Origin of the sequence: Cylindrospermum stagnale PCC 7417, assembly GCF_000317535.1 — a bacterium.
Taxonomy (GTDB): Bacteria; Cyanobacteriota; Cyanobacteriia; order Cyanobacteriales; family Nostocaceae; genus Cylindrospermum; species Cylindrospermum stagnale.
This window is the reverse complement of the sequence record NC_019757.1, coordinates 1,611,445-1,726,787: the sequence shown is the minus strand read 5'-3', so window position 1 is coordinate 1,726,787 and position 115,343 is coordinate 1,611,445. Positions and strand designations below refer to the sequence as shown.

Sequence of the window (115,343 nt, the reverse complement as noted above, 5' to 3'; positions counted from 1 at the left end):
TTTGGCATTTGGCGCGACCAAATCGGCGTACCAGCAGCTAGAATTAAACGCATGGGTGCAGATGATAACTTTTGGGTATCTGGCCCCACTGGCCCTTGTGGCCCTTGTTCGGAGATATATTACGATTTTCACCCAGAACGCGGTGATGAAAATATCGATTTAGAAGACGATTCCCGATTTATCGAGTTTTACAACTTGGTATTTATGCAATATAACCGGGATGTGTCTGGTAGTTTAACACCGCTGCAAAATCAAAATATCGACACCGGCATGGGTTTGGAGAGAATGGCACAAATTCTCCAAAAAGTGGCGAATAATTTTGAAACTGATTTGATTTTCCCGATTATCCAAACGGCGGCGCAAATTGCGGGGCTTGATTACCACAGCAGCGATGAAAAAACCAAAATTTCTCTAAAGGTGATTGGTGATCATGTCCGTTCTGTTGTCCACATGATAGCTGATGAAATCCGTGCTTCTAATGTGGGAAGGGGTTATGTGCTGCGGCGGTTAATTCGGCGGGTGGTGCGTCATGGGCGATTAATTGGCATTTCTGGCGAATTTACTACCAAAGTTGCCGAAACTGCGATCGCACTCTCAGAATCAGCTTACCCGAATGTGCGGCGGCGGGAAGCAGCAATTATGGCTGAATTGCAACGGGAAGAGTCTAATTTCTTGAGAACTTTGGAAAGAGGCGAAAAACTACTTGAAGAAATCATTGAGGGTGTGAAGCAGCAAGGAAAAACCGCCATTAGTGGTGAAAGCGCTTTTACCCTTTACGATACCTACGGTTTCCCCTTAGAACTCACTCAAGAAATTGCTGAGGAAAATCACCTGACTGTCGATGAGGTGGGGTTCAACGCAGAAATGCAAAAGCAGGTAGAACGTGCTAAAGCTGCACACGAAACCATTGATTTAACTGTTCAAGGTTCCCTCGATAAACTTGCAGAACATATCCACAGTACGGAGTTTATCGGTTATACCCAAGCAGCAGCAACGGCGAAAGTTGAAGTTTTGTTAGTTGGTGGTGTTTCTCAAGAAGCAGCAGAAGCGGGAACAGAGGTGCAAATTGTCCTGAATACAACTCCATTTTACGCTGAATCGGGGGGACAAATTGGGGACAGAGGTTATATCTCTGGTGATGGAATCTTAGTTCGGGTGGAAGATGTGAAAAAGGAATCTGATTTCTTTGTTCACTTCGGACGCATCGAACGGGGTACATTACGGGTAGGCGATACCGTTACCGCCCAAATCGACAGCGCTTGTCGGCGTCGTGCTCAAGCAAATCATACCGCAACGCATTTATTGCAAGCAGCGTTAAAGAAAATTGTTGATAACGGTATTTCTCAAGCTGGTTCTCTCGTTTCTTTCGACAGGTTGCGCTTTGATTTCAACTGTCCCCGTGGTTTAACGGCGGAGGAAGTGCAACAAGTTGAAGAACAGGTGAATACTTGGATTGCGGAAGCGCATTCTGCGAAAATCGAAGTCTTACCTTTGGCAGAGGCAAAAGCTAGAGGTGCTGTGGCAATGTTTGGAGAGAAGTATGGTGAAGAAGTGCGGGTGATTGATTTTCCTGCCGTGTCGATGGAACTCTGCGGTGGAACTCATGTTAGCAATACGGCGGAAATCGGCGTATTTAAGATTATTTCTGAGGCTGGTGTGGCTTCTGGGGTAAGGCGGATTGAGGCAGTTTCTGGCCCGGCGATTTTAGATTATCTCAATGTGCGGGATAAAGTTGTCAAGGATTTGTGCGATCGCTTTAAGGTGAAACCAGAAGAAGTGCCGGAAAGAATCACAACTCTGCAAACCGAACTGCGAAACAGCCAAAAACAAGTGGAAGGTTTAAAATCGCAATTAGCGATCGCTAAATCTGACAGTTTACTGCAAACATCCGCAAGTATCGGCGAATTTAAAATCATTGTCGCCCAACTCGAAGACGTTGACGCCGAATCTTTGAAATCTGCTGCGGAACGTTTATTGCAAAAAATCGCTATCGGTGCAGTAGTGCTGGGTTCGGTTCCCGAAGCGGGGAAAGTGAGTATAGTAGCAGCTTTCAGCCCAGAGGTGAATAAAAAAGGACTGCAAGCTGGTAAATTTGTCGGTGCGATCGCTAAAATATGTGGTGGAGGCGGTGGCGGAAGACCCAACTTAGCCCAAGCCGGCGGAAAAGATGCGAGTAAATTACCCGAAGCATTAGAAACCGCACTAAATGAATTGCGTTCTACCTTGAGTTAACATTACTGTAGGGCGGGCGTCTCGCCTGCCCATAATTTATTAATAAAAGTTTTAAAAATTTAAAATAGATAAATTATTGAAATCATTAAAATCGACAAATCCACAACCTAGATAACTTAATAACTCGCAGTCTTAGGAGTTAAAATATCATGACTATTGCCCAAGAAAAACGCTACTATTCACCTGAAGAATATCTAGAACAAGAGGTAAATTCAGAAATACGTCACGAATATATTGATGGATTAATTATACCAATGACAGGCGGAACACCAAATCATAATCAAATTGCACTTAATTTCAGTGGTACACTGAACTATCTTCTTAAGCGCCAACCTTATCGAGTCTTTGTTACAGACCAACGTCTCTGGATTCCTAACAAGAGAATTCACACCTACCCTGATGTGATGGTTGTCCAAACTCCCTTAGTGTTTGCAGAAGGAAGAAGAGACACTCTGACTAACCCAGTAATGATTGCTGAAGTTTTATCAAAATCCACCAAAAGCTATGATAAAGATGAAAAATTTGCCGCTTATCGCTCAATTCCTAGCTTTAAAGAATATATTCTCATAGACCAGGATACAATGCACGTTGAGCAATACTGCAAAGTTGAGAGCAATAAATGGATATTTTCCGAATTTGAAGATGGAGATACCAGCTTAAATTTAGCCTCTGTTCCCTGCCAAATTTTGCTAGCAGATATTTATGATAAAGTAGATTTTAATACGGAAGATTAGTTTTTATCAAGGAATTATAAAATGAGTCGGATAAATCCCTACACCCTGCAATTACAAATTACCAGAATGTTTGAACAAGGTCAATCATTCTTTGCGACAACAAAAGTACAAGAATGGTTGCAAGAACGTCAACATAATCCCGCAGACTACGACATTATTTTTCATAAAAAACCCGCACCTGCTGGTTCTAGAGAAGTGATGGTAGTAGAAATAGAATTAAAGCGCAAAGATGGACAATCAGTAGATCCCTGGTTGCAAGAACAAGCAAATTTGCACGCTTAATACGTAGGATAATTGAATATTTGGTACATATTCAATTCACCTAGGGACAATCTAATTACCTGAAAATCCCTGTAAGGGAATACCAAAAAATAAAATATCCAGTAATCATAGACTCGTAGGGACACAGCAATGCTGTGTCCCTACTGATTGGATATTTTTTTGGAAGTCCCTAATATCATATCAAGTCCGGTTAATTACTTATAATAAGTTTGGCCTTGTTGGTAATTGCTGTTTTCCTTTTTCCCAATTACCAATTACCCATTACCCATTACCAGCCCTCACAGATATGATAAGTATTCAACCGGACATGATATCACGTCCTAAAGATACACACTTAAATTAATATTAATTTCAGAAAGTTTTAGCAAAATAGTGGATTCCCAATTGCGGAATGCTCTTTTTAATTGTTGTATTTATTAAAAACACCATTTAAAAGCATCAAAATGACATCTCGTCAGCGTTGGATTTTCGCGTTTTGGGTTTACTTTGCAATTTTGATGTCCATCTCTCTATCAGCCTACCTCAGAGTCATCCCCACGCAAATACCACAATTTCCCTATTTCGATACAGTTTGTCATTTTATCTTGCTAGGAATTGCTGCTTACTTGAGCCATCTAGCCTTAGATAAACGCAAAATTCAAATCTTCAACATTTCTCTTCCCCTTGCACCATTTCTTGTGATGTTCTTTTGTGTATTGGACGAGATAATTCAACTATTTACACCCTATCGCAGCTTTGATTTAATTGACTTAGCTGCTGACCTTTGTGGTGTTATATTATTTACCTGGTTAGCAGAAAAACAGAATTTAAACAAATCTGTAAAAAATCAACCTTAGAAAATTGTAGGGGCGGGGTTTCCCCACCCTTTCTACTACCGCTGATTTAACAACATCTTCATCCCATATTTAGGACGCAGGCTAAAAGCAGGCCACGGTGTAATTTCCTGATCTGGCATCAATGTTAACCGAAACTTCTGAGAAATAGTTGCCAATAAAAGCACCGCTTCCATTTTTGCAAAAGATTGACCAATGCAAATTCTCGGGCCTCCACCAAAGGGAAAATATGCAAACGTTGGTATCCGTTTTGCCAAATCTCCTTCCCAGCGGTCGGGGTTGAAAACTTCCGGCTGATCAAAATAACGGGAGTCGCGGTGCATTATCCATTGACTCATAATCATACTGTCGCCAGCACGCACAGGATAACCAGCAATTTCACAGTCCTCTAAAGCTGTGCGAACCATAGCCCAAGCAGGTGGATATAATCGCATTATTTCCATTATCACTCTGTCGGTATAAGGTAACTGAGGTAAATCAGCAAAAGTTGGAGTTCTACCAGCCAACACAGTTTGTAGTTCTACGTGCAATTTCTGTTCAATTTCTGGATGCTGAGATAACAAATACCACCCCCAAGATATTGCCAAAGCAGTGGTTTCATGACCTGCAATAAATAGCGTTACGGCTTCATCTCGCAGTTGTTTATCACTCATCCTATTGCCATTTTCATCCTGCATTTGCAACAGCATTGACAGCAAATCACCTTGATCTTCACCACTTTCTCGTCGTCGCTGAATAATGGGATAAATAATCTCATCAAACTGCTGTGCTGCCTTTTGAAAACGCAGGTTGTGAGGTAGTGGCACCCAATCAGGAATCACGAATAATAAAAAGTTATTGTTGCGGTCATCAAAATACGCCATGCTTATCTGCATGATCTTCTCTACCGTTTCTACTTCCGTCACCTCAGCCCCAAATAAGGTTTTGGCAACAATTTCTAAGGTGAGGTGCATCATTTCTTCGTGAATAGCAATAATTTTGCCATCACTCCAATTAGTTAGCAGGCGATTGGTGTAGTCAACCATCACCTCCCCATAAGAGAAAATGCGATCGCGATGGAAAGCTGGTTGTGTCAGTCGTCGTTGACGCTGCCAAAAATCCCCTTCGCTGGATAATAGTCCATTACCAAACATCCGTTGCAATATCTGTAAACTCAGATGTTTGCTAAATAGATTGTTCTTTTTAACTAGCACCTCTTCGATATGGTCGGGGTGATTAAGCTGATAAAACGAAAGCAATGGCCATTGCCAGTAAACAATATCACCGTACTCTTTGGCGCACTCACTCATAAAACCTATGGGATTGCGGGTGTATTCAGATACTACACCCATTAACCAGTGATGTTTTGGTCCTGGGGGGTAATTTGGGTCAATCTTCGCTTTAGATGCTAAAACCATATAAATTCACCCTTTTTAAGCAAAAGTTTGGTAGATAGGTGCAGATATCTTTCAATTCTAGTTATTCAGTTAGAATAACCTAGATTGTTTAAGTACGGTTTCACCTTAAAGGGTTATTTTAGTCGCTGTTCTATACCAATATTGCCCTGTAAGCCGCCGGTATGTATTAAGAGGATGCGATCGCCTTTTTGGAAAAATCCCTGCTGTAATAAATCCATAACCCCAAAAAACATCTTTGCGGTATATACGTAATCTAGGGGTATGTTGTAATCCTTTGTGAATTGCTGGGCAAACTGCAATAACTGATCATTCACCTTGGCATAACCGCCGAAGTGATAATCACACACCAGTTCCCAAGATGCTGGAGTGCTATTTGGTGCAGGCATCCCAGAATCGAGGTAATTTGTGAGTAGATTGCCGATTTCCGCCGCGAGAAAGTCGCCATTTTTCAACACAGGAAAGGCGATCGCATTTTGTCCTTGATGCAGTGATAGCGCCATCCCAGCCAAAGTTGTACCCGTGCCGCAGGCTACACATACCGTATCAACCGCCCCCACTGCCTCGATTATTTCCATACAGCCACGCACACCATTAAGGTTGCTACCACCTTCCGGAATAATAAACACCTCACCAAATTGTTGTCTCAGTTCTGCCTGTAACTCTACTGTCTGCCGTTGGCGGTACCTTTCCCGGTTAAGGTAAACTAACTGCATCCCCTGCTGTACAGCAAAACTCAACGTCGAATTTAGCGGTAGTCTCTCCTCCCCACGAATCACCCCAATAGTGCGGAATCCCAAAAGATTACCAGCCGCAGCAGTAGCAAAAATATGGTTAGAATAAGCACCCCCAAAAGTGAGCAGCGTCGTCAAATTTTTCTGCTTTGCTTCCAGCAAGTTATACTTCAACTTAAACCATTTATTGCCATTAACCCACGGGTGCATCAGGTCGAGGCGCAGCACATCCAAAGCAACACCAGCATGATGGGCAATTTCGCTATTGATTCGCTGTATTGGCGGCGGAACAAAGATTGACGACATAATATTAGAAAGGCAATAGACATCTCTCTTAAAAATGTAGAGACATTGCATGCAACGCCTCTACAAGGGTTCTGCATAATGCATATCTAATTTTCACTGCTATATCTAAATATTGCCGCGAAAATCTATACTAGCAAAGGTAGACCTGTGAACCTTGTCCATAGATATAGCTCAACTCGTTGTTTTCCGGCTGATTATCCACATCAAACAATGTATGGCTAAAATTATTGACTCTATCACTGAAGAACTGCAAGCATTTATTGCAGCTCAACACCTGTTCTTTGTTGGTTCCGCACCTCTAGATCCTACAGGTCACGTTAACCTTTCTCCCAAAGGTTTAGAAAGCTTTCGCATCCTCTCTCCCCACCGTGTAGCTTATCTAGATTTGACAGGTAGTGGTAATGAAACCTCAGCCCATATTCAAGAAAATGGGCGAATTACCTTCATGTTTTGCGCCTTTGATGGCCCCCCATCTATCCTCCGTCTCTATGGTCGGGGATACACAATTTTACCAGATTCCCCCGACTGGAACTCCCTGTATCCTCTGTTTGAGCCGATTCCTGGAACTCGTCAAATTATTGTGGCGGATATAGAACGTGTGCAGACTTCCTGTGGTTTTGCTGTCCCACTTTATGAATACCAAGGACAGCGAGAAACTTTAGTAAATTGGGCTATTAAAAAAGGCGAACAGGGAATTAAAGACTATCATCAGCAGAAAAATCTCACCAGCATTGACGGCTTAAAAACTCCACTGAGTAAATTAACCTAGGTTTCGTAACAGCAGAATAGAGATATGGATAAATCAATTTATGTAATTCGTCCACTCACACAAGAAGATGAGCCATTTCTTTGGCGAATGCTCTATGAAGCAACACAAATGTCAGAAGAAAACCTGACAATAAATGATGCCATGAATCATCCTGATTTGACCAAATATGTGAAAAACTGGGGCTGTGAAAATGATCTGGGTGTTGTTGCTACTTTATTAAGTAATCATCTGCCAGTAGGAGCAGCTTGGTTACGTTTGCTGACAGGTGAAAATCAGGGATATGGTTATGTTGATCACCAAACTCCAGAACTCGCAATCGCAGTTCTGCCCGAATATAGAAATCAAGGAATTGGCACACAGTTAATTAAGCATTTGTTACCAGCCGCTAAAGATTTTTATCCATCTATATCACTCAGTGTCAGAAGTTCAAACCCCGCCTTGTCTTTATATCAGCGATGCGGCTGGAAAATTGTGGATGGCAGCAATAGACTCAACCGTGTTGGTGGAATTTCATTCAAAATGAAATTAGATTTTGATTAAGCTAAATTTATGATCACTACTAGAGGTTTTTTTTTGCATTTGCGTAGTAAATTGTATAAAAAATAGCAATAAGTTAGTACAGAAATAACTATTAAACCACAGATGAATACAGTTGAATTTGTACCTCATCCAAATAATATTTGCTATACTTCTTGATGAGAGCTAAACAATTTTACAATTCATTGTCCCTGTTTTTAATTTAAACTTACTCATGAGTTATCAAATTATTCACCAGTTAACGGAAAACCAGATTTTAGAACTTGTGGAATTGTACAAAAACGAGTTTTGGAGTAAAAACCGCACATATCAAGGCGTTGTTAAGATGCTGGCAAACTCAAATATTATTATTGCTTTGGTAGATGAAAACGAACATTTGATTGGTTTTACTCGTGTTTTCACTGATTTTGTCTATCGGGCAATTATTTACGATGTAATTGTTAAGTCTACCCATAGAAAAATCGGTCTTGGTGCTAAATTACTAGATGCAGTGATGAATCATTCTCAGTTGAGTAAGATTGAACATATTTCTCTGTTCTGTTCACCGGAAATGGTTCCATTCTATCAACGCTGGGGCTTTATAAGTGCTGCGGGTAAATTTGAATTAATGTACCAACACAAACAATTACCTCAGGAAGAAACAAAATGATCATTAATCCAGAAAATGTCCCCAGTCGGACAAGTTCAATTTACCCCGCTGAATTTCAGCCTCTGGTAATAGGAAGAGTGAAACAGGCTTTAGGCAATGCGGCAGGATTGAGAAACTTTGGTGTTAATTTAGTTACTCTGGCACCAGGAAGCTGTTCTGCACTCAGACATTGGCACACGAAACAAGATGAGTTTATTTATCTTATTCAAGGTGAAGTGACTTTAGTTACTAATGCAGGAGAGCAAATCCTCAAACCAGGAATGATGGCTGGTTTTGCAGCAGGTAAAGCAGATGGACATCAACTGGTAAATCATTCTCAAGCATTGGTAGTGTATCTGGAAGTTGGGGATAGAACTGCTGATGATGAAGCTTACTATCCAGATGATGACTTGGTTGCCAAATCTGATGCCGGAGGTAATCGCATTTTCACACACCAAGATGGTGCTCTATACGAAACTTAAAACGAAATCAAAGATTTGAAAATATGTCTACGAATGGTATTGAAGATATATCCAATTTTCTCAAAATATCCGATGTAATTGCTACTTCTGGGCAACCAACAGCAAAACAGTTTGCCGTAATCAAACAGTCAGGATATCAATTAATTATAAATTTGGCACTGCCAACTTCAAATAATGCTTTATCTAATGAACAAGAAATTGTGGAATCTCAAGGTATGGAATATGTAAACATTCCTGTGCTTTGGGAAAATCCCACTATTGAGGATCTAACAGAGTTTTTTAGCCTCATGGCAACGAATGCTGATAAAAAAATATTTGTTCACTGTGCTGCCAATATGAGAGTTTCAGCTTTTATGTATCTTTATCGCCGCCTTCATCAAGGTATCAATGAGACAGAGGCAAGGCAAACTTTACATCAAGTTTGGATTCCTAATGAAATTTGGCACAAATTTATTGAGGAGGCAATTGAGTATTTATTTTCCTATACCTTTGGTTGAGGTACTGAGGTAAGCAACTCAACCAAAACTTTAGTAAGGTTTGATTCCACTGTCGTTCTACCTAACCGCTAATTGTTATTAACTTGGACACAAAATATACCGTGATTCAGATCACAATTATTTTGTGGTTCCTCTTGACTTTGCTGATGATCATACATTATTATTTAAGGGAATAAAAATCAGTCTGCCTAATCCATCATTTGCCTTAAAGATACATTATGTATCAAGGTAAATCGGGAACGGAGGAACCAGTTCTGGGGCGAATTTGCTAGAAAGAGAAAGCTAGAGTCAAAAGGATAACAATAATCAAACTTTATCCTTTCGACTTGGTACTTGATCTTTTTCCAGAAGGACATCTCTCAGTCCTAGCCCGTCAGCTAACTTCGTCGGCATTGAGAGGAGATTGAACGAGCAGCGTGATTATTACAAGTAATGCGTTGTTTTCGTCAGTATCCTTGGCTGGTAACTTTGCACTTCGTTGTGCCTGCCCTTGACTCTGAAGTAAATTCTGGCGTCTGAGGCAGGATATAGTTGCCTTGAGGTAAATATCGACTATGTACCACAGTCAAAAGTATCGCGTTGCCCTTATTTCCGTTGATGGTGATCCTACCGCAGACATAGGACAAGAAGAGGCAGGGGGACAAAACGTCTATGTGCGTCAAGTTGGTTATGCATTAGCCGAGCAGGGTTGGCAGGTGGATATGTTCACTCGCTTCAGTAGTTCTGAGCAAGCGGCGATTGTGCAACATAGCCCTAACTGTCGCACGATTCGGTTAAAGGCTGGGCCGGTCGAGTTTATTGGGCGGGATGATTTGTTTGCCCATCTACCAGAATTTGTCGCCGAATTCCGGCGATTCCAACAGCGTCAGGGATACCGTTACTCCCTAGTGCATACAAATTATTGGTTATCCTCTTGGGTAGGCATGGAATTGAAAAAGCATCAGCCGCTGATTCAAGTGCATACTTACCACTCTTTAGGAGCAGTTAAATATAGAACTATTGGCGATGTGCCCGTTATTGCTACCCAACGGTTAGCGGTGGAAAAAGCTTGTTTAGAGACTGTAGACCGTGTAGTTGCGACTAGTCCCCAAGAGCAGAAGCACATGCGGATACTTGTTTCCACCGGAGGGCGAACGGAAATGATCCCCTGTGGTACTGATATTGAGAAATTTGGTGGAATTGAGCGGTCTACAGCAAGGCAGATGTTGGGAATTGCCCCTGATGCGAAGATGGTTCTTTATGTTGGCCGCTTTGATCGCCGCAAAGGAATTGAAACTTTAGTGCGAGCTGTTGCTAAGTCTAGTTTTAGGGGTGAGGGGAAGCTGAAGCTGGTGATCGGTGGTGGTAGTCGTCCTGGCCAAAGTGATGGTTTCGAGCGCGATCGCATTTCTCGCATTGTTGCTGAACTGGGACTAGAAGACCAAACGATCTTTCCTGGTCGCTTAGATGATACCGTTCTCCCCTACTACTACGCCGCCGCTGATGTCTGCGTTGTGCCCAGTCATTACGAACCCTTTGGGTTAGTTCCTGTCGAAGCAATGGCCAGTCAAACACCTGTGGTAGCTAGTAATGTGGGTGGGTTGCAATTTACCGTCGTCCCGGAAGTGACAGGCTTACTTGTTCCTGCCAAAGATCAAGTAGGTTTTGCTGCTGCTATCGACCGGATACTCGCTAACCCAGCTTGGCGAGACGAGTTAGGTGTAGCTGGCAGACAACGGGTAGAAATTGCTTTTAGTTGGTATAGTGTCGCCTCCCGACTGACTCAGCTTTACACACATCTGCTGCCGCCAACTGCAACTAGATCTCAGAACCAACCTCAAATTGCTGCTTAACTTCTACCGAATGCAACACGTTGTCGGGGTAATCAATAGACAGCTTCGGAAAATAATCTAGAGCCGAGAATCCCTACCGATGGAAGGTCTTTACAAAGGTTCTGGATAACGCATATTTAATAGGACTTACGCATCAATTAACAAATGTAGGGGCAATTCATGAATTGCCCCTACGGTAAATCATGGGTTTTACGTCATTTTTGCGTAAGTCCTGTTTAAATTCGGTCGATGTCTAATATTGTTTTGCCCCTACAAATAGACTGTAATTACTCAACCATTAGACAGATATCTAGATTAACGATTTCGCTCCATTGGTCAGAGGGCAGGGATCTGTTAGCTTTATAGAATCAGTTCAGAAGATCAGAAAATAGTCACAAGCCGTGTGATGCCATGCTATTCCAAGACCGACGCTTGGCGGGTCAGTTCTTAGCTGGGGAATTAGCAGCTTATGCTAATCGTTCAGATGTAGTGGTTTTAGGATTGCCAAGGGGTGGTGTACCTGTCGCTTTTGAAGTTGCCAGAGCGATAAATGCACCCTTGGGTGTGTTAGTAGTACGGAAATTGGGTGTACCCGGTCAAAAAGAACTGGCAATGGGAGCGATCGCACCTGGTGGTGTGCGAGTACTCAACGAACAGATTATCAGCGAAGAAAATATCCCCGATGAAGCGATCGCGACAATGGCGCTGCAAGAACAGCGGGAGTTAGAACGACGAGAACGGCTTTATCAAGGAAATCGTCCTTCTCTAGATTTACAGGAACGCACTGTCATTTTAGTAGATGATGGTTTAGCCACGGGTGCAACTATGTTGGCAGCAATTGTGGCTGTAAGAAAACAGCAACCTGCTAAAATCGTGGTTGCAGTACCAGTCGCCGCTCCTCCAACTTACGAAGATTTAGCAGGATTGGTAGACGAAATCGCTTGCATCTCACAACCCAACCCCTTCTATAGTGTTGGTCTTTGGTACGAACAATTTCCGCAAATCACCGATGATGAAGTCTGTGATTTACTCGCCAAGGCGGCAAACAACGGTCAAAAATTATCCCTTGGGACGTAGACAAGCTGTCGAAAAATATGCGACACGAATTAAAAGAAACTGCTTCTCAACTACTGGCTGCAATGCTATCCAACCCCCACATTTACCCGCAAGTTAGTGATGAGGGAGGCTATGGCAAACTAGAACAGCAACTGATGATTGTAGCTGTGGAAATGGCGGAAAACTTAGTTCGGCATATTGAAAATAACCATCCTCAAGGTGAGTAGGAATTAAATTATTGCCGCCAAATTAACCTACATTAATTTTTTTATTAAAGCTATACCCTGGATAGCGATTGCCTTTGGCGCTGCGCTCCACGCGATCGCTACTTTAACTACACTAATCACAATTTTTTAGCTTTTCATCGTAGTGCAAATTAAGTGTTCTATAGATAAAGATAACTTATAGAAACAAAAATTTCAAAGGCATATTATTTTTTATTAAAAGAATAATATTGCTCCAAAAGTCTGTAATTAACAGGCTATTTAAGCTTAGAACTTGTCAAGTTAATATGCTGCAATTATTAACGGTTGCAAGCTAACTTATAGTTGGCACTGCATTCAAAAATAAGGAGAAAATATGATTGCGGAATTACAGTCCATCGCCTGTCTTCTAACATCTAATCCGCTGTCAACGGATGAAGTTGTTCGGAAGCTTGGTTCTGTGGCTCATGATTACGGCGGCAATGTTTTGGTCAGGCCATACGACCCTCAGTTCAAGGAGGCAAACGTGGTGCGGGAGATTGATAGAACTACTTATAAACCCTCAAACATTCCATCCGGGGTAGGGTTAACTCCTGTTAATCCACCACCAGTAGAAAAACTGGTGCAAGGCTTCGGGAAGGGTGACATACTCCTACACTTACTGCGAAGCAGAAGTGTAGGCTTCCAGGACAATCCGGCTATTGCTTAGGAGGCTCTTGGCTTTAAGAACGGAATGCCCTACCGCTCTATTTTTTATATTCAACGCTGCATTATGATCACGGTCAAGACTGCACCCACAATTAGGGCAATCGTGCCAGCGTTCATGCAGTTTTTTAGGAACTTTCACACCACAATTAGAGCAATATTGTGACGTACCTGATGGATTCACTGCGATTACCAATAACCCAGCATTTTCGGCTTTGGTTGTTAGAATTGACAGGAAGCTTGACCATCCAGCATCATGCACAGATTTTGCTAGCATCGAACTAGAAAGAGCTTTGACGTTTAAATCTTCGTGAACTATAACGTCATATTTTTTCAGTAGATTATTGGCAGTTTTAAAGTGAAAGTCTTTGCGCTTATCGGCTACTTTTTTGTGTTGTTTGGCAACTTGCTTGATAGATTTTTGGCGCCGATTACTTCCTTTTTTACGACGCGAAACACGCTTTTGAATGACGCGCAATCGCTTCTGAGATTTACGGTAATGCTGAGGGATTGGGACAACATCACCATTGGAAGTTGTCAAAAATTCCTTTAAGCCAAGGTCGATACCCGTGATTAAATCCGCATTGAAATCAGGCTTAATATTCGGGACTGTCGGATCTTCAAGACTCAAGGTCAAATAATAACCATCAGCTTTTTTTGTTACTGATGCGGTTTTAATTTTAAATCCGTCAGGTATTGGGCGATGCAAGATAACTTTAACTATGCCGAACATTGGTAAAGTTATTAAATTACCTTGCAAACACCCATCTTTCATCTGTGGATATGTAAATGTGCGATAACGGTCACGGGGCTTAAATCTCGGCTTACCACTACGTTTGCCATTGCTATCACCTTTTAAAAAACGGTCAAATGTCACCTTCACTCGTTTAACTATGTCCTGTAGAACCTGCGAGTAAATTTCACCGTACCAAGGATGAGTTTTTTTAAGCTGCGGTAGCGTTTTCTTTTGTGAATAATAGTCTGGGTTATCCCGCAATTCTGGTATATGGCAGACAATAGGACAGGCATTAATCGATGAACGATTACGCTCATACCAATCAAATCTATCAGCCAACAGATAGTTGTACTGAGCGCATAGCATAGCCAGCCATCTGTCTATCTCTAAGGCTTGTTTTGCTGTTGGTCGTAGTTTGTATTGGTACGCTGTCCTCACTTGTCTATCCTCAACTATCAAGACTATAATCCCATAAAAGTGACAACAACGGGTAGACAAATGTGAAAACTACTAGATTAAATGTCAGGATGTCTGAGCGTAGATTGAACAAACTTCACTCTTATGCTGTAATGAAAGATAAAACAGTCACGCAGATAGTAGAAGACTGGGTTGATAGACTGCCAAATCTACTTGTGTTGAGCGGAGTCGAAACAGAGAGTGTTAAAAATAACGCTGACCCCCTTAGAGTCAAGGAATAGCGGATTGAATTAGTCGGAGGTCGCGTTATTTTTAACCACCTTATATCTCACCACAGAAGGTCGTACCGTTTCAGTGGGAGGCTTACGGCGAAATAGCTAAACGAGTTGCTTACAATAGACATCTCCCACAGCAGATAATTTTTCACCTTAATCTGCCTGGACAACCATACACGGTGGCTCTGATTGCTCAGGTCAAGTATAACCGAGCTATGAGGATCACATTACGACGGGACAAACAAACGCTTGTAGAGAAAAGTTCAGTTTTATTGCATTGTCGTTAGTGTTCTGTTGACACACACCCCCGAAGTCCAGCACGGGGGCTTGACGCTTCATGAGTCCTAGGCAACTGCTCTCCGGCACGCTAGGCCAATGCCACCCCCCGTTCCGCTAGGTGTCACAGATTTACCCGTGATGGAACGAGCGAGCTGCAAATGCTCTTGCAGCGTCGGCAAAGTTTTAGCCGCCCAAGCTTTTAAGTCCGGATCATTTCCTTGCTGGGACTGACGCTGGAACAGAGACACATCCTTAGTGTGATCTGCAATCATGTGGTTCATATATGCTTTGTCAAAAGCCGCGCCTGAAAGCTTTGATAACTCAGCTTTCACCTTGCTGTTGTCTTCACCGATATCTTGCGGTATAGTTAGACCCTTTTGGGCTGCTAATTCTTGGAGTTCTTTGTTCATTTGCGTATGATCTTCTACCATCCGCTGTCCAAACTGTTTTACCTGAACTTTTGCCGCCCGTTGAGATGCCAATTCACCGAGTTCTACTTCTGCTGTACTGTCCTGACCAGCCTTGGTGAGAAATTGCCTATCTGAAGCGCTGAGTGGGTTCTGAGTCAATCTAACAGTAATTGGATTTGGCTGGGCTGTAGTTACATTTTTATCAGATGTACCAATAATAATGCTAATGACTACAAGGCCAGCCATGGCTATTTTCTGTATTCTCATGACTAAATATCCTCACTGATAAAGTTTTTTCAGAACTACCACTGCTTATAGGTGTTTGCATCATGCTGCCATATTGAACATTTCTAATTAACAATACTTAATTTAGCGAGTTCAATTACAGAATGTTACAACTTAAAAAGCGTGGTAGGTGAACAAACTAAATAATTTTTTGTGGTTGAGAACTGGATCGATTATCCCAATAATCAGCTTTATTGATGTTCACTTTGAGCAAAGCAATATCAGGCTCTTCTAGTCCTTTAGGAAACCAAGTTTGCAGTTCTGGCTGCCATAGCTGTTGTAGCTTATTGTGGTCTGTCACCAGTTGAGCCGTTCCGGAAATAGAAATATATTGTTGTTTTTCAAGTGAAGAAAAACTGACATTCACCTGTTGGCGGTGTTGAATTTCCAACACTTTATGAGATCTGGCATCAGTGAAAAACCAAAGTACGCCCTCAAAGTCAATCTCATTATTCACGAACATGGGGCGACTGTGCAAGCTGCCATCTTCATCGACTGTGGTTAACATCCCAAAGCCAATGTCTTTAATAAGTTTATCCAGTTGATAAAACTGTTGGTTTCTGTCTGTAGAAGTTGTCATTTACTCACTCACATTTTGCTGCTAATTGGTCTCAAATGGGAGTTGATAATTACAACCATTATTCTAGAATGTTTGTGATAGCTCCCACGACCAAGATTAACATTTTAATTTCCCGATTGCCTGGTTCCAAAGGTGGAGTTACGCTGAGATTAGTTTTATTGCTTATAACCATAGGCATATTTCATCGGTCAGAGTAACCGGTATTTTTGCTCTTGAGCTAAGGAGAAATTGTATTGTGTTTTTACACCAGCTTAAAAATGCCTCTATAACTTTAGGCTGATGAAGTTGGTAATTAATTTAATTAAACTGGCATGTTTAGCAATTCTATTTGATCAAGAAGTAAAGTCAGGCAAGAAGCATAGGGGTAGAGGTGAAACTCTAGGTGTATGCTAGTTTTAAGCGCATAACGCTCTCTTCGCTAACCAAAATCCTACAGTAATCCTATTGTTTACCTATGTGTTTCCTGCAAATAATTTAAAATTGGATCTACATTCGCTCTATAAACATAGAATATAATGAATCTAAATCTACTCAATTAAAGCAAGTTTTGGAAGTTTTTAGGGCATTACTAGGAGCAAGAACTGCTGTGATTCAAGCAATACACACCAAAGTCAAGGGGAGAGCTAGATATAAAGTAGATGAACTTGATCATTCACCAGAGCTAAAAGTATACTTGGAGCGATGCCTTGTAACTGACTCAGATATAATTTATGCGTCTGCTAACCCGTTGACTAGCAATATACTGGTGATTTTTACAGAAAAATATACCTGTAAACAAATTGCATCAATAATTTATAAAATTGTTTTAGATTTTCCCAAAAATGGTAGACTGATTCAGTCAAAAAAATTAGCCAAGGCGGCAAATAAAAGTAAAATATCCGCAGTCAATATCCACGAGCAAGAAAGAAAAAGCTGGCATTTAATGGCAGCAGATAGCGTTTTAAGTAGCTTAAATACTTCAGAAATAGCAGGACTATCCAGTGAGGCTGCCACAACTAATCTGCATAAATATGGACAGAATATTCTATCTGAATCATCTACTCGTTCCAATTTAAGCATCTTCATTAACCAGTTTAAATCTCTACCGGTGGCTTTACTTGCCGTAGCTGCGGGGATTTCGATTTTTACAGGGGGATTAATTGATGCTGTGGTGATTATGGGTGTTGTTGGTTTGAATGCGGTTATTGGTTACGCCACAGAAAGTCAGTCAGAAAGAATCATTGATGCTCTCAAAAGTCGGGAACAAATATCAACTTGGGTAATTAGAGATAGCAATCAGATAGAAATACCCACAGAAAATGTGGTCTTGGGAGATATTTTAGTTCTCAAACCTGGCAATTATGTGGCAGCCGATGCCCGACTCATCGAGGCAGATAACCTGAGTATTGATGAGTCGGCGCTAACTGGAGAAAGTATTCCCGTTACCAAAAATAAGCATTCTCTCACGGGTGTTGCCGATTCTGTGAAAGTAGATGTGCCGTTAGCCGATCGCTTAAATATGATCTATAAAGGGACTCTAATCACTGGTGGCCAAGGACTAGCGGCGGTGGTAGCCACAGGAAAATTTACCGAAATGGGCAAAATTCAACAACTCGTTAGTGAAGCAACAGCAACAGAAACGCCCCTGGCCAGACAGCTAGATGAGGTAGGCAGTCAACTGGTTTTTATGGGGATGGGAATCTGCGGTTTAGTCTTTGGTTTAGGCGTTTTGCGGGGCTATGGTTTAGTGCAAATGCTGCAATCATCCATATCTTTAGCTGTGGCGGCAGTACCGGAAGGATTGCCAACAATAGCCACTACCACTTTAGCCCTGGGTATCCGCGATATGCGACAAAACAAAGTCCTAGTCCGCAGTTTGAGTGCAGTGGAAGCTTTAGGTTCAGTGCAGACAATTTGCCTAGATAAAACCGGGACACTGACAGAAAATCAAATGTCCGTGGTGGAAATTCTCACCAACAGTAGACACATGAAAGTAGCTGACGGTGAATTTATCGCCGACACAGAGAAAATTAATCCTTATCTCTGCAACGAACTGTTAAAGCTGATTTATGTATCAGTTCTCTGCAATGAAAGCGAACTCTGCCGCCAGGAGGATGGTGAGTATCTGGTTACAGGTTCAGCCACCGAAAATGCCCTGATTTACATGGCAATTAGTGCGGGAATAGATGCGATCGCCATTCGAGAAAAATATCCCCTGCGGCAAACCAACCTGCGCTCAGAAAACCGCAATATGATGAGTACAATCCATGAAACTCATAATTGCCAGCGGATGGTTGCAGTCAAAGGTAATCCCGCCGAAGTGATCGAGATCTGCCAAAGGTGCGTTATCCAGGGGCAAGTAGTGCCCTTTACCGAAGCAGACAAACAGGCGATCGAGATGGAAAACGATCGCATGGCACTGAAGGCGCTGCGGGTGCTGGGAGTAGCTTACAGTTATATTGACGCAGCTGACAACAACAACAATCATGAGTCAGACTTAATTTGGCTGGGACTGGTGGGAATGGCAGACCCGATCAGAAAAGGGGCCAAACAATTAATTGCCGACTTTCATCAAGCGGGGATTGATACAGTCATGATTACAGGCGACCAAAGTCCAACAGCTTATGCGATCGCCAAAGAACTAGAATTAAATCGAGATCCACAACTAGAAATTCTCGACTCCACCAACCTCAACAATCTCACACCCGAAGCATTAACAGCCCTGAGTGACAAAGTTGATGTTTTTGCCCGCATCAGTCCCAGCAATAAACTGCAAATTGTCCAAGCCTTGCAAGCAGCCGGCAAAGTTGTCGCCATGACCGGCGATGGAATCAACGACGCACCAGCCCTAAAAGCCGCACAAGTCGGCATCGCTATGGGTAAAGGGGGAACCGACGTAGCGCGAGAAGTAGCAGATATCGTCTTAGAAGATGACAAACTAGAAACCATGATGATTGCCGTTAGTCGGGGAAGGACAATCTACAACAACATTAGAAAATCTGTACATTTCCTGCTAGCCACCAACCTCAGCGAAATCATGGTGATGACCACCGCCACCGCCCTAGGTATCGGCGAACCCTTAAACGCCATCCAACTCCTATGGCTAAATTTGGTAACCGACATCTTCCCCGGTCTTTCCCTAGCCTTAGAAGCACCAGAACCCGATGTATTAAGTCAGCCACCCCGCAACCCTGACGAACCGATTATCAAAAATTCCGACTTTGGCAGAATTGCTTTTGAGTCAGCCACCCTCTCAGTTAGTACTCTCGCCGCCTATGGTTACGCCATTCTCCGATATGGTATTGGCCCAAGGGCCAGCACCGTTGCCTTTATGACTTTGACCTCTGGGCAACTACTGCATACTATTAGCAGCCGTTCTGAAAAACACAGCATATTTAGTCCAGAGAAACTGCCGCGTAATCCTTATTTAAATATTGCCGTTACAGGCTCATTTGCCATTCAAATCCTAGCATTCACTATTCCCCCACTCAGGAATATTTTGAAAATTACACCCCTGAGTATTGTGGATAGTGCTGTTATTGGCGGTAGCGCTTTACTGCCCCTTTTAGTAAATGAAAATACTAAAAATATTAAACCACAGATGAACACAGATGAACACAGATAATTTAACAATATTTATATGTGGTTTCCTAAATAAACTTTTAGACAAAAAAGATGAATTTTTATGAAAAAAGACTTCATGTTTACATCAGAATCAGTCACAGAGGGGCATCCTGATAAACTTTGTGATCAGATCAGTGATGCAATTGTTGACCGATTTTTGCAACAAGATCCTTACGCCAGAGTAATTACAGAATGCGCTGTCTCTAAAGGCATTGTTTTTATAGCTGCCAGATTTGAACCTAACGCTAACGTCGATTTTACCAACACTGCTAGACACGTTATTGACTCTGTTGGTTATGAGCAATCTGATTTTAACGGTAAGAATTGTAGTATTTTGACTAGCTTAACAGAATTACATCGAGAACAATCTCATTTATTTGATGAAAAAAGCCTATCTGATCAAGAAATAGAGAAAATTACTGTTAATAATCAAGCAACAGTTTTTGGCTTTGCCTGCAATCAAACAGACAGTCTAATGCCTCTGCCCATCTGGCTAGCACACAAATTAGCCAGAGAACTTAGTCAAGTGAAACGCCAAAAAATCCTGCCCTATCTAACCCCTGATGGCAAAACTCAAGTAGGAGTTGAATATAAAAACCGCCGACCTGATAGAATTCACAGCATTACAGTTATTGCTAGTCAAAATAAACCGTCAAAACCTGATTTGCAGCAATTACAGGATGATATTCGAGAAACCGTGATTTATCCTGTATTTCAAAATGAAGATATTAAACCAGATGAAAGAACCAGAATATTTATTAATCCTGATGGTCCGTTGATTGTTGGCGGGCCTGCTGTTCATGCTGGATTAACAGGCAGAAAAAATGCCATAGATACCTATGGTGAATATTCTAAACATAGTGGTTCTGCTTTGAGCGGCAAAGATCCCATTAGGATAGATAGAATTGGAGCTTACGCCGCCCGTTATGCAGCCAAAAATATAGTAGCTGCCAAACTTGCCCAAGAATGTGAAGTGCAGTTAAGTTATTCTATTGGGCTTTCTCGTCCTGTCAGTGTTCAAGTAGAAACCTTTGGAACTGGCAAAATTCCTGATGAAGAAATCACCACAATTCTAGAGAAAAATTTTGATTTTCGTCTAGCAGGAATTATTAAGCAATTCAATTTGAGATTTTTACCTTCATTGACAAAAGGCGGATTTTATAGAAAACTTGCTGCCTATGGTCATGTAGGGAGAATCGATATAGATTTACCTTGGGAAAAAGTGGATAAAGTCGGTGTTTTTTAAACTTATAGGACTTACGCACCCTAACAATTTACCCTCTTTTCAGACTTTTTTGATGCGTCTTCTTACGCAACTTTCTCCGTAGGGTGCGTTCCCTAACGCACAATTTATAGAAGTTTCAACGAATCAAACTGAAAACATATTTACCATTCTTTGTCAATGCGTCAGTCCTAACTTAGACGCTTTGTAGGGGTTTAGCCAATAATCAAACAACCCCACCCCTTAATTCCCTTTAACACCGCATAATGAAGACAGGCGTTATCTTCACTTTAGCTATGCACTTAACTTGGTTAGACAGCAATAGTTGGCTGATTGAAATCGGCGAACAGCGGATATTACTTGACCCTTGGCTGGTTGGTTCCTTAACCTTCAGTAATTCAGATTGGTTCTTCAAAGGTTCCCGAACTCAAGAACGCCCAATACCAGAAAATATTGACTTAATACTGCTGTCTCAAGGTTTGGAAGACCATGCTCACCCACCAACACTTAAGCAGCTTGACCATAATATCAAAGTTGTCGGTTCTCCTAATGCTGCCAAGGTTGTAAAACAATTGGGTTACACCCAAGTAACAGCCCTCGCACATGGTGAAACTTTCACCTTGAATCAGCAAGTAGAAATCAAAACTTTTCCCGGTTCCCCAATTGGCCCAACTATATTAGAAAATGCTTATCTTCTCAAAGAATTAGAAAGTGGTTTAACCCTTTACTATGAACCTCATGGCTATCATTCTCCGCAACTTAAGCAGGTTGCACCCGTTGATATAGTGATAACACCAATGGTCAATTTGGGGTTGCCTTTGCTGGGTTTGATTATTCAAGGAGCAAATAGTGGATTGGAAGTGACTAAGTGGCTACAACCTCAAATTATTTTACCCACAGCAGCAGGGGGAGATGTGGTGTTTGAGGGATTGATGATTAAATTTCTTCAAGCTACGGGAAGTGTTGCCGAATTTAGGGCGTTATTAGAGAAGCATAATCTAGCAACACAGGTGATTGAGCCTACCCCTGGTGAACGATTTAAACTGCAATTAGAAAAGCGAGAATTAGCCAAGATATAACTAGCAGTTTGGTGTTGCTAAATATAATTATTGTAGCGACTGTCTCCCCTTTTCAAGGGAGGCTAACATTTCCTTTTACTGCCTTTTCAAAGGGTCAACTATTCACTTTACCTCAACAGTCAAATTAGGTAGTCCCTCTGGGGGGAGGTTTGGCTGTTTGTTGGGGGATTAGTCTTATTAGCACATTACGGCGTAGTTGGATTAAGTCTGGATGTTCAGAATTAGTTTTAAAACTACGGACTACTAAATACTTGCTAGTGGTAATGGGTTGGGCTAAATTCGTCATTTGGCTGCAAGATTTCCGAGATGGTAAGGCAACAAAGCAAATTAACGATAAATAAAGAATATGAAAAACTCATCTCTGTCATAAAAGATATTTCTTCTCTCTGTGTCCTCTGCGTCTCTGCGGTTCGTTTAAAAAATAATTTTCACAAATCAGATATGATTACTACACACATCATAAGAAATTCCCATGCACCAGATAATACCCACTTTAATCACCATCCTCACCCTTAGCAGCTTGAGTATCCCTGCTGTAACAATGGCAAACACAACACCCAAACAGCTAGAAACACAGCTAGCGCAACGGCTAAATTGTGACAATGCTCAAACTCAAAGAGAAATCACTCAATGTGCTGACTTGTCTTTTAAGAATGCAGATAAAAAGTTGAACCAGGTTTATAAACAACTTTTGCCAAAGTTACCAAAGTCTAGACAACAAAAATTAATTACCGCACAGCAAGCATGGCTGAAGTTTCGCGATCGCAATTGTGAGTTTGTCAGTAGCGAATATGAAGGGGGAACGCTCGCTCCTAGCATTTACGCTGGTTGTCTGGAACAGGTTACAAAACAGCGTACCCAACAATTACAAGAATATATCCAAGAAACCTTAAAGTAATTTGAGAATATGTAAAGAAATGTAAATAAAGTCAGAATAAACTTAATCTAAATTACTTGTATAGAATCCGGTAAGTCACTCGCTGAGGTAGTCTAGATGAAGTGAATTTATCGCCTGGTTTGACATATTGTTTTATGACTTCAGTTTCTAGCCCTCCACGCACTATTCGTATTGGTTCACGTAAAAGCCAACTAGCTCTAGTTCAGACATACTGGGTGCAAGCGCAACTCCAGAAAAGCTTTCCGGATATCACTTTTGAAGTCCACACCATGTCTACCCAAGGCGACAAAATCCTGGATGTAGCATTAGCCAAAATTGGTGATAAAGGACTATTTACCAAAGAACTCGAAGTGGGAATGCTCAATCAGGAGATTGATTTTGCCGTTCATTCCCTCAAGGATTTGCCGACTAACTTACCCGCAGGGTTAACATTGGCAGCAATTACCGAACGGGAAAACCCAGCCGATGCCTTGGTGCTGCATGAAAAACACAAAGGGCTGCAAATCGATACTTTACCAGCAGGTGTGGTGATTGGGACATCTTCGCTGCGACGACTAGCGCAGTTACGCCACCACTTCCCCCATTTTAATTTTAAAGATGTGCGGGGAAATTTGATTACACGCATGGCGAAACTGGATGCGGGTGAGTATGACGCCTTAATTTTGGCGGTTGCTGGCTTAGAAAGGTTGGAAATGAGCTCGCGCATCCATCAAGTTATCCCCAAAGAAATCTCCCTCCACGCCGTTGGCCAAGGTGCTCTGGGGATAGAATGCCGTGCTGATGACACCGAACTGATCAACCTCCTGAAAGCGATCGAACATCCCCAAACACGCGATCGCTGTCTTGCCGAAAGGTCTTTCTTACGCATACTCGAAGGCGGATGTCAAGTACCCATAGGCGTCAATACAGAAATTGTTGATGACGAATTAACACTAACGGGGTTAGTCGCCAGTGTCGATGGTCAAAAGCTGGTCAAAGATACGATCACAGGTGCGGCTAACAATGCTGAAGCCATAGGCGCAGAACTAGCCAATATCCTACGCCAACAGGGAGCTACAGAAATTTTAGAGCAAATATTTACTGAGGTTCAGCGAGGTTCTTAAGCTATTGGGCAACCAGATGTGATTAGATCAGAAATGATTGCCGTTGCCCAAAAGGCTTGCCAGACGCGACTAATTCCGTTTGCCGGCATCAAGAGGTGACATTGACAATATTGGCAGAACTGGGGAAACAGAAACTACCATGCGGATTCTATTTGTTGCAGCAGAGGCAGCTCCCGTTGCGAAAGTTGGGGGAATGGGTGATGTTGTCGGAGCATTGCCCAAATTCTTGAGAGCAATGGGGCATGATGTCCGAATCTTCCTACCTTACTACGGCTTCCTGCCTGACAAAATGGAGATTCCCAAGGAGCCTATTTGGCGCGGATATGCCATGTTCCAGGACTTTGCAGTTTACGAAAGCGTTCTGCCTGGTACAGATGTTCCCTTGTACTTATTTGGACATCCTGCTTTCATGCCCCGCCGCATTTATTCTGGAGAAGATGAAGACTGGCGGTTCACCTTGTTTTCTAATGGTGCAGCTGAGTTTTGCTGGAATTACTGGAAGCCGGAAATTGTCCACTGTCACGATTGGCATACAGGGATGATTCCTGTGTGGATGCACCAAGATCCAGATATCACCAGCGTGTTTACCATTCATAACCTGGCTTATCAAGGGCCTTGGCGTTGGTATTTGGAGAAAATTACTTGGTGTCCCTGGTACATGCAAGGACACAACACCATGGCCGCAGCGGTGCAATTTGCCGACAAGGTGAATACAGTTTCCCCGACTTATGCCGAGCAAATCAAGACACCCGCTTATGGTGAAACTCTTGAAGGTTTGCTGTCTTTCATCAGTGGTAAGTTATCTGGAATTATCAACGGGATAGATACTGAGGTTTATAACCCTGAGAAGGATAAATACATCGCCCAAACTTTCACAGCCGATGCCTTAGATCAACGCAAGGCTAACAAAATTGCTCTGCAAGAAGAAGTGGGGTTAGAGGTTAACCGCAATGCCTTTTTAATTGGGATTGTCACCCGGTTAGTCGAACAAAAGGGCATTGATTTGATCTTACAAATCCTGGATCGCTTCTTGGCATATACAGATGCACAGATTGTACTGCTAGGAACTGGCGATCGCTACTACGAAAGCCAAATGTGGCAGATGGCATCCCGCTATCCAGGGCGCATGGCCACTTACCTACTGTATAACGATGCTCTTTCTCGTCGCATCTACGCTGGGACTGATGCCTTCTTGATGCCTAGCCGGTTTGAACCCTGCGGTATCAGCCAAATGATGGCTTTGCGTTATGGTTCCGTGCCGATTGTGCGGCGTACAGGCGGATTAGTTGACACTGTAACGCATCACGACCCAGTCAACGAAGCCGGGACTGGTTATTGCTTTGACCGCTATGAACCCCTAGACTTGTTCACCTGCATGATTCGGGCTTGGGAGGGTTTCCGTTTCAAACCCCAATGGCAGGAGTTACAAAAACGCGGTATGAGCGAGGATTTCAGTTGGTATCAATCTGCTAAGGAGTACGTGAAGTTGTACAGGTCACTTTACGGCTTGCCAGATGAAGAGGAAGCCTCTTCACAACAACCAAAGTTAGTCTTGAAATAGTAATCGGCTAAGAGGATGTTTTAAAAGTATCAAAATTGATCGAGATTCCCCCAACCCACGCCAGGCAAGCTCAAGTCGGGAAACCCTCCCACGCAACTGGCTCCCCTTGGAAAAGGGGGCAAAAACTTCTTAAAGTCCCCAAGTCCTGGGGAGCCACTGCGTTGAGCAGCTCTGCCGACTTAAAGCAAGTGGCGTGGATTTAGGGGAATCTACAAGTGTTTGATTTATCATCAACGACTTTTAAAACATCTTCTAAGCGAACAGCTAATGGCTTAGATAAATTAGCCATTAGCTACAGTAAATTAGCGAAAACTTAATTCAATAGTGTCAGCTTATGTTGAGCTTCTTGATAAGTTTCTAGCTCAACTCTGTGCTTTAGCGCATATTCCAACAACTCGTTTGTCCACCGTGAAAAAATATTAAATATTCCATCGACCACATCAAAACACTTTTGAATCTGTGAGTCTGTAAGTTCTATTTCTATGAGTAATTTTCTGATTTCCGATGTAAAAATAGCGTGTTCATTTTCAGCTTGTAAATGTGAATTACCAAAATATATGTATTTTTTTTTGGTAATCTCTTGAATTTCTGAGGCGATTGAACTTGATATCAAGAAAAAAACTTTTCCCGTTGCTTCTAGAGCCTCAATTACTGCTAGTCTAATTACAGGATCTGCTTGTAAAGTATATGCAGCAACTTGATAGGCTATCTGCCGGGTAATTTTGGTTTCCTCACCCCAAATAAATCTCAATGACTGAGTGAAATTCCAGGAGGGATTAAATTCTAGTTGTTCTAAGTCAATTAGAAACCATTGCCAATGGTTAGAATCTTCAATCGTGTACTCATTGACAATTTGCTGAAGTAGATTATCAGACAGATTCACTGGAAAAACATATTTGTTCAAGTCACCAAAACTCATTACATAATGAGCCATACAGGGAGCAAAAGACAACCTTTGTCTTGGATTTATGGTTTGATCTTGCATAAAATCGAACAAGGGTAATTGAGCGAATTCTTGCTTTTTATTCTCAATGTACACCAGTAGCTCTTGCATGGAATTATCTACCTGTGTGAATGGTTTTTAGCAAGGGAAACTACAGAAATATCAAAATGACTAACGTACATCTGTGCACACATTTGATTTGATTTTTCTGTACTTGTATGAGTAGTGCAACCTAATAATTAACCAGCACTTTGGTTTTTTAGATTTAGAACAATCTAAAATCATCACACAACAATCAGATTTATGAAGTTTTGAAACAATAGTGAATGTGCGATGATTTTTTATGATTTATGAATCTAACTTAAATTTAGTATAAAATTTAAGTTTAAACAGTAGTAATATTACTGAATAAATGTATTATGAAAATTTCATGCCTACAGATTATTACAGGATAATACTTATAAAAAATTTTAAGTGTAATTACTGCTAATATGTAATACTGCGGTTTATTCAACCGGAAATTTTCTCCGTGTACCTGCGCCTATGAAGTATCAATGACATTAGCAAGCAGATTCAACAATATTGTTTTTTCATGATTTTGCGTCAGTCCTGTTCGGGTAATTTTGGTTGCTGGTGATTTAAACTGCTAGCTAGTTTAAGTATCTATAGCTAATAAAAAACCGGCAGGAACTCCGGTTTTAGAAGCATATTTCTGGAAATTACACCACCATGATGTTGCTTAGTTGCACCCTAAGTAATTTTGCACAATTTGCAAAATCCGTTCTGCTGCATGACCATCCCCAAAGGGATTAATGGCATTTGCCATTGCTGTGTATGCATTTGGGTTACTGAGTAATTCACTAGCGGTGGCAAAAATTTTCTCACTGGTAGTGCCCACAAGTTTGGCGGTACCTGCGGTAACGGCTTCTGGTCTTTCTGTGGTGTCTCTGAGAACTAACACAGGTTTACCAAGACTGGGTGCTTCTTCTTGCAAGCCACCGGAGTCGGTTAACAAAAGATGCGATCGCGCGATCGCCGCGACTAATTCACCATAATCTAAGGGTTCTGTCAAAAAGATGCGGGGATGATTGCCTAGAAGTTCCTGCAACGGTACCCTGACAGTCGGATTGCGGTGTAATGGCAATAGCAAAGCTGTATCAGCAAACTTGTCTAAAATCTGCAAAAACCCTTGGGCGATCGCTTGCAATGGTTCTCCCCAATTCTCTCGGCGATGCACTGTAGCTAACAGAACACGATATTTATCCCAGTTTAAGCCTGCTATCTCACAAGCTGGTTGAGTTGCAGCCACATTCAACAGCGCATCAATCACCGTGTTACCCGTCAAGTGAATTTCTCCCAACACACCAGAACGGCGCAAGTTTTCCGCCGCCCAAGGAGTTGGGGCAAAATGTAACTGGGTGAGTTGAGAAATTAACCGCCGATTAGCTTCTTCTGGGTAAGGATTAAATAAATCATCCGTTCTTAAACCAGCTTCCACATGACCTACAGGTATTTTTTGATAAAATGCTGCTAAAGCTGCGGCAAAAGCAGTGGTAGTATCTCCCTGTACTAAAACTAAATTTGGCTTATTTTCCTGGAATAGCGCCTCTAAGCCTTGTAAGCTGCGGCAGGTAATATCATTTAGAGATTGCTGCGGCTGCATAATCTCCAGGTTACGATCTGCTTTGAGGTTGAACAGTTGCATTACTTGCTCAACCATCTCGCGATGCTGTCCTGTCAAAATTACTTGCAACTCCAAGTCCGGGGAACGTTGAAAGACTTGAATCACTGGCGCTAGTTTAATGGCTTCCGGACGAGTACCCAAAATAACGCCAACTCGCTGTTGATGAGTCATTAGTCAATAGTCAATAGTCATTGGTCATTAGTCATGAGTCATTAGACTGAGACGCCATGAATTATAGTTCACAACGCAAGATAAATAATTTTCCTTCTTTAAAGCCCTGATCGCTTTAACAAAATAAAAATAAACATTAAAAAACCCGGCTGAACCGGGCAGATGCACTGTTTGTCGAATTCCGTAATGATGACTAAAACTTTGTTTCGCAAGTTAAAGGACAAGCAGCATAAACGGTAGTCTGCATTTGTTCTGTCTCTCCATGCAGCCAGCTTAACCATCTGACTTGCTTAGGATGAATACCTTTAAGAGTTAGCACGCCAGCAGCAACCAACACAGCCATCACATTAAACATGATTAGACCGCCGGCTACAAGCAAAACTGCACTAACAGGCATTACAGATTGCAGCACAATCGACAACAAACATCCGAACGTCGCCATCAAAACAACTAATGGGAAACCGACAACCAGCAAGCACACTGCCAATGTGAAAGTCCAGATCAAAAAGCTTTTAATCAACAACAAGGAGTAGGTCTTTCCTAGATTAGAGCTTTGAGCAGAAACCATGACTTTTCCTCCCAATACACAGCAAGGTTTATTTTTTTTAGCTATTTCCCGCTTGTGGCGAGCAAACTAAATTGATTTAAGTGAAATTTCAGTATATAGAAACCTATTGATAAAATGAGCATTTGTTTACTAAAGTTTACAGTTAATATTTTGTAATTATGGATGTCTAGTCAAGTTCACATTTAAGGATCAAGGCTATTTGTCGCATCTATCTTCAGGCATAGAACCTTAAGTCCGTTAGTCCCATACTTTGATCCCCGAAGGCTTGGGTCGAGATTGCTTAACATTTCTTATAAAAACCGGTAGTGCTTCTCATAATTATCTAATCAAGCTGAAAAAATTATCTGCTGATTGATTTTGCTGTTAATTGCTAGCAACTTGGATTCATCCTGAAGAAAAATTTCTCATTTTCAACATGGAAATAGCCGCTTTTAAATATTTAGTCTTTCTTAGAACTGAAATTTTAAGTGTATACACATAGAGATTTTAAGGGACGGGGTGTGTTAAACAAGTTTATATCTGTGAAATAATTTCTATAGAACCAATAAATAGTGGAATTTAAAAAAGAAAAGATACAAGTGGAGGTGGATGAACAGAAACTGACTGTTGTGCCAGAGTTGTGTAGACGTAGCCCCTAAAGTAGACATCGCCTGACAGAATTTTAGATTTTGGATGCAAAAGAAATCTAAAATTCCCAATCGAAAATTGAATGCCTCTATTCCTCAGGCGTCTACGCAAGTATTTGTCCCAAGTCACCACTAAGTTTTTGCTGATTCAACTTTCTGCCTGCCAAAAGTGAAGATATATGACAGAATCACAGCCCCGTAATCTACCACCAATACCACCACCACCACCGCCAACGGTGACTACGCAGCGCCAAGCTACACAAACGTTAGATATGTCAATTGATCGCAGTGGCAATACCCCCGCTGTTAAGACCACATCCTCACCAACAACTTCTGCGCCTGTTGCAACCCATCGTCCGGGAACTCCACCGCCGATGATTCCTAGTCCTTCCGCCTTCAAAATTAAATATTCGGGACCGACCTTAGCGCAGCTCGTCAAAGAAGCGTTTGATCAGGGATTTTCTGACCTTCACTTGGGTGTTGGTGAGATCCCCCGCTTCCGCAACCGTGGAGAAATCCAAATAACGGATTATCCTGAAACCGATAAAGAAGGTTTTATCAGTTGGTTGCGTGAAGTATTGAGCGAGGGGGAAATTCAGCGGTTTCAAGAAAGCCTAGAATTTGATGGCGCAACTCAGTACGAATTTGCCCGTGTGCGGATCAATGTTTTTGACTCCCTCAGAGGCTATTCAATGGTGCTGCGATTGATTCCGCTAAAAATCTTGACTATGGAGCAGTTGAGATTACCTCCAGTTTTGCGGGATATTTGCCATTACCACAAAGGTTTTATTTTAGTTACCGGGCCTACTGGTTCTGGCAAATCGACGACGTTGGCGGCGATGGTTGACTACATCAACAGACAGATGCCTAAACACATCATCACTATTGAAGATCCCATTGAATTTGTCCACCAAAGCCACAAGTCATTAGTCAAGCAACGGGAAGTGGGAATGCACACCCTAAAATTTGACCACGCTTTAAAAGCAGCTTTGCGGGAAGACCCAGATTTGATTCTGGTGGGGGAAATGCGGGATAAAGAAACAGTCAATACTGCCCTGAAAGCGGCTCAAACTGGTCACTTAGTCATGGGAACTCTGCACACCAATAGCGCTGTGAAAACCATTGAGCGGATTCTCAATCTGTACGCCGGTGAGGAACAGGATGCAATGAGGGTGGCAATTTCTGAGTCTTTAGTAGCGGTAATTGCTCAAGGTTTGTGCCGCACAACTGATGGTAAGCGGGCTGCCTTCCACGATATTCTGATTAACACAGACGCGGTCAAAGAATGGATCAAAGACGGTAAGTATGATGAAATTACCGAGTTGATGAAGCAAGCCAGCTTTGATGGGATGATTACCATGAATCAGTCACTGCTCAACCTTTACCAAGAAGGTCGCATCACTGAAGAAACTGCCTTGGAAATGTCACCAACTCCTAATGAAATGGCGCAATTTCTCCGAGGTCGGGTTTAATTTTCGACAGTGCCAATTTTAGATTTTTTGGTGCCATTCCCTATTTTTAAGTAGGGAATGGCACTAACGTGGAGACAATTCCAAATCCAAAATCTAAAATTGAGATCTCGCCCTACAATGCCCCAGCAGCCGTTTTATCCAAAATACCGCCACTCAAATGAGTAGTAATGTTCATCGCTTGGAGCACTGGTAAACCATTTAGTCCCAAGGGGTAGTCGATAACGCTAACTGCGCCATTACCCTGGCGGAAATTCCAGAAATTATCTGGCGATAAACCCAGAAGATAACAAAGCAAGGTTTTATTAGTGGCGTCGTGTGCTACTACTAAGCCGGTTTGGGGTTGATTTTCTAATGCTGCTTGTACTATTGACTGCCAAGCGGCGACACTGCGTTCCCATACCTGTTGCAAATTTTCCCCTTCAGGCATTTGCACTACTGCGGGTTCTGTCCGCCAGCGTTCCAACTCTCCCGGAAACTCTTGCTCTATTTCTGCTTCAAATTTTCCTTCCCAGAGTCCGTGGCTAATTTCCCTTAAACCATCAAGCAATTCCAACTTCACACTAGGATGTTGTTTGAGGATAATCTCTGCCGTTTCTTTAGGACGCAACATTGTACTGCTGACAGCAAAATCAATTGCTACATCTTGGAGAAATTCCCCGGCTTTAGCTGCCTGTTGTCTCCCGTTATCATTCAGGGGAACGTCAATTTGTCCTTGAAACTTGCCTTGGCGATTCCACTCGGTTTCTCCGTGACGTACCAGCAACAATCTAATTCCCTGATGACCTGGCCGCAATGTCGGTAAAGTTTCTCCCATGTGTTGCGTCTGATTCATCGATTCCAGTTGGACTGGTTCATCCAACCCCCCAGCAAAATTCAGGACGGTGACACCACAGTTAGATTGCTGTATCGAATGATAGCGACCTGGGGAAATACCCAGTGCTGTGCTAATCAGGGCGCGATTAATGCCGTTATGTCCAACTATGAGAATAGTTTCTTTCGGATGACGGGCTAAAATTTCTTGCCAAAACTGCCGCGCTTGGGCGTACACAGCCAAAACAGGAAAATGTTCTCTTGTACCCTCAGCATCGTTAATGAGCATCCCCAGTTTATCAGGGTGTTCTTGCCAGACGCGATAGTCGTCGGCAAATTTCTGCTTGACATCTGCTGAAAGCATTTCTGCCCACAAAGGTAAGTCAATTTCTAGCAGTTGGTCATTCGTTTGCGGAACGGCAGACTGTTCTGCTAATTCGCTGTGAATGATCTCTGCTGTCTTTTTTGCTCGCTGTAGAGGACTACAGTAAATGGCGTTAAATACAATATTACTAACAGCTCTGCCTACTTTTCTGGCGTCGTTACAACCTTTTTCTGTTAATCTTGATACATCTGTGCGCCCTTGGATGCGCTTCTCTGTATTATAGGTACTCTGACCGTGGCGCACAATGATGACTCGTGTCATCTGTCTAGCCCTCCTCTATCTAAAGGACTAATTTTACTGCATAACGCTTGCAGAATAATCTCCGAGATAGATTTGGTCTATGTGTCGATCTGTACCGTAAAACAGCACAGTAATTTTTGCCAGCTTAGGGAGGGTTGATTTTTAGCGATCGCATTACGCGATCGCCACAGCTATAAATCAGGACACGAACAATTTTTAATTTTTAATTGTTTACTCGTTCCCCAAATCTAACTGCAATTGCAACCCGTCATTACCGTTAGTAGATTGAGCCGGTTGCAAAAAAATAGGGGTGCTTGGTAGTGATATTGATTCGTTGAGGGGCAATTGCTCTGAAGTTGTGTTGTCGCTGCCACGATTTTGTTGCTCAAAAAATTTCCCGAAGTCACGCTGCGCGCTTCTATCATCAATTCCGATTAAAGAATCACCACTTAAGGTGAAATTTTCCAGATTTGGTTGTGGCTCTGGTGACTGTGCGAACACTGAGCTTTCTAAGGCTGTTAACGCTGCCATAATTGATAAAGCGGCAGTAATTTTATGGTTCATTTATTTAATCCCAATTTCTTTTAATATTGCTTGTTTTTATTCTCTAATACCAATTCTCTAGAAATTTAGACTTAATAATGAGTAAAGACTTTTTTGGCACAACGGTAATATTCTTGCTAATTATTAAGTGCAGCTTTTTTCATGAAGAATGGGTACAGGTAAAAATATTATAGATGATGTTTTCGCAGTTATTGTATTTTGAGGTACTTAAATTGTCAATAATTTTGTTTATTAGTTAAGCAAAACAAGTAGATAAAATCTGACTTTGTAACTTCGTCAAATTATAAAAGATATATTCTATCTTGTTGCTAAATCTTAAAAAAGTTTTAATTTAAATTGTTGAAATGCTGATAAAAGCGATTGCCTCCAGCATGACAGTCCGCCCAATCGCTGGAAGCAATGGCGCAACGCCCAACCTAGGCGAAGGTATATTTTTTATTGCGGAGTTTGAGTTGGCTGTGGTGTACCTAACTTAGAGTTGAGAGCATCGCGTAACTTTGGGCTAAGGATTACACGATTAACTGCGTGAATCACTCCATTGCTGGCTTGAATATCTGGTTGGATGACGCTGGCATCATTCACAATTACCTTATTTCCTGTCACACGCACAGCAACACCACCGCCAAGAGTTTTTACTGTACCAGTTTTTAATTCATTAGCAGTTACTTTACCAGATATGACATGATAGCTGAGAATTTGGCGTAACAGATCCTTATTGTCTGGTTGGAGGAGTAAATTTACTGCACCTGGAGGTAAGGATTCGTTGAAGGCTTGATTTGTAGGGGCAAAAATAGTGTAGTTACCTTTAGCAAGGGTGTCAGCAAGTCCAGCTGCTTGTACAGCTCGCACCAAGGTGCTAAAAGAAGGATTAGCATTTGCTACTTCGATCAGGTTTCCTGTACCAGTAGTCGCGGGTGTCGCTGGAGTTCTGTCGGGTGGGGTAGTATCAGGTGGACTTTGAGCCATTAGAGGAATGCTGAGGAAAGCATTCACGGTGATAATTCCAGTGATCACAGCCAGTTTTTTGGCTAATTGAGTCAGATAATGAATGTTCATGACAAATCTTAAGTTGGAAGGCAAAAAGCTAATTACCCCTCCACCCTATTGAAGATATGTTTATGGCTCCTCTGACGTTAGAGGTATATCTGAGGACATAATTAAGACAAATCTCACGCCAAGGCGCAATGACAAAAGAGAAATAGTTGAATTTTATTCTATACATCTACGTGCTCATTCCATCGCAGCTAAGACAGCTTTCGGCAATAACTTATCTTTAAACCAAATAATCCTCCCAGGCACATCATTTAATTTCACCCCAGCTTTTTCTAAATTCAACCGCTCAGAAATTGCCAAAATCAAATTATCACAACCTGCGCGGCGCACTTGAGAAAACTTCTTTTGTAAATATTCAGGACGCCAATAACCAACAATTTCTAATAAAAAGCTGCGTCCATCAGGATGTACCAAGCGAAAATCGGGAATCATCACACTACCGGGAATCGGAATTAAATCAACTTCTCGCTCTAACACCCAGCCACTTTTGAGAGAATCCCACTTATCAGCAAAGGATGATTCTAACATACTATCGTAAGGTTTGCCTGGTGGATAGTGGGACACCAAACCACATTCTGAATTGAGGGTAAAACGTCCCGTTCTCCAAGCATTTGTATAGGCGTCGCGGGTTTGGAGAGTTGCTGCCAAACTCCATTTTGTAACGTGTAATAAAGCGGGAATTAGTTTAGCGATTGCCAAACCGTAGCGCGTACTCGGATTAAACAAACTCGTCGGGCCATCAATAGTAATTGTAAAGCCGTGATCAGCATCACCTTCAATATAAGCCATTAATTGAAACAACTTGAGATAGCGAAATAACAGCTTATATTCCCCTGGCACATTGCGGTGAGCATTTAACACCAGTTGACTAGCTTTATAAAATACTCCTTGCACCTGAGATAAATTATATCTATTTAACAAATGTGGCGTTGTTGGTGGATCAAAAGCCGTCAAAATCTTATTTTCTGCCAAATCAGCATAAAGTCCATCTCGCACCTGTGCCGGTAAAACTTCCCGTTCAAGTTCTTGAGTTAACTCATCAGCAATTTTGCTGAGTGTAACTTGAGTTGATTCTCGACTAGCAACAGATTTCGCCGCCAGTGCAAACACCCGTTCTCTTAACATTGGCGGTTCCAAAGGACTAACAATTTCAAAATTGCAAAAACTGCTTTTAAGAATATAAGCCAAACCCCGCTTCATTCTATAATCAGTCGTATCGCCTTCAAAATCTGACAATTGACGCTCAAGCACCCCTTGCGTTTTCCCCACCGCCTCCTGAAAAAAACTAATTAACTCAGCCGCCAAACCTAAATGTTTCTCATCAAGTTTCAGTCTCTTCGGGATGATCTCCTCCCCGTTGAGACGGTGCATCAATAAATCTGTCGGTAACATCTGAATTTTTGATTTTTGATTTTTGATTTTGAATTGAATAATTAATCCCTAACTGTTCCGCCGCCTTCAAATTTTCTGGCTTACCACTTCCATAAATCACCTGCAAATTCCCTTTTTTCTTCTCCTTATTCTCTTGGCGTTCTTGGCGCCTTGGCGGTTCGTTACTCTTCTCCCCTCTCCTTCTAGCCGAAGTTCCCTCCTCACTCGTATCCTCAGCCACCACTTCATATAAAATCGCGCGTTTATTTTCAGTATTACCCTTACGTAAAATCCTCCCCAAACGCTGAACATATTCCCGCGCCGAACCAGTCCCCGATAAAATAATAGCAATACTTGCCGCCGGCACATCAACCCCTTCATTCAAAACATGAGAAGCAATCAAAGTATTAAATTCACCCTCACGAAACTTAGTTAATATCTCATGCCTTTCCTTCACAGGCGTTTGGTGGGTAATAGCCGGAACAAGTAACTCTTGGGAAATGCGGTAAACCGTAGCATTATCAGCAGTGAAAATCAAAATTCGTTCTGGGTAATGTTCTGCTAATAAGTCAATCAAAATTCGCAATTTACCATCAGTTCCCAAAGCGATTTCCTTGGCTTCCCGGTGTGATAACATCGCTCTGCGGCCATTTTGCGATCGCGCACTCATTTGCACAAACATCTGCCAACCTTGCAGACTCCCCAGAGAAATCTGTGATTGGCGCAAAAAATCGTTGCGGGTTTGAATCAACTGCTGATATCTTTCCCGCTCAAGTTGTGATAACTTCACCTTAATTTGGACAATTTCATGTTCTGCTAAAGCCTTCCCCGCCAAGTCTTCAGCGCGTTGGCGATAAACTTCTTTCCCAATGAGGATATCTAAATCAGCGTGTTTACCATCGGTGCGTTCTGGTGTAGCGGAAAGTCCCAAACGATAAGGTGCGATCGCATATTCAGCAATTACCCGACTAAAATCTGTCGGTAAATGATGACATTCATCAAAAATGATCAAAGCATACTGATTCCCCAAAGTCTCAGCATGAATGGCTGCACTGTCATAAGTAGCCACCAAAATCGGTGTTTTATCCCGCGAACCTCCCCCCAATAAACCTATCTGTGCATCGGGGAACGCCGCCTCTAGATGCGCGTACCACTGATGCATCAAATCCAAAGTTGGTACCACAATCAAGGTTGTGCGTGGTGTCGCCTGCATCGCCATTTGCGCTAAATACGTCTTTCCTGCCGCAGTGGGAAGCACCACCACCCCTTGCCTTCCCGCCAGTTTCCAAGCTGCTAATGCCTCAGTCTGGTGGGGATAGGGAGTCATTTCTAAACCGGCAACCAACTCTAAAGGATAAAATTCCTTCGCCTCGTCGATAAAGTTTGTTTCTTCTGCTTGTAGGGCTTCCACTAAAGAGCGGTATTGAATCGCCCGAACGCGGAATTTTTCGATTCTATCATCCCATGTGGCGTAATCCATCCAGGCTTTGCCCCGTGGTGGTGGATGTAAAATTAATGTGCCACGATCAAAAGTTAATGTAGGGGTGCGAGCCATCTAGGAGCTTCTCTGCCAACTATTTTTAAACTACTCATAACGCAAAAAGTGCATTATTTCTCACAGGAATCTTGATAAAATACAATAAAACTGCACAGTCCGCCAATGTCCGATTGGCAAACAAATAATAGTCTTCTAAAATCTCTGCAACTATGATAGTAAATATTTCTGAAAAAAATCGCATATTATAGCAGGTTGCCACCAAGTTAGTGATGCCAGTTACCAACTTTTAGTAAACCATAATTTATGGGAAAAGCAATGCTTAGTTAAGGTGAATAAGAGGTGATAATTCAGTTTACCACCAGGAAGACCAGTTAACTTTTAATAAATTTTTATTCTAGAAAAATCACCAATACTATAATTTTAAACTGAAACAGTGACATCTGATAGCAAATTTGCTAACACCGGCTTTTACGACTTTCGATAGATTCACACCAAGCAAATGTTGGCTGGTACTTTCTTTATGCATAATAGGTGTTGAGCTATTACTTTGTCTAGCTAATTATGGGTACAGTCCCTTCAGCTAGCTGCACCAAAGGAGAAGCCACGTTGAAAGGAATACGCTCCCGCCTCAAGTTCTATGCTGTGGCAGTATTAGCTGTTTGTATCGCCTTACTACTGACATTGTTGCTACAGCCACTGCTAAACCCAACAATTTTCATACTGTTTTTTGCTGCCGTTGCCGTTAGTGCTTGGTATGGCGGCATGGAAGCTGGTTTATTGGCTACGGCTTTATCTACTTTAGCCGTTAGCTACTTTTTCTTAAAGCCAGTATTTCCCCTCTCGGTTCATGCTCTAGATAGCATGATACGGTTAGGCTTGTTTGTCCTGGTGACAATACTAATTAGCTCTTTGAACTCGCAGCTACGCACAGCGAAAAAGCGTTTAGAGTTAAGTATGCAGCAGCTACAGGCGAGCGAGGCACGGTTTAGACGCTTGACAGAATCGAACATCATCGGGGTGATTACAGCCGATATTAATGGGGGGATTGTTGAGGCTAACGATGCTTTTTTAAAAATGGTGGGCTATACGCGGGAGGATCTGCTAGCTGGGCGGGTGCGTTGGCGCGACATCGTATCCCCAGAAGATTTAGAAATGTGCGCTTTGCGTTCAGCATCTTTGAAAGAGAATCGCTCTGTTACCGAACTCGACAGCAGAGGAGTATGTCAGCCTTTTGAAAAAGAATATATCCGCAAAGATGGCAGTCGCATCCCCCTTTTGACAGGTTCTGCCTTATTAGAAAATAATCCAGAGCAAGTAATTGGCTTTGTTTTGGACTTAAGTATACGCCAGCAGGCGCAAAATGCTTTACGTGAAAGCCAAAGCAGATTTAGTGCCTTAGCCGATGCCACTATTGAAGGCGTAATCATTCACGAAAATGGAAAAGTTCTGGATGCCAACCGAGCCTTTGCCAAAATGTTTGGCTACGAAATTGATGAAGTGATTGGCATGTCGGCGGCAGACTTTTTAACACCAGAAGGGCAAAAAATCTTCCGAGAAAATATCTGCAATGGTGATGAAAAGCTTTATGAGATGACTGGTGTAAAAAAAGATGGCACAACTTTTTTCTTGGAAATAGTCGGTAAAAGCTGCATTTACCAAGGACGGACTGTGAGGGTTTCCGCTAGCCGGGATATTACAGAACGCAAACAAGCAGAACAAGCACTGCAAGATAGTCAAAAGCGGTTCAGTCGGCTAGTGGAATCAAATATATTTGGTGTGGCCGTTAGCGACTTTGAAGGTGGTATCGAGTACGCCAACGACTATTTTTTGAATATGGTGGGCTATAGCCGTGAAGAAATGCTGGCAGGTGAGGTGCGTTGGGATGTGATGACACCACCAGAATACATAGATTTGGATCAAAAAGCGATCGCCGAACTTTTAAAGCATGGAGTCGCTAACCCCTTTGAGAAAGAGTATATCCGCAAAGATGGTAGTCGTGTCCCCATCTTAATTGGGATAGTTTTGTTGCAAGAACCTTACAATCGCCAACAAGAGCAGATTGCATTTTGTCTGGATTTAAGCCAACGTAAACGGGCAGAAAAGACTCTGCACCAACGGGAAGAAGAACTAAGCCTAATTACAAATGCTGTACCCGTACTGATTTCCTATATCGATACCCAACATTGTTATCGCTTTAATAACAAAGGATATGAAGAATTGTTTGGGATTCCCGCTTCAGAAACTTATGGCAAGCACATTAGAGAAGTTCTGGGTGAGTCGGGTTATCAGTTTGTGCGTCCGTATATAGAAGCAGTAATGTCAGGAGAGCAAGTATCGTTTGAAAACCAAGTAATTGATAAACACGGTAGATATCGTGATGTTAGTACCACGTACATTCCCCAGTTTAGTCAGCATGGCCAAGTTGAAGGATTTGTCGCCCTAGTCAGGGATATTACCGAACAAAAGCAAGCAGAGGCCGCCCTGAAACAAAGCGAGGAAAGATTCCGGAAACTCACAGAAAAAGTGCACGTGATTCCTTGGGAGGCAAACCCCACTACCGGACAGTTTACTTATGTCGGGCCGCAAACTGTGGAAATTCTTGGCTATCCCTCGACAGACTGGTACACCGACAATTTTTGGGTAGAACATATCCACCCAGAAGATCGGGAGTGGACAACTAAATATTGTGTAGAGCGTTCGCTGTCACTGAATAATTACGAATTTGAATACAGAATGTTGGCAGCTGATGGCAGAATCGTCTGGTTGTACGAAATTGTTAATGTTGTGCGGGGTGAAGAAGATCAACCACAGTTGCTCCACGGATTTATGATTGACATTAGCGATCGCAAACAAGCAGAGCAAGAACGAGAACAACTGCTAGCGCGCGAACAAATGGCACGGACTGAAGCAGAAGCTTTAAATTGCATCAAGGATGAATTTTTAGGTACACTCTCTCACGAACTCCGCACTCCTCTCAATGCCATGCTGGGCTGGACACAGCTACTCAAGAGCCGCAAGTTTGATGAGACTACCACCGCTAAAGCACTGGAAACAATTGATCGCAATAGCCGCTCCTTAGCACAACTGATTGATGATGTTTTAGATGTCTCCCGAATTATTCGCGGTGAACTCCGCCTAAATCTCCATCGGGTAGAACTAATACCAGTGGTAGAATCTGCCATCGACACCATTCGCCCAGCAGCAGACGCTAAAGAAATTTGGATTGAGTGCAGATTTGACTCAGCGTTGGGAGCAGTAATCGGGGACGCCAACCGTTTGCAACAAGTGATGTGGAATTTGCTCACCAACGCTGTGAAGTTTACCCCCAAGGGGGGAAGAGTCGAGGTGCAACTAGAGCGGATGGATTCTGGCGTCGTACAAATTCGTGTGAGTGATAACGGTGGGGGAATTACTGCTGAATTTTTGCCCCATGTATTTGAGCGCTTCCGCCAAGCCGATAGCTCAACTACGCGATCGCATGGTGGATTAGGATTAGGATTAGCGATCGTCCGTCACTTGGTAGAATTGCACGGTGGCACTGTCTCTGTAGAAAGTCCAGGCATTGGAAAGGGAACGACATTCGTTGTCAAACTGCCGATGAAAGCTGCACCTATAGAAGAGTCGAGTACACCAAAGCAAATTGCCCCTACTGCCAGCGCTGAAGTCACCAAAAACAGCCTGCCAATATTAGAAGGCGTGCGAGTGCTTGTCGTCGACGATGAAGCAGACACCAGGCATTTGCTGAAGACAATTCTCGGACAATATGGCGCTCAAGTGATGGCAGTTGCATCCACTTTCGACGCACTTAAAGCTTTGCAACAATTCCACCCGAATATTCTCGTCAGCGATATTGGCATGCCAGAAGAAGATGGCTACGCCCTGATTCGTCAACTCAGGGCCCTTGGACAAGAGCAAGGCGGAAGGATTCCCGCAGTGGCACTGACAGCCTACGCGACGGCTGAAGACCGCACCCAAGCGCTGTTGGCAGGTTTTCAGCTCCATATTCCTAAGCCAGTTAATCCGGCGGAGTTAGCTGCGGTGGTGGCAAATCTGGCTGGGCGGACTTAATAGACATATAACCCAAGGTAGAGACGTTGCATGCAACGTCTCTACATTCTTTGCCACAGATGTCTAATGGGGAGATTGTCGTTCGGGGAAAAAATGAAATTGAAAAAGCCCTCGCCTTTTCTAATTCCCTCTCTGCCGCAACTAGAATTAGAATTAACGTGACGTTCTCTAGTAGCTAAAGTGTCTGACTCTCTGCCATTACGCGATAGCGCCAGCGCTGACTTATTAGTTCGCTACCTGGCCTTAATCGATGAAATTGTCGCCACCACCCTCAAGGGCAAGATCAGCTCTGTGGAACAGGTGTATCAACTGCTGCTCAACGGTATCACTTCTGGCACAGGAGAAGTATTTGAGCTAGCTTTGAGCGATCGCCTGAATGCTATCCAAGGGCAAGTAGATAGCGAAAAAGATGAACTCAAAAAATCCAAAGCGACTCGGAGTTTGCGAGCGATTAAAACCATTCAAAGCCAATGGCAACGCTGGCAAGACCAAAACAAAGCCACAGAAGCGATCGCTTTGGCAATGCGCGAAATTACCCTAGATGCAACAGGCGATCGTTTGGCTGCGTTCATCCGCGTTACCGACCCGAATCTGAAGTATCCGTTAAGTTTGTCACAACTACAGCAGTTAGGAAAATCGTTACAGCAATTTGCCCAAGCGAATTCTGATTTACAGCAGATATCAACAGGCATCACCCGTGGTTTATCTGCTTGGGTGCGACTGCAAGAAAACCTCCTCAGTTGGATGTATGAGCAAAATCGCGGTTCTCTCGGATTTGGCGGTGTCCCAGGAGAAAGTGGCCCCTGGGCAAGTTGGGCTAAATTAGTTAACAGCGAGTTACCCCAAGCCTTTTTTCGCACCCTGGCAATGGAGCAATCGGCAATTGAATTTGCCCAAAAGCATCCTCAGATTACTCTCAGTGACTGGGTGGAACTGGCAGTAGTTTTACAGCAGTTGCAACGGGGGTTAGTTCACTGGTTTGACCAACAAGCTTACAATGTCCAAGCCGGGCCGAAGTTATCCATTTCCACTTTTTTGACCTTTGCCGTGATTTGGAGTCAGTTAGCGAGTGGTTTTCAGAATGCTGGGGCAATGTACAGCAATGGTGCTTCGCAAATTATGCTCCAGGTTCTCCGCACCTTTGCCCAGCGTCCCTACTTTCCTTTGTATGGGGGGATTTTCGCTTCTTTTTCTGGTAGTTCTTTACGAAATGCCCTAGATTATTTGGATGAACCCCTGGCATCTGTAGAAGGAACTCAAGAAAAGGCGCGGATCTTGACGTTGCTAGGCTATTCTCAGCGGGCGATGGGGCAATATCAGCGATCGCTCAAATTTCATCAGCAAGCTTTAGCGATCGCGAGAAACGCAGGCGATCGCCCCTGTGAAATCGCTAACCTCAACCACCTCAGCCGTACCTACGTCCAAGAACAAAATTATCCTGAAGCAATCAACTACAGTCAACGGGCATTAATGCTCAGTCGCCAACCAGGCGTTAGTGGCGCATCTGTAGAGCAAGCACGCACCGGCGAAGCCAATGCACTGGTAAATTTAGGCTACAGCGAAGTCATGCAAGCTCGAAAGCTGGAACAAAGAGAACCAGAAATTTATGAATCAGCAATTCACTATCTAGAGCAAGGTTTAAAGCTATCAGAAAAATTAGGCGATATTCAAAGTAAAGCCTTATGTTTCAGCAGCTTAGGCATTGCCTATTTAGTAATTGGACAACCTCAAACTGCGATTAAATATCTAGAAGATGGCTTCAAAACAGCACAAGTTTCTGGCGACTTGTATCTCCAAGGTCGCAATTTAGCCTATCTATCTGAAGCTTATTACCATCTCCAAAATTCCGAAAAAGCAGTTTATACAGGCTGTTTGGGAATGTACCTTTTAGAGCAAATTGCTTCTCTTGAGTGGCGGCAAGTAGCCGGGTTTCTAATAATTCTCCAGGGACAAATTGGGGAGTTAACATTTCAAATACTCCTACAGCAAAATCGCCCGAAAATCATTTCTGTTATCGGTGTAGATGGCTATGATCACATTCCCCACCTGCTAGCAGAATACAAGCGAGATATGTAGGTATTTTTTGTTAATGATGAGTTAATTATGAAAACATTAGAAATAAAAGTCACCATAACAAGCGATGGCAAGTTGTTAGTTAATTCTCCTGTAGATATGCCAGTGGGTGAATATGATGCTGTCCTTGTGCTAGATGATCGACCAATTCAGAATCGCATCCAAAGTTCTGTACAAAATGCTCAATCTCTTTTCAGGCAATATATTCCTGCTAGTAGAAAAATTTCTGAAGAGTTAATTCAGGAACGAAGATTGGAGGCTTTAAGTGAGTGAAGTTATTGTCGATGCTTCTGCTGTTTTAGCTTTACTCAATCAAGAAACTGGTAGCGAAGAAGTCTCACAGTTTATTGGCAATGCTGCAATCAGTACCGTTAACTTATCCGAGGTTAGTACATTTTACTGGGCAGCCATTCAAAGGAAGGCAGACACAGGAAGAACTGGATAGACTGTACTTAAAACTCTGGACTGAAATTGAGAAGAATGAGGGTAAAAAGTCACTTATTATATAGTGCGATCGCTAACTTAAAAATTAATGCGGCGATAGATTTCAGACAGGGGAATCTCTACATTTAAGCTGTGCAGGACAATCGACCGCTCAAGGTGATCGTGAACTTGCAATTGCCAGCGATCATTGCTGTCATGATTAAGGATATGATACTGCTCAATGTAGGGTTCAGTTTGGCCGACGAGCAGATATTCACAAAAGCTAGGAAGAGAGCGATATTTTCTGAACTTATCTCCTCTATCATAGGCTTCAGTGGAGGGTGATAAAACTTCGACAATCAGTAGAGGATTGAGTATTTCGTCCGTGCGATTGCCGTTGAATTCTGGTTGTCCATCAACGACCATCAAATCAGTGTAGGTTCCACACTGATATTCAGGAATCCAAAGGCGTAAGTCGCTGTTGTAGCAGCGAAAGTTGGTGTCTCTGAGCAAAAATCCCAGATAAATTAACAGGTTACTGGCGATCGCACTGTGGGCTTCTGAACCCCCTGACATCGTGATAATTTCTCCGTTGCGGTATTCGTGGCGTTCCTGTGCGGTTTCTTCCATCCCTCGATATTCATCTGGGGTGAAGCGCATTGTTGTCCCGTCTGAGTCCAGGTTTGGCGGACTGGTTTGAGCAAAGACCACGATCAGCACCTCCTGAATAATTAAACCTGAAACTATTATCACCTACGGCTAGAGTTGCCAACATCGTCGCTGATTACTTAAGCACCTTTTTCAACAATTCAGGAATTTCCGAAGGGCGTTCAGCTACCGATACTTGTGCTGTTTGAAAAGCAGCTAATTTACTTTGTGCAGTCCCATAACTAGGATCGCGTCCCACAAAAGTCGCTAAAGTGCCTGTCTGACGCCAATGTTTTGCCGGTGGTGCGTGTCTACCTGCAATGTAGGCAATTACTGGTTTATCAATTGTCTCAGTAATATATTGCGCCGCAGCTTCTTCACTACCACCCCCTGGTTGACCGACCAAAACGATCGCCTGGGTAGCTTCATCTTCATCGAGAATTTGTAGCCATTGCAGAAACGATGAACCAATGATCGCATCACTGCCAATGCTGGCACTAATAGACTGACCCATGCCAGCTTTGGTTAATTCCCAAGCGATTTCATAAGTCAGAGTGCTGCTGCGGCTGACAATGCCCACGTGTCCAGGAGTATACAATTCACTAGGGTGAGTACCTAAAAGAATTTTTCCCGGTACAATAATTCCCGGACTGTTAGGCCCGACCACAATGGTTTCACAAGCTTCGGCTTTACGAAGTAGTTGCACCATATCCAAAGGTGGTACACCACCAGAGATAATAATGATCTGGCGAATATTAGAAGCGATCGCTTCTAATGCTGCATCTAAGACTTGGTAAGGATGTACACAAATGATCGTGGTGTCAATTGCCCCAAATTGTGCCACCACCTCCTCAACCAAGTCAAATATCGGTAGATCGTACAATAGCTGACCACCACATCCGGGATTGACACCAGCGATCAAATTTGTACCGTAAGCTTTCATTTGAGCAACATGAGTTTCTGAGATAAATTCAGAAAAGCCCTGGATTAAAACTTTGCTATCTGGCGTTAGGTTCATAAAAAATCCGGTTAAGTTTAGCAAAGAGAGTGGCTCAAAATACTGGGAATAACAGCAACACAAGTGCAGTGTCGTATTGATACGTAATTGTGACTATTTTCTATAAGCAGTTAACTTGGCAAGCCGGACTGCTTCCGCCACTGCGGTATCTAAATTTTCTACCACTATTAGCACATCGCTCTGGGTTTTGAGTGTAGCTAAATATTGTCTAGCGGCGTTGAATTCAGAACCAGCAAGACGGACAACCAAGCGCGGCAGAGATACCCCGCGATGGCTTCTGCTGCCACTGGAGCTTAAAATAGAGGATTTAATTTCGCTGTTGTCTTGTTGCCAAAAATTAGCAATGACCTCCGGCATTTCTGCCAACTGAGGAATAGTACCTAGGAAGTTAATCAGTATTACTTGAATGCTTTTGTCAGCAGCTAACATTTTTAGACCTGTATCTAAGCGACCCAAGAAGGTAGTCGGTGCCGTATCAGTGAGAAAAGCATGGCGCAGATTGAAACAAACACCTGGTTTACCACCAGCGTTGGCGACCAAATCTAAAGTTGTCAACACCGAACCAGTACCATTACCTAAAATACCTATTTTACCGTGTATAGCTGCCGCATCCCAGTCGCCTAAAATGCCGTTGATTTGACTACTGGTATGACGGCTGACTATTTTTGCTGCCATTTGGGCCATCTCTGGATGACGGTTGATTGCTCGTTCGTTGACTCTGACTTTGCCATTGAGAGCCATCACCTGACCAGAAGCGCTGACGGCTAGAGGATTAATCTCCACTAAGTCTAGATCTTTTTGCACAAATAACTGGTACATCTTCTCTAGCACGCTGCTAACTGACAGCATCAGCGCACCTTGCAAACCCATTTTCAATGCCAGTCGTCGGGCATAAAATGGTGAGAATTCCTGTTCCACAACAACATATTGCATTTTCTCCCCTGCCGATTCCCAATCGATATCTGCTTCTTTGCAACCTAGTAGTACTGGTCGGCAGACTGCGGTATCTAAAACTACTGCTAGATAAAATTCTTGATCGGCGTCGTACTTCGATTCTGCCAGCAATACTTCCGGCAATTCTCCCCAAATCGTTAAATTGAAGATCGTTTGAGCAGCTGCGATCGCATCGATTGTCGTTTCTACAATCCTGACTCCACCAGCTTTTTGCCGTTCAGCAGCATGTACTTGGGATTTCAGGACAATCGGATAGCGGATTTTTAAGCGTTTCAAATCTGCGGGATGGTCAATTCGTTGCGATGGTAATACAGGAATTCCCATCTCACTAAACAATTCTTTAACTTGATACTCTAATAGATCCATTGACATCCACCTTAGTATTGACACTCCCAAAGCATTTCTGAACTGCTGTCTCATTGCTTCTACAGCACCCTGATTGCCGAATCAAGCTTTGGTTAGCTATAAAAATTTATTTTTCACGGATCAATTTTATCGAATTCAACAGATGGGGCAAATTAATTTCTAGAGCCAACTCGTCAGTGTCAGGCTGATCAGACCTAACTCATCTCCTCCGTAAACTTTCTAGTGTCTAAAAGCATTAAGCTAAAGTTGTTTGTCTTCGCTATGGATATTTTCTAACTGCCGCAAGATAGCCAGAAAGTACAGTTGCGGTAGCTACTGAACCTTTAATTTCCCCTAGTAAAGCGGTAAAAATGCCCAAAACACGGATTATTCCCATTTTTTATTTGTAGTTTTCGCTGGGGCTGGAACTGTCTAATTTAGCATCTAGCAGGAGGAAAAAGTAAAAATACGAACAATCGTCACTCTAGTATTTTTTGCCCAAAGGTCTGGATTTGTGTTAAAAAGTTGGTCTAGTGGATGTAAACACTGGGGTTAATTAAACTATGCATTTAAGAGAGAGCAAACAGAAGCCATTATTTTTCTCCCGTCAAAGATAATAAAAACCATATATAAAGACTAGCGGTCACGCTCTATGAAAGTAGCATTCCCACAGGAAGATATACAGCTTTTAGCCAAGATTCTACAGGAACAATTGCTTGCGGAAGTTCAATCTGGCGAACTTTTCCAGGTTAAGTGTGCCGTAAAAAATAATGAGCTAATGATTTTAACTCAACACCCACTTGGTGTAATAGTTGACCAGCCAACAATTTTTACGGTACTGGAAGAAGCACTCCAGCGGCAACCCAACTACCAGTTCCAGGAGACGCAATTATTCCTCAGAGTGTCTGGAGAAAAACTCCCTTATGCCAAACATTGCCTGAGTGAGAAGGTTCAAAAGAGTGAGGCAGACGAGGAACTCGCTACTCCCAAGCATTGGAATTTAGGGGTGATGGGGAACTCGGTGCCCTCAAGCAGTAGTGAGAGAGAAAGCGGGAGCCTAATTTTTCCCCCTACCGATATTCCCATATATGAATCTCCATCGATAGATGACTCGATCTTAGACAATCTATCTCTCGATGAGGTTGAGTTGGAGGAAGCGTTTGACCCCTTGGCCGGTTCACCAGATTTGGCGGTTTCCAAGTCTGCAAAGTTTTTGCAACCGATCATCATTGGTGTAGCCTTGGTGGGAGGTTTCGTGTTTGGTGGCGGTGCTTACTTTCTGACTCGTCCTTGCGCGATATCCGAGTGTGAAGAAATACAAAAAGCTGAATTATTAAAAACAGAATCCCGGCGACTGACGCGCCAAGCCAAGTCAGAAAAAGACTTGGTTGCAGTGCAACAGCAACTGTTAGCAGCCAGCAGTGACCTAAAAAAGATTCCCAACTGGGCATTCCGTCACCAGCAAGCAGAGGAACTTTCTGCAAGTTTATCGGCACAGTCACAAAAAATTAGCTTAGTAATCAATGGTTTGCAAGCCGCATCCTTGGTGGAAGAAAAAATGCTGACTCCAGCTAATAACCTAGCGGAATTACAGGCAAGACTTCGTTTATGGCGACAAGCGATCGCACCGCTAGAGGCGATCAGCCCCAATAGCGAACTGTATGGGCTGGTGCAAGCCAAATTACCAGGTTATCGTGTCGGGTTACAAACGACAAATCAACAATTACTCAAAGAGGAAATCTGGCTGAAAAAATTGACCGCAGCCAAAGCTGTCGCTCTTACAGCCGTCAATAACGAAGCCAATGCCAAATCTGGTAATGACTGGCAAAAGCTGGAGTCTACTTGGCTTCTAGTGGTCAATGGCTTAAAGAGCATCCCCCAGTCTAGCCCAGCATACCAAGAAGCACAAAATCTGTTGGCAGAATATCAACCAAAATTGCTCATGGCACGCGATCGCGCCACTCAAGAAAAATTAGCCGCTAAAACCTACCAACAAGCCATCAACACAGCCAATCAAGCTAAAGTCTATACGCAAAAACAACAATGGAAGACAGCGGTAACATACTGGAGTCAGGCTTTGCAGGTTGCTCAACAGGTTTCTCGTGATAGCTTGTACTACTCTCAAGCTCAGTCTCTCCTCCAACCATACTCAGATTCTCTCCAACAAGCACAAGAGAAACTCCAAATCTATGGCGATTTAGAACAAACCCGCGCTGACTTGACTAAAACTTGTACGAATGGAATTCAGATTTGCACATTTACCATCAGTGACCAAGGAATTATTGTCCGGTTAACTCCTGCTTATGACCAAGCACTACAAAATAGCTCGGCTAATCCTGATGCTGACCTAAAAAACCACTTCCAAAGCTTACGGGAAGCGCTAGTAGTGATTGGTGACAATGCCAAACGGCCGCTGTTCATCTATAATTCCCAAGGTCAGGAAATGTATATGCGGATGCCTGAGTATAGTTAGTGATGGGGTAACGGGTCATTGGTCATAGCTTTTCCAATGACCCATTACCAATGACCAATTACCAATTACCCAAATGATTCTGCAATGCTTGGCGCATCGCGTCCACAGGCACTATTGGACGCTGTAACCAGATTTTTAAAGCTGCTGCGCCTTGCTGGACTAGCATTTCTAATCCATCAATCGCGATCGCCCCTTGTTTTTCTGCTTGTTGGAGAAATAGCGTCGGTTTAGGAATATATATCAAATCGTAAGCGATCGCATCTGCTGGCAGATCAGCCATTTCCTCAACACTCAAAGGTGACGCCTCCACCTGGGGATACATCCCCACCGGGGTTGTATTTACCAACAAGTCAGCTTGGGGAATTAGCTGTGGTAGTTCCTCCCATTGATGCACCTGAAATTTCTCCTTTAGAGGTGAATTGCCCCAACTATGGCGAAATTCTTCTAACTTCTGCACATTGCGCCCCACAACATGAATTGACGCAAAACCAAGCTGGATACAACCTGCCACAACGGACCTGGCTGCACCACCATTACCTAAAATTACCGCTACCTTTTGACGCCAATCTTGGTGATACGTTGTTTGCAGAGGGGCAATAAATCCTTCTACATCCGTGTTTGTCCCCACCCATTTACCATCTTGGCGCGTTACAGTATTCACTGCGCCGATGGCTTGGGCTACGGGCGTAATCTCTGATAACAAAGGCAATATCGCCTGCTTGTGGGGAATTGTCACACTAAAACCAACCACGCCAATAGCGGCAAAACCTGCGATCGCTATTTCTAAATTTTGTGGTGCGATCGGCAAGGGAAGATAAACATAATCTAACCCCATCTCGCCAAGGGCAACATTATGCATCACTGGCGATAGAGAATGCTCCACCGGATGCCCAATCACCCCTAAAAGTTTAGTCTTACCTGTAATCAATCTTTCTTTTATCATTAGTCAGTTATCAGTTTTCACTTCGTAAACCACCCGCAAGTATTAGAACATTTTGTTCCCTCCCTGCTTGCGGGGAGGGCTAGGGTGGGGTGTTAGATATGATTGCTAGTCTACAATTATGAGAATGTACTTAACATTTATTTAAATCATGCAGGCAACTACAGCCCCAATTCCCGGCAAATATTGGCAGTGGCGAGGGCACAACGTCTACTACGTAAAAGCGGGAGAAAAACAACCGCAACGTCCACCCTTGCTGTTAGTGCATGGTTTTGGTGCTTCCACAGACCACTGGCGCAAGAATATCACAGGACTGTATCCAGATTTTGAAGTATATGCCATCGACCTTTTGGGATTTGGTCGTTCAGCTAAACCAAAATTGCAGTATGGCGGCGACTTATGGCGCGACCAACTTAATGATTTTATCAGTGAAGTGATTGGTCAAAAAGCCGTATTAGCTGGTAACTCTCTTGGTGGCTACGCTTGCTTGTGTGTTGCAGCTCAACGTCCCGACAGTGTAGCGGGTTTAGCATTACTTAATAGTGCAGGCCCCTTTAGTACCACCCAACCAACATCAGAACCAGAAGCTTTACAAGCTCAAATTCAGCCACCTAAACAACCCTTGCAGAAACTTTTGGGTGATTCTGTAAAGTGGATTTTTCAGCAACCTTTAGCCCAAACTATATTATTTCAATACGTGCGCCAGCGCTGGGTAATTCGTCAAACTCTAGAAAAAGTTTATCTAGATAAAAGCGCAATTACAGAGCAATTGATCGACGAAATTTCTCGTCCTGCTTTTGATGCTGGTGCATTAGATGTATTTGTCTCAGTTTTTAGCAGTCCCCAAGGAGAAAAAGTAGATGTGCTACTCAAGCAATTAACTTGTTCTCTATTAATATTGTGGGGAGAAGCAGACCCTTGGATAAATGCCAGAGAACGTTCCCAAAAGTTTCGCCAATATTATCCCCAATTAACAGAATATTTCCTCACAGCGGGTCATTGTCCCCATGATGAAGCACCCGATAAAGTCAACCCACTTTTACGTGATTGGGTGTTGTCTATGAGTGAGTGAAATTATCACGGTGTGCATCCTGCATTTCAACTTGTATTTAAAACCATTGTCCAGAAAGGTCTATTCCGCCTCGCCAATAATAGTGAAAGCAGCCCAATCTCTCGGATGAGGGTACTGTTTCATAGTTGCCAACATTGCTTGACGCAGCGTAGCCGCTTTGTCTGGTTGCTGCTGCCAATTGCGATAAAATTCAGTCATTAACGACGCTGTGGGCGCATCAGGTACAGTCCACAGTGACACCAACACACTGGCAACACCCGCAGAAATTAACGAGCGAGATAAACCTATCACCCCATCTCCCGTAATTTCCCCAGTGCCAGTATTACAAGCACTGAGGACTACTAACTCAGCATTTAACTGTAAATTGAGAATTTCATCAGCAGTCAGCAAACCGTTACCCTCTTGCTTTTCGACATCAGGAGCGAGAGCAATGCTACTTCCTAAGCCGCGTCTATCATCTAGTAACCCGTGGGTAGCTAGATGAATTATGCTTACCTTTGGTAACTGTGATACCACTGTTGCTTTAGTAGCTTGATTGCCAATCAACGCTTTAGTACCCAGCATCTGAGCAATTAACTGTGCTTCCTTTTCTGCCTCTGGCAAAGCTGATAATTGTTGCGGTGGTTCCCCTGGCACAAGGGATACTTTTGGCATCGTAGGATTACCAACCACTAAAGCACTTTTGTCTTTACGATTTAGTCCACGCCGTTGACGGGTTAAGTCAAGAATTTGAATAGCTGGAGCAGTAAGAATGGTGTGTTTTTCAACTAAAAAGTTACCTTGTGCGTCTTGCAATGCGGCAAAAGGCACAAGAAAAAGTTCATCTTGAGGAATAAAAATTACACGAGAATTGGGGTCATTTGGTAGTAAATCAGCAATGGGTTGGATGAGTAATTGATGGAGTTGCTGTAAGCTGGGGTGATTGCTACGGCGAGACTCAACTTGAGAAACTACATCTTTGATTGGACGTATAATTGGCGGCGCTTCGGGATTATCTGGTCGTTTGATTGTTATGGTTTGAGCAGATACATTTGTAGATACAATTTCCCAAGGTTGCCAATCATCAGCATCACCTTGAAGTTTGACTAAGTTCCCTGGCAATAAAGTTAGGTTATTGTTTTTTCCACGTCCTCTACCTTCGTTAATCAGTTCACGAGTTTGGCTAACAAGGTCTTTGAGTGGAGCTTTCAGGGATTTAAGGTCAACTTGCCGAAATATAACTTCTCCTGTAGGTTTGATGACCCAAATATACAGATTAGATGCCTGCTTTTGCTGGCGAAATCCAGAAGATTGATTAATAATTGAATATTCGACTAAGGTAGCATTTTGCTGTTGAGCTATTTGCCGAATTTGGGCAATACTTGGTGGACTGAGAGTTATGGGAGTAGCTTGAGTAGCGAATAGTCTTGTTGCTAATAAATCAACTAATACACGGGTACGTCCTCGTTCAGCAATTTCTAAGGCTGCTTGCGGCTGATTTTGGGCGATGAAGACTTTTTGTAAAGTTCGGTATGTATCTACTTGCTGTTCAAAAAATGTCAGATTATCACTATCATTAGTTCCTAGTCTTCTCCGTTCATATTCCAGCGATCTCACACTATCTTGTAATGTTTCTTGAGCCTGGGAAAAATTACCAGCTTCAGCAAACGCAGAACCTAGCTTTGATAAAATCTTCCATTGCTCTGGATCAACTTTTTGAGAGTTTCTACGGTTGTTTAAACTCTGTTGATAGTAATCAATGGCTTTGCTATAGTTTCCTTGTTCATGATAAATAACACCTAATTGTTCCAAAGCCAGATATTCTCTGTCTGGCTGTTTTAATTGACGAGAATTTGCTAAAGTATTTTGCTGGTACTCAATTGCTTTGGAAAAGTCACCTAAACCTATATAAGTGTTTCCTAAAAGCTGGAGAGCAAGTTCCTCATTTTCCCGATAGTTATGTTTTTTTGCAATTCCTAAACTCTGTTGAGCCAATTTAATTGCCTGATTATAATTTCTTAACTCCAAGTAAGCCTTCGCTAAACTTAGCAAAGTACTACTTTCCTCTTCTGGGTTTCCTCTTTGCTGTGCCACCACTAATTTTTTTTGGTAATATTCAATAGCTTTCTTATAGTCTCCTAGAGAAAAGTAAGTATTACCCAGGGTTTTATTAGCCTTATCTTCTAACAGTGGATTTCTGAAGTCTAGCGCGATTTTCAAAGCTTTTTGACTATATTCAATAGCTTGAGCATGGTCTCCCAAGGAATGGTAAAAATCACCCTTATTTGCCAGAGATAAACACTCTACATATCCTCCTATCTGTGTGGCGATCGCAAAGCTCTGCTCCTGGTATTCAATTGCTTTGCTATTCTTTCCCAAAGATATGTAATTATAGCTGATGTTTCTGAGAAGATGTATCTTGTCAATAGAGTTTGTTAGTTGGCGTGCGATCGCTAAACTTTGTTCGCCATATTCTACTGCTTTATTATAGTCTTTCAAGCTAGTATAAATTTTTTGGAATTGTCCCAGAGCTTCTGCCTCTGCCTCCCGATCTTCTATTTGTCTTGCTAAGGCTAAACCTTGTTCAGCATAATTAGTGGCTTTGGTATTATCATTGAGATTAATGTAAGCCTTACTTAAGCGGATGAAAGCATCAAATTCTCCTGTTGGGTATTTGATTTTTTGTGCTGTAGATAAAGCTATATTATGATGTTCAATTGCTTTTTTATAGCTGCCTAAGGATTGATAATTAAGTCCTATTCGATTCACTATATCAACTTCATTTTGTCTTATCTTTATTACAAAATTTTCAGGGTTGTAATACGGGCTATAATTTTGGAGCGCTTCTATAAGCGCTGGAGTTACTAATAAATGTAGTAGGTTATAATCAATGGACTTTTTGTAATTGCCCAATCCTGCATGAGCTACACCGAGAAACATTGTAATTTTCCAAATTCTATCTGGAAAGTAAGCTAAATCCATATATTGAGCGAGTTGTTGAGCTTCCTTGGAACTTTCTAGTTTTACCAAGAGTTTCAAGGCTGGTTCTAGAGCCTCTACAGCAGATGCATAATCGGCTTTTTTAAACAGTGCTTCGCCTTCTTCAAAGAGTGCTTTTGCTAGAGCCATTTGTTCCACTATCTGGTCTTTTTCGCCAGAATTTTGTGCTAGTGCTGGGGGAGTATGTAAGATAATTGGATAACTAATCCCCACAAGATTTAATAAGGTAGCGGAAATCGCAATAGCTGTTTTCACGTGAATAATATTTTTCATATTTTTGTAATAAAAATTATTTTTAATATTACCGCAAGGACACACTAATTAACTCATTTAACTGCACAAAATGATGTTTTAATAAATCAGCCCAAGCCGTATCCAAAGATGCATCAGGTGATTGACGACGGAGTTCAATTAACGCTGTTAAAGTATCAAACCACAACCCATTCTCGGCATACAAAATTATCCGCTGCTTTGGTGTTGCGGCTGTCAACTTCTTCTTCAGTTCTGGGCTAAGTGCGACTCGCTTCACCCAGGTGGAAACTATATTCGCCTCAGACCTGTTAACTGGGTTACAAAAGAAAGAAACTGATAAACTGTAACGTTTACCTATTTCTATATCTGGTGCTGTTTCTGGCAAATGGTAGCTAATAATTCTTGGTTTACCTGTGAATTGAAAAGTATTTTTGTGGACTTGCTTACCTGTGTCATCGCGAAGAACTAAATCTACAGGATGTGGAGACGTTACTTGGTATGGAATATAAACCCAGAAAGTCGGATGAGTAGAAGTTGTCCAGCCGATGTTAGCTGCCGGAACTAATACTGTAATCGGCTGATTTGTAGCTGGACAACCTGGTCTACTACCACCACCTTTGCGTCCTCCTGGTGCGCCGTCGTTAGGCGGTTTGAATTGTGTTTCTAGATTTAAGGATGATGAGTTTTCTGCTGCTGCCATTTGGGGTAAACTCAACTGAGAAAACACTAGCGCTGAAGTTAGGGTTATCAGTTTTAGATGAGGAACGAAGAAATTGAATAATTTATGATGCATTTATTTTTTAGAGATGATGTAAAAAGTGATGGTTGCTGTAGATATTACAACTAAGGCTGACGGAACTAAGGGCATCCAGCAACCTTGTAGTAACAGGACATAGCAGATTCCATATAAACTAATAGCTGCTACTGAGATAGTTAAACTTAAAATTAATAACGAGCGACAGTACCACCCTAAAACTCCCCCTAGCAAAGACCAGCAGCCTATCCAGAGGATTTCCCAGGTTGGAGATAAAACCCAAAATATTGGACGATTGTCTATCACAGCACTCAGTATTTGGCTCACCATCTGTGCTTGGAGAATGACTCCTGGGGTTTCCTGGTAAATGGCTTGACTGTTGTATGGTGTAAAAAATTTATCTCTGCTGCTAGGGGCGGTGACACCAATCAGTATAACTCGGTTTTTTATACTGTTGGGGTCGAGCTGATCATTCAGTATTTGGCTAAGGCTGACTTGCTGGGAAACTTGGGGAAAACGGTAATTGAGTAATATCTGATAACCCCGTGTATCTAGCTGGTGGTAGCCGCCTGTGTGGGGTTGGAGTTTGGGGAAAACTTTGTTTTTAAGTTGCAAAACTTCGGTGGGTGGTGAAGAGATGCCTTGATTTGCTAAATATTTCAGTGCTAGTTGGAGACTGAAGGCGTATTCTGTTTTACATTTAGATGAAGGTGGTGGGGTCATGGCCAATAAATGACGGCGGACGATGCGATCGCGATCTACTACCACATCACTAAAACCCTGGCGCTTGAGGGGTATTCCTGGTGGTGCTGGGATGTCTCCCTCGTCACCTTCTCTAACTTTGCATAGGGTAATCACGCGATCGCTATTCTGCATCCTCTTGATTAAATCTGCACTCTCTGGGTTGTGGCGGTAAATATCCAAGCCAATGACTTGCGCTTGATGCCGATATAACTGCTTAATTGTCTGTGCCAGTATGGCATCTGGAAGCGGAAATCCATATTTATTGATGTCTTCCTCTGTAGCACCAACTACCAGCAATCGGTTGTCAGTTGCTTCATTTGGTCGCCAGCGCAGCATTTGGTCAAAGGTTTGTAGTTCTGTTCCCTGAAAAACTCCCAGGCTTCGCATCCCCACAACCAAGGCACTCATCACCACACTCGCCCACAAAACCCTGTATCCTGGTTGGTGATGAATACGGCGTAAACTGTTCCAGGTGGGAGGAATAGCGACGGGGTTCTGGCAAATTACCGGCAACCAGCTAGCACAAGGAAACTCATCTTCTAGACTGTGCAAGCGTTCCCGCGCTTCCCGGACTGCTAAATAAAACGATTCACCCCGCGCTAATGCTTCTAAAAAATAACTGAGAAACCCTTGTGCCACCCTATCTGGCACAGCTTCTCCCATGATGATAATTTGGGGAATATGCAAGCCTAAATTTTCTAGTTCGCTTACTAACCCCAAACCCTCACAGGAGTTAAAAATTGCTAGTTGCAAACCCTGAGAAATCGCCCGCCGCAGGGCATTTTCTAAATCGCCAATTGTCAGATTGCGATCGCCATCCAAGGACATTTTCCCCTTTTGCCCTGCCATTTGGCTAGAACTATGACCAGCGAAAAAGAAGATGTCCCAACTATAACGCCACATCTGGTCACTGATGCTTTGCCGCGATGGTTCTGAGAGAAATGTCAGTTTAGCATTGGGTAAATTTTCTAACAAGGCTTGGTCTTGTTGCAAATCCAGCCCTTGGTTATTGCCAAAAACAGCCAAAATTCTGACTTCACTAGAACTATGGCGGGAATTAACCGGAATTAGCTCATGGTTAGGATTGCTTAAAGCAAATTCCGCCCGTGGATAATCCTGAAAAAAGTCCCACAGATGCCAAGGAAATTGCCGTAATTCAGGGTTATTGGTTTCAATTAGTAGGCGAATTGAACTATCTTGGCTCAAGGTTTGCCATAACTTTTGGTAAACGGGGCGAAACTCTGGGGAATTCAACCAGACATTAAACCGACTGCGTAACTGCTGACAAACTGTATGAAAATCAGCAGAGGAAAAATTTGTGACCGTTGCTTGGGTGTCGTCAAAGGTGATGCGAAATCGCCACCCCAAACGGTCATAAAGCGCTAAATACAACACCTGCCAATTGCGATAAAGTTCCGGCAAATCAAAGGCTGGTGGTAAACTGGCAGTAACTTGGATTTGATGCGGTTCGCCATCCCTGCCAATTTGAGCGGTAATAGCCGGAAGCCCCTGCTGCCAGGAACCGCGACCGAATTTTAAGACGACTTGATGACCCATCTGTTTAGATCGCCAAGTCTTCTGTAAAGCTTACCTGATTAAGAGTTAATCGTAGTTGAAAGCGATCGCCACGAACACCTTGAAACCGAGGCAATTGAATGTAATCATCAAGACTGCGGGAGCATACTTCCTTCAGTGTTTCCCCCGTTGGTGAGCAAATAGCCAGAACTAGATTTGGCGGTAAATAGGATGTTCCTGGTACAGGGCGCACTTGTACCCTGACTCCTACTTGCTCATCTGTTGTCCCAGTCAACGCCACCAACAACGTCACCGCTTCTCCCCCCAATTCAACACCCCAATCAATCAATTTTGCCCCAACAACTTCCCTCTCAGGTGCAGTATCGCTTCTCAGACTCAAAGCTAAATTCAGAGTGTCTCCAGCGAAAAGCGCCTCTAGATTCTGCCAACCAGCCACAAACAGATTTTCAAACCACTGGCTGATAACTACAGTATTTACACTATCTAAGGCTTGCACTAATTGATGCAAATGCCGTAATAAAAACTCTGGTGGTTGTAATTGTTTTAAGGGTAACGATGCCTCTGTTACTGATTGGGTAAACCCTAGAAGCAATGCCAAGCGCTGGGATTTAGCTATTTCCACTACTACATAGCCAATCCTATCTTGCCAAACATCCTCTGGAATATAGCAAGAAAATTCCCCTGGGGTAACAGCCCGACATTCTAAATGTCCAAGTCCAGTAACTTTTAAATCTGACACATCGGCAGCAAAATGCAGCAGCGAGTTAAAAGTTTCACTTCCTCCGAGGTCAGTTGCAAAACCCATCATTTGTAGGTAATCATTCACTACCAACACCGCTAGAGTATTTAGATAAACTCGTTCATCCACAGCAATTACTGTTAGTTGGTCGGCTAGCTGCTGTGCTATCAGTTTCGTCTGCTGGCTAATTGGTAAAGGTAAGGGACTATCTACTATATTGTTATAAGTCATAATTTTTTGGATTTTTACTCCCTAAAGATATCCCTCAAATTCACCAAATTTCCTCAACCGAGGTAAACACTGGCGACGATAAAAACTATCTAAGGTGGAAATGGGTAAACCAAACTCAGCAGAAAGGTCTTTCCAGGGAGTACGTGGTGGTAAACGTCGCCACAGCAGCATCTGACAAGTTACCTGTGGATGTCCTTTGAGATGAATTCGCCGTAACTCACCATTTGAGTCTGTATTTACCCACTTCTTGGTCGCTTCGAGAATGTCCAGGGGTGAATGCAGTGAGGGTGCAGGGATATTTGCTAAAGGGTCAGTTGTTTTCCCCTCTACTGTAAACCGGGGAACCGTTCTAGTTTTCTCAACCTGTTCCTCTATCCAAAAATCTTGCAGACGTCTTTTCAGGTAATTATCTAGCCAAGTCACCAAACTACTGCGCGTAGGGTCATAGGGTTGTTCCGTCGTAGTCGCTTCGCAAACATTACGGCAAAAATACAACCACATTTGTTGCTGTGCATCTTCATAATACGGTGTGTTCTCCTGCCACAATTTACCAGACTGCATCACCAAGCGAATGATTTGCGTTAAAGCTTCCTGACGTTCCCAGCTTTTGGGAGGATGACGACAAGCATCGATAATCAGTTTCTTGAGTACTTCATGAAAATTATTCATCAGATAATGGCTGTAAGGTAAGCACGGTAAAGTTTTCAACCCATCTATAAAAAATCAGGCTTTACGCTAACTTTATAAAGTTTTGTAACCAAATGAGGAACTCTTCACCCAACCGCTGATGGCTGAATAACTGCACAGGGATACTGCGGTACTTAACACAACAAAAAATACCACATACCAGGAGAAGATATGAGCTTAAAGTTACACAACTTTAGTAAGAATCTGTTGTCAAAATCTTTATTGAGGAACTTCATCACTGCAACTATCACAATTTCTTGTGGTGTGACATCTACCACTGCATTAGCTATTCCTGTAACACCAGATATCACACAAAAATCATCAGACAAATTATTAATCGCTCAATCGATTGATGAAGAATACAATCTTAAATTTGAATCCCGTGGTTGTCGGAGAATTAACAATAAAAAAGTATCTTGCGATGTTTTGATCACGAATATAGGAAATACACCCGCAGTCCTTTCATTTGAAGCTTCAAACACAACTACTCAAGGACCATTTACAAATGCTATCGATTCCTCTGGTACTGTATATGCTGCCACAGTTATACAAATGGGAACTTATATAACTAATGGTGATTATGTAAGAAATATTAAACATGATTTTTCTTCTGGAATTCCAACCAAAATAACATTCAGTTTTGATATACCAGAACCAGTTAATGAATTAGCTGCTCTCGATTTGGGTTATAGAGATCCTATTAAATCTGCTGCCAAATCAAAAAAAAGAATAACTATTGCTAATATCGGTACTATCACATCTCAATCTAAGACATCAACAGGTACAACTGGTAGCAATAACGGTAATTGTACTTGTCCAAATAATTCTAAACCTGTTCGGACAAACAATAGAAAAAGATAGTTCTACATATTGCTTGTGAGAGGAGTTCTGAAAAGTTGTTTGTGATAAATCAAACATAAGTATATCCCCCTAAATCCACGCCAGTCGCTCATGGGTAAGACCCCCAAGACAGCGCTGGCTCCCCAATCCTTGGGGGACTTTAAGAAGTTTTTGCCCCCCTTTGCAAGGGGGGTTGGGGGGATCTCGATCAATTTTGATACGAATCAGACATCCTCTGAGGAAGTTTCACTAAAGCTTCATCTCATAAGCATACAAAATAGACTGGCAAAGTTATTTGCAAAAGTGCCGCGATGAAAACCTATACATAATTTGAGGTTCAAGATGAAAACGAAAATGATTAGCATGATTGTGTTAACTCTCACCGGCTTAAGTTTAATTTTGTCAGGTTGCAGTAATCCTAAAGATGCTAATGAGGGTAATTTTAAACAGGCTATCAACACAATCTTAGCTAAACAAAAAGTCGGATGTTTTTTAGTGTTTTTGTTTCCGTTTCCTGTTACAGTAGACAAAAGAACCGCTAACTCCATCAAGCCACTTGATTCTTTGGTAAAAGTTGGCTTGTTATCTAGCAAAGAAATTACACCCGGTTCACCTTCAATTGAATACTCCCTCACACCAGAGGGACAAAAATTTTATAACCAACCATCAGGAAGATTTTGTATTGGCGAAGCGGAGGTTGACAAAATCATAAATTTTACTCCACCACAGAGTTATCCTGGCGCTCCGCAAATGTCAAGCGTTAAATATACGTACAAATTTAAAACCATTGGTAAATGGGTTGAAGATCCAGAAGTGCAAGCAACAATTAGTGAACTTAATAAAATATTAGAAACTAAAGATAATCCACCTGAGCAAGAAATAACTTTGTTTCTGACTAACAACGGTTGGGTAGATAAGTTGTAGCTGCTAAAACCAACTACGGTAGAGCCATTTAACTCGAACAGGACTTAGGCACAGGGAACGCATTTCTGTCATTCTGACCGCAGGAAAGAATCTCACACCATTGCAGTACTGTGCGTAAGTTCTGTTTAATCAACATTCACCAGGTACAAAACTATGGACAACAAAGGATTTTTTGGTTCATTATTTGACTTTTCTTTCTCTAGATTTGTCGCTCCTAAAGTGATCGGCATTGTTTACGGAATTGTGATTTTTCTGGCAGGTTTAGCGATTTTAAGCATTGTCATTGGTAGTTTTTCTCAAGGTTTTGTCAAAGGTTTATCTTCCTTGATTTTATCTCCGTTAATTGGTCTAGTTTGGCTACTGTTTATCCGAATTGGACTTGAAGGTTTAGTTGCTGGAATCAAAACAGCAGACAATACAGCAAAAATGGTTCAATATCTTGAACAAATTCGAGATAAATAAGCTTTGTTTACTCCCTACTCGCAATGATAATCGCTCAAGAGTAAGTCCTGTGTGTGCTAATACTGCAAAAATCAGCATAAATTAGCTTAACCGAACAGTAATTTTTGCCATATAAATCGATAAAAATCGGTGAAAAAGAATGGAAGCAAGTTTAATTAATTTTAAAAAACCCAATAATCGCCATTTTTACGCTTATCAACGCAATGGCGAATTTACATCTGGATTAAATGTAGATTATGCCAACATCGAAAATACGATAATAGTTCCTACAGATGATATTGATAAAGATTTACAAGCCATTGACCTTGGATTAGCAAAACCCAAAGAATTAATTTATTTTTCTGTTAGAGCAATTCCTAAGTTAAATATCCGAATTACCATCAGTCTGGCATTAATTTTTACTTTTTTATCTCTGCTATCTAAGAATAAGACAATGAGTCTTGATGGAACTTTATTTGTCTACTTGATCTCTTGTGGCTTTGGCGTTTATATTGCAAGTTGGATAGTTCAAAAATTATATTATTTTGTGGGAGAAACTAGAGCCAATGTTTCATCTACAATTTTTGGAATTACTTCAATATTAACAATATCACCTACTTTGGTATATGGTTTAAATCTTGGTATGAAGTGGAGTTTGTTTGATTCCTTAATGTATTTAATTTGTTCTGTGTTTGTTATTCCTGGTTTGACCACATTTTTGAGCAGCATTAATATCAAGCACCACCCTGGAGTTAAAGAAATCAAATATGAATGGCAAATCAATGGCAGAGTTTATAGCGCACACTCCAGCGAAAATGAAAATGATAAGCCAGTTCTTTATCCTAAAGGTGGACGCGGTCTTTATCCCCTTAATCCAATAGAGTATAGAACTCTAATTGCTTACCAACAAGCTAGAGGTAATCGCCAAAAAGCCAAAGAATTAATGACAAGTTGGCACACCAAACCCTTGGTTACAGAAAAAGTTCGTAGACTTTGGTCACTGCGACAGTTTAATTTACCACGAAGGGCGGGTATTTTCTTATTTAGAATCGGTGCATCATCGTTAGGCATTTTGTTAGAAGCAATTGCCAAACAAACTAAAGTTGAATATTTATATATTTCAGTTAATTGGTTGAAAGTGCAAGGAATTAATCGAGTTTTTTGGATTTATCAAGAATGTGAATCAAGGCTAAAACACTTAATTGCTCTGCAAGAAAGCTAGTACCGCTATCTCTACGAGACGCTACGCGAACGCGGAATTAAAAATTAGAAATTAAAAATTAAAAAGCTTGTACTGTAAAGCTTTCAGCAATTGTGAATGGTAGCTTTATTTCCGCCGTGATGTACTAGTACAAAAATAGTTGTTAAAAGCACCAAATAAAGGTTTTTATAACCTGAAAAGATATATGGCAATTACCTTATTTTTGAAGATATGACTTAATTTCTTGCTCTATTTGGTCGCTAATAATTTCAATTCCCATACCGGGTTTATCAAGACTAACTCTGACAAAGTTTGTCTTGTCCGCTTCTGTAAATTTTTTGTCATTATCTGAGTCTTTGATAATTTTCAGAAAAATGGCGTTTTGACTAGGGATAATAATCCAATTTATCAATTGAGTATTATTTGGAGTAATTTGCTGCAAATTCTTGCCGGATAAATCAGAAACATAACCAATACTGGCATCTTTATAATCTAGCTTTTTGTCTCCATTAGTATCTTGGTCAAAAATTTTATATAACCAAAGCCTTGTGGATACTTTGCCTGCTGTCTTTGTTTCTAAGAAATCGAAGGAATTTATTATGGCTTTCTTCTTTAATAAAAGATGAGCATCACCATTTTGTTTATGATAAAAAATGATATTATATAGTAGGTTTTCTCTTTTGTAATCACGGGAATATCCAGAATTACTTTCTTTATCGTTATCCTGTCCTGGGAGATTAACGGGAATCATCAGATAATCTGATTGTTCTTTAATAATTAAGTCACCGTAGACAATAGTTGGTTCTGGCTTTGGCTTATTAGTAGCTTGTGCTTGATTTGTTTCTCTTTTAGCAGTTGCACCACAGGATAAAGAAAGGCTGGATATGATAATCGCTGTAGTAATTTTTTGCAAAAAACTGTAACTTTTCATCAAAGTCTCCCAGCAGGATATGTAGCTAACTTATTGTATTCGCTGCTGGCAACTACCCAAAGTTACATTTAAATCGAAATTAGTCACAAATAAACCCGTCTAAGCGGGTTTATTTATATTGAAAAAAAGTGAAGTACCTTAACCAAAAGGCTTCAGGTTTCTTGGGCACAATAACTGTTTTTTGTTAATGTTCACCTAGTCTTCCAACTAGCTCCTCAAGCGTTAATTCCGGCACTCCCTGCCGTATAGCTAGAAATTATAACACAAAAACCGCAGGATAAATGAGGAAAAAGTGGGATAAAACAATGCCTAAAGCCTAGTTCCAATCTTGCTCTTCTTTTTTGCCGCGACTTTGATAAATTCCCCCAACCTTGTGAAGTGCTTGAGTTTTTTCAAAAAGTTCAGATTCGGTCAAACCCCAGCGCTGCAAGGCTTTATCTAGGTCTTGTTGAATGTCTCTAGCACCTGGGAACCCTTGATAACGAATTTTTAGCCGAGCAAGTTCTGCCAAATTGTAATCTGTTGCCTCTTGAGTGAGTAGAATATCAATAAAGGGGCGATCGCGATTGTAAAGAGGATGCTGTTGATCTTTACTTCCGGGAAATTCTGTCATAATTCTTACAGCTCACAGCATTTAAAATTCATTAAGATTTAAGGACGTAGGAGTCTCACAATTTCGCCATTTTAGGCTGATGACGGCAACCACACCTTAGCTCTTACGGCTCTCACCACTGCCATTTAACTTTAAATAAAGATACATTATCTTTAAGAAAATACAAGAAACTTTAGATGAGGGTGAACTTTATCTCACCCAAAGTCCAAGCAGCAAGGGAGCAATAACCCGCTATGTTTGAACACTTCACTTCCGAAGCCATTAGAGTAATTATGCTAGCCCAGGAGGAAGCACGCCGACTGGGACACAATTTTGTAGGAACGGAACAAATTCTCCTAGGGTTGATGGGAGAAGGAACAGGGGTTGCTGCTAAGGTGCTGACCGAGTTGGGCGTTACCCTCAAAGATGCACGTCGCGAAGTAGAAAAAATTATTGGTCGAGGATCTGGCTTTGTCCCGCCAGAAATTCCCTTTACTCCCAAGGTTAAAAGCTTGTTCGAGCAATCGTTTAGAGAAGCTCATAGCCTTGGACACAACTACATAAACACGGAACACTTATTATTGGGGTTAACTGAAGCGGGCGAGGGAGTCGCCGCTAAAGTACTGCAAAATCTGGGGGTTGACCTAAAGGCTGTCCGCACTGCGGTAATGCGTCGTTTGGGTGATGATGCCTCTGTATTCGTTGGTGGTAATAGTCAAAAGCGTAACCAAAAACTAACTATAGAGGAGTTTGGCAGAAATCTCACCAAACTAGCACAAGAAGGCAAACTCGACCCCGTAGTTGGTCGTGGAAAGGAAATTGAGCGTACCATTCAAATTCTGGGTCGACGGACTAAGAATAACCCAGTGTTGATTGGGGAACCGGGAGTTGGTAAAACAGCGATCGCAGAAGGTATCGCTCAACGTATTGTTAACCAAGATGCTCCAGAGATTTTGCTCAACAAGCAAGTTATTAGTCTGGATATGGGATCTCTGGTATCTGGGACTCGCTTTCGCGGCGACTTTGAAGAACGCCTAAAGAAAATCATGGATGAAATTCGCTCTGTGGGCAATATCATCCTGGTAATTGACGAAGTACATACCTTAGTTGGCGCTGGTGGTACAGAAGGCGGTTTGGATGCAGCTAACATCCTCAAGCCAGCCTTAGCACGGGGTGAACTCCAGTGCATTGGTGCTACCACCCTCAAGGAATATCGTCAGCACATTGAGCGCGATGCTGCTTTAGAGCGGCGTTTCCAACCGATTTTGGTAGGTGAACCCTCGATTGAGGAAACTGTCCAAATTCTCTACGGCTTACGCAGTGCTTATGAACAGCACCACAAAGTGCATATTTCTGATGCGGCAATTTTGGCAGCAGCAGAGTTGTCAGAGCGTTATATTAGCGATCGCTTTTTGCCAGATAAAGCCATCGACTTAATTGACGAAGCTGGCTCTCGTGTGCATTTGCGAAACTCTCGCTCTTCCACCAATAAAGAACTCAAGCGCGAACTAATCAGCGTTACCAAATCCAAAGAGGACGCCATTAGAGTCCAAGACTTTGGCAAAGCTGTCAAGTTACGCGGCCAAGAATTGGAACTGCAAACACAACTGCACGCCGAATCAGAAACCGATAAAACTGTTACGATCCCCATCGTTGGCGAAGAAGACATCGCCCAAATTGTCGCTTCTTGGACAGGAGTACCAGTTAACAAACTGACGGAATCTGAATCAGAGTTGCTATTACACCTAGAAGACACGCTTCACCAACGCCTCATCGGTCAAGAACAAGCAGTTACATCTGTTTCTCGCGCCATTCGTCGCGCACGTGTCGGGCTAAAAAATCCCAATCGCCCAATTGCTAGCTTTATCTTCTCTGGCCCCACCGGAGTTGGTAAAACTGAATTGGCGAAGGCATTAGCTGCATATTTCTTCGGTTCCGAAGAAGCGATGATTCGCCTAGATATGTCGGAATTCATGGAAAGCCACACCGTTTCCAAGCTGATTGGTTCTCCACCTGGTTACGTTGGCTACGACGATGGCGGGCAACTAACAGAAGCTGTGCGGCGCAAACCATACTCAGTGCTGCTATTCGACGAAATCGAAAAAGCGCACCCCGATGTATTCAATATGTTGCTGCAAATCTTGGATGATGGTCAACTCACCGACGCCAAAGGTCGGAAAGTGGACTTCAAGAACACGCTGATCATTTTGACATCTAACATCGGTTCTAAGGTGATTGAAAAAGGCGGTAGTGGTTTAGGCTTTGAGTTCGCCGACAATCAATCAGAAGCTAGTTACAACCGCATTCGCACCTTAGTCAATGAGGAATTGAAAGCTTACTTCCGTCCTGAGTTCCTGAATCGTTTAGATGAGATTATCGTCTTTACTCAGTTGGGTAAGGATGAAGTCAAGCAAATTGCTGAAATTATGCTGCTCGATGTGGCTGGCCGCTTGACTGAAAGGGGAATTAAACTAGAAGTTAGCGATCGCTTCAAAGAGCGTGTAGTACAAGAAGGCTACAACCCCAGCTACGGCGCTAGGCCGTTACGTCGGGCAATTATGCGCCTGTTAGAAGATTCTCTCGCCGAAGCACTACTGTCTGGTCAAATCGCCGATGGAGACACCGCCATTGTCGATATTGATGATGACGGACAGGTAAGAGTAACCAAGCCAGAAACACGCGAGTTTTTATTAGCAAGTGTTGGCTAATATTTAGACCTCATCACTGTTATTAAAGTAAATATTTCCCCCTGGTAGAAATGCCAGGGGATTTTTTTATGTAGCATGATAGTCAAATAATTGACATAAAAGAAGATAAAATTATAGGAGTAAGAAGCTTCAACAATGCTGAGGCAATTAATTAAGCTATGTTGCGCTCATTAACACTCAAAAACTTTCGTTGCTTCCAGAACTTTACCATTGAACCACTGGAAAGAATCAACTTAATTGGTGGCAAAAATAATGTTGGTAAAACTTCACTTTTAGAAGCCATTTTTATTTTTATCAACCCAAATAATCCTGAATCATTATTACAAATTAATCGTCTACGAGGTATAGGAAAGAGTGGTAGATTTGAAGATATGGAAGAAATGAGAGGATTTTTCTTTGGACAAGAAATGATTGATAATATTATTAAACTAAGTGGTATTGAAAATAATCAAATAGAACGATTCCTGGAAATTTATTTAAATGAATCAAAAAAACAACTATCACTATTTGAAGATTTTGAGGATTTGCAATCTAACGCATCACTAACAACCGAGTTTAAACCACATAACACCTTAGTATTGGAATATCAAATAAATAAAAAAAGTGCATCACGCATCTCTCTAACAGCCGACGGTAAATTAATTGGTACTCGTTCTAGAAAAGAAAAATTTCCTCTAGGCATCTATTTAACTACTAATATCCGCTCTTCTAAAGAAGATACTGTGCGCTTTAGTAACCTGGAACGTGTTGGGCAACAAGAAGCAGTTTTACAAACTCTACGCTTATTAGAACCACGCTTGAAACGTCTTACTGTGTTAGTAGATAGTGAAGCAATAATATACGGTGATATTGGTGTGTCTCAGCTTGTACCATTACCATTAATGGGAGAAGGAATAGGACGCTTACTATCAATCGTCTTAGCAATAGCTAATGCTAAAGGTGGAACTGTTTTAATTGATGAAATTGAAAATGGTTTACATCACTCAGTTTTAACAAATGTCTGGAAAGCAATCGCTGATGCTGCTAGAAGAGCAGATGTACAAATCTTTGCCACTACCCACAGTCGAGAGTGCATCATAGCAGCGCACGAAGCATTTAAAAATAGTGATAAATATGATTTTCGCTATCATCGACTTGATAGAGTAAAAGATGAAATTAAAGCCATTACTTATGACCAAGAAGCTTTAGAGACCTCAGAAGAATTGGACTGGGAGATTCGCTGATGTCTAGCAAATCGCAGCAACTCTCCAAGCCAAAACTACTTATTGGTGAAGGTTCAGAAGAAGTCTTATTTTTCAATGCATTTCTAAATCATCTTAACATTACTGAGAGGATGTCTGAAAAGTATCAAAATTGATCGAGATCCCCCCTAACCCCCCTTCCGGGGGGAACAAGAGTCAAAGTCCCCCTTAAAAAGGGGAGCCAGCGCGGTCTTGGGGGTCTCCACGCCACTTGCTTTAAGCAGGGAAACCCGTCCAACGCAGTGGCTCCCCATGAGCGACTGGCGTGGATTTAGGGGGATCTACCAGTGTTTGATTTATCACTAACAACTTCTCAGACATCCTCTGATATTTAGGTAGAAAATTATGGAGGTAAACAGGGACTTGGAAATTATTTGAAAACACTACATTTGCGACCTAGTTATAATGAAGTAGTTTCTCTAGGTATTACACGGGATGCCGATGATTCAGCCATAAATGCATTTGATAGTGTCTGCGGCTTTTTAAACACTGGGAAATTACCTATACCAAATCGCCCCAAACAAATTATTGGAGAAAGTCCCCAAGTCAGCGTTTTGATTTTGCCAGATTATCAAAATAATGGAATGCTAGAAGATGTCTGTTTAAAAGCAGTGACAACAGACCGAGCTATACAATGTGTAGATGATTACTTTAAATGTGTTTATTCCACAGTAGGGAGAGAACCGAAAAATAAAGATATAGCAAAAGCACGTTTACGCGTTTGGCTAGCGTCACAAATTGCGCCAGATAAGCGTTTAGGAGAAGCAGCACAAGCGGGTTATTTTAACTGGGATAGTCCGGCTTTTGATGGTTTAAAGTTATTTTTACAAGCTTTGTAAATTATATTTCTAGTTATTTGTGCATTAATTTCTATCTAGTTGTTTTAACAAACTCACTAACTTTGCTGAAGTTACTACATACACACCATTAATATCTTGATTTTGTTTAATTCCCTCTAAGTTTGCTTGTGTAAAACACAGAATAGGCTGCACAGATTTAACCCGTTTCACATCTCTAAGAGTGGCAGCTTGACCTGCGACAACTTTCAATAAGTCTTTTCCACCCCTAAATTCGTGAACTTTCTTACCGAAGCGTTGCTTTAGTACAGAACCATCAAAAAATACTCCTCCTCTTTGACTCTTGGTATCGATGACAAAGTAATTACCTTTAGGGGAATGCAGAAACACATCAGCATCACCCCAGGGCTTTAGGGGGATGTTATATTCAATCTTCCAACCTTGACTTTCCAGAGGTTTTAAAGTTTCGGCAACTTTTTCTTCCCCTACAGCCCCTTGTGTGGCTAGATTTGCTCGCATCCATAAATGCTTTCCTTGCTGGTAAAGGAAAGCTGCACAAACCAAGCAGCCAAGCCAAACCAAGAGTTTTAATCCTGGGGGAATAGGTAGCAAAAGCGGAATAATCACAAAACCGCCAGCTGCACTAAACTGTAATACAGCCCCAGTTCGGCGCTTCAAAGCCATTTTTCTAACGCCATCACCAGCTTTCGGCATATTCGTCGTATTTTCACTGAACTAGGAAGCTTTCACATTTTATACCAAAGCTAGAAAGGCGATGACGCAAAGCGATCGCGCGGAGCGCCCGCTCGAAGCGATCGCGCCAATTCACTGCGTTGCTGACTCCTCAGTTAACATTTCTGCTACACCTTCACCCTCAACAGCGTGATCAATATCACTAGATAAAGCGTCAATCGCATCTTTGATTAAACCCGCCACTGGTACTGCTATTAGCAAACCCAACACCCCGGCGATATAAGTGCCGACAAGTAAAGAAATTATTACCCATATTGGTCTAATTCCCGTAAACTTACCTAAAAGACGCGGTGCGATCGCCTGATCAATTAACTGGTCAATAACAATAGCTACCGCAAAAATCTTCACTGCTAACCAAAAGTCATGGGAAGCTATAATTAAAATTATGATAACCAAACTAACAACATCACCAAAAGGAATTAAGCTCAAAAGCCCAACCCCTAAACCAAACAATAAACCAAACTGAACTCGAAAAACTAAAAACATCAACGTTTCCGAAAGTCCCATCAGCAAAGCCAAACTTACCTGACCAATCAAATAATTCTGGAAATTTTGCTGAAGAGAATTTCTCAAAAACTGACCAAAATTTAATGGTAATTTTTTCAGTATTGACTCTGAAAGTCTCTCACCATCTAATAATAGATAAAAAGTTAGTACTACTGTAATTAATGCCTCAGAAATACTATCAATAGTATCTACAACAATGCTGAAGATTTGATTTCCCAAATGCTCTAATTCATCAGGTAAGCGGTTAATGATATTAGTTAATAACTGGCTTAAATTAACTCTTAATTTCTGGTCAAAAACCAAATCATTCAAACTCTGGAGTTTTTCCTCACTAGAATCAACCCATTGGGGAAAGAGTTTAGCCATTTCATTAAATTGCTCTAACGCAACGGGTAGCAACGTGATACCCACCGCGACTAAAATCAGCAATGCTAATATAAAAACTAACGCCACTGCATAGTTGCGTTTAAGTCCTCGTTTCTGGAGAAGAGAAGCCGGATAGTTTAAAATGAAGGCAAACAAAGTCGCTAAGACAAAAATTGTCACTAATGGCTGAAAATATTTAAAAAACTTAAATACTAGCCAAACATTAAGAAAGATTAGCGGAAATAGCAGCGTAAAAATTAACCATTTAAGTAGTTGATTGAGAGACAAATTCATAATCATCAATTTTAAAATTACCTAAAAACTGGAAGTTGCAGCTACTGCAAACTACTTGAATAGACCACACTGTTGAGACGTTCCATGCAACGTCTCAACTTAGAAAAGCGAAATTCTGGGCAATTTGTTGTATTTATATAGCAATCCTATTTGAGTTGTGTATCCCTTCGGGAGCGGTCGGCATTACCGCAGAGACGCAGAGAGGAGGCAGCGCGTTGCGGGGGTTCCAAGAGTTGTAGCGACTGCCGTCGCAGAGGAAGATAAAAAAGAGATGTGATGCCTACGGCTCCCGAAGGGATACACATCTTATTTAGGATCGCTATATACCCTCATTGCTTTCTGTAAAAGCTAAAAATTGCTCATTATTTATCCGTCCTGCTTGATGCAGAGTAGTGACAATTTCTGAAATAGTTAAAACCGAGTGACCCAGATAACCATTCTGTTGTAATTTATCTTTTACACCTTGTTCATGGTCAATGAATACCACAATATCATTAACATTTAATCCCGCTGATTTTAACTTTTCTGCTCCTTCCATGACACTTTTGCCACTAATCAGAATATCATCAACTACCACGACCGTTTCACCAGGATGGAAATCACCCTCAATTAACTTCCGAGTTCCGTGTGCTTTCACCTCTTTCCGGGGAAAAATCATCGGACAATCAAGGCGCAAGGACAAACCAGTTGCAGTAGGTAAAGAACCATAGGGAATACCTGCTAATCTATCAAAAGTCAGATTTTTTAAAATTTCTTCATAGGCAACGATCACTTGATTAAAAACTTGAGGATTGGAAATAATCTTCCGTAAGTCGATGTAATAAGGAAAAGTCGCTCCAGATGCTTGGACATAGTCACCAAACATAATGCAACCAATATCATAAAGTTGCAAAATCAAATCTTGGTGAGGATGCTGATCTAAAAAACAAATATCAGGAAACCACACAGAACAGGTCGAACCATCCCAGATAATTTCAGTTCGGATTTGATTAATTTCTGAATGTAAAGACTGAATTGCCTGAGATAATTTTGGCTTTCCTAACATATCTTGAGGTACAGGAATTAGCAAACCGTCACCGTTAGCATTCAAGCCTGCTGCCAAAATTTCTTTAAGATTACTACCCTCAGCCCAAATGCTACGTGCCATGATGATCCGTTCAGGAGCAATTGCCCGAATCAGCGCCAAAGCATTAGCATTTGTGGTTCCTACTTCCAAACCCAATTGTTCTGGAGTACCCCAATTTTTTGATTCCTTGACTACCTGTAAATAAAGAGGTGATTCTTTGCTAGGATATTGCTGTAAAGCGGCTGCACCTGGGTTAGAAGTACAACACAAAATAAACACAGCTTTATCAGGATAAACCAAAAACGGCGCTACGTGATCTTGTCCAGTATAGGGACTGAGAGTAATAGCATCTATCTGCCATTCTGTAAACATAGTGTGAGCGCAGATGGTGCTAGTATTTAAGTCACTATGTTTGGCATCTAAAATAATCGGAATATGTGCCGGGATAACTGCCAAAGTTTTGAGCAGTAATTCTAAACCGGGAACACCTAAAGCTTCGTAAAAGCCAAGTGTAGGCTTATAAGCACAAACAAAATCAGCAGTTTCGGCAATAATGAATTGTAACCAATTTTCCAACCCAGTGATGAGATTTGGAGATGCATAACGAGCAGGCATCATCTCTGGGTTTGGGTCAAGTCCTACAAATAGTAAGCTTTGACTTCGCGATATCTGACTATTTAATTTATCAAAAAAGTTCATTTTCAATGTTCAAAAATTAAGATTTGGAGGTAATGAGAAACAGTCAGATTAATTACTATTCCTGATTACAAAATATTCACAGTCCTGCAAACCATTCGTAACCCTGATCCTCCCAGTAGCCCTTAAAAGGTGAAAAATAATTAGCTAGAGTAATTTGAGTAACCCACTTACTCTGCTTATAACCAAGTTTAATCGGCGAAGCTAAACGCAAGGGCGCACCATTTTCTACTGGCAAAGGTTCGCCGTTTTTTTGATAAGCTAATAAAGTTTGGGGATGTAGCGCTGAAGCTATATCCCAACTTTCGTAGTAGCCATCAGCCGATTTAAAGTAAGCATACTGGACATTTGCTTTAGGTTGGGAGAGAGCAACAATTTCTCGCATACCTACGCCACCCCATTGTACGATCGCCGCCCAACCTTCTACACAAACGTGACGAATAATCATGGAAGTTTGCGGCAAAGCCTGAATGTCTGCTAGGCTGAGGCTGAGGGGATTATTTACTTCACCATCAATAATTAAACGGTATTTTGCTGGGTCAATGATGGGAGTAGCCCGGAAAGTATTAATTATTAATGCTTCTGGTTCAATTTCACTAGCAGAAAATTCCGGTACAAGTTTTTGTGGTTTAAATATTAAGCCTTCAACCTTCTGATTCAGCGGTTCAGAAAGTTTACCCACTAAGTCTTCTAATGCTGGTGTACCACAACCACCGAGAAATAAACTCACACTAGAAATTCCCGAAAGTTGTAAAAATTTCCGGCGAGTTAATTGAGGACGGTTTACACGAATTAAGTTGATATCTTCTTTATGGGACATTGGTTTTACCAAAACATTGATTCTGTGAGTTTATCACCCCCAGCTTGCCTTCCTAATAGAGAATGAATTACGGCAAATAAGATAACCATTGGTACTGAGGCAAAATGAACAATTCGCAGCGCTTGCCAACTGCCGAACATATCCAAAATCCAAGGAAATTGAGCAGGTTTATACATTCCTATTCCGGTCAGTAAAGCTAGTAGCAATATAGGAATAATTGCTGTATAGGCGATGCGGTGCCAAGCATAAATTAACCGCTGGGAGTTTTGACTTTTTTGCAATGCTTTAAGGTCATTAACTCCCACAAAGCGATGTCGCCAACGTCGGGTAATTAAAACATAAATTCCATACCATAATAAATTGAGCGAAAAGAGCCACATAGCGGCAAAATGCCAGTGTCTACCCCCCGCTAACCAAGCACCTAAGGTAAATATGGGAGGAATATGTAAGCCTGCACGTCCACCAAAAACCGGGTTGGCGTTGTAAATTTGGAGTCCACTGGTAAGCATGAGAAACAGGCTAACGATATTGCAGGAATGGAATATCTTGGCCCCTATTGCTTGAGTTGGTAACTTGCGAGATTTTAAGGGAGAATTCATAGATATGAAATGATAATCGTCTATGCTAATTTTAAAGAGATTGTAGTCTGAGAAATGTCTTAAAATCTAGTCTTTATCTGGAATAGGGGCGCTTTTCTTTTCTTGTGGGATGGGTATCCTCACCCGTCCCAGATTTTGGGCTATCGTGTACACACAAGTCTGAAAATTGCCCGTTTATGGACATACAACCCCACCCTTAACCCCTCCCCGCAAGCGATGAGGGGGACTGGATTTCTGGTTACATCTTGTTTTTATGGTTGTAATTCACTCTAGATAAGGATGTGTGTACACCGTAGAGAGAAGATATTGAGTCAATACGGTTCGGATAAGATCCCCCCGCCTGCGGCGGCCCCCTTAAAAAAGGGGTAAAAGAGAGTTAAAAGCCCCCCTTAAAAAAGGGGGGTTGGGGGGATCTCGATCAATTTTGATACTTTTCAGACATCCTCTAAGTTTTAAACCCACGCAGGTGGGTTTTGCCTGTGTAGTTGCGGTTTCTAACCGCCGATATAAAAAGATGTCTGATTTATTGTTATGCCTATTTTACAAATTGGTCAAACCAGCATTCCCTACACTGTGCGCTATAGTAATCGCATTAAAAACCAGCGCATCATTGTTACCCCTGAAGCTGTAGAAGTTGTTGCACCACCTGATACTCCCTCTGAAGAAATTACCGATTTTCTTGATAGCAAACGGCGCTGGCTATTTAATGCTGTTGAAGATTGTCGCCCAAAGCATTCACCAGAAATTCCCCAGGGTTACATTAGTGGGGCAAAGGTGATGTACCGGGGACGTAGCTTAATGTTGCAGATAGAGTCAGCCGATGTAAAACAGGTAATGATTACTTGCAAAAGCCGCTTTTATATCCAAGTACCACAGCAATTGACTCAAATTCAGCAACAGGAGGCGATTGAGCTTGCTTTGATTACGTGGAAATGCGATCGCGTTTTGCAGGACATTAAGCATTTCGCCAAAATTTATGCAAATAAGTTAGGGCTCACGCTACCAAATGTCAAGCTTTCCGAGCAAAAACAAGTTTGGGGAACCTGTGGCAAAGATGGCATAATTCGCATCAATTGGCATTTAGTTCACGCTCCTGTGGCGGTTCTGGAATATGTAGTCGCTCATGAATTAGTCCACTTAATTACACCGCCATCACGGTAATGCCTTTTGGAAAGCACTAGGTAATGTAATGCCAGATTGGAGAGAGCGTAAAGCTAGCTTGAAATCTTGGGAAGCAGAAAAATCATGAAAGTTGAAAAACTGTAACTTAGCATTTTTTACTAATTGTTGTCGTCAAGGACAAATATTTTGTTGACGAAAAAATTCTTCTGCCCACTGATAATTACTCTCTATAGCGATCCTAAATTAGATGTGTATCCCTTCGGGAGCCGTAGGCATCACATCTCTTTTTTCTCTTCCTCTGCGACGGCAGTCGCTACAACTCTTGGAACCCCCGCAACGCGCTGCCTCCTCTCTGCGTCTGGAGTGGTAGCCTGCGGCACGCCGCTCCGCGTCTACGTTAAAAAAATACTGCTGTAATGCCGACCGCTCCCGAAGGGATACACAACTCAAATAGGATTGCTATAGTTCAGTTAATTATTCTCGTTGTACAACTCTATAACTGATACCAAGCAGTTAGGGCTACAGCCAAAGCGTCTGAAGCATCATCAGGCTTGGGAATATCATCTAAATCCAAGGCTTGGGCTACGGCATCTTGCACTTCAGCCTTATCTGCATTCCCGTACCCCGTTAAAGCTTGCTTTATTTGTGCTGGGGTAAACTCTATATATGGGAGACGAAGCTGGCCCAAAACTAAAATTAATACACCCCTTGCCTGTGCAACTAGGATAGTATTTGACATACGATAGAAGAATAATTTCTCAATTGCAACCAAATCTGGTTTAAATTCCTCCATCAGGGTGTGCAAATCGTCGAATAAGGTACACAACCGTTGTCCCATTTCTGCATCGGCAGACGTACGGATTACCCCAAAATCCAGCATTTTTACGGTTGTATCTTGTGCTTTAGCTTCGTTTTGTGTGCAGGTAATTAGCCCAAATCCGACAATTGCCAGTCCCGGATCTATTCCTAAAATTCGCTTTTCCATTAAATTCGTTCTGACTAATCCAGGGTGTTATTTGGCTGGCAATACTGACAACTCTCTTAGACTTAATCGAAGTCCAAGAGAGTTGATAACTATAATAATTTCACACTTGGTCTTTGAACCAGGTGGTGTACATTTTCTGTTAAACATTTTTTGTAGCACTGCTCCAAATCAGGTATGTCAATCGGTTTTCTCAGACAAGCCCTCAACGCCCTGCAAAAACAATCGCGCAGTCGCACTTCTCATCGGGTGAACCAGTGGTTCAAGTGGTTATCTCCTGGAATATCAGTAAAACGTTGGTTGCTAATTAGTGTTAGCGGTGTAGTGCTGGCAAGTTTGGGGTTGGCTATTTGGATTAAGCTAACTCCTATTTTTTGGGCGCTGGAGTTGGTGAGGAATTTTCTGGGAGTGATCACCAACATTTTACCCAACTATGTCAGCGGCCCTTTGGTAATCCTGTTCGGCGTGCTGTTGGTGCTTTGGGGGCAATCCCGTACTGTAGGCTCAATTACTAAGGTACTAAGACCAGGAGGCGAAGAAGAAGAACTTATAGATGTTCTACTGGCACATCACCGATTGTACCGAGGTCCAAAAATAGTGGTGATTGGTGGTGGTACTGGACTTTCTACTTTGCTACGCGGACTGAAAACCTACAGCGCGAATATCACCGCCGTTGTCACGGTAGCTGATGATGGTGGATCTTCTGGGAGGTTGCGCGAGGTATTTGGAGTTTTACCACCAGGAGATATTCGCAATTGTTTAGCTGCACTGGCAGATGAAGAAAAGTTATTAACAGAACTGTTTCAATACCGTTTTCGGGCTGGGGATGGCTTGATGGGTCACAGTTTTGGCAATTTGTTTTTAACGGCAATGACAGAAATTACTGGGGATTTGGAACAGGCTGTGGCTGCTAGTTCTAAAGTGCTAGCAGTTAGGGGGCAAGTGCTACCAGCAACCCTGAGTGATGTGCGCCTCTGGGCAGAATTAGCCGATGGTCGCCGCATCGAGGGTGAGTCTAGCATTCCCAAAGCTGGGGGTAAAATTCTGAAAGTTGGTTGTATTCCTGCTAACCCGCCAGCCTTGCCAGCAGCGATTAAGGCAATTAAAGAAGCTGACTATATTATTATTGGGCCGGGTAGTCTTTATACTAGCTTGATTCCCAATTTGTTGGTTCCAGAAATTGCTGATGCGATCGCCGCGACAAACGTTCCCCGCATCTATGTCTGCAATATCATGACTCAACCGGGAGAAACCCAAGATTACACTGTTGCTGACCACATCCGCGCCATTGATGATGCTTGCGGGCAAAGACGGCTATTTGATGCTGTATTAGTCCACAAAAAATCCCCCTCGGCTCAATCATTGATCCGTTATGCTCAACAAAAGTCTAATCCTGTTTTTCTCGATCGAGAAGCTGTCACCCAACTAGGACGGCGAATTGTGCCAGCGAATGTTTTGTATGAAGATGAAACGGGTTGCGTACGTCACGATCCCCCAAAACTAGCGAAAGTCTTGTTACGTTGGTACAGTGGGGCTAATCATGGAAAATAAAGACCAGAGGACAATTGATCACTGATAACTAACCAATATGAACATCTTTCTTGCAGATGCAGAAGCAACGATCTGTTTGGGTGTAATTCTTGGAGAATTGCTGACTGCTGGTAGTGTAATTTTACTAGAAGCGGATTTAGGCGCTGGCAAAACTACCTTGGTGCAAGGTATTGGTAAGGGTCTGGGTATCACTGAATCGATTGTCAGTCCCACGTTTACCCTGATTAACGAGTACACCGAAGGACGCCTCCCGCTTTACCATTTGGATCTATATCGCTTAGAAGCAAATGAAGTTGCCGCTTTGAATTTAGAAACTTATTGGGAAGGCGTTGAAGTCATGCCGGGAATTGTAGCGATTGAGTGGCCCCAACGTTTGCCTTACAAGCCAGATAGTTATCTGAGTGTGCGCTTGAGTTATGGGGATAACAATACTCGTATAGCGGAAATCACGCCATTTAATTGTGTTATTAGTGGAGATTTCGCCGCCAGATGTATTAGTTATTTCTGATGAAAGAGGCGATCGCATCTTTCACCCCAGGCCCATCTTCATCTCTGGTATAAAAGCTCCGACCTTGATCAATGAATGCAGACGCTGTATCTATTAACTGCTGGATAGTCTCCTGGCTAGCATTATCTATTTCTTCAGTGATGTGTTGCTCTGTAAATTTGTTTTTTCGCTCATCTTGCCGCAATACGAGGCGAGGATCTTTATAAGTCTCTTCTGGCTTAGGTTTAGTTGTCTCATTTAAATTAAATTGAAGACGTAAATAACGTTTTGAATTATATCCGCCCATAATTTGTCGGCAAATTGTACTCGCTACCTCAGATGTAGGGTCCATAAAAATATCAGTAAGATGTGCTGCCCAGTCCAAGCCTTTCCATTTGTTTACTTGCTCAAACTGATATGGTTCACCAGTTTGACCAGTGCCAATAGAAAGAATAGAGTAATCGGCAAACTGAAGATCATGAAGTTTGTATTTTTCTTTAATTGTTTGTGAGACCGAACTTTGATTTATTCTCATAGCTAAACTCAACGCTGCTAGAGCAGGATTGTTAGCAGAAACTCCCCCGTCAATGTGTGGGAATTGCCAATCACCAAATTTATTTTTATCGACAGGCTTTAAGTTATACGGTGGAAATATTGTGGGAGCAGAGGAAGAAGCAGCGCATATCTCCCACAAATAACAGTCATCATACCAGCGGTCGCCAAGATGATTCGCTACACGAAAGTTAAAGCTTGACCTCGCACTGATGTATTTAGCTGCCCTTTGTCGTAAACAATTTCGCCGCCGACAATGGTTGTAACAGCCCATCCGGTAAGGTTCCAGCCCTCAAATGGACTCCAACCGCACTTGGTTAATAGTTCTTCACGCAAGACTGGGCGATAAGTGTTTAAATCTACCAGAACTAAATCGGCATCGTAACCAGGTGCGATCGCGCCTTTGTGGGGAATACCATAAGCTACAGCCACAGCCTTTGACATCCAGTGAACAACTTGAGCCACAGTACACTTGGACTGCATCGCAGCTGTTAACATTAAAGCTAGAGAAGTTTCTACCCCAGGCATTCCAGAGGGGCTGTTGGGGTATGGTTGAGCTTTTTCTTCTAAGGTGTGGGGGGCGTGGTCTGTAGCGATAAAATCAATTACACCATCGCGTAAAGCTTGCCAAAGGACTTGATTATCATGTGGCGATCGCAAAGGTGGATTCATCTGCGCTAAAGTCCCAATCTTTTCATAAGCATCAGTATTCATCAACAAATGCTGTGGAGTCACCTCTGCCGTTACCCAACTTGGTTTATGCTGACGCAGCAAATCTGCCTCCTCGGCCGTTGACATATGTAGAATATGGAGACGCCGTTGGTATTTTTGAGATAGCTTTAACGCTAGTTGAGTCGCCAAAAGTGCCGCTTGATTGTCTTGAATTTGGGAATGAACTGCTGGATCATGAATATCGGCAAATTCTTGGCGTCGTTGGTTGATTCTCGCTTGATCTTCTGCATGAACAGCAATTAAGCGAGTTCCTTGGGCAAATATCGCCTCCAACGCTGCTTCTTGGTCAATTAGCAACTGACCATGCATCGACCCCATAAAAATTTTAATTCCTGGTGTTGGCTTTGCCGAAAGCAAATCTGCTAAATTGTCAGTCGTCGCCCCAATAAAAAAGCCATAATTAACCAAGGACTTCTCGGAGGCACGTTTTAGTTTGTCTTCTATTGCGAATTGGGTAGTCGTTAGCGGGCGTGTATTGGGCATTTCCAGAAATGATGTCACCCCCCCTTTGGCACAAGCACAACTAGCAGTAAACAAATCTTCCTTATGTTCTAGTCCTGGTTCCCGGAAATGCACCTGGGGATCTATCACTCCAGGCAACAAAGTTAACCCTTGTGCGTCAATTTCTTTGGTCGGTGTGGTCGGGGAAATTTCCGGCGCCACTGCAACTATTTGGCGATCGCGCGTCAATACATCCCCAATCATCAATTCACCATTGGGTAGAATAATGCGGGCGTGGCGAATTAGTAAACTTTTGGCAGATGACATGGAGTACACAATGTGAAGATAGAGAGCTATTGATCAAAGATAACTATCCTTTTAGGGTAAACTTGGTTGCGCTCTTCAGACCCAAATTTAGCTGCTTGTAAAAAAAAAGTTTATTTTTAACTTATGAATCACTTGCTCAAGTCGCCAACCTCATCAGGAAAACAAAATTCTTTCGTTAAGATTAACAAATAAAGTCTCCCTAGGCGAGTTACTTACCTGCATCCTTCGTTAAATTAAGTAATTTCATGCAAAATCAAGTGCCTGATAACAACTCTAGCCAACAAACTGATAATTCCTGGATCGCAGAGCTAGGTAGAACGATTATCTTGAGCATCGTTCTAGCTTTGGGAATTCGTACATTTGTCGCCGAAGCCCGCTGGATTCCTTCTGGCTCAATGGAACCGACTCTGCATGGTACGCCAAACCAATGGGAAGCAGATAAGATTATTGTCGATAAATTGAAGTATAAATTTTCTGCTCCCCAACGGGGAGATATTGTAGTATTTTCACCTACATTAGAGCTACAAAAAGAACAATATCAAGATGCCTTCATTAAACGTGTCATTGGCTTACCTGGAGACAAAATAGAACTCAAAGATGGCAAAGTCTTGATCAACGGCAAACCCCTCCAAGAAGAAAACTACTTATCCAGCGGAAAGCGTACAGTTGTTGATGTTTGCACATCAGGACCGCAGCCACCTTTCTTAGCTAAACCCCAAACGATACCCACTAACTCATATTTGGTTTTAGGTGATAACCGTGGTAGCAGTTATGATGGACGTTGTTGGGGTTTAGTTCCCCGGCAAAATATTATCGGTCGTGCCGTACTTCGCTTCTGGCCGCTTAATAATGTTGGCGGACTCGATGAGTCGCCGTTGTATCCAGACTCCAATTAGTAACCAGAATTACGCCATAGCTCGCTGCTATGGCGATTAAAATTTTTTTAATTTTTAATTTTTTAATTTTTAATTGTTCAAATGCCATATTTAGCCAAGATTTTACTGTACCCAATTAAGTCACTGGATGGCGTTGAAGTTGAAACCGCGACAGTCTTAGAGAGTGGCGCCCTTAAATACGATGGTGCGTATGTTGGGCCACAGCGCCCGCAAGGCGATCGCGCAAGGCGCCCGCAAGGCGATGGCGCAAGGCGCCCGCAAGGCGATGGCGCAAGGCGCCCGCAAGGCGATGGCGCAAGGCGCCCGCAAGGCGATGGCGCAAGGCGCCCGCAAGGCGATGGCGCAAGGCGCCCGCAAGGCGATCGCGAATTTGCCATTTTTGACACCCAAGGTAGGCTTGTCAACGGCAAGCGCCATGCCAAAATCCATTTACTGCGCTCAGAATTTTCCTTAGAATCTAGAACTATCTCACTACAAATTCCAGGCAGCAACTCACCACAAGTTTTTCATTTAGATCAAGAACGACAAAGGCTAGAAGCGACTTTAAGCGATTTTTTTGAATTTACCGTCACATTCAAACAAAACTCTCAACTAGGCTTTCCTGATGATCCAGACTCACCAGGTCCAACAGTAATTAGCACAGCCACCTTGACAGAAGTAGCTTCCTGGTATCCTGGTTTGAGTGCAGATGAATTGCGTCGGCGGATGCGTGCCAACATCGAGATTGGCGATGTACCAGCCTTTTGGGAAGACCGGCTGTTTACCGAAACTGGGGATGCAGTATCCTTTAAAGTGGGAGATGTGCGCTTTTTTGGAGTATATCCCTGTCAGCGTTGTGTCGTCCCCACCCGCGATTCTTACCTAGGGAAAGCTGACCCAAACTTTGCCAAAATATTTGCCCACCAGCGCCAAGCCACCTTACCAAGCTGGGTAGCAACATCCAGCTTTAAAACCTTTTACAGCTTGAGTGTGAATACAAGATTACCCGCCTCAGAAGCGGGAAAAATTTTACAAGTCGGCGACGAAATTGAGATTCTTCCGCAATAAAAATAAAACTATAATTTTATACAAAATAAGTAGTACTATTGATCTACTGTTGGCAATCTTACTACCGTACCTCGTATACATAAATACAACAAACAAAATAAGCTAACAGTTATTTATTCCTAGAGAAGGATGACAGGCGACTTCAATCGTGATTTTGCTGAATACTGAGAATGTTGGCTCAGGAAATCCGGACTTTTTATCGATTGCAGGCTACTATTTTCCATCGCCTAAACGCATAATAGAAATGTGACTGATCTGTTCGCCCCTTTACAATCCCTGAAACAAGGTCACTGGTTCAAGCTGATTTGCGGCGCCAGTTTCCAACATCTACCTGCTGTCAGAAGTTTAACATTAGCCTACACTTTGGCGGGCGCTGACTGCATAGACGTGGCAGCTGATCCAGCTGTAATTGCCGCAGCCCAAGAGGCTCTACTTGTAGCCAGAGATTTAGCTGAGGATGCTCAAAAGCGAGGTTTTAGCAACAAAGGCAGCTTACCCTTTTTGATGGTCAGCCTAAATGATGGAGAAGACCCCCATTTTCGCAAAGCTGAGTTTCGTGCCACTGAGTGCCCCAAAGACTGCCCTAGACCCTGTGAACAAATTTGTCCAGCACAGGCAATCGTGTTTAACAGTATAAAAGAGAACTATTCGGGGGTAGTTGCTCAAAAGTGCTATGGCTGTGGACGTTGCCTACCAGCATGTCCATATGAGAAAATTTATACAGAGTCCTATATGTCAACGCCAGGAGCGATCGCACCATTGGTAATGTCAACGGGAGTAGATGCCATCGAAATTCATACAAAAGTAGGGCGTTTGGCAGAATTTCAGCAATTATGGCAAGCAATTTCACCGTGGGCAGAGCAATTAAAGGTCATAGCTATCAGTTGTCCCGATGGCGAGGGAATGATTGACTACCTCGACGCGCTGTATAATCTGATAGCCCCCCTCAAAAGTACCTTAATTTGGCAAACTGATGGTCGTCCAATGAGTGGTGATATTGGAGACGGTACCACGATCGCCGCTGTGAAATTAGGGCAAAAAGTTTTGGCAGCAAAGTTACCGGGATATGTGCAGTTAGCAGGTGGCACCAACAGCTATACCGTTGCTAAGTTAAAGGCAATGGCACTGCTCAACGATTTTAGATTGCCGATTTTAGATTTTGGATTAGAAGACGAAAATCCAAAATCCAAAATTGCCGGAGTAGCTTACGGTAGCTACGCCCGTGTACTGCTGTCACCAGTTCTTGAGCAATTAGAAAAAAAGGAGGTGAGTCAAGCAAGTCTCAAGGCGACTATCCACCTAGAAGAAGAACCAGAATTACTTTGGCAGGCTGTAGGGCTTGCCCATTCTCTCGTTTCCCAGCTCAAGTCACAGCAGGAGCGTTAATCGCTCGTTCGTTATCTCTAAAAACGTCACCATAGAAAGCATGACGATTACAGAAGATCTCCAAAAGTTGTTAGACATTTTGCCCCAGGATCTGCGACACGTACTAGAGAATCATCCCAAACGAGATATTTTAGTTGAAGTAGTCTTAGATCTGGGCCGTCGCCCAGAAGCTCGCTTTCCCCAGCAAGCTGAGTATCTGAGCGAAACACCTGTAACTCAAGAACAAATAGATGATTGCATTCAGCGCGTCGGAATTTTTGGCGGAGATAATCGGGCAGGAATTGAGCAAACTTTGCATCGGATTAGCGCCATCCGCAACCGCACAGGCAAGATTATTGGCTTAACTTGTCGCGTCGGTCGGGCGGTATTCGGCACAATTGGCATGATCCGCGATTTGGTAGAAACTGGTAAATCGATTCTCATGCTGGGGCGTCCGGGCGTTGGCAAAACTACCGCCTTAAGGGAAATTGCCCGTGTGTTAGCGGATGATCTGCATAAGCGGGTGGTAATTATCGACACCTCCAACGAAATCGCCGGAGATGGTGATGTTGCCCACCCCGCCATTGGTCGCGCCAGAAGGATGCAAGTAGCTCATCCAGACCAACAGCATCAGGTGATGATTGAGGCAGTGGAAAACCATATGCCAGAAGTCATTATAATTGATGAAATTGGTACAGAACTGGAAGCTTTAGCAGCTCGTACCATTGCCGAACGCGGTGTGCAATTGGTAGGTACTGCCCACGGGAACCAGATTGAGAACCTGATCAAAAACCCGACTCTCTGTGATTTGGTTGGGGGCATTCAGGCTGTGACCCTTGGAGATGACGAGGCTAGAAGACGGGGATCTCAAAAGACCGTTTTGGAACGCAAAGCCCCTCCCACTTTCGAGATTGCTGTGGAAATGTTGGAGAGGCAGCGCTGGGTAGTCCACGAAAGCGTTGCTGACACGGTTGATAATCTGTTGCGGGGGCGTCAACCTAGCCCACAAACAAGAACAGTTGATGAGCAAGGCAAAGTTGCAATTACACGGCAGTTAGCTGTGGTTAACGGTCGCGGTGGACAGCTAGCAGGTGGAGAGGAATCTTTCCCACCGGTGCGACAGCCTAATGGTTGGCGTTCATCTGGGCAGATGGTAGCATTACCAGCATTGCCCCTAGAACGGGAGCGGGTGACTGGACGCAGTGAATTTGACCGCTTGTTGGATGAATCTTTTAATCATTCTGACAGCTTTGATTACCATGCCAGCAAACATGCGGGGCCAAATGGCGAGGATTTGCCGTTGCATATTTACCCTTATGGGGTTAGCCGTCACCAATTGGAGCAGGTAATCAATGTGCTAACTTTGCCGGTAGCGCTGACAAAGGATATTGATAGTGCTGATGCTATTTTGGCATTGCGATCGCACATCAAAAATCATGCCAAGCTGCGGCAAATGGCTAAAGCGCGTCAAGTACCCATCCACGTCATCAAGTCCAGCACTATTCCTCAGATAACTCGTGGCTTGCGGCGCTTGCTGAACATGGATGACCCAGAAACCGCCGATGACCGAGAACTGCAACTGTTTTTGCACAGTGGCAGCGATGACGAAATGGACGCCCTAGAAGAAGCAAGGCTTGCTGTAGAGCAAATTGTCATTCCCAAAGGTCAGCCAGTTGAGTTATTGCCCCGTTCTTCCCAAGTCCGCAAAATGCAGCATGAGTTGGTAGAACATTATCGACTCAAATCTGACAGTTTTGGCGAAGAACCAAATCGCCGCTTAAGAATTTATCCGGCGTAACTTCACCCCTAGCCCCTCTCCAAATGCGGAGAGGGGATATTTTTTGATAATTTTCTAGAAACATATTCCGTGCTTCCATGAAGTGTAGAAACGTTGGATGCAACATCTCTACTACATTTGCACGAGAGATATCTTAAAGTTCATTTGGTTGAGTTACTTATCTAAATTTATCAATTCATTTTATATATGCGTCTATCAGATAATATTCAATCTAGCGTATTAGAGAAAAATCAACTCAGAGTTGCAGATAATATCACAGCGGGAGTTACGGTTTGTGAATAATATTAGCGCCTGGTTAGCTGAAAAGTCACCGGAGGAAAGAAAACACTTTTTAGGTGAAGTTCCCCGGTTGTGCATAGAAGGTAGAGAATTTGACAAATTATGCCGTTTGTTAGCTGATTTTGACTTTATTGAAGCTAAAATTAATCACCCTCAATTTGGTGTACAGGCGCTAATTGAAGATTACGATTTAATTGATAAAGCAGAATTATTAACTTATTTAGAATATGCTGAACCAGTGAAAGCATTAAAATTAATTCAAGGCGCTTTGCGGCTGTCAGCACATATTTTAAATCAGGATAAAAAACAATTAGCTGGACAATTATCAGGGCGATTGCTGCATTTTTACGCACCGGAAATTAAGGGATTAATGCAACAAATGGCAGCGATCAAAAACATTGGTTTACGTTGTTTAACAGGTAGCTTAATTCCACCAGGTGGGCCATTAATTCGCACCCTGACAGGTGATAGTGACTCGGGAAGCGGGGGTTTCGCCATCGCCATTACCCCCGATAGTAAATCTGTGATTTTTGCTAGCGATGACAAAACAATCAAAGTCTGGGATTTGCCCTCCCAAACAGAAAGGTTCACCCTGACACGTGATAGTAGCTGTGGAAGTGCAACCACCATCACCCCCGATGGTAAATCTGTGCTTTTTGGTGGCGATGACAACACAATCAAAGTCTGGGATTTTCAGACAGGAGCAGAAAAGTTCACCTTGACAGGTCATGATGACTTGGTAAATGCGATCGCTTCCAGCGGGCGTTTCGCCATCGCCATCACCCCCGATGGTAAATCTGTGATTTCTGCTTCCTGGGACAGCACAATCAAAGTCTGGGATTGGGAAACAGGTTCAGAAAAATTCACCCTGAACGGTCATCGCAACTGGGTAAAAGCGATCGCCATCACCCCCGATGGTCAGTCGGTGATTTCTAGTTCCGGTGACGAGAAAATCAAAGTCTGGGATTGGGAAACAGGAAAGGAAACCTTCACCCTGACAGGTCATATTGACTCGGTAAATGCCATCGCCATTACCCCCGATGGTCAGTCGGTAATTTCTGGTTCCGATGACAAGACAATCAAAGTCTGGAATTTGCAGACAGGAACCGAAGAATTTACCCTGACAGGTCATCATAACTCGGTAAATGCGATTGCTATTACCCCCGATGGTAAATCTGTGATTTCTGGTTCCGGTGACAACACAATCAAAGCCTGGAATTTGCAGACAGGAACCGAAGAATTTACCCTGACAGGTCATCATAACTCGGTAAATGCGATTGCTATTACCCCCGATGGTCAGTCGGTAATTTCTGGTTCCGATGACAAGACAATCAAAGTCTGGGATTTGCACTCCCAAACGGAAAAGTTCACCTTGACAGGTCATAGTGGCTCGGTGAAAGCGATCGCTATAACCCCCGATGGTCAGTCGGTGATTTCTGGTTCCGATGACGACACAATCAAAATTTGGGATTTTCACTCCCGTTCAGAAACGTTCACCCTGACAGGTCATAGTAACTGGCTAAATGCCATCGCCGTTACCCCAGATGGTAAATCTGTGATTTCTGGTTCCGGTGACAACACAATCAAAGCCTGGAATTTGCAGACAGGAACCGAAAAATTCACCATTCCTGGGAAACACTACGCAAACAAAAATCTTCGCAACTTGGTAAAAGCGATCGCCATTACCCCCGATGGTAAATCTGTGATTTCCGGTTCCGATGACAACACAATCAAAGTCTGGGATTTACAGACAGGAACCGAAACGTTTACCCTGACAGGTCATCATAACTCGGTAAATGCGATCGCCATCACCCCAGATGGTCAGTCGGTAATTTCTGGTTCCGATGACAAGACAATCAAAGTCTGGAATTTGCACTCCCGTTCAGAAAAATTCACCCTGACAGGTCATCATAACTCGGTAAATGCCATCGCCGTTACCCCCGATGGTCAGTCGGTAATCTCTGGTTCCGATGACAAGACAATCAAAGTCTGGGATTTGCACTCCCGTTCAGAAAAATTCACCCTGACAGGTCATAGTCGCTCGGTACATAGGATCATCGTTACCCCCGATAGTAAATATGTGATTTCTAATTCCTATGACGAAATGAGAATCTGGGATTTGCACTCCTGTTCAGAAACGTTCACACTGACGGGTCATTGTGACTCGATAAATGCGATCGCCATTACCCCCGATGGTCAATCAGTGATTACTGGTTCCGATGACAAGACAATCAAGGTCTGGGATTTGCATTCCCGAACAGAAAAATTCACCCTGACAGGTCATCGTGACTTGGTAAATGGGATCGCTGTTACCCCCGATGGTAAATCTGTGATTTCTGGTTCCGCTGACGACACAATCAAAGTCTGGGATTTGCACTCCCGTTCAGAAAAATTCACCCTGACGGGTCATTGTGACTCGGTAAATGCGATCGCCGTTACTCCCGATGGTGAGTCGGTGATTTCTGGTTCTGAATGCTACACAATTAACAACACAATCAAATTCTGGGATTTGCACTCCCGTTCAGAAGCGTTCACCCTGACAGAAGTTCATTTTAGCCCGGTAATGGCGATCATCGTTACCCCCGATGGTCGGTTGATGATTTCTGCTTCTGCTGACGAGACAATCAAAGTCTGGGATTTGCACTCCTGTTCAGAAACGTTGACACTAACGGGTCATAGTGACTCGGTAAATGCCATCGCCGTTACCCCCGATGGTCAGTCGGTGATTTCTGTTTCCAATGACGAGACAATCAAAGTCTGGGATTTGCACTCTTGTTCAGAAAAATTCACCCTGACTGGTCATAGTAACTGGCTAAATGCGATCGCCATAACCCCCGATGGTCAGTCTGTGATTTCTGGTTCTGCTAACAACACAATCAAAGTCTGGAATTTGTACTCCCGTTCAGAAATAGCTACTTTCACAGGAGAAAGTTCCATAACCTGCTGTGCTGTCGCGCCTGATGGTGTCACAATCGTAGTCGGCGAAGAATCGGGACGCTTGCATTTTCTCAGTCTGGAAGGAATAGAGACGTAAATTATGAATACCCAACCTTCACAGCAAGGGATGACGGAGATAATATCTGAAAATGCTGCGGAAGGAAGTTAGTTTTTATCGCTTCTGCTGCAACAAATCAGCGATAAGTTACAACCTGAAGAGAAATTAATCATTATTATTGATGCTTTAGATGCAATTGACCCTAATGGTCAACCATTGGGAACAAATTTATTTATCTACCGCGATATTTACCAGATGGCGTTTATTTTATTTTCTCCCGTCGTCCCTATAAAAAAGCAAATTCCGGTTTGTTAATTGAAGCACCATCACAAAGCATATATTTATCAGATTATGCAGCCGAAAATAGCGAAGATATCAAAACATATATTCAAATAAACCTAACCCCCCTTCCCCCCTTCCCTGCAAGGGAAGTGGGGAAACATGACTCCCCTCCCCTAGCAGGGGAGGGGTTGGGGGAGAGGTCACACTTGATCAGCGAAGACGAAAATAATTTTATGTATGTCCATCAAATTTTAAAAGCTATAGCTGAAGGTTTTTACTCTCAAGCCTCGGAATTTGATAACATTCCCCTAGGTTTAGAAGCCTATTATCAACAGCATTGGCAAAAGATGCAAGGTGAGGGTTTTTCAGATTTGGCTGTAGAGTTATTGCGGGTTTTGACTGTGGCGGAAACTCAAGCAATGTCAACAGTTGCTATTGCCCAAATTCTCAATGCTGATATATATGATGTAGCGGAAATTATGGAAAATTGGTTAGAATTTTTGCAAGAAACGCGTATTGATAAAGAAATAAATTATAGATTGTATCATAACAGCTTTCGGGTTTGGTTAGCAAAAGAGATTAATAACTTAAGTTGCTAGTTATACCAATTACCCATAAGGTTGAAACAAATGAGATCCCCCCCAACCCCCCTTAAAAAGGGGGGCTAATATCAATCAATCATATTTATCAAGCTTTAAGAGAAATATTGGCTATAAATTAGTGAATTTATGCTTAATTTGACTAAATCTATGTGAATTCTGTTTCTGAAGACATTTAACTCAATAATCCCCTACTTCGCGAAAATCTTCCTGATTTAACCGAGAATTATTCCTTGTGAGAGAGTCAACTGTAAGGAATGTGAGTTGAATTAAAAGTGTTATGTCTCGTCAATTAATTGACGGCACAGAATAATTTTGATGGTTAATAGCAATTGGCTGGAATGAAATTTCAGCCAAGCTGTGAAGACTGACTTATATCAGGAGTAAAAAACAATATGCAAAACGTCACCGCTGGTCAAATGGCAGAGCGTTACTGCGCTTTAGGAATTGGTATTATCTTTTTGATTCTGGGTATAGCTGGATTTATCCCCGCTTTAGTTTCATTACCAGGAGCAAGTGCGTCTTATGTACCAGCAGATGTAGCTCCCAATGCTTACGCGGCGGGATTTGGCTATATATTTGGGTTATTTCCTACCAACTTTTTGCATAACTTAGTACGCTGCGCTGTAGGGTTTTTGGGCATTGCTGCCTACAATAATACTATTAGCACCCGTTTATTTAATCGTGGTTTTGCCGTTGCTTATGCTGTACTGGCAATCATGGGATTATTGCCCTTTGCTAACAGCTTTTTTGGCTTAATGCCACTTTTTGGGAATAATGTGTTAATCAATGCTTTAGCGGCGATCGCAGCCGGTTACTATGGGATAATTATCCCAGCCAAAGTTATGGGTGTTAGTGTATCGCAAAGTTCTTGATGTAATAAAAAAATCGGTTTCTCAACAACCGATTTTTTTGTTAGGCGGCAAGATTTTGCAATTTTGCCACCATTTCTGCACGAGATGAAACCTCTAGCTTGCGGAACATCCTTTTTAAGGCTTGCTTCACAGCACTTTGACTAATCCATAGTCTGGCAGCTATTTCGGCATTCGTTAACCCCTGTGCGACTAATTCAGCAATTTGTAACTCCCGTGGTGTTAGGGGACAGCTTGCAGAAGACTCAAATGTTTTTGGTTTTGTCCGCAGGGTGGCGAGTTTAGCTGATAAATGAATGCACAAAGCACTCAAATCAGCTAAATCGTTGCCATTAAAGGCGGGATTTCCTTTATCGCGGGCAAAATTTACCGTTCCCACCAAACGACCATCACAGACAATTGGCCCAGTCATGACGTGTTCATGGTCGGAACGTGAACAAATATCTTTCCAGTCACCTGGGGATAATAACAATTGCTCATGGGTAGGTGCGTGACGCTCAACTACATAGCGCCCCACGGGGTTGCTCTCTAAGCAGACAGCGGGAATGCCCTGAACTTCAATTTTAGCGGTTGAGTCGTCATCTAGGAGATAGATGCCCCAATGTTGTACGCCAAAATGCTCGCTAATTATATCCTTGAGAGCTAGTTTTAATTCTTGCTCATTTCGGACATTAGCGATCGCATGAAAAACGGCGTGGAGAGAATTAGCCATAAGTGTACCCATTTGGGGACTATGCGAGGCTCCATAATTACTTCTATGCTAATACCAGCAAAAATAAAACGCTATTATCACTAGTGGCGATAGGAGAAGCGCATGACAGTTACAACAATCTCTGCCCAAGAACTTTTCCGGGCTGCTTATGAAAACCGCTACACTTGGGATAAGAACTTCCCCGGTTACACCGCAGATGTCACATATAAGCAGGACGGGCAAGTTATTACAGGCAAAGTTATTATTGATGGCAATCTCAAAGCAGAAGTTTTAGATATAGAAGACGAGCAAGCTAAAAAAGCAATTCATAACCAAGCTTGGGAAATCGCTATCCACCGCGTCCGTCGCGCCTTTGAAGACACCCACAGCGCCAACACCTTTAGATATGGTACCACTGATGAAACTGGTGCAGTGGAGATTTTGATGGGTGGTAAGGCTGAGGGTGATAAATACAAAGTTCGCAATAATGAAGTGTGTCACGTTCACCGTTTAATTCACGGTACTTACGTCACAATTGACACCTTTAGCAGTCATGACACAGGAGCAGGATATCTGTCTCACTCCTATGACTCTGTATATCATGACCCCAAAACCGGGGCACAAAAGGGCGGTAGAAGCGAGTTTGTTGACGAATACGAAAAAGTTGGTGAGTATTCTATTCTCAATCGTCGGGAGATTCGCACGGAGATAGAAGGAAAAGTTTCAGTTCAAGAATTTATTTTCTCGAATATCCAGTTATTAGCACCTGTTGCGGCTTAACCTGCATTTTTTAAAATCATCTCAAAAGCGATGGCGGTATGTCATCGCTTTTATTTTTTGGGTGATTATTTTTGATGAGTGTGGCGACAATCGCAGGAGTTGAGAGTTTGCGATCGCGCCAACTGCAAAATAGTATAGCAGATTTGCAGTGGTTTTCTGAGCAAGTTGAAGGTCATGTATTTTTGTTAACTCAACTAGCGGCGTTGGTGATAGCTTGCGTGGCGTAACCATAACAAAGTGTGAATTTAGATGTAGAGACGTTTTATGGAACGTTTCTACCTTCGCCCTGACTAAGTAAGTAGGCGAAAAGAAATCAAACTATGTTAAGTGAAGTAAAAAATATTGAAATTAGCTCGTAGTGAGGGCTTTAGCCCTCACTACCAACCTTGAATTATTTACGCCAACCTACTTAATGAACTCAAAACTAATCAACCAATTTGTGAATATTGTCCTCCCAATTCGCGCCATCAAAAGGCACAATTTCAAAATTCCCAATTACATCTCCATCTAAACACCGCACATTCACATCAACACCATCGGGATGACTGCGGGGAATATAAAAAGGATGCATTCCACAAATGCGGCAAAACTTATGCTGTGCAACTCCCGTATTAAATTTATAAGTTGTCAACTCATCTTCACCTTGCAGCAAAGTAAACTGCTCTTTCGGCACAATTAAATGCAAAAAACCCTTTTTCCAACAAATTGAACAATTGCAATCATCTACTTTGTGGTTATCAACCACTACCCGAAAGCGCACCACACCACAGTGACATCCACCTTCATAAATGACTTTTTTATTAAAATCTGTTGTCATATTTGTTAACCTAAATAATAGATAAACATAACACTTATCTCTAGAATATCCCCCCAAACACTCTTAAAAAATGTGACTAAATACAAATTTTCTCGTCTGCTCTAGCCAGGAAATGCATTTCTCAAAGGCTCCACCTCCTGAAATTTAGTGGAGACGGAGCCTAGTAACGAGACAATAGCCCCCTTCCCTACTAGGGAAGGGGGTTGGGGGTTAGGTTCTTCAGCGTGATTCAATTCTAGAAACTCGCTGTTCTAATCTATTAACTTGTTGCTTTAATTCAACCACCAATGTTGCCAGCCGGTCAAACATTCTATCGCGTTCTGATTGTGCTAAGTTACGTCTAGAACCCCCTGAGGATGGAGGAGTCAGCGTTGTTCTAGAAGATGGAGACCGACCTGTTTGACTCAGTTGTAACTCAATCTGATTCAACCGCAACTCAACACGACGCAAGTCTGATTGTAGATTATTTATGCGAGAATCTACTTGCTGTGATGAAACAGTATTTGATAATATACTGCTCCAAATAATTCCTACCAAAATCCCGGCGAATAATAATCTGTTAAACATCCCATTAACTCGTTATCCAGCATTTATTAAGATTTATATAGCAGTTTCAAATGATTGGCGAGGAACTAGATACCCGACTCCTTTGAGAAGTCGGGTATCTCTAGCTTTCAAATCTCCCCTCCTCGCAAGCGGGGCGGGGATTAAGGGGTGGGGTTCTTTGAATTTATTTATCAGGGTGTAATTGAGAAAATAACTTTTGCCAATCGATAGAATTAGGACTATTTTCTCCTGCTTTCACCTCAAAGGTGCGGTTACTCGCTGTTGGTTGTTGTAGCGCTTGAACGCAAAGTTCGGCAATATCCTCACGGCTAATTTTGCCCCGAATATTGTCACCTTGTTCAAATATATATTCTTTGCCCCCTGCTTCTTCAGTTAAAGCACAAGGTCGAATAATTGTGTAAGGAATTCCACTTGATCTTAAACTATCTTCACCCTTGAATTTCCAAGTTAAAATTCCTCCCAATTGGTCATTTAATCTTACCGCTGGTGGTTCTTCATCTAAATTAATCCCAGGTCTTCCGGGACGAGTTACCCCAGCAGAACTAACAAGGACAAACTGTGGTGAAACTTCCCCGTCATAAGCTTTAATTGCTTCCACTTCCAAAGCGAAACCACCAGGAGTAAATTTAGGATTTAAAGCGCCATCATATTCAAATTTGCTCAACATCAATTGCAATGAGCTAATTTTGCTAGTGTCAATTGGTGGACAGTCTTTAACAACTTTTGCCCGAAATACCGGCACCAATTCGCTAAAAGGAATGCGAATATCTATCCAGGTATTAGCTACAGTGTCGAAAGAATAGCTAAAACCGACACCATCCCAAGTTGTTTCTGTCCGTAAAAATATTTTATAACGCTGACCGTCACCTTTGAGGCGCAATTCTACACCTTGATAACCAGATAAGTTAATAGATGGGGTAAAATTCTTAGTTCTCACAGAAGCAAATCCCCCAGAGTTGGCGGTGGAGACATTACCAGCAAACACCGCTGAATTTTCTAGTAGTTGGAAATTACTTGCACTCACGCCACCCATCACGACATCATCCAGCGCACCCCAGATATTTTTTAATTCATCTGATGGTTTGGTGAAATCAAATATCAATTTTTCGTCTGCTTGGGGTAGATATTTTGCTGCTGCTTCTACTAAGTTTTTTACACCTTGATATTCTACATTTTCTGGTGTGTCACCAACTATTTCTGGGAGGTAAAATTTGACGCCTTGATTATATTTGGCTCTATCTGCTGTATCTCCCTCCACTGGTTGCACGCGCACTGCTGTACAACACACCACAGCTTGGATATTAGCCATAACTATGGGGGTTAAAGTTTCGGGTTTGGTGATGTCTGCAACTACCAAATCTACGTCATTACCAAGGATTGTTCTGGCTTTCTCGATGTCGCGGACTAGCGATCGCACTTTATACCCCTGTTCTACCAATCGTCGCACCACACGTTTACCGACGCCACCCGTCGCACCTGCTACCAAGATTACACCCACTTTTCTTCCTCCATTGGGTATATTTTCATTATCCTTGGGACGACCTTGGATTAACTGCTGTACCCAGTTAAGTAAAGGAATTACCTCAAAGTAGGTAAGGGTTTCGATGAACCTGCATAAGTCCCATTGAGAACGATTTTTGTCAGTCACAATTGCGTCCTCACTATTTTACTTAAGTCTAGCCTAATGGGAGAACAATGAACAAGTCTTAGCGGTTCGTTGGCGATATTTTGAATTCTGTATTTGTCTTGCTCATTTTCTATTACTCTCGAAAAAAAGAGCTTTGGGAATTTACCTGGCTAGCTCATTAGTAGATATAGTTATCGGATCTTCCTTCATAAAAATTATTATTTTAAGGAACTGCAACGGACACCAAGGGAAGAAAGAAAAGGTTTTACTAATGATTCATTAATTTTATAGTATCAATAGTATTTGCAGATGGTAAACTCTACCATGAGGATGAAAACAAAGTTGCCCTAAATATGAATTCCAATATTATAATTATTAAAATATTTCTCATCAAAGATTAATTGACTTATGAGCCAACTAGAAAAAGCTCAAGCAGAGTATGAAACTTTTATTGAAGAATTTGCCAGCCTCGTCATTGGCACTGTGAGTGAAGCGGGAATCCCTAACGCTAGTTATGCTCCCTTCTGGATGGATGATGCCAAAAATATTTATATCTATGTTAGTGGTCTTTCGACCCATACCAAAAACATCTATGCTAATTCTCATATAAGTGTTCTATTTATCGAGGATGAGGCTAAGGCTGATCAAGTTTTTGCCCGTCGTCGTTTAAGCTTTGACTGTACAGCAACTTTGATCGAACGAGAAACTGACAAGTGGAATTATATTGTTGACCAATTTCAAGGGCGTTTTGGTCAGATCGTTGATATTTTACGCGGCTTGTCTGACTTTCGGATTTTCCAATTAACTCCAAGTGAAGGCCGTTTTGTCATCGGTTTCGGGGCAGCTTATCATATTAGTGGTGAGAACCTGAATCAACTTGTTCAGATCACAGGAGATAAAGCAGGATAAAGGATGAGATTTTCATAATTCATATGCTTCAATTTAAACCTCCTGGCTTTGGGCATAAAGTCATCAATACATCTTTGGGGGCTATGGTTTACTATACCCAAACCGCTGCACCTTGGATAATTGCTAACACTGAAGAGTTGCCCCCGCTATTGTTCTTGCACAACTTTGGTGGGGGTGCGTCTGCTTATGAATGGTCTAAGGTTTACCCCGCATTTGCCTCTAGATACCGCATCTTAGCCCCCGATTTAATCGGTTGGGGAGAATCTGCTCATCCAGTGCGAGATTACGAAATTAGGGATTATCTGAGTGCGATCGCCGAATTTATTACCCAAACTTGCCACAAACCTGTCGCAGTCATAGCTTCATCCCTCACAGCAGCTTTTACCATCCGTCTGGCCATTACCCAACCTGAGTTATTTCAAGCACTGTTTCTCGTGTCTCCCTCTGGATTTGACGACTTCGGGCAAGGTGCTGGACGTAGACTACCAGTTTCTGTAATCAATACACCACTGTTAGACTCTTTAATTTATGCACTGGGTGCTGAAAATGAATTTGCGGTGCGGAATTTTTTGCAGAGTTTTCTGTTCGCTAAACCAGAACGAGTAACTCAGGAAATGGTGGATGCTTATTTAACCTCTGCACAGCAGCCTAATGCCAAGTTTGCCGCTTTGGCGTTTTTGCGGGGTGACCTTTATTTTGACTTGAGTTTATATATTCAACAATTGAGAATTCCCACTGTGATATTTTGGGGTGAAAAAGCACAATTTACTAAGATCAACCTAGGGCAACGCTTGGCAAATTTAAATCCAGATGTGATTCGAGATTTTTATGGTATTCCCAACACGGGAATACTACCCCATCTAGAAACTCCAGAAGTTGTAATTGGTTTATTACAACGCTATCTGTAGCTTAGACTAAATCTAAATCACCAAAAACTTCATCATTGTTATTAGGAATTTTCAGGAAGATTTTATGTTAGTCAAAGACGGAATTATTTATCAGTTATTAGCAGCCCCAGATTTAGAAGCCACCATTAATTGTATGGCTGAGGCTTTTCCCAATAGTGAACCATTGACGACAGCATTAGGTATAACTATAGATGAATTTTATCCTTTTGCCGAACTTGTCTGTATTCAAGCAGTCGAAGAAGGACTATCTCATATAGCTAAAGATGCAAATACAGGGAAAGTTATAGGTTTTAGAATTTCTGAAGATTTGATTCAGGAAGAAAGTGAAGAAAATAATACAGTTATAAATAGCTTGATTAAATTTTATCCAATTATCTCTTTATTAAAAGATATAAAAGAGGCATATTTGCGGGACAAAATCATCCAAAAAGGACAGGTACTGCATTTTATTATGGTTGGAGTGCAGAAAAATTACCGCAATCTCAATATAGCGAAAAATCTAATTACAGAAAATCTTGGTTTAGCTGAAGATAAAAAATTTACTACTGTGATTTGTGAGGCTACAGGCAAAATTTCTCAGCATAATGCACGCAAGCTAGGATTTAATGAGATTGTTGCTATTGAATACAAAGATTATCTATATCAAGGGTTAAAAGTTTTTGAGAAGATAGAACCTCACGCCAAATGCATTTTAATGGAAAAGATCATCTAGCTGTTCTAGACTGAATCAAATACACGACTTGACCTAACGGGGAGTGTAGAGACGTTGCATGCAACGTCTCTGCATTTGCAGGAGAGATGTTAAATCTGTTCAGGTTCCGTCGCTAAACTCTGCCCAATTTTTGGTTCAGTACCCGCCAGTAATCGCTCAATATTACTGCGGTGGCGCAAAATCACATACAACCCACCGACAGCGCCAAACAGAATGTAGGGCAATGGTTGACGCCAAATTATCATAAAAATCGGCACAGCGATCGCACCGGCAATGGAACTCAAAGAGACAATCCGCGATATTGCCACTACCGCAGCAAACACACCCACCGTTGCCAAACCCACCTGCCAACTCATTGCCAGCAAAATCCCCACACCGGTAGCAACGGATTTACCACCACTAAAGCCCAAAAAAATTGACTTACTGTGTCCGATAATGGCGGCTGATCCAGCAGAAATTACCAGCCAAGGTTTCCACAGTGCCACATCTACCGTTGGTAGGATTAAATTTTGACTGGGAGCAAAGTTAAATAGCCAGTAAACGAGTGCGATCGCTAATACGCCCTTTAAGCAATCTACCAATAACACCAAAGCTCCTGGCCCTTTCCCCAACGTTCTTAACACATTTGTGGCACCGGTTGAACCTGAACCTACTTCCCGAATATCAATACCCTTTAACTGCTTCACGGCAATATACCCAGTAGGGAAAGAACCCAGCAGGTAAGCTACCACCACAATTGCACCACACAAAGTTAACCAAATAGCCATAAACAATTAATTCAAAATTCAAAATTCAAAATTCAAAAAAAGTCACCAGTCCAGAATAATACTTCTTGACCAATGACTAATGACTAATGACTAATGACTAATGACTAATGACTAATAACTAACTTAAAAGTCATCATCATAGTTATTTTTCACTGTTTTGGGGTCAGGAGCAAAGGCTAACCACAGGGGAAATTGCAGCAGTGCCAAACTGATTTGCTCTTCAGAATCATCCATCACAATCAAGGGCAGTTGATTCGCTTTCACCAATCGGTCTGCCTTCTGGGCTAAGGCATTCGAGGTTTCAAACAATACCACGCCTCGGTCAGGGCCGAAATCTGGACGACCAATTCCCAGACAGTCTTGCAACCCGCGCCGCCATTCACCCAAACGTTCTGGGGTATTAGCTAAAACCAAAGTCCGGACTCGCTCTCCATACAGCTTATGTAGTATTGAAATCACTGCTGAGGTAATCAGGATATTCTGCAAGCGGCTACCCATCGTCCGCAAAGCACCTCGTCCCCCTTGGTTAAAAAACCAGTTAGAAACTCGTTCTGCGTGGACTGGTTCAAAAGTGCGGCGCAATTGCCACGCCGGTCCGTAGTAATCTGGCTGGCTGCGGTATTGGTCAATCAGGCGGCGAATTTGCTTTGTAGTATCTTGAAACTGCTGTTGGGCAAATTGTGGGATACCTGGCTGAGTTTCGACGAGTTTAACCTCTTTCACCGCTGGCTTTTCTCTTCGTTCCGTGACAATCGGCGCTAGTTGCAACTGTTCTGCTGCTGATGCCAAATCTTGTAAGCTGCCTGTGAGATAGTCTTTAAAACCCTGTACCCGAATTGCCAAATCTTGAGATGTTCCCGCAAAAGTGGTTCGCATCTCGTTGCGAATGCGTTCTTGTCGGCGTTCCAGTTGTTCCACAGAAATTTGCAACGCTTGTTTACGTTGTTCTAACTGCACCAGCGACTCTTGCACGAGTCGTCCTAAAGCAGTTTGAGTTTCATTCACTTGTTTCTGAAGATTGTTGTAAGAAACTTGCAGATTGGCTATTTCTGCTTTGAGGGCTTCTTCAGTGTGCTGTAAATCTGCCAGCCTTTGCTGTGCAAGCGTTGCTAGTGAATTATCTTCTGATTCTGCTGGTAATGGCGTCACCAACTCGTCTGTTGATTCGACTGTAGAATTTTCTGCTTCAGTACCCGCCAGTATTGGCTCAAAATTTGCGTAGTCTGGTTGGGCGTTGTCAACTGATGGACTTGGTGCTTCTGTTTCCAGCACTAACTCAGCAGGTGGTTTATCTTGTTCTTCAACTGTAGGGTTTTGTTGTATTTGTTCCAACCACTGATCAATTGATTCTGGGGTTTGGGATTCCTCTGGGTTCATAAATAATAGTGCAATTCCTCTGGCGCGAATAAATAGCTTTCTGAAATATACAACCGACTTACCACAAAACAGTTTAGTAGGGTGCGTTCTCTAACGCACCGTTTCTGAGATTGGTGCGTTCCTAACGCACCCTACTAAGTACTAAATGCGTGGACAACGTTCTTCCAGACAAGTTTTCAGGGTATTGGGGTCAAATATAATTGGCAAAAAGTGAATGCTGTTGATTTCTTTAAAGTAAAACAGTATGGGAATTCTATTCCAGAAGATCCGCCAGTTTTGCCACTCTTGGTAGGGAAAGCGGCGAATTAATTTTTCACCTCTGTAAAGATCGAAGTCGGTGGCGGTAAATTGCAACCGCAGCGTTGCGGCCTGAAACAACAGAAACAAGCCCAAAAATGCGATCGCACTTCCTACCCAAGGTTGTACCAATAGCAGGGGAATCGCGACAATCACCAACACGATAGGGATGTTGTAACTAGGCTTGAGTTCTACGGTTGATATGGAGTTAGGTGCATATGAACTGGTCACAGTCTCAAAACCTGCTTTGTGAGTGGACATTATTTCCATTTTAAAAGGTCAAGTCCTTATAAACCTGGGCTAAATGGCTCGCTAGTTCCCTGAAACATTAACCACGAAAGAAAAAAGTTGCTAATAAAGATAATCATCAAGGCGGTTACAACAGCAGTTGTGGTAGATTGTCCTACTCCTTTGGCTCCTCCTGTTGTTGTCAAGCCCCAACTGCAACCAATGACAGCGATTAAAACGCCAAAACAACCGGCTTTAATCAAGGCACTACAAATATCCCAGACGCCGAGAAAGTTTCGGGCTGAGTCTAGAAATACTGTGTCAGAGAGGTTGTAAATATTTGTCGCAATTAACAATCCCCCAAACATCCCTGTGATCAAAGACAGCAGGGTTAAAATTGGCAGCATTAACAAACAAGCAAGGACACGGGGGATAACTAGGTAATCAATTGGATCGGTTTTTAGCATCAACATGGCATCAATTTGCTCTGTGACTCGCATGGTACCGATTTCCGCCGCAAAAGCCGAACCAACTCGCCCCGCCAAAATCACTGCTGTTAGTACGGGCGAAAGTTCCCTTGTCAACGCTACTGACAGCACTCCGCCGACGAGGTTGCCGGCGCCAAAGGTGATAAACTCCCGCGCCACCTGAATGGTAAACACCGCGCCGACAAAAACAGCCGTTAATAGGGCAATCAATAGGGAATCGGGCCCAACTGCTGCCAATTGCTCTAAAGTGTTGCGCCGATGGATTTTGCCCCTAAATAGGTGAACTATTACTTGTCCACCCAGCAAAATTGCTGCCAGCAGCCGCTGACTCCATGCTCCTAAACTGGATTTAGATATAGTCTCGCTCAATGTTCTGTAGCTAACTCGGTAACTGCTTTAAGAATAGCGAAAGTCATTAGCCATTAGTCATTAATCATTCGTTTTCTGCCGCCATCTCCCGTCTTTTCTTGTCGGGTGAAACATTAACTTAGTTTAAAGCTCCTCTCAGAAAATTAAGCTATTTTTAAGCGTATTATAACGCATTAGTACAGATATTTTAGGGATATAAGGTTGATTTTACAAGGGTTTCGGCGAATTTTGGTCTGTTAATTATCCCCAGCATTTATGGGAACTAGAAGCTGTTTCTTTTAATCAAAACTTAAGATTTTTGACAGAATCTCTGCTCAGGAGCGATCGCACTTATTGTAGAAAATGACATACAGCTTTCCAGCTAATGTCCTCTTTACTCAAGGAGCTGGCCCTAAATGACCATTTTGACTAACTTTCTCCGTTCCCTGCTGCTGACGACAGTTTTTAGTTTTGTCGCTCCCATGTTCTTGGTCGGGGGTTTTTTGCTCCTTTTATCCCTCACAGGTCATATTCCTGGTTTACAAGGTGCGACGGAGGATATCTTGACTCAGATCATGCATTTCCTTGCCACCTTTGGCAGCGGGAGTTCCCTGCATGGACTATTTGTGATTAGTTTTACTTGTGGTTTTGTCGGCGCACTGTTTGATATGTATGCTTATTATCGATATCAGATTTTACGAATTGATTCTTGAGTAGTTAAAATGTCATCGTCAGGTGCTCATAGTCAGCACAAAATATCAAACAGCAATCATCCTCAGCGCAGAAGATGTTGCTAGTCCTGACTTAGATAAATATTAGCGTTTCTGATAAAGTTTGGAAAAATCAAAGAGAACAGACCTTTGTTATTAGTTGCTAATGACCGGGGAATCTGCTGTGCTTTCTCCCAGGGTGTTTAGCGAATAGCGTTAGACGCCAAGTCGGAGTTGAGCATTTTGTGTAAAGCACGCTCCTCCTATAGACTTGATTTAATATGCAATGAGAATAGCAAATAGAGCTATCCTCAAAATATAAAATTTTCCTTAAGATTTTAAATGGCATCATGCCTGCTAATTTTTCTTAACATGATCAAGCAGGTCGTCTGAGCGCTAGGCATTGTTATATTGATCTTATCTAAAAGGTTATTTGATTGCTCATGGTTTGGCCATTTAAGTCTAAGTTTCGTAAACAAATTGCGCGGATTGAAATCACTGGTGCGATCGCTGGTGCTACACGCAAACGTGTGTTAGAAGCTCTGAAAACTGTAGAAGAGAAAAAGTTTCCGGCATTACTGCTACGCATCGATAGTCCTGGCGGTACAGTCGGAGATTCCCAAGAAATCTACAGCGCTTTAAAGCGTTTACGCGAGAAAATCAAAATCGTTGCCAGTTTTGGCAATATCTCAGCTTCTGGCGGTGTCTACATCGGCATGGGAGCAGAACACATCATGGCTAACCCTGGCACGATTACAGGTAGTATTGGCGTGATTTTGCGTGGTAATAACCTGGAAGTCTTGCTAGAAAAAATCGGTGTTTCTTTCAAGGTAATCAAGTCTGGCCCGTACAAAGACATTTTGGCATTTGACCGGGAACTGACTGCGCCAGAAGCAACGATTTTGCAAGAGTTGATTGATATCAGTTATCAGCAATTTGTGCAAACGATCGCCGAAGCCCGTTCTTTAGAGGTAGAAACTGTAAAAAGTTTCGCCGATGGTCGGATTTTTACAGGACAGCAAGCCGTAGAGTTGGGTGTTGTAGACCGATTGGGAACAGAAGAAGATGCACGTCGCTGGACTGCTGAATTGGTAGGTCTTGATCCAGAGAAAACACCTTGCTATACCCTAGAAGAACGTAAACCCTTGTTGAGTCGCGTTTTACCAGGGAGTCGTCAGGTTTCATCAGGAATTGGGGCTGGTATAAACTGGCTCGAATTTGAAATGTCTACCAGTGGGCTGCCTCTGTGGTTATATCGACCATAAAAATCAATTATCAATAGTCGGGGCGGGGTTTCCCCGCCTGATCAATATAAGGAGGACTTAGGAGTGGAGTGGCAAATGCGGGCTATTCGCGGAGCGACAACTGTTGCCGAAAATACCGTGGAGGCAATCAGAGAAGCGGTGACGGAGTTACTAGATGAACTGGAACAACGGAATCAACTCCAGCCGCACGACATAATTAGTGTTACTTTCTCAGTGACGCGGGATCTTGATGCGATTTTTCCAGCTGCGATCGCTAGATCTCGACCTCTCTGGGACAATGTGGCTATGTTAGATGTACAGCAAATGCATGTTGAGGGTAGCTTACAGCGCTGCATCCGGTTTTTAATCCATGCCTACCTACCAACTTCCGCCCCAATTTACCACACCTATTTGCGCCATGCCGCCAACTTGCGCCCCGACTGGAGTTTACCTCAGCCGTTACAACCATCACAGCAAGCGGTAGAGACAAAAGTTTAAAATACTCAGGTAAATATATGTAAGAATAAACACAAAATGAGCTATTTCGGTGATGCGATCGCTCAACCTACTGCTATTGGTGGGAGAATCTTCACTCAACGGGGAACTGGTGTATGCGTCAAGCTAGAAGATTTTCTAACTATTCTCTCCAAAATGGAAGCGCCACTTGTGATTGTTACAAGTGAAGGTTTTTTTACAAAAATCTATAAATATGTGACTGCATACAAAGGTTTTGTGTTTTTCACAGAATCCTTAGATAAGTTGGAATTGGGTAGCAATATTGAGGTAATCTACGCTCAAAGTTTGGGGACTGATATTTGAAGTGACAATTAATAGACTATTTAGGAGATGGTACAACATGACTGAAATTGCAGAAAAGCTCAAACTAGAACTATCTCAACTATCCATAAAAGACCGTGCGGAACTTGCTTACTTTTTAATTCATTCCCTAGATGAAAGTATAGATGAAAATATCGAAGCCGCTTGGGATAAAGAATTAACTAGAAGACTAGACGAGATCCATTGCGGAAAAGCGACAGGTGAACCAGCAAATAAAGTGTTTTCCGAGTTGCGAGAAAAGTATTCGTGAAGCCAGTCATTATCCATACCGAAGCTATCAGGGAGTTTGATAACGCGATCGCTTATTACGAAGCGCAAAAGGTAGGATTGGGGCTTGATTTACTATCTGAAGTCGAGCAAGCTCTGGGAAATATCCGGCAAAATCCGAATCTGGGAACGCAACACGCAATTGCAGGGGTACGTCGTTACGTCCTCCAACGTTTCCCGTATCTCGTCTTTTACGTCGAATTCGAGGAGTTTATTTGGATTATGGCGATGGCGCGGAGCGCCCGCTGGAAGCGATCGCACATGGAAGACGAAAACCAGATTACTGGAAAAAACGAGAGATTGAATGATACTATAACAGACTAACAACTTGGTGCAGCAGGCATTTTACAATTGAGATGCCATCGATTCAGGCAGGAAAACGCTGATGACGTTACAAGAACTGCAAAAACAGGTGCTAGAATTGCCAATTAGCGATCGCCGGCAATTAGTACAAATTCTTTTGGAATCTCTACAACAGGAAACTCACCCAGTCGTTAAGAAGGGTAACTTGTCCCGGTTGTGTGGTATCGCAAAAAATGCAGCGGTATCAGCTGATGAAGATGTTGCAGCTGATTATGCCACCTATCTAACCGAGAAGTATCAATAATGCGAGTTTTGATTGATACTAATGTCGTTCTTGATTTCTTGCAAGCACGAGCGCCTTTTGTAGAGGATGCAGTCAAGCTGTTTGAAAAAATTGATGCTGGTGAAGTTGAAGGATTTATAGCCGCAACAACGATTACCAATATTTATTACATCATTCATAAAGCAGCAGGTGCGATAGTGGCTCAAGATGCCATCACCCAAATTCTGACAGATTTACAAATTTGTGCGGTTGATAGAAGCGTTTTAGAACAAGCAAACGCTTTAAATTTTCAAGATTTTGAGGATGCTGTGCAATATGCTTGTGCGATCGCATATAGAGTAGATGCGATCGTCACTCGTGATGTCTCTGGGTTTGTAGATGCAGAAATTCCAGTAATTTCACCTGGGGAAATGAGTAATATCGGATAGGCTTACCGCATGGTTGTGAGCATGGCTTATTCTTTGTGGTGATGAAAGCGGATGCCTACGAAAATATCATACAAGAACTCAAAGAAATCCTTTCTCTGCAACAACCCTGAAGTTTGATAACAGCCTTTCTCATCTAAAAGCGGCTTCATGGTGTAGTATGCAGGCTGATAATTGTACCAGGGGATAGAAGGCCACAAGTGATGAATTAAGTGGTAATTCTGCCCCATAATCAAGATATTCAGGACTTTTCCAGGATAGACGCGGGCATTTTTCCAGCGATCGCGTTCCACAAAAGGACGATGGGGTAAATAATCAAAAAATAACCCCAGTGCTACACCCACCAAAAACGCCGGGATAAACCAAAAGTTGAGAATATAGCCCAAAAAGTGGTATTGCACAGAAAGATAAACAATCGAAATTACAACTAAGCGACTGAAAAACCATTCCCATAGCTCATTTTTACGCCACAGTCGCCGTTGAAAGAAAAATACCTCATGGTACAAAAACCGCACCGCAATCAGCCACAGCGGACCGCCGGTAGAGACATAATGATCAGGGTCATCTTCGGGATGATTGACATGACTATGATGCTGCAAGTGTACCCGTGTAAAGACTGGAAAGGCAAAAGCCAGCATTAAAGCGCTACCATGCCCTAAAGCAGCATTCATTAATCGGTTGCGATGAGCAGATTGGTGACAGGCATCATGAATCACCGTGCCAGCACAATGCAAAGCCAGAGTATTAATACTAAAGCATAGCCAATGGGGCCATTCCCACATCCAGTAACCAAAGTTAGATAACACCAGCATTGTCACAGCTGCTAGAAACAGCAGCAGTGTGGGATTAAAATCACCAGGAGGCGCTAAAAATTCCTTGGGTGGGATTGTCAGTGGTTTTTGTGCCTCCGACGTGAGCATTACTAACTCCTTGTTTATCGAACATTATGAATATACGACAAATCTTAGTAGATAATAAAGTTATGTAAATATTTATGGTGCAAGATTTATCCACGGCTTAACCGAACAGCAGGTGAATAACGTTATGATTCCAGACGAGACCTATATCTTTGCTGATGGGTAAGGCGCGGCGATTCGCAATGTTTTGACGTAAAAGATCTCCCTTGGGGAAGATGCAGACAAGATTGGTGTAAGATATCTAGCCTATCCCATTCCCCTACTCTCTAACTGCTTACATCTATTGATATAGCAGTGACTGAAAAGGAGATGCCGCTTAACTTATGATGACTTCCCAGATAGCTCCCTAAATTCAGCCCCTATGCAATTAAGAGATTCTCTACGCCGGACAAAAATTGTCGCTACTATTGGTCCTGCCACCAGCAGTCCAGAAATGCTCAAGGCGATCATTGAAGCGGGTGCAACCACACTGCGGCTAAACTTCTCCCACGGCACTCATGCCGACCATCAGCGCAGTATTCGCTTAATTCGGCAAACCGCTTTTGAACTAAATCAGCCAGTGGCAATTCTCCAAGACTTGCAAGGACCAAAAATTCGCTTGGGGCGATTTGAAAACGGGTCGATAATTTTGGCAAAAGGCGATCGCTTCACCTTGACAAATCGCCCAGTTATAGGCTCACAAGAAATTAGCTGCGTTACCTACGATTATTTAGCAGAAGAAGTCCCCGTTGGTGCAAAAATCCTCCTTGATGATGGCAGAGTAGAAATGCTGGTGGAGGAGATTAACCGCGACAAAGGTGATCTGCATTGTCGCATCACTGTGCCCGGTAAACTTTCCAACAACAAAGGTGTAAACTTTCCTGGAGTCTACCTGTCGATTAAAGCCATGACCGACAAAGACCGCGAGGATCTAATGTTTGGTCTCGACCAAGGCGTAGACTGGGTAGCACTTTCCTTTGTCCGCAACCCCCAGGACATGATCGAAATCAAAGAGCTAATTTCCAGCACCGGCAAGTATGTGCCAGTAGTTGCCAAAATTGAAAAACATGAAGCCATTGAACAAATGGAAGCAGTACTGGCTTTATGCGATGGCGTCATGGTTGCCAGAGGTGACTTAGGCGTGGAATTACCTGCGGAGGATGTACCTGTGCTCCAAAAGCGGTTAATTGCCACCGCAAACCGCTTGGGGATTCCCATCATCACCGCCACCCAGATGTTAGACAGTATGGTGAGCAACCCCCGTCCCACTCGTGCAGAAGTGTCCGATGTGGCAAATGCCATTTTAGACGGAACTGATGCTGTAATGCTCTCCAATGAAACTGCTGTTGGCGACTTCCCAGTCGAAGCAGTGGCAACAATGGCACGCATTGCTGAACGCATGGAGCAGGAACAAGCACTTAGCTCCACAGCCCGCCAACTAAGAGATAATCGGCGTTCTATTCCCAATGCTATTAGTCAAGCTGTAGGTCAAATTGCCGAACAGCTAGGAGCAGCAGCAATTATGACCCTAACCCAAACCGGGGCAACAGCTCGCAATGTCTCCAAGTTCCGTCCGCAAACACCTATTTTGGCAATCACACCCCATGTGAATGTGGCGCGGCAGCTACAGATGGTATGGGGAGTAAAACCTTTGTTGGTGCTAGGACTACCCTCCACTGGCCAGACATTTCAAGCTGCTATCAATGTTGCTCAAGAAAATCAGCTACTGTCTGAAGGCGATCTAGTGGTAATGACCGCTGGCACACTTCAAGGAGTTTCCGGGTCAACAGATTTGATTAAAGTTGAAGTGGTCACGGCCGTGCTAGGTCAAGGAATTGGGCTGGGACAAGGTTCAGTGAGTGGTCGTGCACGGGTAGCTCATACTGGAATGGATGTGAGTAACTTTAATCCTGGAGATATTTTAGTAGTCTCCCGCACCAGTGCCGATTTTGTTGAGGCAATTCGCAAAGCTGGCGGGATAATTACAGAAGATGAAAGTCTCACCAGTCACGCAGCAGTAATTGGTATGCGTCTCGGTGTACCAGTGATTGTCGGCGTTAAAAAAGCAACTCAAGTAATTCGAGATGGGGCGATTTTGACGCTAGATATGCAACGGGGTTTAGTTTACTCTGGGGCTGTGGGAACGCCTTAAGTAATTCAAAATAGAGCCTACGGCACGCTCCGCGAACAAAATTCAAAATTCAAAATTATTTTTTGAATTTTGAACTAAATCGCTAGTTCTGGTGCGTTTTCAAATGTAACCCGATCATAAATCTGGCGATGGGGAATTTGGCAGTTGGCTGAAGCTAACTTTAAAACTCCATCTTCATCGTCGGATTCACTAAACAGCCAGTTACCTTCTGGTGTTTTGCTAAAATGCTCAATATGAATTTCATATTGGTCAATTAATATATATTCTTGAAATTCGCGAAGGGAACGGTAATAAGTAAATTTGTCGCCTCTATCTCGACTACTTGTAGATTTAGAAAGGACTTCAAAGATAATACTAGGATTTAGCACTGTGTCTGTGCGTCCTTCTTGAAAGATTGCTTGATCTTTGATGATGAGAATATCTGGATATGTGTATTCCCGGTAACGAGGAATCCATAAACGCAAATCGCTTGTATAAACATGATAATTTTGCTCCCTGACAGCAAGGGTAAGAGCAATGATTAAGTTAACAATAATCTGATTATGATTGAGAGAGCCTCCGCTCATTGGCACAATTTCTCCATTTTGATATTCACTGCGGTACTCAGCAGTTGCTTCTTGTGCTAAATATTCATCGATGGAATATTGGCGGGGGGGTGTTTGCACAACCATAGGATTTATTTGGCGAATGTCGAGCAAGATAGCTTTAGGCTAGCATTATAAATAACGGGATAAAACTTCAACGGTGGCTTGTCCTGTTTGTTCCCAACTAAATTGATTGGCTCTAGCGATACTTTGGCGGGAAAGATGCGATCGCCATTCTGAATCATTTACAATTGCCTGCATGGCCTCAGTTATTTCCCCTGGATTGTAGGGATTGATCAGAATCGCCGCGTCACCAGCGACTTCTGGAAGCGAGGAAAGGTTGGAAGTGATCACAGGAGTACCGCAAGCCATCGCTTCCAACACTGGAAAACCAAAGCCTTCCCAGAGACTGGGGAAAACGAGTGCTAGAGCACCGTTGATGATTTTTGGTAATTCGCTATAAGCAACATAGTTGAGGAACTTTACCTGATGCGTTATCCCTAGTTCCTCAACTTGCGCCTGTAAAATCGGGGTATAACGCTGATCAGTGGGGCCTGCTAGCCACAGTTCATAGTCACCCCTATTAGGTAGCGCAGCGAAGGCTGTAATCATTCGCTGTAGGTTTTTGTAGGGATCTTGGCGGCCAATGTAGAGAAAGTAGTTGCTGGTGGGTAGATTGAGAAAATGGAAGTGTGTGCGATCGTGTGCTAAGGGGATAGGAGTAATTTTGCTAGCCGGAATCTGGAAAAAATCCGTAATGTCATTAGCCGTGGACTGGGAGTTGCAGATAACGTGTTCGGCTTGGGTGATGACTTGGGGAATGTAGTAGCGATGGTATGGTGTCAACGGTGAGAAGCGTTTGGGAAAGCGCAAGGGGATAAAATCGTGAACCATCACCACAAAACGACAGTTGCTATACAGGGGTGCTTCTGGTAGTGGGGAAAATAAAAGATTAGATTTGAGATTTTTATAAATCTGCGGTAATTGAAATTGCGTCCAAACTAGGCGGCGGAAATGACCTTTTGTACCTTGATCAGGTGTTAAGTTTGCGGGGACTGGGTAGCAGGTGTAATTGGGAATTTGCCGTGAAATCAATAATGTTGGATTCAGGGACTGAAGGTAAGGAAACAGATTATTAGCGTAGGTTGTTATGCCTGTTGGTTTAGTATTGACAACAGACAAGTTGATGAGAAATTTATTTAACAAAAATAAAAAGTTCCTAGACAAGTAAGTAATGCATTTTTGTTAATTCTAATATATAAGTCTATGAGTATGAGGTTAAAGTTATATTTTTACATTAAGTCGCCTACGGTTGTTGCTCCATGCCATTGCGCTTACTTAATTTAACCATAGGCACCAACAATCGAAAATTAGTTAATTTTATATATTTGTGGTAATTGAAATTGTGTCCAAACCAGATGATAAAAATGACCTTTTGTACCTCGATCAGAAGTCAGATTATCTGGGACTGGGTGGCAATTAAATTCGGAGTACTTTTGTGCTGTTAGTAGAGGGTATTTGATTGTTTTTAAATAAGGGATGAACATTGTTAACGTAATTGCTAACGCTTGTTGGTCAAGAGAATATATTGCTCAATAATAGAATTCACAAAATCATATCAGCTTATTCATCCCTTTTTTGTGAATTTATTTTTACCTTTACATAATATCTGTCCCAATCAAGATTCCAAGGATTAAGGTACAGCATTGCTGTGTTTTTATAGATAATATGGGTGATCAAACATATTGGCTCTTCAGTAGTTAGTATGCTAAAATCGCTCAACTAAATCTCAAAATGCTTGCCGATACTGGGTAATAAGCGTTATTTGCTAACATTTTTTGATTTTTAGTCACCTTGAGCGTTTTACGTGTTATTTCAAAGTACAATTGTGGTTTTTAACTAGTAGTTTGGCATAACAGGTACTGAAGAACCAAAATATTTAATATTATCTACGGTTTGACACATATGATAATGAAACAGAACGCATACTCAGCGCCAACTCGATCACCTAAGTCTCTCAGAGTTTCAACGATTGTTGGGTCATTATCAGTTAAATCACGAACAGGTGAATCTACGTTGTTTATACCCCAATACGGCATTAAAAAAGCACCTTTTGTATCCTTAATTTTAAATCCTACTTGAGTTAGCATTTCTGCTGCTTCGTTATATGTGAATTCTTTTATATGATCGAATGAACACTTAAAATCTTCATATCCAAGCATTCTATTAACACGCAAGTGAAGACTATCACGGTTAGGTGAAGTAACAACAAAAATTCCACCGCTTTTTAATACCCTAAATGCTTCCTTAATACAATCTATAGGGTTGGGTAGGTGCTCTATTACTTCTCTCGCAATGACAACATCGAACCTGTTTTCTTCAAATTCTAGCTTCATCGCATCCATCGCTATAAATTTGAAATTTTGTTTTTTGCTATAGGCAATATTCGCCTGAGATACTGCTACTTCTGAAAGATCTGTCCCAATATATTCTTTGCATTCATCTATATAAGTAGCACTACCTCCATTTCCACAACCAATTTCAAGTATTGTACTATCTTTGGCTGGTAAAATTGCTGCCATCGTATGTCTGGTGAGTTCTGTAGCTCTCACCTCATCCCACAAACACACCATATTATAAGCGTTGTGAGAGTTGTATCTGCTATTCATTAATTCTTTAATCTTTGGTACAGAGAGAGTCGAATAATCTGGATTAGCGGCTACAGAATCCTGTTTAACTAATTGATTTGTTTTTTCTGTTGTCAATTTAGCTATAACCTCCTCCATCACATCTATCTTTTGCAGTAAAGGGATTAAAATTTGCTCAACTTTCTTAAAGATTATAGGTGAAATTTGATAAGCTCTTTCTTGAACTTTCATATTATCTATAAATGATTGCCAATGAACTAATGTAGTATCTACTGTAGAAAGCTTATGTTCTTTAGAAAAAACAACAAATACTTCATTAGCAAATACTGGGATAAAATCTTCTATTATTTGTTTTAGAAAAAGATAGTCTAGTTCATCCATCATCCCCTTATGAATAACTACCCATTGATAGTTAGTCAATTCTGTGTTCCAGTTTGAAGGGTAAGCTATCGTATTGGAAATTTTTTCTATAAATTCACTATTAGCTATTATTTTATCTTCCTCACTAACATTCTCCTGTAAAAACTGTGCTGTATTTAACCAGAAGTCATCATTGATTGGAAATGGCATAATTATCTCCTTAAGTCAGCAATTACATTTAGTTAACTAAATAATTTTAGTGTAGGCTTCATACAGTTTCTTAGTATAATTTTCCATACTAAAAAACTCTACTCTTTCTTTGCCTGCTTCTACGAGTTGTGTTTGCAAATGAGGATTATTGATTAAATTTTCAATTGCCACTCTAATCTCTTCAGAATTATATGGATCTACATAAATAGCAGCATCTCCACAAACTTCTGGTAAAGAAGCAATATTAGATGTGATTACCGGACATCCCAAGGACATTGCCTCCAAAGGTGGTAACCCAAATCCTTCATATAAGGATGGAAAAACAAAGCAAAAAGCACCTTTATACAAGTAGCTCAAATCTTGCCTTGTGACATATTCAAGTAACTTTACCTTTCTAGTAAATCCCTTACCAAAAATCGCTTCTAATTTGCCAATTTCGCCTTCCCATAACCATCCTTTCTTACCAACGATGACTAGCTGCATTTCAGTATCTAGTCTACTATAGGCGTCTATTAATCTTCCCACATTTTTTTTAGGTTCTATCGAACCTACAAAAAGAATGTATTTTTTAAACTTAAGTTTATATTTTCTCAAGAAAATGGGTACTAAATCATCTTTAATTAACGAATTGTTATCAATTATTGGTTGATATGTTAAATGAATTTTATCTGGATGGATGTCGAAGCAATGTAAAATATCTTTTTTTGTACTTTCCGAAATTGTTAAGATTAGTGCAGAGTCTTTAATCGAATTTTTTACGATATTGAAAAAGAATTTTTTATCGTCTAAGGTTGTATGAGGAAGCTTGAGGGGTATTAAATCATGAATTGTCGTGATTTTCTTGGCATTGTTTACTTTGATAGGAACTGGATACGTTACATGCCAAATGTCTATTTTTTTTTTAATATTTACCTTTGTTTTTATTTGAAGCAATTTGTACGCATTATTAGCTATTCTGTAACAGTCATCAAGATTAAAAATATTACCTGAATTTGCTAAATAATCAAAAATGTAGTCGGCATCTTGTTTAATAACAAAGTTACTAACTGGTATTTTTTGTGCCTGATAAATTTTTTGAATAGCTACGAAAAAAATAATCTTAGCTTTTACGATAGCGCTATTACTATTTGGTCTATCAAAAAATAAAGCTTCATTTAAAATCAAATTATTACTATTACTTTTACTATTACGACTACATAATATATCTACATTTGCTCCTAAAGACGTTAAGGCTTTAATTAAAGTAACACCATAGGTTTTTATACCTGTCCCTTCTATCATTTCTAAATTATATCCATCTACTAATACGTTAATTTCCTGTAATTGCATTAAGTTTTTACCTCAGTTTTTTAGATACTACACTAACTAGCCAAGAGCATCTCACTCTGGAAGAAATATATTGGGAGATGCGCCTTTAAACTTGACTCTACCATCAATTAAAAATATATCTTCGCCAAACTGGCATATTCCCCACTAACCTTCCTCTATATATTGTTAACTTACAGATCTAAGGTAATAATCAACAGCTTCATTAGCTTGTCCACAAAATTTTATTTTTCCTTTGTCTAGCCAGACTACCCGCTGACATGACTCACGGATAAATTCCATAGAGTGTGATACTACCAAAACCGTGGACTCCCCATGCCAAAAACTATCAATTCTTTGTTTGCACTTATTTTTAAAACTCTCATCTCCCACCGATAATACTTCATCTAAGATCAAAATATCTGGTTGGATATCAGTAGCGATAGCAAACCCTAAACGCGCTACCATACCCGAAGATAAACCCTTGACTGGGACTAAAGAATAATTTTGCAATTCTGCAAAATCCAAAATTGACTGTGCTCTTTCCCGCATCTCTGCCCTGGAAAATCCTAAAAGTACGCCATAAAGCAAAATATTATCCATCACAGAAATTTCTGGATCAAACCCTGCACCCAGTTCAATTAATGGCGCAATTTGACCCCGCACCCTGACTGAGCCAGTGGTTGGTTGAAGAATTCCAGAAATTATTTTCAGTATTGTAGATTTACCAGAACCATTGGCTCCAATAATACCTAACTTCTCACCCGCGTTTATAACCAAATTAATCTGGTCTAGGACTAACTTTTTTGCTGGCTGGCGATACTTGCCCTCCAAAACAGATAGGAGAGTTTTTTTGAGGTCATAAGAAAACTCTTCTTGAGTCCGACGCCAGAGCGAAACTTGATCCAGGCGAATTACTTCCATTTACAACAAATCCATGAATTGATTTCGCCACAAGTGAAAACAAGTCCATCCCATCGACAAAATAATTATGCCACTGAGTAATGCACCCCAAATTAAACCTAAATCCGGTGGCGCTCCTGATAATGTAATCTGACGCAGACTTTCAATAATTGGTGATAACGGATTTAAACCTAAAAACTGCTTTACCTGCGGTGGAACAATAGCTGCTGGATAAAATATGGGACTACTGAGCCAGATTACAAATACAACTAACTCATAAAAATAAGGTACATCTCTAAAAAACACGTATAAAGCACTGACTAAAAATCCAACTCCCATAGAAACAAAAATCAGTGCCAGAGATGGAAACAGTAGCGCCAGCACGCTCACTAAACTCTTGGAATTAATAAAAGTTATCACTGCCAGCAAAGGAAAAACCCCGATCGCAAACTGAAACACATTCGCTGCTGTCATCGATACTGGGAAGATGCTTACTGGCAAACGAATTTTATTCAAAAGTGAGCCGTTAACTACCACGCTACTCAAAGCCTGAGAGGTACAAGCGGAGAAAAAATTGATAACCACTAGACCCGTAAAGGCTGCCAATACATAGTTCAGTATCGAATTGCCATAGTGGGATGCAAAGGTTGCCCCAAAAATCGCAGTGTACAACCCTGTCATAATCAACGGGTTCAACAGTGACCAGTAGACGCCTAGAAACGAGCCTCGGTAACGCACTTTGAGATTCCGCGCTACTAAAACGTGCAGCAATTCCCAATAGCGCCGTACTTGCAACCAATTTGAATTATTTTTAAGCGAAACCGTCATCCTCAAACACCACCACACACCACAGGCAAGTTATTCACGCACTTTATACTATTGGAGTACACTTTGCCGCATTAGCCTACCATAGTTTATTTTAAAAAGCACTGTTAAATCAAAAACTTATGAACTATCACTTTCATGAGAAAGTTAGTCGATCTGACTGCTCAATTTTTTCAGGTCGTAGTCTACCATTAACTCGACTAATTGATTAAAGGTGTACTCAGGCTGCCAGCTTATCTTGGTCTTGATTTTATCAATGCAACCAATCAACTGCACGGGTTCGTCAGGGCGATAAAAGGCAGGATCAACTGAGACGTAATCTTGCCAGTTTAAACCAACGTAATTGAAAGCACATTCCACAAGTTCTCTAACAGAGTGGGTTTCACCACTGGCGATGATGTAGTCGTTGGGTTGTTCTTGTTGCAACATCAGCCACATGGCATAAACGGCATCTTTGGCGTAGCACCAGTCGCGTCGGGCATCTAGGTTGCCTAATTTGAGTTCATTAGCTAGACCAAGTTTGATTTGGGCAACTGTGTGCGTGATTTTGCGAAATACAAATTCTGTGCCGCGTCTAGGTGATTCGTGAGTGTAGGTGATGCCGCAGCAGTTGAAGAGGTTATATTTTTGCCGATAGTTGACAGTCATCCAGTGGGCGTAAGCTTTGGCGGTACCGTAGGGGTTACGGGGACGGAAGGCAGTGAGTTCGGTTTGGGGTGATTCGTCGGGTTGACCGAAGACTTCGCTACTGGAGGCTTGGTAGAATTTGGCATCTAGTTTGCAGCGCCGAATGGATTCTA

Annotated in this window: 105 protein-coding genes, 2 pseudogenes and 1 riboswitch (2 of these 108 only partly in view); of the genes and pseudogenes, 58 read left to right on the top strand and 49 right to left on the bottom strand. The window is 42.2% G+C overall.

Features of this window, described 5'->3' with window-relative positions:
• The 4 genes from alaS to CYLST_RS07190 form a co-directional block, all read left to right on the top strand.
• Positions 1-2,232 carry the 3' portion of an alanine--tRNA ligase gene (gene alaS, locus CYLST_RS07205; protein WP_015207047.1) on the top strand. It extends 411 nt beyond the left edge of the window, so only the last 2,232 of its 2,643 coding nucleotides appear in the window; its start codon lies off the left edge, out of view; the stop codon is at positions 2,230-2,232.
• 149 nt (positions 2,233-2,381) lie between these two features.
• Positions 2,382-2,966: a Uma2 family endonuclease gene (locus CYLST_RS07200; RefSeq protein ID WP_015207046.1), complete on the top strand. Its 585-nt coding sequence runs from the start codon at positions 2,382-2,384 to the stop codon at positions 2,964-2,966.
• Positions 2,967-2,987: 21 nt separating this feature from the next.
• Positions 2,988-3,248 (top strand): hypothetical protein, encoded by a 261-nt coding sequence (locus CYLST_RS07195; RefSeq protein WP_015207045.1) that lies wholly within the window; start codon positions 2,988-2,990, stop codon positions 3,246-3,248.
• A 404-nt stretch (positions 3,249-3,652) separates the two neighbouring features.
• On the top strand, positions 3,653-4,084 hold the full coding sequence (locus tag CYLST_RS07190) for a VanZ family protein (RefSeq protein ID WP_342663870.1): 432 nt from the start codon (positions 3,653-3,655) through the stop codon (positions 4,082-4,084).
• 35 nt (positions 4,085-4,119) lie between these two features.
• Here CYLST_RS07190 and CYLST_RS07185 read toward each other — a convergent pair whose 3' ends face one another.
• On the bottom strand, positions 4,120-5,478 hold the full coding sequence (locus CYLST_RS07185) for a cytochrome P450 (RefSeq protein WP_015207043.1): 1,359 nt from the start codon (positions 5,476-5,478) through the stop codon (positions 4,120-4,122).
• A 113-nt stretch (positions 5,479-5,591) separates the two neighbouring features.
• A complete protein-coding gene (locus CYLST_RS07180) occupies positions 5,592-6,515 on the bottom strand; it encodes a 1-aminocyclopropane-1-carboxylate deaminase/D-cysteine desulfhydrase (protein ID WP_041233005.1) in 924 nt (307 codons plus the stop codon).
• Between the two features lie 214 nt (positions 6,516-6,729).
• On the opposite strand from CYLST_RS07180, the gene CYLST_RS07175 reads away from it, so the two are divergent.
• The 8 genes from CYLST_RS07175 (at position 6,730) to CYLST_RS07140 (ending at position 12,522) form a co-directional block, all read left to right on the top strand.
• A complete protein-coding gene (locus CYLST_RS07175; RefSeq protein ID WP_015207041.1) occupies positions 6,730-7,284 on the top strand; it encodes a pyridoxamine 5'-phosphate oxidase family protein in 555 nt (184 codons plus the stop codon).
• A gap of 24 nt (positions 7,285-7,308) precedes the next feature.
• Positions 7,309-7,824 carry a GNAT family N-acetyltransferase gene (locus CYLST_RS07170; protein ID WP_015207040.1) on the top strand — a complete coding sequence of 172 codons (516 nt, stop codon included), beginning with the start codon at positions 7,309-7,311 and terminating at the stop codon, positions 7,822-7,824.
• A 211-nt stretch (positions 7,825-8,035) separates the two neighbouring features.
• Complete coding sequence (locus CYLST_RS07165) at positions 8,036-8,470, top strand: GNAT family N-acetyltransferase (protein WP_015207039.1); 435 nt, start codon at positions 8,036-8,038, stop codon at positions 8,468-8,470.
• A complete protein-coding gene (locus CYLST_RS07160) occupies positions 8,467-8,931 on the top strand; it encodes a cupin domain-containing protein (protein ID WP_015207038.1) in 465 nt (154 codons plus the stop codon). Before CYLST_RS07165 ends, CYLST_RS07160 begins: the two co-directional genes overlap by 4 nt.
• 23 nt (positions 8,932-8,954) lie before the next feature.
• A complete protein-coding gene (locus tag CYLST_RS07155) occupies positions 8,955-9,428 on the top strand; it encodes a protein tyrosine phosphatase family protein (RefSeq protein ID WP_015207037.1) in 474 nt (157 codons plus the stop codon).
• A 191-nt stretch (positions 9,429-9,619) separates the two neighbouring features.
• Positions 9,620-9,835, top strand: a riboswitch (cyclic di-AMP (ydaO/yuaA leader).
• A 147-nt stretch (positions 9,836-9,982) separates the two neighbouring features.
• Entirely contained in the window at positions 9,983-11,260 is a 1,278-nt protein-coding gene (locus CYLST_RS07150) for a glycosyltransferase (RefSeq protein WP_015207036.1), read from the top strand.
• Between the two features lie 390 nt (positions 11,261-11,650).
• Positions 11,651-12,316: a phosphoribosyltransferase gene (locus tag CYLST_RS07145; protein WP_015207035.1), complete on the top strand. Its 666-nt coding sequence runs from the start codon at positions 11,651-11,653 to the stop codon at positions 12,314-12,316.
• Between the two features lie 17 nt (positions 12,317-12,333).
• A complete protein-coding gene (locus CYLST_RS07140; protein WP_015207034.1) occupies positions 12,334-12,522 on the top strand; it encodes a hypothetical protein in 189 nt (62 codons plus the stop codon).
• Positions 12,523-13,156: 634 nt separating this feature from the next.
• Here CYLST_RS07140 and CYLST_RS07135 read toward each other — a convergent pair.
• The gene (locus CYLST_RS07135; RefSeq protein WP_015207032.1) at positions 13,157-14,377 is read right to left on the bottom strand and encodes an RNA-guided endonuclease InsQ/TnpB family protein; all 1,221 of its coding nucleotides are present in this window, start codon (positions 14,375-14,377) and stop codon (positions 13,157-13,159) included.
• Between the two features lie 62 nt (positions 14,378-14,439).
• Here CYLST_RS07135 and CYLST_RS36720 point away from each other — a divergent pair, with 62 nt between their 5' ends.
• Entirely contained in the window at positions 14,440-14,637 is a 198-nt protein-coding gene (locus tag CYLST_RS36720; protein WP_015207031.1) for a hypothetical protein, read from the top strand.
• Positions 14,638-14,975: 338 nt separating this feature from the next.
• Here the strand turns inward: CYLST_RS36720 and CYLST_RS07125 are convergent, their stop codons facing one another.
• Both CYLST_RS07125 and CYLST_RS07120 read right to left on the bottom strand, forming a co-directional pair.
• A complete protein-coding gene (locus CYLST_RS07125) occupies positions 14,976-15,566 on the bottom strand; it encodes a DUF4142 domain-containing protein (protein ID WP_216595235.1) in 591 nt (196 codons plus the stop codon).
• A 178-nt stretch (positions 15,567-15,744) separates the two neighbouring features.
• Positions 15,745-16,185: a pyridoxamine 5'-phosphate oxidase family protein gene (locus CYLST_RS07120; RefSeq protein WP_015207029.1), complete on the bottom strand. Its 441-nt coding sequence runs from the start codon at positions 16,183-16,185 to the stop codon at positions 15,745-15,747.
• A 586-nt stretch (positions 16,186-16,771) separates the two neighbouring features.
• On the opposite strand from CYLST_RS07120, the gene CYLST_RS07115 reads away from it, so the two are divergent.
• The 3 genes from CYLST_RS07115 to CYLST_RS07105 all read left to right on the top strand — a co-directional run bounded on the left by CYLST_RS07115 (position 16,772) and on the right by CYLST_RS07105 (position 22,089).
• Positions 16,772-19,789 carry a cation-translocating P-type ATPase gene (locus CYLST_RS07115; RefSeq protein ID WP_015207028.1) on the top strand — a complete coding sequence of 1,006 codons (3,018 nt, stop codon included), beginning with the start codon at positions 16,772-16,774 and terminating at the stop codon, positions 19,787-19,789.
• 60 nt (positions 19,790-19,849) lie between these two features.
• Positions 19,850-21,034 (top strand): methionine adenosyltransferase, encoded by a 1,185-nt coding sequence (metK, locus tag CYLST_RS07110; protein WP_015207027.1) that lies wholly within the window; start codon positions 19,850-19,852, stop codon positions 21,032-21,034.
• Positions 21,035-21,306: 272 nt separating this feature from the next.
• Positions 21,307-22,089, top strand: a complete 783-nt coding sequence (locus tag CYLST_RS07105; protein WP_041233481.1) for an MBL fold metallo-hydrolase — start codon at positions 21,307-21,309, stop codon at positions 22,087-22,089.
• 124 nt (positions 22,090-22,213) lie between these two features.
• Here the strand turns inward: CYLST_RS07105 and CYLST_RS34270 are convergent, their stop codons facing one another.
• Positions 22,214-22,375: a hypothetical protein gene (locus CYLST_RS34270; RefSeq protein WP_015207025.1), complete on the bottom strand. Its 162-nt coding sequence runs from the start codon at positions 22,373-22,375 to the stop codon at positions 22,214-22,216.
• Between the two features lie 186 nt (positions 22,376-22,561).
• On the opposite strand from CYLST_RS34270, the gene CYLST_RS07100 reads away from it, so the two are divergent.
• From CYLST_RS07100 to glgA, 3 genes are all read left to right on the top strand, one after another.
• Positions 22,562-22,987, top strand: coding sequence for a lysozyme inhibitor LprI family protein (locus tag CYLST_RS07100; RefSeq protein WP_015207024.1), 426 nt, complete (start codon positions 22,562-22,564; stop codon positions 22,985-22,987).
• A 134-nt stretch (positions 22,988-23,121) separates the two neighbouring features.
• Positions 23,122-24,090 (top strand): hydroxymethylbilane synthase, encoded by a 969-nt coding sequence (hemC, locus tag CYLST_RS07095; protein ID WP_015207023.1) that lies wholly within the window; start codon positions 23,122-23,124, stop codon positions 24,088-24,090.
• Between the two features lie 139 nt (positions 24,091-24,229).
• On the top strand, positions 24,230-25,651 hold the full coding sequence (gene glgA / locus CYLST_RS07090; RefSeq protein ID WP_015207022.1) for a glycogen synthase GlgA: 1,422 nt from the start codon (positions 24,230-24,232) through the stop codon (positions 25,649-25,651).
• A 313-nt stretch (positions 25,652-25,964) separates the two neighbouring features.
• Here the strand turns inward: glgA and CYLST_RS07085 are convergent, their stop codons facing one another.
• The 3 genes from CYLST_RS07085 to CYLST_RS07075 form a co-directional block, all read right to left on the bottom strand.
• Complete coding sequence (locus tag CYLST_RS07085) at positions 25,965-26,705, bottom strand: hypothetical protein (protein WP_015207021.1); 741 nt, start codon at positions 26,703-26,705, stop codon at positions 25,965-25,967.
• Between the two features lie 628 nt (positions 26,706-27,333).
• Positions 27,334-28,449 carry a non-hydrolyzing UDP-N-acetylglucosamine 2-epimerase gene (gene wecB, locus CYLST_RS07080; RefSeq protein WP_015207020.1) on the bottom strand — a complete coding sequence of 372 codons (1,116 nt, stop codon included), beginning with the start codon at positions 28,447-28,449 and terminating at the stop codon, positions 27,334-27,336.
• Between the two features lie 193 nt (positions 28,450-28,642).
• The gene (locus CYLST_RS07075) at positions 28,643-29,017 is read right to left on the bottom strand and encodes a hypothetical protein (protein ID WP_015207019.1); all 375 of its coding nucleotides are present in this window, start codon (positions 29,015-29,017) and stop codon (positions 28,643-28,645) included.
• A gap of 805 nt (positions 29,018-29,822) precedes the next feature.
• Between CYLST_RS07075 and CYLST_RS07070 the strand changes: the two genes are divergently transcribed.
• Positions 29,823-31,115, top strand: coding sequence for a type IV pilus twitching motility protein PilT (locus CYLST_RS07070; RefSeq protein WP_015207018.1), 1,293 nt, complete (start codon positions 29,823-29,825; stop codon positions 31,113-31,115).
• Positions 31,116-31,227: 112 nt separating this feature from the next.
• On the opposite strand, the gene CYLST_RS07065 is transcribed toward CYLST_RS07070, so the two are convergent.
• The 5 genes from CYLST_RS07065 to CYLST_RS07045 all read right to left on the bottom strand — a co-directional run bounded on the left by CYLST_RS07065 (position 31,228) and on the right by CYLST_RS07045 (position 37,093).
• Complete coding sequence (locus CYLST_RS07065) at positions 31,228-32,571, bottom strand: histidine phosphatase family protein (protein WP_015207017.1); 1,344 nt, start codon at positions 32,569-32,571, stop codon at positions 31,228-31,230.
• Between the two features lie 210 nt (positions 32,572-32,781).
• Positions 32,782-33,114: a hypothetical protein gene (locus CYLST_RS07060; RefSeq protein ID WP_015207016.1), complete on the bottom strand. Its 333-nt coding sequence runs from the start codon at positions 33,112-33,114 to the stop codon at positions 32,782-32,784.
• A 435-nt stretch (positions 33,115-33,549) separates the two neighbouring features.
• Positions 33,550-34,170, bottom strand: coding sequence for a fasciclin domain-containing protein (locus CYLST_RS07055; protein WP_041233004.1), 621 nt, complete (start codon positions 34,168-34,170; stop codon positions 33,550-33,552).
• 174 nt (positions 34,171-34,344) lie between these two features.
• Entirely contained in the window at positions 34,345-35,559 is a 1,215-nt protein-coding gene (locus CYLST_RS07050) for a DUF790 family protein (RefSeq protein ID WP_041233003.1), read from the bottom strand.
• Positions 35,489-37,093: a DEAD/DEAH box helicase gene (locus CYLST_RS07045; protein ID WP_015207012.1), complete on the bottom strand. Its 1,605-nt coding sequence runs from the start codon at positions 37,091-37,093 to the stop codon at positions 35,489-35,491. The genes CYLST_RS07050 and CYLST_RS07045 overlap by 71 nt, the downstream gene beginning before the upstream one ends.
• Before the next feature lie 549 nt (positions 37,094-37,642).
• Here CYLST_RS07045 and CYLST_RS07040 point away from each other — a divergent pair.
• The 4 genes from CYLST_RS07040 to CYLST_RS07025 all read left to right on the top strand — a co-directional run bounded on the left by CYLST_RS07040 (position 37,643) and on the right by CYLST_RS07025 (position 43,622).
• A complete protein-coding gene (locus tag CYLST_RS07040) occupies positions 37,643-41,104 on the top strand; it encodes a hybrid sensor histidine kinase/response regulator (RefSeq protein WP_172642150.1) in 3,462 nt (1,153 codons plus the stop codon).
• A 180-nt stretch (positions 41,105-41,284) separates the two neighbouring features.
• Positions 41,285-43,180, top strand: a complete 1,896-nt coding sequence (locus CYLST_RS07035) for a tetratricopeptide repeat protein (protein ID WP_015207010.1) — start codon at positions 41,285-41,287, stop codon at positions 43,178-43,180.
• A 27-nt stretch (positions 43,181-43,207) separates the two neighbouring features.
• Positions 43,208-43,450 (top strand): hypothetical protein, encoded by a 243-nt coding sequence (locus tag CYLST_RS07030; RefSeq protein ID WP_015207009.1) that lies wholly within the window; start codon positions 43,208-43,210, stop codon positions 43,448-43,450.
• Positions 43,443-43,622, top strand: coding sequence for a PIN domain-containing protein (locus tag CYLST_RS07025; protein ID WP_015207008.1), 180 nt, complete (start codon positions 43,443-43,445; stop codon positions 43,620-43,622). The genes CYLST_RS07030 and CYLST_RS07025 overlap by 8 nt, the downstream gene beginning before the upstream one ends.
• A gap of 77 nt (positions 43,623-43,699) precedes the next feature.
• On the opposite strand, the gene CYLST_RS07020 is transcribed toward CYLST_RS07025, so the two are convergent.
• The 3 genes from CYLST_RS07020 to CYLST_RS07010 all read right to left on the bottom strand — a co-directional run bounded on the left by CYLST_RS07020 (position 43,700) and on the right by CYLST_RS07010 (position 46,586).
• Positions 43,700-44,311 carry a Uma2 family endonuclease gene (locus CYLST_RS07020; protein WP_015207007.1) on the bottom strand — a complete coding sequence of 204 codons (612 nt, stop codon included), beginning with the start codon at positions 44,309-44,311 and terminating at the stop codon, positions 43,700-43,702.
• Positions 44,312-44,384: 73 nt separating this feature from the next.
• Positions 44,385-45,266, bottom strand: a complete 882-nt coding sequence (locus tag CYLST_RS07015) for a succinate--CoA ligase subunit alpha (protein WP_015207006.1) — start codon at positions 45,264-45,266, stop codon at positions 44,385-44,387.
• A gap of 93 nt (positions 45,267-45,359) precedes the next feature.
• The gene (locus tag CYLST_RS07010; RefSeq protein WP_015207005.1) at positions 45,360-46,586 is read right to left on the bottom strand and encodes a succinate--CoA ligase subunit beta; all 1,227 of its coding nucleotides are present in this window, start codon (positions 46,584-46,586) and stop codon (positions 45,360-45,362) included.
• A 631-nt stretch (positions 46,587-47,217) separates the two neighbouring features.
• Here CYLST_RS07010 and CYLST_RS07005 point away from each other — a divergent pair.
• Entirely contained in the window at positions 47,218-49,038 is a 1,821-nt protein-coding gene (locus CYLST_RS07005; RefSeq protein WP_015207004.1) for a hypothetical protein, read from the top strand.
• Positions 49,039-49,096: 58 nt separating this feature from the next.
• On the opposite strand, the gene CYLST_RS07000 is transcribed toward CYLST_RS07005, so the two are convergent.
• Positions 49,097-49,981, bottom strand: coding sequence for a shikimate dehydrogenase (locus CYLST_RS07000; protein ID WP_015207003.1), 885 nt, complete (start codon positions 49,979-49,981; stop codon positions 49,097-49,099).
• Between the two features lie 148 nt (positions 49,982-50,129).
• Between CYLST_RS07000 and CYLST_RS06995 the strand changes: the two genes are divergently transcribed.
• Complete coding sequence (locus CYLST_RS06995; RefSeq protein WP_015207002.1) at positions 50,130-51,050, top strand: alpha/beta fold hydrolase; 921 nt, start codon at positions 50,130-50,132, stop codon at positions 51,048-51,050.
• 60 nt (positions 51,051-51,110) lie between these two features.
• On the opposite strand, the gene CYLST_RS06990 is transcribed toward CYLST_RS06995, so the two are convergent.
• The 5 genes from CYLST_RS06990 to CYLST_RS06970 are packed head-to-tail and all read right to left on the bottom strand — an operon-like array spanning position 51,111 to position 58,954.
• Positions 51,111-54,302 carry a CHAT domain-containing protein gene (locus CYLST_RS06990; RefSeq protein ID WP_015207001.1) on the bottom strand — a complete coding sequence of 1,064 codons (3,192 nt, stop codon included), beginning with the start codon at positions 54,300-54,302 and terminating at the stop codon, positions 51,111-51,113.
• 28 nt (positions 54,303-54,330) lie between these two features.
• Positions 54,331-55,074, bottom strand: coding sequence for a DUF928 domain-containing protein (locus CYLST_RS06985; protein WP_015207000.1), 744 nt, complete (start codon positions 55,072-55,074; stop codon positions 54,331-54,333).
• The gene (locus CYLST_RS06980) at positions 55,075-57,336 is read right to left on the bottom strand and encodes a CHASE2 domain-containing protein (RefSeq protein WP_015206999.1); all 2,262 of its coding nucleotides are present in this window, start codon (positions 57,334-57,336) and stop codon (positions 55,075-55,077) included.
• 4 nt (positions 57,337-57,340) lie between these two features.
• Positions 57,341-58,285, bottom strand: a complete 945-nt coding sequence (locus CYLST_RS06975; protein WP_015206998.1) for a DUF1822 family protein — start codon at positions 58,283-58,285, stop codon at positions 57,341-57,343.
• Between the two features lie 21 nt (positions 58,286-58,306).
• On the bottom strand, positions 58,307-58,954 hold the full coding sequence (locus CYLST_RS06970; protein ID WP_015206997.1) for a hypothetical protein: 648 nt from the start codon (positions 58,952-58,954) through the stop codon (positions 58,307-58,309).
• 189 nt (positions 58,955-59,143) lie between these two features.
• Here CYLST_RS06970 and CYLST_RS06965 point away from each other — a divergent pair, with 189 nt between their 5' ends.
• The 4 genes from CYLST_RS06965 to CYLST_RS06945 all read left to right on the top strand — a co-directional run bounded on the left by CYLST_RS06965 (position 59,144) and on the right by CYLST_RS06945 (position 62,399).
• Positions 59,144-59,833 (top strand): hypothetical protein, encoded by a 690-nt coding sequence (locus CYLST_RS06965; RefSeq protein ID WP_015206996.1) that lies wholly within the window; start codon positions 59,144-59,146, stop codon positions 59,831-59,833.
• A 321-nt stretch (positions 59,834-60,154) separates the two neighbouring features.
• Entirely contained in the window at positions 60,155-60,736 is a 582-nt protein-coding gene (locus CYLST_RS06955; RefSeq protein WP_015206995.1) for a hypothetical protein, read from the top strand.
• A 153-nt stretch (positions 60,737-60,889) separates the two neighbouring features.
• Positions 60,890-61,198, top strand: a complete 309-nt coding sequence (locus CYLST_RS06950; protein WP_015206994.1) for a DUF4282 domain-containing protein — start codon at positions 60,890-60,892, stop codon at positions 61,196-61,198.
• A 139-nt stretch (positions 61,199-61,337) separates the two neighbouring features.
• Positions 61,338-62,399 carry a hypothetical protein gene (locus tag CYLST_RS06945; protein WP_015206993.1) on the top strand — a complete coding sequence of 354 codons (1,062 nt, stop codon included), beginning with the start codon at positions 61,338-61,340 and terminating at the stop codon, positions 62,397-62,399.
• A gap of 196 nt (positions 62,400-62,595) precedes the next feature.
• Here the strand turns inward: CYLST_RS06945 and CYLST_RS06940 are convergent, their stop codons facing one another.
• Both CYLST_RS06940 and CYLST_RS06935 read right to left on the bottom strand, forming a co-directional pair.
• Complete coding sequence (locus CYLST_RS06940; protein WP_015206992.1) at positions 62,596-63,309, bottom strand: hypothetical protein; 714 nt, start codon at positions 63,307-63,309, stop codon at positions 62,596-62,598.
• Positions 63,310-63,625: 316 nt separating this feature from the next.
• Positions 63,626-63,922 (bottom strand): DUF3288 family protein, encoded by a 297-nt coding sequence (locus CYLST_RS06935; protein ID WP_015206991.1) that lies wholly within the window; start codon positions 63,920-63,922, stop codon positions 63,626-63,628.
• A gap of 233 nt (positions 63,923-64,155) precedes the next feature.
• Here CYLST_RS06935 and CYLST_RS06930 point away from each other — a divergent pair, with 233 nt between their 5' ends.
• The 3 genes and pseudogenes from CYLST_RS06930 to CYLST_RS06920 form a co-directional block, all read left to right on the top strand.
• Positions 64,156-66,609 carry an ATP-dependent Clp protease ATP-binding subunit gene (locus CYLST_RS06930; RefSeq protein ID WP_015206990.1) on the top strand — a complete coding sequence of 818 codons (2,454 nt, stop codon included), beginning with the start codon at positions 64,156-64,158 and terminating at the stop codon, positions 66,607-66,609.
• A 158-nt stretch (positions 66,610-66,767) separates the two neighbouring features.
• Positions 66,768-67,832 carry an AAA family ATPase gene (locus tag CYLST_RS06925; protein WP_015206989.1) on the top strand — a complete coding sequence of 355 codons (1,065 nt, stop codon included), beginning with the start codon at positions 66,768-66,770 and terminating at the stop codon, positions 67,830-67,832.
• Between the two features lie 386 nt (positions 67,833-68,218).
• Positions 68,219-68,689 (top strand): annotated as a pseudogene (locus tag CYLST_RS06920) (DUF3226 domain-containing protein); the annotation flags it as partial.
• 24 nt (positions 68,690-68,713) lie between these two features.
• On the opposite strand, the gene CYLST_RS06915 reads toward CYLST_RS06920, so the two are convergent.
• The 5 genes from CYLST_RS06915 to CYLST_RS06895 all read right to left on the bottom strand — a co-directional run bounded on the left by CYLST_RS06915 (position 68,714) and on the right by CYLST_RS06895 (position 73,748).
• Positions 68,714-69,361, bottom strand: coding sequence for a nuclease-related domain-containing protein (locus tag CYLST_RS06915; protein WP_015206987.1), 648 nt, complete (start codon positions 69,359-69,361; stop codon positions 68,714-68,716).
• 111 nt (positions 69,362-69,472) lie between these two features.
• Positions 69,473-70,567 (bottom strand): AI-2E family transporter, encoded by a 1,095-nt coding sequence (locus CYLST_RS06910; protein ID WP_015206986.1) that lies wholly within the window; start codon positions 70,565-70,567, stop codon positions 69,473-69,475.
• A gap of 319 nt (positions 70,568-70,886) precedes the next feature.
• The gene (locus CYLST_RS06905; RefSeq protein WP_015206985.1) at positions 70,887-72,332 is read right to left on the bottom strand and encodes a bifunctional orotidine-5'-phosphate decarboxylase/orotate phosphoribosyltransferase; all 1,446 of its coding nucleotides are present in this window, start codon (positions 72,330-72,332) and stop codon (positions 70,887-70,889) included.
• Between the two features lie 76 nt (positions 72,333-72,408).
• Complete coding sequence (locus tag CYLST_RS06900; RefSeq protein WP_015206984.1) at positions 72,409-73,149, bottom strand: molybdopterin-dependent oxidoreductase; 741 nt, start codon at positions 73,147-73,149, stop codon at positions 72,409-72,411.
• Between the two features lie 5 nt (positions 73,150-73,154).
• Positions 73,155-73,748: a cytochrome b/b6 domain-containing protein gene (locus CYLST_RS06895; RefSeq protein ID WP_015206983.1), complete on the bottom strand. Its 594-nt coding sequence runs from the start codon at positions 73,746-73,748 to the stop codon at positions 73,155-73,157.
• Between the two features lie 531 nt (positions 73,749-74,279).
• On the opposite strand from CYLST_RS06895, the gene CYLST_RS06890 reads away from it, so the two are divergent.
• Both CYLST_RS06890 and CYLST_RS36715 read left to right on the top strand, forming a co-directional pair.
• Entirely contained in the window at positions 74,280-74,909 is a 630-nt protein-coding gene (locus tag CYLST_RS06890) for a M48 family metallopeptidase (protein ID WP_015206982.1), read from the top strand.
• Positions 74,910-74,934: 25 nt separating this feature from the next.
• Positions 74,935-74,997: pseudogene (locus CYLST_RS36715) on the top strand (hypothetical protein); the annotation flags it as partial.
• Positions 74,998-75,363: 366 nt separating this feature from the next.
• Here the strand turns inward: CYLST_RS36715 and ruvC are convergent.
• Positions 75,364-75,855, bottom strand: a complete 492-nt coding sequence (gene ruvC / locus CYLST_RS06885; protein WP_015206981.1) for a crossover junction endodeoxyribonuclease RuvC — start codon at positions 75,853-75,855, stop codon at positions 75,364-75,366.
• A 174-nt stretch (positions 75,856-76,029) separates the two neighbouring features.
• Between ruvC and CYLST_RS06880 the strand changes: the two genes are divergently transcribed.
• Both CYLST_RS06880 and CYLST_RS06875 read left to right on the top strand, forming a co-directional pair.
• Positions 76,030-77,403 (top strand): gluconeogenesis factor YvcK family protein, encoded by a 1,374-nt coding sequence (locus tag CYLST_RS06880; protein ID WP_015206980.1) that lies wholly within the window; start codon positions 76,030-76,032, stop codon positions 77,401-77,403.
• Between the two features lie 37 nt (positions 77,404-77,440).
• Complete coding sequence (locus tag CYLST_RS06875) at positions 77,441-77,911, top strand: bifunctional alanine racemase/tRNA (adenosine(37)-N6)-threonylcarbamoyltransferase complex ATPase subunit type 1 TsaE (RefSeq protein ID WP_015206979.1); 471 nt, start codon at positions 77,441-77,443, stop codon at positions 77,909-77,911.
• Here the strand turns inward: CYLST_RS06875 and CYLST_RS06870 are convergent.
• Together CYLST_RS06870 and CYLST_RS06865 are read right to left on the bottom strand one after the other, a co-directional pair.
• Positions 77,898-78,716 (bottom strand): patatin-like phospholipase family protein, encoded by an 819-nt coding sequence (locus CYLST_RS06870; protein WP_085960578.1) that lies wholly within the window; start codon positions 78,714-78,716, stop codon positions 77,898-77,900. The genes CYLST_RS06875 and CYLST_RS06870 overlap by 14 nt on opposite strands.
• The gene (locus CYLST_RS06865; RefSeq protein ID WP_015206978.1) at positions 78,623-79,942 is read right to left on the bottom strand and encodes a dihydroorotase; all 1,320 of its coding nucleotides are present in this window, start codon (positions 79,940-79,942) and stop codon (positions 78,623-78,625) included. The genes CYLST_RS06870 and CYLST_RS06865 overlap by 94 nt, the downstream gene beginning before the upstream one ends.
• A gap of 245 nt (positions 79,943-80,187) precedes the next feature.
• On the opposite strand from CYLST_RS06865, the gene lepB reads away from it, so the two are divergent.
• The 7 genes from lepB (at position 80,188) to CYLST_RS06830 (ending at position 90,078) form a co-directional block, all read left to right on the top strand.
• Positions 80,188-80,838, top strand: a complete 651-nt coding sequence (gene lepB / locus CYLST_RS06860; protein ID WP_015206977.1) for a signal peptidase I — start codon at positions 80,188-80,190, stop codon at positions 80,836-80,838.
• Positions 80,839-80,919: 81 nt separating this feature from the next.
• Positions 80,920-81,885, top strand: a complete 966-nt coding sequence (locus CYLST_RS06855; protein WP_015206976.1) for an MOSC domain-containing protein — start codon at positions 80,920-80,922, stop codon at positions 81,883-81,885.
• 246 nt (positions 81,886-82,131) lie between these two features.
• A complete protein-coding gene (gene ldpA / locus CYLST_RS06850) occupies positions 82,132-83,271 on the top strand; it encodes a circadian clock protein LdpA (protein WP_015206975.1) in 1,140 nt (379 codons plus the stop codon).
• Positions 83,272-83,311: 40 nt separating this feature from the next.
• Positions 83,312-85,048, top strand: a complete 1,737-nt coding sequence (locus tag CYLST_RS06845; RefSeq protein WP_015206974.1) for a R3H domain-containing nucleic acid-binding protein — start codon at positions 83,312-83,314, stop codon at positions 85,046-85,048.
• Between the two features lie 274 nt (positions 85,049-85,322).
• On the top strand, positions 85,323-88,361 hold the full coding sequence (locus tag CYLST_RS06840) for a beta-propeller domain-containing protein (RefSeq protein WP_015206973.1): 3,039 nt from the start codon (positions 85,323-85,325) through the stop codon (positions 88,359-88,361).
• Positions 88,362-88,837: 476 nt separating this feature from the next.
• On the top strand, positions 88,838-89,203 hold the full coding sequence (locus CYLST_RS34265) for a hypothetical protein (protein ID WP_157162543.1): 366 nt from the start codon (positions 88,838-88,840) through the stop codon (positions 89,201-89,203).
• A gap of 395 nt (positions 89,204-89,598) precedes the next feature.
• A complete protein-coding gene (locus CYLST_RS06830; RefSeq protein WP_015206972.1) occupies positions 89,599-90,078 on the top strand; it encodes a DUF4383 domain-containing protein in 480 nt (159 codons plus the stop codon).
• 40 nt (positions 90,079-90,118) lie between these two features.
• Here CYLST_RS06830 and CYLST_RS06825 read toward each other — a convergent pair whose 3' ends face one another.
• The gene (locus tag CYLST_RS06825; RefSeq protein ID WP_041232999.1) at positions 90,119-90,787 is read right to left on the bottom strand and encodes a LuxR C-terminal-related transcriptional regulator; all 669 of its coding nucleotides are present in this window, start codon (positions 90,785-90,787) and stop codon (positions 90,119-90,121) included.
• A 102-nt stretch (positions 90,788-90,889) separates the two neighbouring features.
• Between CYLST_RS06825 and CYLST_RS06820 the strand changes: the two genes are divergently transcribed.
• Entirely contained in the window at positions 90,890-91,546 is a 657-nt protein-coding gene (locus tag CYLST_RS06820; RefSeq protein ID WP_015206970.1) for a DUF3386 domain-containing protein, read from the top strand.
• A gap of 74 nt (positions 91,547-91,620) precedes the next feature.
• Positions 91,621-91,773 (top strand): hypothetical protein, encoded by a 153-nt coding sequence (locus CYLST_RS34260; RefSeq protein WP_015206969.1) that lies wholly within the window; start codon positions 91,621-91,623, stop codon positions 91,771-91,773.
• A gap of 197 nt (positions 91,774-91,970) precedes the next feature.
• On the opposite strand, the gene CYLST_RS06815 is transcribed toward CYLST_RS34260, so the two are convergent.
• From CYLST_RS06815 to CYLST_RS06805, 3 genes are all read right to left on the bottom strand, one after another.
• On the bottom strand, positions 91,971-92,363 hold the full coding sequence (locus CYLST_RS06815) for a GFA family protein (protein WP_015206968.1): 393 nt from the start codon (positions 92,361-92,363) through the stop codon (positions 91,971-91,973).
• A 219-nt stretch (positions 92,364-92,582) separates the two neighbouring features.
• Positions 92,583-92,930 carry a hypothetical protein gene (locus tag CYLST_RS06810; RefSeq protein WP_015206967.1) on the bottom strand — a complete coding sequence of 116 codons (348 nt, stop codon included), beginning with the start codon at positions 92,928-92,930 and terminating at the stop codon, positions 92,583-92,585.
• A gap of 163 nt (positions 92,931-93,093) precedes the next feature.
• Entirely contained in the window at positions 93,094-94,578 is a 1,485-nt protein-coding gene (locus CYLST_RS06805; protein ID WP_015206966.1) for a CIA30 family protein, read from the bottom strand.
• Between the two features lie 387 nt (positions 94,579-94,965).
• Between CYLST_RS06805 and CYLST_RS06800 the strand changes: the two genes are divergently transcribed.
• The 3 genes from CYLST_RS06800 (at position 94,966) to CYLST_RS06790 (ending at position 97,086) form a co-directional block, all read left to right on the top strand.
• A complete protein-coding gene (locus CYLST_RS06800; RefSeq protein WP_015206965.1) occupies positions 94,966-95,466 on the top strand; it encodes a HugZ family pyridoxamine 5'-phosphate oxidase in 501 nt (166 codons plus the stop codon).
• Between the two features lie 23 nt (positions 95,467-95,489).
• Positions 95,490-96,374 (top strand): alpha/beta fold hydrolase, encoded by an 885-nt coding sequence (locus CYLST_RS06795; protein ID WP_015206964.1) that lies wholly within the window; start codon positions 95,490-95,492, stop codon positions 96,372-96,374.
• 64 nt (positions 96,375-96,438) lie between these two features.
• Positions 96,439-97,086: a hypothetical protein gene (locus CYLST_RS06790; RefSeq protein ID WP_015206963.1), complete on the top strand. Its 648-nt coding sequence runs from the start codon at positions 96,439-96,441 to the stop codon at positions 97,084-97,086.
• Between the two features lie 89 nt (positions 97,087-97,175).
• Here CYLST_RS06790 and plsY read toward each other — a convergent pair whose 3' ends face one another.
• The 4 genes from plsY to CYLST_RS06770 form a co-directional block, all read right to left on the bottom strand.
• Positions 97,176-97,853 carry a glycerol-3-phosphate 1-O-acyltransferase PlsY gene (gene plsY / locus CYLST_RS06785; protein ID WP_015206962.1) on the bottom strand — a complete coding sequence of 226 codons (678 nt, stop codon included), beginning with the start codon at positions 97,851-97,853 and terminating at the stop codon, positions 97,176-97,178.
• A 123-nt stretch (positions 97,854-97,976) separates the two neighbouring features.
• Positions 97,977-99,230, bottom strand: coding sequence for a DUF3086 domain-containing protein (locus CYLST_RS06780; RefSeq protein ID WP_015206961.1), 1,254 nt, complete (start codon positions 99,228-99,230; stop codon positions 97,977-97,979).
• Between the two features lie 141 nt (positions 99,231-99,371).
• Positions 99,372-99,788 (bottom strand): DUF3119 family protein, encoded by a 417-nt coding sequence (locus CYLST_RS06775; RefSeq protein WP_041232998.1) that lies wholly within the window; start codon positions 99,786-99,788, stop codon positions 99,372-99,374.
• A 26-nt stretch (positions 99,789-99,814) separates the two neighbouring features.
• Positions 99,815-100,612, bottom strand: a complete 798-nt coding sequence (locus CYLST_RS06770; RefSeq protein WP_015206959.1) for an MlaE family lipid ABC transporter permease subunit — start codon at positions 100,610-100,612, stop codon at positions 99,815-99,817.
• A 395-nt stretch (positions 100,613-101,007) separates the two neighbouring features.
• Between CYLST_RS06770 and CYLST_RS06765 the strand changes: the two genes are divergently transcribed.
• The 8 genes from CYLST_RS06765 (at position 101,008) to CYLST_RS06730 (ending at position 104,663) form a co-directional block, all read left to right on the top strand.
• Positions 101,008-101,304 carry a hypothetical protein gene (locus tag CYLST_RS06765; protein WP_015206958.1) on the top strand — a complete coding sequence of 99 codons (297 nt, stop codon included), beginning with the start codon at positions 101,008-101,010 and terminating at the stop codon, positions 101,302-101,304.
• A 440-nt stretch (positions 101,305-101,744) separates the two neighbouring features.
• Positions 101,745-102,566, top strand: a complete 822-nt coding sequence (gene sppA / locus CYLST_RS06760) for a signal peptide peptidase SppA (RefSeq protein ID WP_015206957.1) — start codon at positions 101,745-101,747, stop codon at positions 102,564-102,566.
• A 75-nt stretch (positions 102,567-102,641) separates the two neighbouring features.
• Complete coding sequence (gene aroH, locus CYLST_RS06755) at positions 102,642-103,043, top strand: chorismate mutase (RefSeq protein WP_015206956.1); 402 nt, start codon at positions 102,642-102,644, stop codon at positions 103,041-103,043.
• A gap of 36 nt (positions 103,044-103,079) precedes the next feature.
• Positions 103,080-103,364, top strand: coding sequence for a hypothetical protein (locus CYLST_RS06750; RefSeq protein ID WP_015206955.1), 285 nt, complete (start codon positions 103,080-103,082; stop codon positions 103,362-103,364).
• A gap of 37 nt (positions 103,365-103,401) precedes the next feature.
• Positions 103,402-103,632, top strand: a complete 231-nt coding sequence (locus CYLST_RS06745; protein ID WP_015206954.1) for an addiction module protein — start codon at positions 103,402-103,404, stop codon at positions 103,630-103,632.
• Positions 103,629-103,973, top strand: a complete 345-nt coding sequence (locus tag CYLST_RS06740; protein WP_015206953.1) for a type II toxin-antitoxin system RelE/ParE family toxin — start codon at positions 103,629-103,631, stop codon at positions 103,971-103,973. Before CYLST_RS06745 ends, CYLST_RS06740 begins: the two co-directional genes overlap by 4 nt.
• Positions 103,974-104,034: 61 nt before the next feature.
• The gene (locus tag CYLST_RS06735) at positions 104,035-104,256 is read left to right on the top strand and encodes a hypothetical protein (protein WP_015206952.1); all 222 of its coding nucleotides are present in this window, start codon (positions 104,035-104,037) and stop codon (positions 104,254-104,256) included.
• Complete coding sequence (locus CYLST_RS06730; RefSeq protein ID WP_015206951.1) at positions 104,256-104,663, top strand: type II toxin-antitoxin system VapC family toxin; 408 nt, start codon at positions 104,256-104,258, stop codon at positions 104,661-104,663. The genes CYLST_RS06735 and CYLST_RS06730 overlap by 1 nt, the downstream gene beginning before the upstream one ends.
• Before the next feature lie 26 nt (positions 104,664-104,689).
• On the opposite strand, the gene crtR is transcribed toward CYLST_RS06730, so the two are convergent.
• Positions 104,690-105,580 carry a beta-carotene hydroxylase gene (gene crtR, locus CYLST_RS06725; protein WP_015206950.1) on the bottom strand — a complete coding sequence of 297 codons (891 nt, stop codon included), beginning with the start codon at positions 105,578-105,580 and terminating at the stop codon, positions 104,690-104,692.
• A 358-nt stretch (positions 105,581-105,938) separates the two neighbouring features.
• On the opposite strand from crtR, the gene pyk reads away from it, so the two are divergent.
• The gene (gene pyk, locus CYLST_RS06720) at positions 105,939-107,708 is read left to right on the top strand and encodes a pyruvate kinase (protein WP_015206949.1); all 1,770 of its coding nucleotides are present in this window, start codon (positions 105,939-105,941) and stop codon (positions 107,706-107,708) included.
• Positions 107,709-107,782: 74 nt separating this feature from the next.
• On the opposite strand, the gene CYLST_RS06715 is transcribed toward pyk, so the two are convergent.
• The 7 genes from CYLST_RS06715 to CYLST_RS06685 all read right to left on the bottom strand — a co-directional run.
• Positions 107,783-108,379 (bottom strand): Uma2 family endonuclease, encoded by a 597-nt coding sequence (locus tag CYLST_RS06715; RefSeq protein WP_015206948.1) that lies wholly within the window; start codon positions 108,377-108,379, stop codon positions 107,783-107,785.
• 45 nt (positions 108,380-108,424) lie between these two features.
• A complete protein-coding gene (locus CYLST_RS06710; RefSeq protein ID WP_015206947.1) occupies positions 108,425-109,498 on the bottom strand; it encodes a glycosyltransferase family 4 protein in 1,074 nt (357 codons plus the stop codon).
• A gap of 743 nt (positions 109,499-110,241) precedes the next feature.
• Entirely contained in the window at positions 110,242-111,510 is a 1,269-nt protein-coding gene (locus CYLST_RS06705) for a class I SAM-dependent methyltransferase (protein ID WP_015206946.1), read from the bottom strand.
• Between the two features lie 36 nt (positions 111,511-111,546).
• Complete coding sequence (locus CYLST_RS06700; protein WP_015206945.1) at positions 111,547-112,839, bottom strand: glycosyltransferase family 4 protein; 1,293 nt, start codon at positions 112,837-112,839, stop codon at positions 111,547-111,549.
• A 165-nt stretch (positions 112,840-113,004) separates the two neighbouring features.
• Positions 113,005-113,739, bottom strand: coding sequence for an ABC transporter ATP-binding protein (locus CYLST_RS06695; protein WP_015206944.1), 735 nt, complete (start codon positions 113,737-113,739; stop codon positions 113,005-113,007).
• On the bottom strand, positions 113,740-114,546 hold the full coding sequence (locus CYLST_RS06690; protein ID WP_015206943.1) for an ABC transporter permease: 807 nt from the start codon (positions 114,544-114,546) through the stop codon (positions 113,740-113,742).
• Between the two features lie 144 nt (positions 114,547-114,690).
• A protein-coding gene (locus CYLST_RS06685) for a GDP-mannose 4,6-dehydratase (protein ID WP_015206942.1) crosses the window boundary here: on the bottom strand, positions 114,691-115,343 show its 3' portion. The gene runs 316 nt beyond the window's last position; the window shows 653 of its 969 coding nt (coding positions 317-969); its start codon lies off the right edge, out of view — the gene reads right to left on this strand; it ends in the stop codon at positions 114,691-114,693.

What these genes read in the sequence shown, in the direction of transcription:
- CYLST_RS06930 (WP_015206990.1), top strand. Translation starts at nt 64,156, where the DNA reads ATGTTTGAACACTTCACTTCCGAAGCCATTAGAGTAATTATGCTAGCC.
- CYLST_RS34270 (WP_015207025.1), bottom strand. Translation starts at nt 22,375, where the DNA reads ATGACGAATTTAGCCCAACCCATTACCACTAGCAAGTATTTAGTAGTC.
- CYLST_RS07045 (WP_015207012.1), bottom strand. Translation starts at nt 37,093, where the DNA reads ATGGCTCGCACCCCTACATTAACTTTTGATCGTGGCACATTAATTTTA.
- CYLST_RS34265 (WP_157162543.1), top strand. Translation starts at nt 88,838, where the DNA reads ATGTATGTCCATCAAATTTTAAAAGCTATAGCTGAAGGTTTTTACTCT.
- lepB (WP_015206977.1), top strand. Translation starts at nt 80,188, where the DNA reads ATGCAAAATCAAGTGCCTGATAACAACTCTAGCCAACAAACTGATAAT.
- CYLST_RS06955 (WP_015206995.1), top strand. Translation starts at nt 60,155, where the DNA reads ATGAAAACGAAAATGATTAGCATGATTGTGTTAACTCTCACCGGCTTA.
- CYLST_RS06690 (WP_015206943.1), bottom strand. Translation starts at nt 114,546, where the DNA reads ATGACGGTTTCGCTTAAAAATAATTCAAATTGGTTGCAAGTACGGCGC.
- CYLST_RS07160 (WP_015207038.1), top strand. Translation starts at nt 8,467, where the DNA reads ATGATCATTAATCCAGAAAATGTCCCCAGTCGGACAAGTTCAATTTAC.
- hemC (WP_015207023.1), top strand. Translation starts at nt 23,122, where the DNA reads ATGACTTCAGTTTCTAGCCCTCCACGCACTATTCGTATTGGTTCACGT.
- metK (WP_015207027.1), top strand. Translation starts at nt 19,850, where the DNA reads ATGAAAAAAGACTTCATGTTTACATCAGAATCAGTCACAGAGGGGCAT.
- CYLST_RS06905 (WP_015206985.1), bottom strand. Translation starts at nt 72,332, where the DNA reads ATGAACTTTTTTGATAAATTAAATAGTCAGATATCGCGAAGTCAAAGC.
- CYLST_RS06915 (WP_015206987.1), bottom strand. Translation starts at nt 69,361, where the DNA reads ATGCCGAAAGCTGGTGATGGCGTTAGAAAAATGGCTTTGAAGCGCCGA.
- CYLST_RS06700 (WP_015206945.1), bottom strand. Translation starts at nt 112,839, where the DNA reads ATGCAATTACAGGAAATTAACGTATTAGTAGATGGATATAATTTAGAA.
- CYLST_RS06780 (WP_015206961.1), bottom strand. Translation starts at nt 99,230, where the DNA reads ATGAACCCAGAGGAATCCCAAACCCCAGAATCAATTGATCAGTGGTTG.
- CYLST_RS07125 (WP_216595235.1), bottom strand. Translation starts at nt 15,566, where the DNA reads ATGGCTGGCCTTGTAGTCATTAGCATTATTATTGGTACATCTGATAAA.
- CYLST_RS06975 (WP_015206998.1), bottom strand. Translation starts at nt 58,285, where the DNA reads ATGACTTATAACAATATAGTAGATAGTCCCTTACCTTTACCAATTAGC.
- CYLST_RS06855 (WP_015206976.1), top strand. Translation starts at nt 80,920, where the DNA reads ATGCCATATTTAGCCAAGATTTTACTGTACCCAATTAAGTCACTGGAT.
- CYLST_RS07180 (WP_041233005.1), bottom strand. Translation starts at nt 6,515, where the DNA reads ATGTCGTCAATCTTTGTTCCGCCGCCAATACAGCGAATCAATAGCGAA.
- CYLST_RS07200 (WP_015207046.1), top strand. Translation starts at nt 2,382, where the DNA reads ATGACTATTGCCCAAGAAAAACGCTACTATTCACCTGAAGAATATCTA.
- CYLST_RS06875 (WP_015206979.1), top strand. Translation starts at nt 77,441, where the DNA reads ATGAACATCTTTCTTGCAGATGCAGAAGCAACGATCTGTTTGGGTGTA.
- CYLST_RS07060 (WP_015207016.1), bottom strand. Translation starts at nt 33,114, where the DNA reads ATGAACCATAAAATTACTGCCGCTTTATCAATTATGGCAGCGTTAACA.
- CYLST_RS07150 (WP_015207036.1), top strand. Translation starts at nt 9,983, where the DNA reads ATGTACCACAGTCAAAAGTATCGCGTTGCCCTTATTTCCGTTGATGGT.
- CYLST_RS07120 (WP_015207029.1), bottom strand. Translation starts at nt 16,185, where the DNA reads ATGACAACTTCTACAGACAGAAACCAACAGTTTTATCAACTGGATAAA.
- wecB (WP_015207020.1), bottom strand. Translation starts at nt 28,449, where the DNA reads ATGACTCATCAACAGCGAGTTGGCGTTATTTTGGGTACTCGTCCGGAA.
- CYLST_RS06890 (WP_015206982.1), top strand. Translation starts at nt 74,280, where the DNA reads ATGCCTATTTTACAAATTGGTCAAACCAGCATTCCCTACACTGTGCGC.
- CYLST_RS06810 (WP_015206967.1), bottom strand. Translation starts at nt 92,930, where the DNA reads ATGTTTAACAGATTATTATTCGCCGGGATTTTGGTAGGAATTATTTGG.
- CYLST_RS06765 (WP_015206958.1), top strand. Translation starts at nt 101,008, where the DNA reads ATGACCATTTTGACTAACTTTCTCCGTTCCCTGCTGCTGACGACAGTT.
- crtR (WP_015206950.1), bottom strand. Translation starts at nt 105,580, where the DNA reads ATGCTCACGTCGGAGGCACAAAAACCACTGACAATCCCACCCAAGGAA.
- CYLST_RS07165 (WP_015207039.1), top strand. Translation starts at nt 8,036, where the DNA reads ATGAGTTATCAAATTATTCACCAGTTAACGGAAAACCAGATTTTAGAA.
- CYLST_RS06825 (WP_041232999.1), bottom strand. Translation starts at nt 90,787, where the DNA reads ATGGCTAATTCTCTCCACGCCGTTTTTCATGCGATCGCTAATGTCCGA.
- CYLST_RS06695 (WP_015206944.1), bottom strand. Translation starts at nt 113,739, where the DNA reads ATGGAAGTAATTCGCCTGGATCAAGTTTCGCTCTGGCGTCGGACTCAA.
- CYLST_RS34260 (WP_015206969.1), top strand. Translation starts at nt 91,621, where the DNA reads ATGAGTGTGGCGACAATCGCAGGAGTTGAGAGTTTGCGATCGCGCCAA.
- CYLST_RS06935 (WP_015206991.1), bottom strand. Translation starts at nt 63,922, where the DNA reads ATGACAGAATTTCCCGGAAGTAAAGATCAACAGCATCCTCTTTACAAT.
- CYLST_RS06900 (WP_015206984.1), bottom strand. Translation starts at nt 73,149, where the DNA reads ATGTCCCATAAAGAAGATATCAACTTAATTCGTGTAAACCGTCCTCAA.
- CYLST_RS06895 (WP_015206983.1), bottom strand. Translation starts at nt 73,748, where the DNA reads ATGAATTCTCCCTTAAAATCTCGCAAGTTACCAACTCAAGCAATAGGG.
- CYLST_RS07030 (WP_015207009.1), top strand. Translation starts at nt 43,208, where the DNA reads ATGAAAACATTAGAAATAAAAGTCACCATAACAAGCGATGGCAAGTTG.
- CYLST_RS06970 (WP_015206997.1), bottom strand. Translation starts at nt 58,954, where the DNA reads ATGAATAATTTTCATGAAGTACTCAAGAAACTGATTATCGATGCTTGT.
- CYLST_RS07085 (WP_015207021.1), bottom strand. Translation starts at nt 26,705, where the DNA reads ATGCAAGAGCTACTGGTGTACATTGAGAATAAAAAGCAAGAATTCGCT.
- CYLST_RS07000 (WP_015207003.1), bottom strand. Translation starts at nt 49,981, where the DNA reads ATGATAAAAGAAAGATTGATTACAGGTAAGACTAAACTTTTAGGGGTG.
- CYLST_RS06830 (WP_015206972.1), top strand. Translation starts at nt 89,599, where the DNA reads ATGCAAAACGTCACCGCTGGTCAAATGGCAGAGCGTTACTGCGCTTTA.
- CYLST_RS06870 (WP_085960578.1), bottom strand. Translation starts at nt 78,716, where the DNA reads ATGGGCTGTTACAACCATTGTCGGCGGCGAAATTGTTTACGACAAAGG.
- sppA (WP_015206957.1), top strand. Translation starts at nt 101,745, where the DNA reads ATGGTTTGGCCATTTAAGTCTAAGTTTCGTAAACAAATTGCGCGGATT.
- CYLST_RS06950 (WP_015206994.1), top strand. Translation starts at nt 60,890, where the DNA reads ATGGACAACAAAGGATTTTTTGGTTCATTATTTGACTTTTCTTTCTCT.
- CYLST_RS06705 (WP_015206946.1), bottom strand. Translation starts at nt 111,510, where the DNA reads ATGCCATTTCCAATCAATGATGACTTCTGGTTAAATACAGCACAGTTT.
- glgA (WP_015207022.1), top strand. Translation starts at nt 24,230, where the DNA reads ATGCGGATTCTATTTGTTGCAGCAGAGGCAGCTCCCGTTGCGAAAGTT.
- CYLST_RS06910 (WP_015206986.1), bottom strand. Translation starts at nt 70,567, where the DNA reads ATGAATTTGTCTCTCAATCAACTACTTAAATGGTTAATTTTTACGCTG.
- CYLST_RS06980 (WP_015206999.1), bottom strand. Translation starts at nt 57,336, where the DNA reads ATGGGTCATCAAGTCGTCTTAAAATTCGGTCGCGGTTCCTGGCAGCAG.
- pyk (WP_015206949.1), top strand. Translation starts at nt 105,939, where the DNA reads ATGCAATTAAGAGATTCTCTACGCCGGACAAAAATTGTCGCTACTATT.
- CYLST_RS06965 (WP_015206996.1), top strand. Translation starts at nt 59,144, where the DNA reads ATGAGCTTAAAGTTACACAACTTTAGTAAGAATCTGTTGTCAAAATCT.
- CYLST_RS06925 (WP_015206989.1), top strand. Translation starts at nt 66,768, where the DNA reads ATGTTGCGCTCATTAACACTCAAAAACTTTCGTTGCTTCCAGAACTTT.
- CYLST_RS07185 (WP_015207043.1), bottom strand. Translation starts at nt 5,478, where the DNA reads ATGGTTTTAGCATCTAAAGCGAAGATTGACCCAAATTACCCCCCAGGA.
- aroH (WP_015206956.1), top strand. Translation starts at nt 102,642, where the DNA reads ATGCGGGCTATTCGCGGAGCGACAACTGTTGCCGAAAATACCGTGGAG.
- CYLST_RS07050 (WP_041233003.1), bottom strand. Translation starts at nt 35,559, where the DNA reads ATGTTACCGACAGATTTATTGATGCACCGTCTCAACGGGGAGGAGATC.
- CYLST_RS06715 (WP_015206948.1), bottom strand. Translation starts at nt 108,379, where the DNA reads ATGGTTGTGCAAACACCCCCCCGCCAATATTCCATCGATGAATATTTA.
- CYLST_RS06820 (WP_015206970.1), top strand. Translation starts at nt 90,890, where the DNA reads ATGACAGTTACAACAATCTCTGCCCAAGAACTTTTCCGGGCTGCTTAT.
- CYLST_RS07055 (WP_041233004.1), bottom strand. Translation starts at nt 34,170, where the DNA reads ATGAACATTCATTATCTGACTCAATTAGCCAAAAAACTGGCTGTGATC.
- CYLST_RS06795 (WP_015206964.1), top strand. Translation starts at nt 95,490, where the DNA reads ATGCTTCAATTTAAACCTCCTGGCTTTGGGCATAAAGTCATCAATACA.
- CYLST_RS06775 (WP_041232998.1), bottom strand. Translation starts at nt 99,788, where the DNA reads ATGTCCACTCACAAAGCAGGTTTTGAGACTGTGACCAGTTCATATGCA.
- CYLST_RS06865 (WP_015206978.1), bottom strand. Translation starts at nt 79,942, where the DNA reads ATGTCATCTGCCAAAAGTTTACTAATTCGCCACGCCCGCATTATTCTA.
- CYLST_RS06790 (WP_015206963.1), top strand. Translation starts at nt 96,439, where the DNA reads ATGTTAGTCAAAGACGGAATTATTTATCAGTTATTAGCAGCCCCAGAT.
- CYLST_RS07105 (WP_041233481.1), top strand. Translation starts at nt 21,307, where the DNA reads ATGCACTTAACTTGGTTAGACAGCAATAGTTGGCTGATTGAAATCGGC.
- CYLST_RS07100 (WP_015207024.1), top strand. Translation starts at nt 22,562, where the DNA reads ATGCACCAGATAATACCCACTTTAATCACCATCCTCACCCTTAGCAGC.
- CYLST_RS06985 (WP_015207000.1), bottom strand. Translation starts at nt 55,074, where the DNA reads ATGCATCATAAATTATTCAATTTCTTCGTTCCTCATCTAAAACTGATA.
- CYLST_RS07145 (WP_015207035.1), top strand. Translation starts at nt 11,651, where the DNA reads ATGCTATTCCAAGACCGACGCTTGGCGGGTCAGTTCTTAGCTGGGGAA.
- plsY (WP_015206962.1), bottom strand. Translation starts at nt 97,853, where the DNA reads ATGGCTATTTGGTTAACTTTGTGTGGTGCAATTGTGGTGGTAGCTTAC.
- CYLST_RS06945 (WP_015206993.1), top strand. Translation starts at nt 61,338, where the DNA reads ATGGAAGCAAGTTTAATTAATTTTAAAAAACCCAATAATCGCCATTTT.
- CYLST_RS07005 (WP_015207004.1), top strand. Translation starts at nt 47,218, where the DNA reads ATGAAAGTAGCATTCCCACAGGAAGATATACAGCTTTTAGCCAAGATT.
- CYLST_RS07065 (WP_015207017.1), bottom strand. Translation starts at nt 32,571, where the DNA reads ATGACACGAGTCATCATTGTGCGCCACGGTCAGAGTACCTATAATACA.
- CYLST_RS06990 (WP_015207001.1), bottom strand. Translation starts at nt 54,302, where the DNA reads ATGAAAAATATTATTCACGTGAAAACAGCTATTGCGATTTCCGCTACC.
- CYLST_RS07010 (WP_015207005.1), bottom strand. Translation starts at nt 46,586, where the DNA reads ATGGATCTATTAGAGTATCAAGTTAAAGAATTGTTTAGTGAGATGGGA.
- CYLST_RS07140 (WP_015207034.1), top strand. Translation starts at nt 12,334, where the DNA reads ATGCGACACGAATTAAAAGAAACTGCTTCTCAACTACTGGCTGCAATG.
- CYLST_RS06880 (WP_015206980.1), top strand. Translation starts at nt 76,030, where the DNA reads ATGTCAATCGGTTTTCTCAGACAAGCCCTCAACGCCCTGCAAAAACAA.
- CYLST_RS06845 (WP_015206974.1), top strand. Translation starts at nt 83,312, where the DNA reads ATGACGATTACAGAAGATCTCCAAAAGTTGTTAGACATTTTGCCCCAG.
- CYLST_RS07175 (WP_015207041.1), top strand. Translation starts at nt 6,730, where the DNA reads ATGGCTAAAATTATTGACTCTATCACTGAAGAACTGCAAGCATTTATT.
- CYLST_RS06735 (WP_015206952.1), top strand. Translation starts at nt 104,035, where the DNA reads ATGACGTTACAAGAACTGCAAAAACAGGTGCTAGAATTGCCAATTAGC.
- CYLST_RS06940 (WP_015206992.1), bottom strand. Translation starts at nt 63,309, where the DNA reads ATGAAAAGTTACAGTTTTTTGCAAAAAATTACTACAGCGATTATCATA.
- CYLST_RS07195 (WP_015207045.1), top strand. Translation starts at nt 2,988, where the DNA reads ATGAGTCGGATAAATCCCTACACCCTGCAATTACAAATTACCAGAATG.
- CYLST_RS07155 (WP_015207037.1), top strand. Translation starts at nt 8,955, where the DNA reads ATGTCTACGAATGGTATTGAAGATATATCCAATTTTCTCAAAATATCC.
- CYLST_RS06995 (WP_015207002.1), top strand. Translation starts at nt 50,130, where the DNA reads ATGCAGGCAACTACAGCCCCAATTCCCGGCAAATATTGGCAGTGGCGA.
- CYLST_RS07070 (WP_015207018.1), top strand. Translation starts at nt 29,823, where the DNA reads ATGACAGAATCACAGCCCCGTAATCTACCACCAATACCACCACCACCA.
- CYLST_RS06815 (WP_015206968.1), bottom strand. Translation starts at nt 92,363, where the DNA reads ATGACAACAGATTTTAATAAAAAAGTCATTTATGAAGGTGGATGTCAC.
- CYLST_RS07170 (WP_015207040.1), top strand. Translation starts at nt 7,309, where the DNA reads ATGGATAAATCAATTTATGTAATTCGTCCACTCACACAAGAAGATGAG.
- CYLST_RS06745 (WP_015206954.1), top strand. Translation starts at nt 103,402, where the DNA reads ATGACTGAAATTGCAGAAAAGCTCAAACTAGAACTATCTCAACTATCC.
- ruvC (WP_015206981.1), bottom strand. Translation starts at nt 75,855, where the DNA reads ATGGAAAAGCGAATTTTAGGAATAGATCCGGGACTGGCAATTGTCGGA.
- CYLST_RS07015 (WP_015207006.1), bottom strand. Translation starts at nt 45,266, where the DNA reads ATGAACCTAACGCCAGATAGCAAAGTTTTAATCCAGGGCTTTTCTGAA.
- CYLST_RS06800 (WP_015206965.1), top strand. Translation starts at nt 94,966, where the DNA reads ATGAGCCAACTAGAAAAAGCTCAAGCAGAGTATGAAACTTTTATTGAA.
- CYLST_RS06730 (WP_015206951.1), top strand. Translation starts at nt 104,256, where the DNA reads ATGCGAGTTTTGATTGATACTAATGTCGTTCTTGATTTCTTGCAAGCA.
- CYLST_RS06750 (WP_015206955.1), top strand. Translation starts at nt 103,080, where the DNA reads ATGAGCTATTTCGGTGATGCGATCGCTCAACCTACTGCTATTGGTGGG.
- CYLST_RS07075 (WP_015207019.1), bottom strand. Translation starts at nt 29,017, where the DNA reads ATGGTTTCTGCTCAAAGCTCTAATCTAGGAAAGACCTACTCCTTGTTG.